Annotated in this window: 83 protein-coding genes and 1 riboswitch; of the genes, 42 read left to right on the forward strand and 41 right to left on the reverse strand. The window is 46.9% G+C overall.

The genetic code is table 11. The features are described 5' to 3' along the window. Nucleotides 1–160 precede the first annotated feature (160 nt). Both Q4Q46_RS17750 and Q4Q46_RS17755 read left to right on the forward strand, forming a co-directional pair. A complete protein-coding gene (locus tag Q4Q46_RS17750) occupies nt 161–673 on the forward strand; it encodes a DUF1993 domain-containing protein (protein WP_311906686.1) in 513 nt (170 codons plus the stop codon). A 411-nt stretch (nt 674–1,084) separates the two neighbouring features. After that, nucleotides 1,085–1,282 carry a hypothetical protein gene (locus Q4Q46_RS17755; protein WP_006079715.1) on the forward strand — a complete coding sequence of 66 codons (198 nt, stop codon included), beginning with the start codon at nt 1,085–1,087 and terminating at the stop codon, nt 1,280–1,282. A 105-nt stretch (nt 1,283–1,387) separates the two neighbouring features. On the opposite strand, the gene Q4Q46_RS17760 is transcribed toward Q4Q46_RS17755, so the two are convergent. From Q4Q46_RS17760 to Q4Q46_RS17790, 7 genes are all read right to left on the reverse strand, one after another. Further along, entirely contained in the window at nt 1,388–1,855 is a 468-nt protein-coding gene (locus tag Q4Q46_RS17760; protein ID WP_311906642.1) for a GNAT family N-acetyltransferase, read from the reverse strand. Nucleotides 1,856–1,985: 130 nt separating this feature from the next. After that, a complete protein-coding gene (locus Q4Q46_RS17765) occupies nt 1,986–3,302 on the reverse strand; it encodes a sensor histidine kinase (RefSeq protein WP_311906643.1) in 1,317 nt (438 codons plus the stop codon). Between the two features lie 5 nt (nt 3,303–3,307). Continuing rightward, nucleotides 3,308–3,967 (reverse strand): winged helix-turn-helix domain-containing protein, encoded by a 660-nt coding sequence (locus Q4Q46_RS17770; RefSeq protein WP_006079718.1) that lies wholly within the window; start codon nt 3,965–3,967, stop codon nt 3,308–3,310. Next, nucleotides 3,967–4,233, reverse strand: coding sequence for a PepSY domain-containing protein (locus tag Q4Q46_RS17775; RefSeq protein WP_011982124.1), 267 nt, complete (start codon nt 4,231–4,233; stop codon nt 3,967–3,969). Before Q4Q46_RS17775 ends, Q4Q46_RS17770 begins: the two co-directional genes overlap by 1 nt. Further along, nucleotides 4,226–4,789, reverse strand: a complete 564-nt coding sequence (locus Q4Q46_RS17780; protein ID WP_311906645.1) for a diacylglycerol kinase — start codon at nt 4,787–4,789, stop codon at nt 4,226–4,228. The genes Q4Q46_RS17775 and Q4Q46_RS17780 overlap by 8 nt, the downstream gene beginning before the upstream one ends. Before the next feature lie 68 nt (nt 4,790–4,857). Then, on the reverse strand, nt 4,858–5,301 hold the full coding sequence (locus Q4Q46_RS17785; protein ID WP_311906646.1) for a DUF1924 domain-containing protein: 444 nt from the start codon (nt 5,299–5,301) through the stop codon (nt 4,858–4,860). Nucleotides 5,302–5,354: 53 nt separating this feature from the next. Then, nucleotides 5,355–5,942 (reverse strand): cytochrome b/b6 domain-containing protein, encoded by a 588-nt coding sequence (locus tag Q4Q46_RS17790; protein ID WP_311906647.1) that lies wholly within the window; start codon nt 5,940–5,942, stop codon nt 5,355–5,357. Nucleotides 5,943–6,158: 216 nt separating this feature from the next. On the opposite strand from Q4Q46_RS17790, the gene Q4Q46_RS17795 reads away from it, so the two are divergent. Together Q4Q46_RS17795 and Q4Q46_RS17800 are read left to right on the forward strand one after the other, a co-directional pair. After that, nucleotides 6,159–6,614, forward strand: a complete 456-nt coding sequence (locus tag Q4Q46_RS17795) for a ribosomal maturation YjgA family protein (protein ID WP_106648437.1) — start codon at nt 6,159–6,161, stop codon at nt 6,612–6,614. A gap of 70 nt (nt 6,615–6,684) precedes the next feature. After that, nucleotides 6,685–7,188, forward strand: coding sequence for a hypothetical protein (locus Q4Q46_RS17800; protein WP_311906648.1), 504 nt, complete (start codon nt 6,685–6,687; stop codon nt 7,186–7,188). A 165-nt stretch (nt 7,189–7,353) separates the two neighbouring features. Here Q4Q46_RS17800 and exaC read toward each other — a convergent pair whose 3' ends face one another. Beyond that, nucleotides 7,354–8,874: an acetaldehyde dehydrogenase ExaC gene (exaC, locus tag Q4Q46_RS17805; RefSeq protein WP_311906649.1), complete on the reverse strand. Its 1,521-nt coding sequence runs from the start codon at nt 8,872–8,874 to the stop codon at nt 7,354–7,356. Between the two features lie 261 nt (nt 8,875–9,135). Between exaC and Q4Q46_RS17810 the strand changes: the two genes are divergently transcribed. The 4 genes from Q4Q46_RS17810 to acuI all read left to right on the forward strand — a co-directional run bounded on the left by Q4Q46_RS17810 (nt 9,136) and on the right by acuI (nt 14,656). Then, complete coding sequence (locus Q4Q46_RS17810) at nt 9,136–11,037, forward strand: sigma-54-dependent Fis family transcriptional regulator (RefSeq protein WP_311906650.1); 1,902 nt, start codon at nt 9,136–9,138, stop codon at nt 11,035–11,037. A 282-nt stretch (nt 11,038–11,319) separates the two neighbouring features. After that, entirely contained in the window at nt 11,320–12,840 is a 1,521-nt protein-coding gene (gene katE1 / locus Q4Q46_RS17815) for a catalase KatE1 (RefSeq protein WP_113941374.1), read from the forward strand. 169 nt (nt 12,841–13,009) lie between these two features. Then, nucleotides 13,010–13,516: an ankyrin repeat domain-containing protein gene (locus Q4Q46_RS17820; protein ID WP_311906651.1), complete on the forward strand. Its 507-nt coding sequence runs from the start codon at nt 13,010–13,012 to the stop codon at nt 13,514–13,516. A 159-nt stretch (nt 13,517–13,675) separates the two neighbouring features. Next, nucleotides 13,676–14,656: an acrylyl-CoA reductase (NADPH) gene (gene acuI, locus Q4Q46_RS17825; protein WP_311906652.1), complete on the forward strand. Its 981-nt coding sequence runs from the start codon at nt 13,676–13,678 to the stop codon at nt 14,654–14,656. Between the two features lie 97 nt (nt 14,657–14,753). Here acuI and Q4Q46_RS17830 read toward each other — a convergent pair whose 3' ends face one another. Together Q4Q46_RS17830 and Q4Q46_RS17835 are read right to left on the reverse strand one after the other, a co-directional pair. Then, nucleotides 14,754–16,130: an ATP-binding protein gene (locus Q4Q46_RS17830; RefSeq protein ID WP_311906653.1), complete on the reverse strand. Its 1,377-nt coding sequence runs from the start codon at nt 16,128–16,130 to the stop codon at nt 14,754–14,756. Continuing rightward, complete coding sequence (locus tag Q4Q46_RS17835; RefSeq protein ID WP_106648428.1) at nt 16,118–16,804, reverse strand: response regulator; 687 nt, start codon at nt 16,802–16,804, stop codon at nt 16,118–16,120. Before Q4Q46_RS17835 ends, Q4Q46_RS17830 begins: the two co-directional genes overlap by 13 nt. A gap of 380 nt (nt 16,805–17,184) precedes the next feature. On the opposite strand from Q4Q46_RS17835, the gene Q4Q46_RS17840 reads away from it, so the two are divergent. The 4 genes from Q4Q46_RS17840 to Q4Q46_RS17855 all read left to right on the forward strand — a co-directional run bounded on the left by Q4Q46_RS17840 (nt 17,185) and on the right by Q4Q46_RS17855 (nt 19,868). After that, nucleotides 17,185–17,694 carry a Spy/CpxP family protein refolding chaperone gene (locus tag Q4Q46_RS17840; RefSeq protein WP_107403272.1) on the forward strand — a complete coding sequence of 170 codons (510 nt, stop codon included), beginning with the start codon at nt 17,185–17,187 and terminating at the stop codon, nt 17,692–17,694. Between the two features lie 51 nt (nt 17,695–17,745). Beyond that, nucleotides 17,746–18,636: a cation efflux pump FieF gene (fieF, locus tag Q4Q46_RS17845; protein ID WP_126490959.1), complete on the forward strand. Its 891-nt coding sequence runs from the start codon at nt 17,746–17,748 to the stop codon at nt 18,634–18,636. A 14-nt stretch (nt 18,637–18,650) separates the two neighbouring features. Further along, nucleotides 18,651–19,103, forward strand: coding sequence for a hypothetical protein (locus Q4Q46_RS17850; RefSeq protein ID WP_311906655.1), 453 nt, complete (start codon nt 18,651–18,653; stop codon nt 19,101–19,103). Between the two features lie 207 nt (nt 19,104–19,310). After that, complete coding sequence (locus tag Q4Q46_RS17855) at nt 19,311–19,868, forward strand: porin family protein (protein WP_311900643.1); 558 nt, start codon at nt 19,311–19,313, stop codon at nt 19,866–19,868. Nucleotides 19,869–20,011: 143 nt separating this feature from the next. Here Q4Q46_RS17855 and glnG read toward each other — a convergent pair whose 3' ends face one another. The 8 genes from glnG to ppnP all read right to left on the reverse strand — a co-directional run bounded on the left by glnG (nt 20,012) and on the right by ppnP (nt 27,384). Then, nucleotides 20,012–21,424 carry a nitrogen regulation protein NR(I) gene (gene glnG / locus Q4Q46_RS17860; protein WP_006079736.1) on the reverse strand — a complete coding sequence of 471 codons (1,413 nt, stop codon included), beginning with the start codon at nt 21,422–21,424 and terminating at the stop codon, nt 20,012–20,014. A gap of 38 nt (nt 21,425–21,462) precedes the next feature. Beyond that, entirely contained in the window at nt 21,463–22,509 is a 1,047-nt protein-coding gene (gene glnL, locus Q4Q46_RS17865; protein ID WP_311906656.1) for a nitrogen regulation protein NR(II), read from the reverse strand. A gap of 153 nt (nt 22,510–22,662) precedes the next feature. Next, a complete protein-coding gene (locus tag Q4Q46_RS17870; RefSeq protein ID WP_311906657.1) occupies nt 22,663–23,169 on the reverse strand; it encodes a DUF4124 domain-containing protein in 507 nt (168 codons plus the stop codon). Between the two features lie 193 nt (nt 23,170–23,362). Continuing rightward, entirely contained in the window at nt 23,363–23,989 is a 627-nt protein-coding gene (locus Q4Q46_RS17875) for a glutathione S-transferase family protein (protein WP_259484009.1), read from the reverse strand. 135 nt (nt 23,990–24,124) lie between these two features. Beyond that, entirely contained in the window at nt 24,125–24,817 is a 693-nt protein-coding gene (locus tag Q4Q46_RS17880) for a type 1 glutamine amidotransferase domain-containing protein (RefSeq protein ID WP_311900641.1), read from the reverse strand. A gap of 71 nt (nt 24,818–24,888) precedes the next feature. After that, nucleotides 24,889–26,046 carry an iron-containing alcohol dehydrogenase gene (locus Q4Q46_RS17885; protein WP_311906658.1) on the reverse strand — a complete coding sequence of 386 codons (1,158 nt, stop codon included), beginning with the start codon at nt 26,044–26,046 and terminating at the stop codon, nt 24,889–24,891. Nucleotides 26,047–26,187: 141 nt separating this feature from the next. Further along, complete coding sequence (locus Q4Q46_RS17890; protein WP_311906659.1) at nt 26,188–26,784, reverse strand: TetR/AcrR family transcriptional regulator; 597 nt, start codon at nt 26,782–26,784, stop codon at nt 26,188–26,190. A gap of 288 nt (nt 26,785–27,072) precedes the next feature. After that, the gene (gene ppnP, locus Q4Q46_RS17895) at nt 27,073–27,384 is read right to left on the reverse strand and encodes a pyrimidine/purine nucleoside phosphorylase (RefSeq protein WP_063884943.1); all 312 of its coding nucleotides are present in this window, start codon (nt 27,382–27,384) and stop codon (nt 27,073–27,075) included. A 358-nt stretch (nt 27,385–27,742) separates the two neighbouring features. Here ppnP and Q4Q46_RS17900 point away from each other — a divergent pair, with 358 nt between their 5' ends. Beyond that, a complete protein-coding gene (locus Q4Q46_RS17900; protein WP_311906660.1) occupies nt 27,743–29,698 on the forward strand; it encodes a methyl-accepting chemotaxis protein in 1,956 nt (651 codons plus the stop codon). A gap of 139 nt (nt 29,699–29,837) precedes the next feature. Here Q4Q46_RS17900 and ovoA read toward each other — a convergent pair whose 3' ends face one another. Next, complete coding sequence (ovoA, locus tag Q4Q46_RS17905) at nt 29,838–31,952, reverse strand: 5-histidylcysteine sulfoxide synthase (RefSeq protein WP_311906661.1); 2,115 nt, start codon at nt 31,950–31,952, stop codon at nt 29,838–29,840. Between the two features lie 353 nt (nt 31,953–32,305). Here ovoA and Q4Q46_RS17910 point away from each other — a divergent pair, with 353 nt between their 5' ends. Further along, on the forward strand, nt 32,306–32,701 hold the full coding sequence (locus Q4Q46_RS17910; protein ID WP_311906662.1) for a hypothetical protein: 396 nt from the start codon (nt 32,306–32,308) through the stop codon (nt 32,699–32,701). A 40-nt stretch (nt 32,702–32,741) separates the two neighbouring features. On the opposite strand, the gene Q4Q46_RS17915 is transcribed toward Q4Q46_RS17910, so the two are convergent. Continuing rightward, entirely contained in the window at nt 32,742–32,924 is a 183-nt protein-coding gene (locus tag Q4Q46_RS17915; RefSeq protein ID WP_006086539.1) for a hypothetical protein, read from the reverse strand. Nucleotides 32,925–33,285: 361 nt separating this feature from the next. On the opposite strand from Q4Q46_RS17915, the gene Q4Q46_RS17920 reads away from it, so the two are divergent. The 4 genes from Q4Q46_RS17920 to Q4Q46_RS17935 all read left to right on the forward strand — a co-directional run bounded on the left by Q4Q46_RS17920 (nt 33,286) and on the right by Q4Q46_RS17935 (nt 37,140). Next, the gene (locus Q4Q46_RS17920) at nt 33,286–34,137 is read left to right on the forward strand and encodes a PfkB family carbohydrate kinase (RefSeq protein WP_259582783.1); all 852 of its coding nucleotides are present in this window, start codon (nt 33,286–33,288) and stop codon (nt 34,135–34,137) included. Nucleotides 34,138–34,454: 317 nt separating this feature from the next. After that, nucleotides 34,455–35,915: a sensor domain-containing diguanylate cyclase gene (locus Q4Q46_RS17925; protein ID WP_311900632.1), complete on the forward strand. Its 1,461-nt coding sequence runs from the start codon at nt 34,455–34,457 to the stop codon at nt 35,913–35,915. A 135-nt stretch (nt 35,916–36,050) separates the two neighbouring features. After that, nucleotides 36,051–36,746 (forward strand): MOSC domain-containing protein, encoded by a 696-nt coding sequence (locus Q4Q46_RS17930; RefSeq protein ID WP_311900631.1) that lies wholly within the window; start codon nt 36,051–36,053, stop codon nt 36,744–36,746. A gap of 37 nt (nt 36,747–36,783) precedes the next feature. After that, nucleotides 36,784–37,140 (forward strand): DUF4870 domain-containing protein, encoded by a 357-nt coding sequence (locus Q4Q46_RS17935; protein WP_006079751.1) that lies wholly within the window; start codon nt 36,784–36,786, stop codon nt 37,138–37,140. A 75-nt stretch (nt 37,141–37,215) separates the two neighbouring features. On the opposite strand, the gene Q4Q46_RS17940 is transcribed toward Q4Q46_RS17935, so the two are convergent. Next, a complete protein-coding gene (locus Q4Q46_RS17940; protein ID WP_261271728.1) occupies nt 37,216–39,132 on the reverse strand; it encodes a methyl-accepting chemotaxis protein in 1,917 nt (638 codons plus the stop codon). 348 nt (nt 39,133–39,480) lie between these two features. After that, nucleotides 39,481–41,130 (reverse strand): electron transfer flavoprotein-ubiquinone oxidoreductase, encoded by a 1,650-nt coding sequence (locus Q4Q46_RS17945; RefSeq protein ID WP_311890431.1) that lies wholly within the window; start codon nt 41,128–41,130, stop codon nt 39,481–39,483. 247 nt (nt 41,131–41,377) lie between these two features. Beyond that, a riboswitch (molybdenum cofactor riboswitch) is annotated at nt 41,378–41,511 on the forward strand. Here Q4Q46_RS17945 and moaA point away from each other — a divergent pair. From moaA to Q4Q46_RS17980, 7 genes are all read left to right on the forward strand, one after another. Next, on the forward strand, nt 41,499–42,479 hold the full coding sequence (moaA, locus tag Q4Q46_RS17950) for a GTP 3',8-cyclase MoaA (RefSeq protein ID WP_037392248.1): 981 nt from the start codon (nt 41,499–41,501) through the stop codon (nt 42,477–42,479). Its footprint overlaps the riboswitch before it by 13 nt. A 96-nt stretch (nt 42,480–42,575) precedes the next feature. Continuing rightward, nucleotides 42,576–43,052: a cyclic pyranopterin monophosphate synthase MoaC gene (moaC, locus tag Q4Q46_RS17955; protein WP_006079755.1), complete on the forward strand. Its 477-nt coding sequence runs from the start codon at nt 42,576–42,578 to the stop codon at nt 43,050–43,052. Nucleotides 43,053–43,168: 116 nt separating this feature from the next. Then, nucleotides 43,169–43,420: a molybdopterin synthase sulfur carrier subunit gene (gene moaD / locus Q4Q46_RS17960; RefSeq protein ID WP_006079756.1), complete on the forward strand. Its 252-nt coding sequence runs from the start codon at nt 43,169–43,171 to the stop codon at nt 43,418–43,420. A 1-nt stretch (nt 43,421) separates the two neighbouring features. Then, a complete protein-coding gene (gene moaE, locus Q4Q46_RS17965) occupies nt 43,422–43,889 on the forward strand; it encodes a molybdopterin synthase catalytic subunit MoaE (RefSeq protein ID WP_300481696.1) in 468 nt (155 codons plus the stop codon). A 79-nt stretch (nt 43,890–43,968) separates the two neighbouring features. After that, the gene (modA, locus tag Q4Q46_RS17970) at nt 43,969–44,769 is read left to right on the forward strand and encodes a molybdate ABC transporter substrate-binding protein (protein ID WP_311906663.1); all 801 of its coding nucleotides are present in this window, start codon (nt 43,969–43,971) and stop codon (nt 44,767–44,769) included. 8 nt (nt 44,770–44,777) lie between these two features. After that, nucleotides 44,778–45,458, forward strand: a complete 681-nt coding sequence (modB, locus tag Q4Q46_RS17975; RefSeq protein ID WP_300481702.1) for a molybdate ABC transporter permease subunit — start codon at nt 44,778–44,780, stop codon at nt 45,456–45,458. Further along, on the forward strand, nt 45,439–46,542 hold the full coding sequence (locus Q4Q46_RS17980) for an ABC transporter ATP-binding protein (RefSeq protein ID WP_300481704.1): 1,104 nt from the start codon (nt 45,439–45,441) through the stop codon (nt 46,540–46,542). The genes modB and Q4Q46_RS17980 overlap by 20 nt, the downstream gene beginning before the upstream one ends. Before the next feature lie 14 nt (nt 46,543–46,556). On the opposite strand, the gene Q4Q46_RS17985 is transcribed toward Q4Q46_RS17980, so the two are convergent. Further along, nucleotides 46,557–46,718 (reverse strand): hypothetical protein, encoded by a 162-nt coding sequence (locus Q4Q46_RS17985; RefSeq protein ID WP_300481706.1) that lies wholly within the window; start codon nt 46,716–46,718, stop codon nt 46,557–46,559. A 492-nt stretch (nt 46,719–47,210) separates the two neighbouring features. Between Q4Q46_RS17985 and Q4Q46_RS17990 the strand changes: the two genes are divergently transcribed. Genes Q4Q46_RS17990 through Q4Q46_RS18005 form a run of 4 tightly spaced genes read left to right on the forward strand, consistent with a single transcriptional unit; the run spans nt 47,211 to nt 50,502 of the window. Further along, the gene (locus Q4Q46_RS17990; protein WP_006079762.1) at nt 47,211–47,732 is read left to right on the forward strand and encodes a hypothetical protein; all 522 of its coding nucleotides are present in this window, start codon (nt 47,211–47,213) and stop codon (nt 47,730–47,732) included. A gap of 60 nt (nt 47,733–47,792) precedes the next feature. Then, nucleotides 47,793–48,470 carry a response regulator transcription factor gene (locus Q4Q46_RS17995; RefSeq protein ID WP_006079763.1) on the forward strand — a complete coding sequence of 226 codons (678 nt, stop codon included), beginning with the start codon at nt 47,793–47,795 and terminating at the stop codon, nt 48,468–48,470. Between the two features lie 49 nt (nt 48,471–48,519). Further along, nucleotides 48,520–49,776 (forward strand): sensor histidine kinase, encoded by a 1,257-nt coding sequence (locus tag Q4Q46_RS18000; protein ID WP_006079764.1) that lies wholly within the window; start codon nt 48,520–48,522, stop codon nt 49,774–49,776. 33 nt (nt 49,777–49,809) lie between these two features. Beyond that, a complete protein-coding gene (locus Q4Q46_RS18005; protein ID WP_311906664.1) occupies nt 49,810–50,502 on the forward strand; it encodes a TIGR01621 family pseudouridine synthase in 693 nt (230 codons plus the stop codon). A gap of 48 nt (nt 50,503–50,550) precedes the next feature. Here Q4Q46_RS18005 and Q4Q46_RS18010 read toward each other — a convergent pair whose 3' ends face one another. Continuing rightward, the gene (locus Q4Q46_RS18010) at nt 50,551–51,720 is read right to left on the reverse strand and encodes a GGDEF domain-containing protein (RefSeq protein WP_311906665.1); all 1,170 of its coding nucleotides are present in this window, start codon (nt 51,718–51,720) and stop codon (nt 50,551–50,553) included. A 263-nt stretch (nt 51,721–51,983) separates the two neighbouring features. Here Q4Q46_RS18010 and Q4Q46_RS18015 point away from each other — a divergent pair, with 263 nt between their 5' ends. Continuing rightward, nucleotides 51,984–52,151, forward strand: a complete 168-nt coding sequence (locus Q4Q46_RS18015; protein WP_006079767.1) for a YqaE/Pmp3 family membrane protein — start codon at nt 51,984–51,986, stop codon at nt 52,149–52,151. A gap of 67 nt (nt 52,152–52,218) precedes the next feature. Here Q4Q46_RS18015 and Q4Q46_RS18020 read toward each other — a convergent pair whose 3' ends face one another. Next, nucleotides 52,219–54,396 carry a TonB-dependent receptor gene (locus Q4Q46_RS18020; RefSeq protein ID WP_311906666.1) on the reverse strand — a complete coding sequence of 726 codons (2,178 nt, stop codon included), beginning with the start codon at nt 54,394–54,396 and terminating at the stop codon, nt 52,219–52,221. Between the two features lie 393 nt (nt 54,397–54,789). Here Q4Q46_RS18020 and Q4Q46_RS18025 point away from each other — a divergent pair, with 393 nt between their 5' ends. Continuing rightward, a complete protein-coding gene (locus Q4Q46_RS18025) occupies nt 54,790–55,050 on the forward strand; it encodes a DUF2986 domain-containing protein (protein WP_311906667.1) in 261 nt (86 codons plus the stop codon). Between the two features lie 133 nt (nt 55,051–55,183). Here Q4Q46_RS18025 and Q4Q46_RS18030 read toward each other — a convergent pair whose 3' ends face one another. From Q4Q46_RS18030 to Q4Q46_RS18040, 3 genes are all read right to left on the reverse strand, one after another. Continuing rightward, entirely contained in the window at nt 55,184–55,696 is a 513-nt protein-coding gene (locus tag Q4Q46_RS18030; protein ID WP_311906668.1) for a M23 family metallopeptidase, read from the reverse strand. A gap of 39 nt (nt 55,697–55,735) precedes the next feature. Continuing rightward, on the reverse strand, nt 55,736–56,326 hold the full coding sequence (locus Q4Q46_RS18035; protein WP_311906669.1) for a hypothetical protein: 591 nt from the start codon (nt 56,324–56,326) through the stop codon (nt 55,736–55,738). 345 nt (nt 56,327–56,671) lie between these two features. Continuing rightward, nucleotides 56,672–57,757: an MBL fold metallo-hydrolase gene (locus Q4Q46_RS18040; protein WP_311906670.1), complete on the reverse strand. Its 1,086-nt coding sequence runs from the start codon at nt 57,755–57,757 to the stop codon at nt 56,672–56,674. A 167-nt stretch (nt 57,758–57,924) separates the two neighbouring features. Between Q4Q46_RS18040 and Q4Q46_RS18045 the strand changes: the two genes are divergently transcribed. Beyond that, nucleotides 57,925–58,536: a TetR/AcrR family transcriptional regulator gene (locus tag Q4Q46_RS18045; RefSeq protein WP_311906671.1), complete on the forward strand. Its 612-nt coding sequence runs from the start codon at nt 57,925–57,927 to the stop codon at nt 58,534–58,536. A 66-nt stretch (nt 58,537–58,602) separates the two neighbouring features. On the opposite strand, the gene Q4Q46_RS18050 is transcribed toward Q4Q46_RS18045, so the two are convergent. Beyond that, entirely contained in the window at nt 58,603–59,946 is a 1,344-nt protein-coding gene (locus tag Q4Q46_RS18050; RefSeq protein WP_311906672.1) for an anaerobic C4-dicarboxylate transporter, read from the reverse strand. Between the two features lie 264 nt (nt 59,947–60,210). On the opposite strand from Q4Q46_RS18050, the gene Q4Q46_RS18055 reads away from it, so the two are divergent. Next, a complete protein-coding gene (locus Q4Q46_RS18055; RefSeq protein ID WP_311906673.1) occupies nt 60,211–61,389 on the forward strand; it encodes a PrnB family protein in 1,179 nt (392 codons plus the stop codon). Between the two features lie 4 nt (nt 61,390–61,393). Then, nucleotides 61,394–62,515 carry an aminotransferase class V-fold PLP-dependent enzyme gene (locus tag Q4Q46_RS18060; RefSeq protein WP_311906674.1) on the forward strand — a complete coding sequence of 374 codons (1,122 nt, stop codon included), beginning with the start codon at nt 61,394–61,396 and terminating at the stop codon, nt 62,513–62,515. 55 nt (nt 62,516–62,570) lie between these two features. Here Q4Q46_RS18060 and Q4Q46_RS18065 read toward each other — a convergent pair whose 3' ends face one another. Both Q4Q46_RS18065 and glnA read right to left on the reverse strand, forming a co-directional pair. Then, nucleotides 62,571–63,767, reverse strand: coding sequence for a dicarboxylate/amino acid:cation symporter (locus Q4Q46_RS18065; RefSeq protein ID WP_259511849.1), 1,197 nt, complete (start codon nt 63,765–63,767; stop codon nt 62,571–62,573). A 259-nt stretch (nt 63,768–64,026) separates the two neighbouring features. Next, nucleotides 64,027–65,436, reverse strand: coding sequence for a glutamate--ammonia ligase (glnA, locus tag Q4Q46_RS18070; RefSeq protein WP_006079778.1), 1,410 nt, complete (start codon nt 65,434–65,436; stop codon nt 64,027–64,029). 1,032 nt (nt 65,437–66,468) lie between these two features. On the opposite strand from glnA, the gene typA reads away from it, so the two are divergent. After that, nucleotides 66,469–68,280, forward strand: coding sequence for a translational GTPase TypA (gene typA, locus Q4Q46_RS18075; protein ID WP_106651716.1), 1,812 nt, complete (start codon nt 66,469–66,471; stop codon nt 68,278–68,280). Between the two features lie 279 nt (nt 68,281–68,559). Here the strand turns inward: typA and Q4Q46_RS18080 are convergent, their stop codons facing one another. From Q4Q46_RS18080 to Q4Q46_RS18095, 4 genes are all read right to left on the reverse strand, one after another. Further along, a complete protein-coding gene (locus Q4Q46_RS18080) occupies nt 68,560–69,582 on the reverse strand; it encodes a GGDEF domain-containing protein (RefSeq protein ID WP_311906675.1) in 1,023 nt (340 codons plus the stop codon). 174 nt (nt 69,583–69,756) lie between these two features. Continuing rightward, on the reverse strand, nt 69,757–70,971 hold the full coding sequence (locus Q4Q46_RS18085; protein ID WP_311906676.1) for a 4Fe-4S binding protein: 1,215 nt from the start codon (nt 70,969–70,971) through the stop codon (nt 69,757–69,759). Nucleotides 70,972–71,237: 266 nt separating this feature from the next. Then, nucleotides 71,238–71,891 carry a DUF2959 domain-containing protein gene (locus tag Q4Q46_RS18090; RefSeq protein WP_268650108.1) on the reverse strand — a complete coding sequence of 218 codons (654 nt, stop codon included), beginning with the start codon at nt 71,889–71,891 and terminating at the stop codon, nt 71,238–71,240. Nucleotides 71,892–71,920: 29 nt separating this feature from the next. Beyond that, nucleotides 71,921–72,142 carry a hypothetical protein gene (locus tag Q4Q46_RS18095; protein ID WP_006079786.1) on the reverse strand — a complete coding sequence of 74 codons (222 nt, stop codon included), beginning with the start codon at nt 72,140–72,142 and terminating at the stop codon, nt 71,921–71,923. Nucleotides 72,143–72,223: 81 nt separating this feature from the next. Between Q4Q46_RS18095 and Q4Q46_RS18100 the strand changes: the two genes are divergently transcribed. The 6 genes from Q4Q46_RS18100 (at nt 72,224) to azoR (ending at nt 76,607) form a co-directional block, all read left to right on the forward strand. Continuing rightward, the gene (locus Q4Q46_RS18100; protein ID WP_063884972.1) at nt 72,224–73,192 is read left to right on the forward strand and encodes a virulence factor BrkB family protein; all 969 of its coding nucleotides are present in this window, start codon (nt 72,224–72,226) and stop codon (nt 73,190–73,192) included. 36 nt (nt 73,193–73,228) lie between these two features. Then, the gene (locus tag Q4Q46_RS18105) at nt 73,229–74,194 is read left to right on the forward strand and encodes an alpha/beta fold hydrolase (protein ID WP_311906678.1); all 966 of its coding nucleotides are present in this window, start codon (nt 73,229–73,231) and stop codon (nt 74,192–74,194) included. Continuing rightward, nucleotides 74,191–74,796, forward strand: a complete 606-nt coding sequence (locus Q4Q46_RS18110) for a hypothetical protein (protein ID WP_012586536.1) — start codon at nt 74,191–74,193, stop codon at nt 74,794–74,796. Before Q4Q46_RS18105 ends, Q4Q46_RS18110 begins: the two co-directional genes overlap by 4 nt. Before the next feature lie 17 nt (nt 74,797–74,813). Continuing rightward, entirely contained in the window at nt 74,814–75,251 is a 438-nt protein-coding gene (gene dtd, locus Q4Q46_RS18115) for a D-aminoacyl-tRNA deacylase (RefSeq protein WP_006079790.1), read from the forward strand. Nucleotides 75,252–75,398: 147 nt separating this feature from the next. Then, nucleotides 75,399–75,851, forward strand: a complete 453-nt coding sequence (locus Q4Q46_RS18120; RefSeq protein ID WP_311906680.1) for a thioesterase domain-containing protein — start codon at nt 75,399–75,401, stop codon at nt 75,849–75,851. A 159-nt stretch (nt 75,852–76,010) separates the two neighbouring features. After that, nucleotides 76,011–76,607 carry an FMN-dependent NADH-azoreductase gene (azoR, locus tag Q4Q46_RS18125; RefSeq protein WP_063884975.1) on the forward strand — a complete coding sequence of 199 codons (597 nt, stop codon included), beginning with the start codon at nt 76,011–76,013 and terminating at the stop codon, nt 76,605–76,607. A 153-nt stretch (nt 76,608–76,760) separates the two neighbouring features. Here azoR and Q4Q46_RS18130 read toward each other — a convergent pair whose 3' ends face one another. The 3 genes from Q4Q46_RS18130 to Q4Q46_RS18140 all read right to left on the reverse strand — a co-directional run bounded on the left by Q4Q46_RS18130 (nt 76,761) and on the right by Q4Q46_RS18140 (nt 78,057). After that, on the reverse strand, nt 76,761–76,946 hold the full coding sequence (locus Q4Q46_RS18130) for a hypothetical protein (protein WP_259483980.1): 186 nt from the start codon (nt 76,944–76,946) through the stop codon (nt 76,761–76,763). A gap of 66 nt (nt 76,947–77,012) precedes the next feature. Next, nucleotides 77,013–77,336 (reverse strand): rhodanese-like domain-containing protein, encoded by a 324-nt coding sequence (locus tag Q4Q46_RS18135; RefSeq protein WP_012586539.1) that lies wholly within the window; start codon nt 77,334–77,336, stop codon nt 77,013–77,015. Nucleotides 77,337–77,481: 145 nt separating this feature from the next. Then, a complete protein-coding gene (locus tag Q4Q46_RS18140; RefSeq protein WP_011845564.1) occupies nt 77,482–78,057 on the reverse strand; it encodes a helix-turn-helix domain-containing protein in 576 nt (191 codons plus the stop codon). A gap of 126 nt (nt 78,058–78,183) precedes the next feature. Here Q4Q46_RS18140 and Q4Q46_RS18145 point away from each other — a divergent pair, with 126 nt between their 5' ends. Beyond that, the gene (locus tag Q4Q46_RS18145) at nt 78,184–79,371 is read left to right on the forward strand and encodes a benzoate/H(+) symporter BenE family transporter (protein WP_311906682.1); all 1,188 of its coding nucleotides are present in this window, start codon (nt 78,184–78,186) and stop codon (nt 79,369–79,371) included. Nucleotides 79,372–79,423: 52 nt separating this feature from the next. Here Q4Q46_RS18145 and Q4Q46_RS18150 read toward each other — a convergent pair whose 3' ends face one another. From Q4Q46_RS18150 to Q4Q46_RS18160, 3 genes are all read right to left on the reverse strand, one after another. Beyond that, nucleotides 79,424–79,915 (reverse strand): GNAT family N-acetyltransferase, encoded by a 492-nt coding sequence (locus Q4Q46_RS18150; protein ID WP_311906683.1) that lies wholly within the window; start codon nt 79,913–79,915, stop codon nt 79,424–79,426. 585 nt (nt 79,916–80,500) lie between these two features. Then, nucleotides 80,501–80,932, reverse strand: coding sequence for a hypothetical protein (locus tag Q4Q46_RS18155; RefSeq protein ID WP_311906684.1), 432 nt, complete (start codon nt 80,930–80,932; stop codon nt 80,501–80,503). Nucleotides 80,933–80,986: 54 nt separating this feature from the next. Beyond that, nucleotides 80,987–81,457 (reverse strand): hypothetical protein, encoded by a 471-nt coding sequence (locus Q4Q46_RS18160; protein WP_311906685.1) that lies wholly within the window; start codon nt 81,455–81,457, stop codon nt 80,987–80,989. Nucleotides 81,458–81,618: the final 161 nt, after the last annotated feature.

Here is an 81,618-nt window from a genome sequence, read left to right on the forward strand (position 1 = left end):
ACTTGTTTCTTGTCATTTTTAGCTGCTTAATTGGGCTTATTTAGGTGTGTTTATTGTTAAGCAAATACTTAAATTCCAAGAATGATTGAAATTGAGTTATTTGCCCCAAGATAGTCTTAAGTGCTGCAGTTTTGTAGCGTCCATCACTGAGGTCAATGCCATGCTTTATGATTTAACGGTTGTACAATTTAGCAAGATGCTGAAAAATTTAAGCGTTATTCTTGAAAAGGGCGAATGCTTCGCAAACCTCAAGAAAGTCGATATGGCGGTGCTATTAAACTCACGTTTAGCACCGGATCAATTTAACCTTATCCGCCAAGTTCAAATTGCCTGTGATACTGCCAAAATTGGCGTGGCACGTTTGACTGATAACTTAGATACAGTGCCAAAGCACGATGATAGCGAAACGACGTTAGCTGAGTTACAAGCTCGTATTAGCTCAGTGTTAGCTTACTTAGCGACGTTCAAAGCGGATGATTTTGCTAATGCGGCCACGATCCATGTCTCACAACCGCGTTGGGAAGGAAAATATCTTACTGGTTATAAGTTTGCTATTGAGCATGCGATTCCGAACATTTACTTCCATGTAACAACAGCCTACGCGATTTTGCGCCACAACGGTGTTGAAATTGGCAAGAAAGATTACCTTGGCGCTATGCCATATAAGTCGTAAATCTAGGCTAGATGTAGTACTGTTGCGCAGCCTAATTGTTGTGCAGCAGCGCTTTGCCGCTTGAGCTTACCAACCTTTCTGCATTACCACCTGTTCTTTATCTACCTATGTTATGCCGCTTTGTCGCTGGAAATTTAGAGCTCGTTAGGGTTCTGTTACACCGATGAAGTAAATCAATACTCAGTTTTTCATTTCGACCTTACGTCTCGATTATTTTTATCCTGTTAGCATGTAATTTAATTTTGTTGGCTTAGGTAAATGATATGGGCCGTAAGTTTATGAGTCGCCAAATTATCTATTACTTAAATAGTGAATGGCGAATTGACTCATTATAAAGATGACCTGTTTGTTCGTTTTGAGCAGGGATTTACTGGAAGAGCCTATTTAAGGTTCTAATTAAAGGAGTTAGCTATGTCTATCGAATCTCAAGCCGTCGAGAGTCCAACGGATGCAACGACAACTAAGAGCAAGAAAGCAAAAAAAGCCGCCATTACTAGTGGTTTGCGCCTCAAAGACAAGTTGACCCAAGACACTCGCCGCCGAATTGAAATTCTGCACGAGCAACGCCAACTATCCAATCGTTTCGGCGTGGATATAGAAATTGACTAAAGCCATTGGCTTGTCGCTAAGTATTGGATATCACATCTAGATATTTAGCCAGCATGTACAGCTTCACGACGCCCGTCGTGGGGCTTGCTCACTCTCCTTAAACATTCACTTCTTAAATTCATATTCCATTATCGTGACCATCTCGCCCATATAATCTTCCCGTGAAATCTTTGACCAACCAAGTGTCTGATAAAAGTCTGCTTTGTCTGCGGTAAACAAATAGATTTTTTGTAATCCGAGTGCTTTGGCATAATCAACGACGGCATTGACTAATAATTTCCCTAAGCCTTTATTTCGATAGTGTGCATTAACATACACATTGGCGAGCCAAGGGCTGAGGTCTGTTCGGGTGTCCATGTCTGCTGCGGTTAATGAGGAGGAGCCCATGACTTGGTTAGCGTCTTCACAGATAAACATCTTAGGAATGGCGGCGTCAGAGAGGTACTCGCTCATTTGCTCAATGAGTGTGGTGACTGTGGCGTCCGCAGAACTTAAATGTGCCCATTCTTGATGATGCCATTGTGCCAGTTGTGGAATGTGCTGTGGGGCCGATTTTAGGTCGATAACTTTCATATAAATCTCTGACGTGTGTTATGCAAAGGGCTTAATGGTACGACATTATGGCGCGAATACTTAAGTCCGTTCGCTGGTCTACATTATGTGGCGGCAGGTTTGATTGAGCAGGTTTGACTGAGTATACCGCTTAACTTGGGAGTGGCAGAAATACGCTGGCTTCGAGTCCACCTTGTTGCGCGTGGCTAAAGCTAAGTTCGCCCTGATAACTGTCGACTATATCTTTGCAGATAGATAATCCTAAGCCATGGCCTTGGATGCTTTCATCTAACCGAATGCCGCGCTCGATGATAATCGACAATGCGGCATCGGAGACGCCTTCGCCATCATCACTCACTATGATCCCATAACCTGCGGTGGCAGCCGTTTGATGCACTATACGGATCTCAATGTTCTTGCGGCTATGTTTACAGGCGTTATCCAGTAAATTGCCTAAGAGTTCGAGTAAGTCATCCCGATCAAACGGCATCACTAAGCCGCTCGCGTAATGGCTATGAATAATGCGGTCTGGGTAGATACGCTGCATCACTTGAATCAGCGGCGCGAGATCTTCATCGAGCACTGTATAACGCCCTGGAGTGGACAGGCCGACAATCTTAGTGCGCTTAAGCTCTCTCTCGATGATGTGGTGCAGATTTGCGAGCACCTTGCTGCCCTCACTCCTCTGTTCCGGTGGAAGGCTTTCTAGGTAGGACTGCAGCCCTTGTAGCGGACGTTTCATTTCGTGGGCTAAGTTACCTAGGGCATTACGGGAGCGTTGCACTCGCTGGCCCAATTGATTGACTAAGCGATCTATCTCCTCAATCAGCGGGATGATTTCGCTCGGCATTTGATCTGGATTGATTTCTTGCCCTTGGGTGCGCATTTGCCGTATGGCTTCGGGCATCTGCTCTAAGGGTTTAAAGCCGCGTTTAAGTAGCTGATACTGCGCTAGTAATAGAATAACAATCGTGAGTAACACGGCCGCGCTGGCAAAGGCTAAAAAGTGTATTTGAGTTTGTTCGAGCTCGCTGATGTCTTCTGTCACCCACAGAGTCACTAATTGATCATCTTTGATTACGGCCTGACTGAACATCAGCCAATGTTCTTTGCCGACAAACTCAGTGGCTTGGTGCTGCTCACCGGCGGTCAGTTTTGGCATGTCCACGTTATGGTCGAATAGGGAGCGTGAGCGCAGGGTTTGTTCGCCGATTTGAATTGCAAAATAATGCCCAGAATTAACCCTGTGGTACACATTGGGTAAACGGTCTGAGGTGAGCGCCCATGTGCCATTGGGATTGTGATTCAGGGCGGAGATCAGGCTGTCGGCATCGTGTTGTAATCGCGAGGCAACAAAGTCTTGGGTTAATACTTGGATACCTTGGTACAGAAAATACAGTAACAGCACCATGGCAAAGGTGAGCGTGATCAGCAGATTGCGCGTCAGATAACCCTTGAGTGAATACACGCCTTTTACTCCTTGAGTCGATAACCTTGGCCGCGGCGGGTTTCGATATAATCCTTGCCTAGGCGCTGGCGCAGGCGGTTGACGTACACTTCGATAACATTGCTGTCTTTGATTTGATCTTCTTCATAAATGCGTTCACTGAGCTCTGACTTAGAGACGATTTTGCTGGGATTGACCATTAAGTAATGCAGCAGACGATATTCAATCTTAGTCAGCTCTATCACTTCACCGTCGACATTGGTGACGGCCTGTTTGTCGACATCGAGGGAAACGCCCGCATGTTGTAGCACATTGTCGGCGCGGCCAAAGTGGCGGCGGATCAACACTTCGAGCCTTGCGAGTAGTTCTTCAATGTGAAAAGGCTTGCCGAGGTAATCATCCGCACCCGCCTTGAGGCCGTCGACCCGCTCATGCCACGCATCGCGAGCGGTGAGGATCAGCACTGGCATAGCTAAGCCTTTTTGTCGCCATTGGCCGAGGACTTGTAGACCGGGTTTGCCGGGTAAACCGAGATCGAGGATCACGGCTTCGAAGTTTTCTTCTTCGCCTAAAAAGGCGCCATCAATACCGTTATCGGCGTGTTCGACGGTATAACCCGCCTTGTTAAGGGCGGGAATGAGGCGCGCGACCAGATCGGTATCATCCTCAATCAATAGCAAACGCATCAGTCGACCTTTTCCTTTAGCCACTCGCCGGTTTTGGCGTCAATCTTGATTTCATACACTATGCCATCGTCACGGAGGATTTCGAGTTCGTAGATGATCTTTCCATGTTTTTGCTCGACTTCGAGATCGAGCAACCGTCCCTTTAGCCGTGATTCATAGCGTTGCATTATGGTGTCGAAGGGCAAAACCTTGCCCTCCTTAACCCACTCGACCACCTTGTTTGAAAGATCATCGTCGTGGGCATTGCAGCTGGGGCTGCTAATCATCCCAACGGCCAAAGCCAGGAATATTAACGGTATCTTCATCGAATATGCCCTTTTCTGCGAGGTTGTGACAATTGCTGCATTGACTGAATGAGCCGACTTTGGGGTTATCTTGCACCATACGTCTTGGGATCTCATCGTGTTTGCGAATAAAAAATGCCTGTTCTGTGATCTTCTGCGGCCCTACGCTTGCGAGCAGCGGCGTGCTGTTTTTCATCACCTTACCATTTTGTGCCGCATGTTGAACCAGATATTCCTCAACTCTGGCAGTGACTTGAGGATCTATGCTGGCGTTGTCGCCAAAGTGGTTATCAAGATTTGCGGTAATGGCACGCCACTTGTCGGCGGGGAGTAAGTTCGCTGGGTAAGCCATATGGCAACTACCACATTCTGCCGTATATTCCACATTCTGTGGAATGGCGCGGTTGAGTTCATGGCCATCGTCGGCATAGCCTGTACCGGTTAAGGTTAGGCTGATGCCGATAACGCCAATGGCTAATGCAGCGGCTGTGAGTGATGAACCTAAGATCCAGCTAATAGGGTGTGCTTGTTGAGTCATAATATCTTCCTTTTTGTACCGTTACCTTCTATGGAAGGTATTGAAATTAATCGCTCTAATTAAATGAGTTATTGCAGGCTTAACCAGAGTAAGGCATCGCCTTTTTCCTGCGGCGTGCAGTCGCGTTTAAAGGTCCAGTTACAGTTACGGCTAAACCATTTCTCGATTTTGGCTGAGTCGGTTAACCGATCTGCGGTAATCGACGGCGCCATAGGGTCAATGGGTTTACGGGTATTTTGGTGCATCCCCATGTCGGTGACTTTGGCGGTATGGCAACTGGCGCAGCTGCGCCCGTCCATGTCCTGTAGCCAAAGCTTTTGTCCCGCGGCGGCGCTAAAAGGTCCAGCACCTTGGGCTTGATAGCGTTGCAGTTGTGTGCCAATACGCTCGGCGCTCAGTGGCAGGCTTTGCACTTTACTGTTAGCGGCGCTAACGCTAAGGCTAGTTAGCAGCAAGGTTGAAATCGCGACAACAAGGCGTTTCTTATTCGTGTGTCTGGTTAATCTGTTCATAGGGCATTCCTTTTGGGCTGGATGTCTTATTGCTAAACAAAATGGCTAATGGATTAATCTTTTTGTTCCACTGGGCGTTGTTTCTTGCCCGTGACCATGGCTCTGACTAAGTTTTCTTTGTGTAACAGGCTGCTGACGATGACGCCGCCAACATGAATAACCACGAGGAACACTGTGAAGTTGGCAAAGAATTTATGGACTTCTTTTATGGCGCCTTCGGGCCAAGTGGCGAAAAAGCTCGTGGCTAATGGGCCGTGTCCGTCGGTGGCGTATAGAGCTATGCCTGAGAATCCCGTGATGGCGATGCTGGCAATCAAGGCCACTATCATCATTGCTCCAGCGGGGTTATGGCCTATGTAGTCTTTGGCTTTGCCTGTGATGAGCCCTTTGAGGTACACCAGCACTTCTTTAGGGCGAGTAATAAAGTTGCTAAAGCGCGCATTGTGGGTACCAATCACGCCCCACAGTAGACGAAACACCAGTAAAATTAAGATGCTGTAACCTGCGTAACTGTGGATGGTCATCCACTCGTCTTCGCCTTCAGTGAGGTAGGCTAAGGTGAAAAAGCCGACGAGAGACCAATGGAATATGCGGATTAACAGGTCCCAAACTTTGATGGTTTGCAGTGTGTTTGATGACATGGTGTGACGCTCCTAAGTGGGTTTAGGTGTAGGCTACTTAACCCAAACTTAAACCTCGCTTAAATTTTGAGGGGCGAACATTTAGTGAATTGGTGGCGTTAAGTGGCGCGCTTGCCTAGGTGACGAGCCTTAAATATCAACGAAAGCTCGCTTGTTAACCTCTTGGTATTACGGTAGATTCTGCCACTTCAACCGAGTGAAGGGATTAACTTATCTATGTCTACCGCCGTTATTCGCGCTTTCATTAGCCGCAATCCGAGTCGTAAATCTTTTTTTATTTATGCGGTTTTATTATTTTTGACTGAAGTCTTAATTGCCTTATATGCGCCTGCGGGTTTTATTCGTGGTTTTGTGGGCGATGTATTGGTGGTGATCTTGCTGTTTTGCATGGTGCGGGCTGTCGTTCCTCTAGCAGTCAATTCGGTAGCCAATAGTAAAGACGAGGGCATTAAGCGCTTATTTCAAACTCCTTGGCTGGCGCTTGCGGTATTGCTGTTTGCCTTTGCCATCGAGTTTGGCCAGTATTGGGGCTTAGTCGACAAGTTAGGCTTGGGTGGAAATCGCTTGGCGCGGATAGTGATAGGTAGCCATTTCGACCCACTCGATCTCGTGGCTTATTTTGTCGGTTACTTGATCTTAGTGGGCTGTTATTGGAAAAGCCGCCAGTCCTAGTATTTGAATCCGCAAGTGCCGCGTGATGTGTGTGTTCGCGGATAAGTAGGCGAGATAAGTGGGGTAAGGGATGCAGCCGATAACGGGGTTTTCACTGCTAACAGCACGTACTGATGGACTTGAGCCTAATTCACTGAAAATGCCTTTGTATTTCAATGGCCAATATACTCATACCTCGATTGCTGGCTTAGTGATTGAAGGCCAATATCGCTGCGTTTTACCCAATAAAACCTCGGGGTATTTGGTCATCACTGCTTTCGATTGTCCCTTCGAAGAATCAACCGAGTTTAGTCTGCTTGATGAAGGGTTTAAGATCATTGCGACAACCTCTTTGGCGCAAATGTACGATTCTTTTCTGCTTTATGCCCATTGGCCCATGGCGGATAACCGACTGAGGTTGCACTATTACGGTCAGTTTGTGCTGGATTTAGTGATTACAACGGGCAGTTCTTGGTTACCTTTTCAGCCAAAACTTAAACTGGTTGAAGTTGTCGATCCACAAAGCGATCCACAAACAGCCTCATCTCTTGCTGAATTAGCTCAGCGTTTAGCGCGGATTGATAATATAAACTGAGTGAGGTTTGAATTAAATTCAGTTAAAAAAGAAAGGGCTATTCGCCCTTTCATGTTTATCACTTGTATCGATTACTCATGCGGAAAGTTTTATAAGCTTGCTTGCAAAGACGTTTAAAAACCTAATAAAAGCTTCCTCACATCAGCTTGTTTGAACACCAAAACCTTAGAAGAAACCTAAAGGATTCACATCGTAACTCACCAAGAGATTCTTGGTATTTTGATAATGGTTGAGCATCATCTTATGGGTTTCGCGGCCAATACCGGATTTTTTGTATCCACCAAAGGCGGCATGGGCAGGATAGGCGTGGTAACAGTTAATCCACACTCGACCAGCTTGAATGCCACGCCCCATACGTTGAGCCGTGTTCATATCACGCGTCCACACGCCAGCACCTAGGCCGTACTCAGTATCGTTCGCGATCGCTAAGGCTTCGGCTTCATCTTTAAAAGTGGTGACCGAAATGACGGGGCCGAAGATCTCTTCTTGGAAGATACGCATCTTATTGTGGCCTTTCATAATCGTCGGGCTGATGTAATAACCTTCGCTTTGGCCGCCATCGAGTTGGCAAAGTGTGCCGCCCAGTAGCACTTCTGCACCTTCAGCCTTACCTATGGCTAAGTAGCTTAAGATTTTATCGAACTGTTCTTTAGAGGCTTGAGCACCTACTTGAGTGTCGGTATCTAAGGGATCGCCTTGCTTAATGGTTTGCGCGCGGGCGAGCACTTTTTCGATAAAGCGATCGAAAATCGACTCTTGGACTAACACCCGTGATGGGCAAGTACAGACTTCTCCTTGGTTAAAGAAGGCCAGCAACATACCTTCGACGGCTTTATTTAAATATTCGTCCTCATGGTCCATCACATCGGCAAAAAACACGTTAGGCGACTTACCGCCAAGCTCAACGGTTGATGGAATTAAGGATTCGGCGGCGCATTTTAAAATGTGATAACCAATTTCGGTGGAGCCCGTAAACGCAAGCTTAGCGATGCGTTTGCTGGTGGCCAGTGCTTGTCCCGCCTCCGCGCCAAAACCGTTGACTACGTTAAGAATACCCGCGGGTAATAGGTCTTCAATCAGCTCGAGCAATACCAGAATTGATACCGGTGTTTGCTCCGCAGGCTTGAGTACCACACAGTTACCCGCCGCCAGCGCAGGAGCGATTTTCCATGCCGCCATCAAGAGCGGGAAGTTCCAAGGGATGATCTGGCCGACTACTCCCAAAGGTTCTGGGAAGTGATAGCTGACTGTGTTGCCGTCGATATCGGCGGCGCTGCCTTCCTGTGCGCGGATACAACCGGCAAAGTAGCGGAAGTGATCGACAAATAAGGGTAAGTCGGCGTTTAAGGTTTCACGCACCGCTTTACCGTTTTCCCAGGTTTCGGCGACGGCTAAATATTCGAGATTTTTTTCGACCCGATCGGCAATGCGCAGTAACAGGTTTGAGCGTTCGGTGACTGAAGTTTTGCCCCATGCTTCTTTGGCTGCGTGGGCGGCATCTAAAGCTAATTCAATATCTTGTGCATCGGATCGCGGGATTTGGCAAAAGTTTTGGCCATTAACGGGTGAGCGATTGTCGAAGTATTTGCCATTGACTGGGGCGACCCATTTACCGCCGATGAAGTTGGCGTATTTTTCTTTGAAGTTAACGATTGCGCCTGCGGTTCCGGGTTGAGCATAAATCATAGAATCATTCCTTCTTGTTGATTAGCTTAGTGTTCTCTAACGTAACACTTGAGACTTGCATACCTAAGGTGCATCGCAAGGAGAGTGCCAAACTGGCAAGAGTTGTACACTTGTTGCGCTAACAGTATGATGAAAAGCTAATTTTGCAGATTTGAAACAGTGTGGGCACTCAGGGAGAGAGGTGTGTCCTGTGGTCACTTTGTCATCGAACGGCACACTGCAACTGTGCCGAAACGGAACACAGCTCGGGGGAGCACGGCTATGGCAGTTAAACCGCATTTACCATCGACACAGGCGTGGTTGGCCGATTCGTGGCAGCGCAGCATTGGCGCTGGCTTGTCAGAATTTCAGTTACCCCAAGAGCTTAGGCTCGACGCCAGCGAACTTAAGCAGAAACATGAGCAATATCAAATGCTCATTGCATTAGTGCAATCCCATGCTTTGCCCTTGTTCAATCAGTTGATGGCGCATTCTAATAGCCGACTCTTGCTCTCCGATGCCGAGGGTTATGTGCTTAGGCACTGGGGCGTGAGCCGCTACTCCACAAAATTGGCGGACGTGGCTTTGGATATCGGGGTGAATTGGCTCGAACAGCACAAAGGCACCAATGCGATAGGGACGGCACTCACCGCCAAGCAAGCAGTATCTGTAGTGGGTGAGCAGCATTTTATTCGTCAGAATCGTTTTATGAGTTGCACCGCCTGCCCGATATTTTCTCCCCAAGGTGAGATGCTCGGGGTGATAGATATCACCAGTGAGCAGCAAAGACACACTCAGCAGACGCTGATGTTAGTGTCGAGCTTGGCGCAGCAGGTCGAGACCGCGCTCTTGTGTCACTTGCCCGATAGCCATTATCGAATCGATTTAGCGGCGCAGCCAAATTTACTGAATTCGGGTTGGCAGGGCATAGTGATTGCCGACAGCGATGGTCGCATTGTGGGTTGCAATCCCATGGCGAAACAATTGCTTAACCATGCTAAGGTCGGCGATGCCGTCGAGCAGTACTTAGGCGATAATTGGAGCCGTGCGGGTGGCTTTAATCAGCATTTAGACTTGCATCTACAGACTCAGCCCTTAAACATTCCCAGCGCTAAGGGGCGAGTTGCGATGAGCAATAAATCGCTTAATCAACTGGGTGTGCGGTTTCGCGACCCTCAACTTGAGCGCGCATGGCAACATGCCAATAAGGTGATCACCAAGCAAATTCCGCTGTTAGTGCTCGGTGAAACCGGCGTCGGTAAAGAGCAGTTTGTTAAAAAACTCCACGCCCAGAGCGCGCGTCGCACCGAGCCTTTAGTGGCGGTGAACTGCGCGGCATTGCCTGCCGAGTTAGTCGAATCTGAACTCTTTGGTTATCAGGCGGGCGCTTTTACTGGAGCGAATCGCACAGGATTTATCGGCAAAATTCGCCAAGCCCACGGCGGTTTTTTGTTTTTAGATGAAATTGGCGAAATGCCGCTGGCAGCCCAGAGTCGTTTACTTAGGGTATTGCAGGAGCGCGAAGTGGTGCCCGTTGGCAGTAATCAAAGTTTTAAAGTCGATATCCAAATCATTGCCGCGACCCATATGGATTTAGAAAAACAGGTGACTCAAGGGCTGTTTCGACAGGATTTATTCTATCGATTAAATGGCTTGCAAGTGCGTTTGCCTGCGCTGCGGGAGCGGCAGGATATTGAGCGTATTATCCATAAATTGCATCGTAAACATCGTATCTCCGCGCAGGATATCTGCCCAGAACTGTTAGGGAAAATGATGCAATACGACTGGCCGGGGAATTTGCGTGAGCTGGATAACCTCATGCAAGTCGCTTGCTTGATGGCAGAAGGAGACAGTACCCTCAATTGGCAACATTTACCCGATTATCTTGCACAAAAATTAGCGGGCGAGCCGTTAAAAGTAGACCAGTTACAAGCTGCATCTTTATGTGATGAATTTAAAGAGGTAAGCCGTCAACGTTCTGCATCACCCCTGCAAAGTGGTAAGTTCGCTGTGGAGCCGAATGCCACAAAGGTTCAATCGGATTCCCTAAATGAGGCGATTTATAGCAATGTGCTGCAGGCATACCAAGCCTGTAATGGCAATGTGAGCCAATGCGCTAAGCGTTTAGGGATCAGCCGTAATGCCTTGTACCGGCGATTAAAACTGATGGGGATTAAGGATTAATGCTCGCTTACGGCTCTTGTTGTGAAGCTCAATCAATTGCTAAATATCTCTTAATCACCCCACGTTTATCCACTTCGCAATAGACTAAAACCGAGAGGTTTTAGTCCACAATCTCTAGCTTCAGTATCTGACAATGGGACTTTTTGTTGTTGCCAATTTATGTCTAATAGGTTTTATTGATTCATATAATCGATAAAGATCGCTTCTTATAATTACAAATTCAGAACTATACTGCGGGCAGGCAGAAAAGAGCTTGGCGTTATGCATAGAAGAGGAACTGTTATGCATCTTACTAAAAGCCTTTTAATTATTTCTATGGGTCTGACATTGAATGTACAGGCTCAAACTTTACCAACAAATACCCTGACACGTGACAATGGTGCACCTGTGGGTGATAACCAAAACTCGACCACAGCGGGCAGTAATGGCAGCGTGTTATTGCAAGATGTGCAGCTTATCCAGAAGCTACAACGCTTTGCCCGTGAACGTATTCCTGAGCGTGTCGTCCACGCCAGAGGCACAGGTGTCCATGGTGAGTTTGTATCGAGTGGCGATTTTAGCAACCTAACCCAAGCGGCACCCTTTGCACAAAAAGGTAAAGTGACACCCGTATTTGTGCGCTTTTCTACCGTGATCCACTCGAAAGGTTCGCCAGAAACGCTGCGTGATCCCCGTGGGTTTGCGACCAAATTTTATTCGGACCAAGGTAACTGGGACTTAGTAGGTAATAACTTACCCGTATTCTTCATTCGCGATGCGATCAAGTTTCCTGACATGGTGCATTCACTCAAACCATCGCCAGTGACCAATATGCAAGATCCGAATCGTTTCTTTGATTTTTTCAGTCATGAAGCGGGTTCAACCCATATGTTGACTCAGGTTTACAGTAACTTAGGTGTACCTGCCAGTTATCGTGAAATGGACGGTTTCGGTGTGCATGCGTACAAATTTGTGAATCGAGATAACCAAGTTAAATATGTGAAATTTAACTGGAAGAGTCTGCAAGGTGTTAAAGGCTTACGTCCCGATGAAGTGGTTAAAGTCCAAGGGCAAAACTTTAACCATTTAACTGATGATCTTTATAGTGAGATCAACAAGGGTAACTATCCTAAGTGGGATCTGTACGTTCAATTACTCGACCCGACTGAGCTTAATAAGTTTGATTACAACCCACTAGACGCCACTAAGGTGTGGCTAGATGTGCCAGAACAAAAAGTGGGCACTATGACGCTGAACCGCATGCCTGCAAACTTCTTCCAAGAGACTGAGCAAGCGGCATTTGCGCCATCGAATTTGATCCCAGGGATTGAGCCTTCGGAAGACAGATTACTGCAAGGCCGTATGTTCTCCTACGCCGATACTCAGCTGTATCGACTCGGCGCGAATTTGTCGCAATTGCCGATTAATAAACCCTTAGTGGCGGTGGCAAACCACAACCAAGAAGGTGCGGGCAATATGGGGCATACCCAGTCCGATGTGAACTATCAACCGAGCGTACATTTAGCCTTGGCCGAAGATAATCGTTATCGTGCGGTAACGACTGCGCTAACGGGGACTGTGCAACAAACGGCTATTAGCAAGCAGGATAACTTTAGCCAAGCGGGCGTCTTTTACCGCAGCTTGAGCAAGCAAGATAGAGCAGATCTGATCACTAACTTGGCCGGTGACTTAGGCAAAGTGAACGATACCAATGTGAAACATCAGATGCTCAGTCACTTTTATCGTGCAGACCCAGAGTTTGGTGAGCGTTTAACCAAGGCTGTAAAAGGTGATTTGGCCGACGTTAAACAGCGTTCAATTTAACGCATCATTTTAGAGCGATTTGGTGCAGATTCGCGTTAAACCGCTCAAACCCAGTAAGTCCCGCAAGGCGTAATCAAGCTCTTTTCTGCCCAGTTTAAGAGGGCGTCTTGCGGGCATTTCGTCACCTCTTATTGTTTAAATCTCTATTTTTGCTGCGCGGGAGTTATTGATGAAACACAATATTACTATCTTATTATTGATAATTGCGGCACTGAGTATGTCGGTCGTGATGGGCGCAGGTTCTGCTCAGGCATCCGCAACTGTCAGCCAAGCGGACGAGCCCGATACCGCACAAGTGCAATTGCTGGTGGACTACTTTTTTGCTGCCGCGCGTACTGGCGATATCACAGTGCTTGAGCATTTTCTCGATGCGGGCTTCCCTATTGACCAGAGAAATAGTCAAACCTATACCGCGCTAATGGTGGCGGCTTATAACGGCCAAGAGGCTGCAACAGATGTATTACTTGAGCATGGTGCTAATGCTTGTTTGCAAGATAAGCGTGGTAATACGGCAATTATGGGCGCTGTGATTAAGGCCGAATTCAATATCGTAAAGCGGCTATACGCGAAAGAATGTAATGCGAACCTAACGAATAATGCCGGAATGACCTTGGCTGAGTTTGCCCGCTACTGGGGTCAAAGTGGCGCTTTGCAGCAGGCGAGTTTAAAGCCATAAAGACATCATTTTTGCCATTTTTTGCGCTCGATCACTCTGGGCCATTATCTTTAATCTATTTAGATCTCAGCGTTTACTATTAGCCATAAGTCTGCTTGTTAATGGCGTCGATGCCTTTTATGGTAACTTGCGATTTGCATGGCCTTCGGAGAGCAAGTTATGTTTGATGCCTTACTACTGACACAAGAAGATAAACGCACGTTTGCTCAAGTTTCACAGATTACAGAAGCCGATTTACCAGAAGGGGAAGTCTTAGTTGAGGTCGACTATTCCTCGCTGAATTATAAAGATGGTTTAGCTGTGACGGGTGCTGGCAAAATCATTCGCCAGTTTCCTATGGTGCCGGGCATCGATTTTGCGGGGGTCGTGCGCGAATCAACAGATGCGAGATACCAAGTTGGCGATCAGGTGATTTTGACAGGCTGGGGCGTGGGTGAAAATCACTGGGGTGGTATGGCGCAAAAAGCGCGCGTTAAAGCCGACTGGCTGGTGCCTATGCCGCAAGATTGTGATGCCGCTAAAGCCATGATGATTGGCACGGCTGGACTTACGGCTATGTTGTGCGTGCAAGCGCTGCAGCAGGCTGGGGTAACACCGCAAAGTGGGGATATTCTGGTCACAGGTGCCAGTGGTGGTGTGGGGTCCGTGGCGGTGACTTTGCTCGCCAATGCTGGCTATCGCGTGGTTGCCTGCAGTGGTCGGGTCGAGCAAAATGCACCTTTATTGAAGGAGCTTGGCGCCGCTGAAGTGATTGATCGCAGTGAGCTTGAACAGGATGCTAAGCTACTTGAGGCGCAGCTCTGGGCGGGTGTGGTCGATACCGTTGGCAACAAGATCCTCGCCAAAGCATTAGCGCAAATGCAATACGGTGGCGCCGCCGCTATTTGTGGTTTAGCGGGCGGTTTTGCATTACCCACAACCGTAATGCCATTTATTTTACGAGGAGTGAGTTTGCTGGGAATCGATTCTGTTTCTTGTCCATTTGAGAAACGAAAAGCGGCGTGGGAAGCTGTGATTAAAGCACTGCCTGCACATTTCTATCAGCAAGCTTGCCAGCAGATTTCATTGGCAGAGGTGCCTGATTTCGCGAATAAAATTATCCAAGGTCAAGTCACAGGACGTGTATTAGTTAAGCTGTAATCCCGTTTCCTACGTTTTAACACGATGGCAACACTGAGGTGTTGCCAATTACGACTAAACCATTAGTTGAGCCTCCTGTACTTGTTCTTCATATCGGCTATTTCGGCAGTGTAATCGTCACTTTAAGGCCCGTTGGTATACGGTTCTCGGCTTTAATCTTACCTTTGTGGGCGGTAATCGCCGCTTCAGTGATTGCCAGCCCAAGTCCCCAGCCACCGCTTTCTCTTTGCCGTGCAGAGTCAGGGCGATAGAAGGGTTTGAAAATGGCATCGAGTTCGGCGGCATCTATGCCTGGTCCATCGTCTTTTATCGTGATTTTTACTTGATCAGCTGTTGCACTTGCCTGTAACTGAATGTCGCTTGCGGCATAGCGAATTGCATTACGCAGCAGATTTTCAATCGCGCGGGAAAGTGATTTAGGAAAATGCGCTAACTCAATTTCTTCATCGATATCGATAGTAATGCTTTTACCTTGCTGTTCTGCTTCAAATTCCGCATCGTCTAAAACTTGGCTCAGGGATTCTGCCAAGCCTAAATGCACTTTGGTTTCGTTAGTGCTGAGCTTGACCCGCGAGAGTTCTAACAATTCACTGATAAGCTTTTCGAGTTGCTCGGCTTCATAGCCGATACGATCCGTTTCTGCCGTTTGCTGGCCCTTTTTACGGGCGAGGGCTAACGACAATTGTAAACGGGTGAGCGGAGTACGTAGCTCATGGGAAATATCGCCCATCAATCTCTGTTGATTGTTCATCATAGATTCGATGGAGTCGGCCATGCTATTGAAGGCCTTAGCTAATTGGCCTATTTCATCTTTACGCTGTGTAGTGGACTTATCGACACGATGACTTAAGTCACCCTCTGCGAGGGCATTCGCACTTTTTTTAAGTGAATTTAATGCCTTACCTAGATGCCAAGCGAGCAGGCCACATAATAATCCTGATAGGAAAATTGCTAGGCTTAAAGTTAATAACTTATTTTCGGCGAAGAAGAAAAACCAAGGCCGCGGATGGTTATCAGGCAGCCGGCCGTAGAGTGAATACGTCTCGGCACCCAGATTGAATTGAAAGGGGCCAAATACCAACTCATCTTTAAACTGATGGCTAATAGGTTGTTTTTCTTCATCTGCCATCAACATAAAGCTACGCACACCGCGACTCACTCTGTGGGTGTTGACGACTTGGCCTTGGCTGTTGACGAGATAAACCCGTAGCGGCTTGCCTTCCATGTCTCTGTGCCTTTCCCAGCGCCGAAGAAAATCAGACTCCAGTAAGGCAGGATTTTCTTGAATGCGCTGCGCTATGGTCGATAGGACTTTTTCAAGGTGAGGTGGCAGCGGTGCACGGTCGTGACTTTGTTGCAGCAATGGCAACAGACCGACCAAGGCAATGATCAGCGAGCTGCAGAGCCAGAATCCGAGCAATAATTTGATAAATAAACGATTAGGCACAGTCGATACCGCCGTTATGGAAGCCAAATATAACCTTTGCCACGGATGGTTTTCACCCTTGGACGCCCATCGCTACGCTCGGGGAGTTTTTTACGTAGATTCGATAAATGCATGTCTAAGCTGCGATCGAAGGGCATGAGTTTTTTGCCGAGCACTTTTTCGTTTAACTCTTCCTTGTTCATCAACTCGCCAGCGTGCAGTGCTAGGGTGTGCAGCAGAGTGAATTCAGTGCCTGTGAGTATGATTAATTGCTCATTACAGTAAGCTTCTTGGCGCGATGGGTCTAAGCGCAGATCGCCAAACTCTTGGGCGGGCGCGGCATGGATTTCTTGGGTTGTTAAGTTCGAGCGACGAATAATGGCGCGGATACGGGCGATTAATTCTCTGTCATTAAACGGCTTTGGCAGATAATCATCGGCGCCAATTTCAAGCCCAACAACGCGATCGATTTCATCGCCGCGAGCGGTCAGCATTAATACTGGCGTTTGCTTGTGCTGACGCAGTGCACGCAGGACTTCAAAACCGTTCAATTTAGGTAGCATGACATCGAGTAAGATTAGATCGTAATCCGCATTTAGTGCCAGATCTAAACCCTGTTTACCATCGTAAGCCAAGGTTAACTGAAACCCTTCTAACTCGAGCAGTTGCCCTAGCAGCTCAGATAAACCCAGATCGTCATCGATTAATAATATCCGACTCATATTGTTCCTTAATCTCTGTAATATGGCCTTATGCGCCCATGTAATACTGGCACTTTTAGCGCTTTGGCTGAGTATACCTGTTTTGATGTCAATTGCTGTGTAGCAATGTAAGCCAAAGTAAAGAATAGAGAATCTGTTATACCCAAGCAGCCTCAGGATAAGAGTTTCAGAGCGTCTAGGGTGATTCAATTCAAGGCGCATCAATGACAGAATGTCGGCCACCTTTTGAATTGATGCAACTTTACAGTGATTTACTCAGGCAACCTCCTCACTTACATATAGGGGTTTAGACTGGAAGGGTCGAAAGTGACTCGGCTTAAAAGGGTCGTCACTGTATCTTTTATTTGCCATATTAAAGTTGAACCACTGAGGTTAACACTATGAAAACATTATCACCTTTGAAAGCGAGCCTGTTTGCCATTCTAGCGAGTTCTGCGGTTTTAGCGACAACAGTCAATGCCGAACCGACAGACGGTGGCTGTGATTTCTCCCGTTCTGAATTCCACAAAGGCGACCGTATGGAACATGGCGGCCGACACATGGATAAGCGTGGCATGCATCGTATGTTTGAAGGGCTAGATTTAACCGATGCCCAAAAAGCTGATATCAAAAAGCTGTTTGCCGATCAGAAAGCCGCGCGTGCCGATAGCCGCCCAACGAAAGAGCAGCGTTTGGCCCATCGCACTGAAATGCAGGCCTTGATGACGGCCCCTAATTTTGATGAAGTGCAAGCCAAGGCACTGATGAGCGCGCAGCAAGAACAGCGTCAAGCTCAAGCCATTGAACGTATGAAGCTGCATAATCAAATCTACAATCTGTTGACACCAGAGCAGCAAGCTAAGTTTAAAGCGCGATTTGAAGCACAAGCTGGTAAAGAACCTCGCGGTTAAGCGTCTTAGCTGATATACAATAGGGTCATAGCTTCCCAAGATAGATCCCTTATGACTCAGACTTCCCAATACGATTTTTGGGTCAAACTGGCTAGCCGCGCTTCCGTGGCTACCGCTTTGATCCTTATTCTTATCAAGATGTTCGCTTGGCTTTATTCCGGCTCTGCCAGTATGTTGGCATCTTTGACGGATTCCTTTGCCGATGCACTCGCTTCCATCATCAACTTTATTGCAATTCGTTACGCGCTTGTGCCGCCGGATCATGACCACAGATATGGCCATGGTAAGGCTGAGCCGTTAGCGTCTTTAGCGCAATCCGCTTTTATTATGGGCTCCGCGTTCCTGTTACTTTTCTATGGTGGCGAGCGGTTATTAACGCCCGTTCCCGTCGAAAATGCCACCATAGGTGTGGTGGTTTCCGTTATCGCGATTATTATGACGTTAGCCTTAGTGACGTTGCAAAAACGCGCATTAGCAGCGACAAAAAGCACTGTGGTCGAAGCCGATTCACTGCATTATAAGTCGGACTTATTCCTCAATGGCGCGGTACTGTTAGCACTCGTCCTAGCCCAGTATGGTTGGTGGTGGGCTGACGGCTTGTTTGCGGTAATGATTGCATTCTATATTGGTCATCAAGCCTTTGGCTTGGGCTATCGCTCAATTCAAGCTTTGCTAGATAGGGAGTTAGACGAAGAAACTCGCCAGCAAATCACGCAAATCGCAATGGAAGATCCACGGGTACAAGGTCTGCATGACTTGCGTACTCGTCAGGCTGGCAAAACTGTTTTTATCCAATTCCATTTAGAGCTTGATGGCAATCTGAGTTTGAATGAAGCCCACAGTATTGCCGATACGACAGGGATAAGGGTCAAGGCCGCCTTTGAAGATGCCGAGGTGATTATTCACCAAGACCCAGTCAAACCTGAAGTCAACGAAACATAAAGTAAGGGCAAGCGATGGCATGGATGCAGAAGCAAGGTCACAGATGGGATCATTCCACTCGATTGATATGTCGTTATCAGAGGCTATCGACTCGCTTTGAGTTGATAGTCGAATCTGAGATTCGTGATGTGAACGTTCCTGCCGATGCGGATATTACGGTTTCAACTCAAGCGCAGTCCTCGAGAGTGAACCAAGCAGATAGTACAGTCACTCCTGTGATTGCGGGGGCTTGGAGTCAGTTAGTCCTGCGTAAACATCTTTATTACCTACCGCAGAAAATTGATTTTGAAATATCTAACCAAACTTATCGAGTCCATATCTGGCCATTATTCCTTTGGCGCACCCGTATTATTTGTCTAGCGACTGGCCGAGTTGTCGTATCCGAATGTTTAGATGTCAGACGGCGTCGTTCCCTCATACGTTGGCTATATGCCAGTTTTATAGGATTGTTGCGGGTGCTAAGTTAACATCGTTAATTGTTTCAATTTTAAAAAAATACTTACAGTAAGCATGGTTTTGCTACATAGCGAATAACTAAAACTTCCATTTTTCGACTCAAGCTGAATCAATGCTGTATGGTTTGTATTTTGATAATTTAAACCATGACACTTCTTAATTGCTTATTGTAATATCCGCGCTGTCTAATACTTACGTTAAATCATTAGGGAAATATGATGAACAAGTTATCAATTGTTGCTATCTCTTTACTATCAGCATTCGCGGCTACTCAAGTATCTGCTGCAACCGACACGACAGGATTTTATGTGGGTGGCGCATTAAATAGAGTCACAGCAGATACTTTTGGTGGTTCAGAAACCGGTACTGGTGTAGGCGTATACGGTGGCTATAACTTCAATGAGTGGTTTGGTTTAGAAGCTAACCTGTTCGCCACTGGCGACTTAGGCGATAAGGATGTTGATATTAGTGCTGGCGCATTAAGCTTCACACCTAAATTTACTGCACAAATCAATGATATTTTCTCTGCCTATGCCAAAGTGGGTATCGCATCTATGGCTGTGAATGTTGATGGCTATGGTTACGATGAAGACTTTACTGGTTTTGGTTGGACTTACGGTGTAGGTGTGAATGCCGCCGTAACAGAACACTTAAATATCCGTGTAAGCTATGATGTCACTACTGGCGATTTAGATGCAGACCGTAGCTATTTAGGATTAAAAGATATAGACACCGATATTAAGCAATTCGCTGTAGGTGTGCATTATCAATTCTAATTTTTTGATTTGGCATATTTAATTAATGCCAATGAAAATGAAATGAATTTCAAATAAAAAGGGATATGAAGATATCCCTTTTTATTATTTGGTTATGAATGAGCTTGTATTGATATAACGAGTAGTAACGTTATTTTATTTACTCAATCCATCGACAGTTCTTTTAATTTCCGCGTTAAGGTATTTCGTCCCCAGCCTAAACGTTTCGCCGCTTCTTGTTTATGGCCTTGAGTATGGCGCAGCGCAGTTTCTAGCAGTATGCGTTCGAATGCGGGTTGCACCTCAGTTAACAGATCGCTGTTTCCTTCCGAGAGTTTTTGATCTATCCACTCAGTCAGTGCCGATTGCCAATCTTGGCTGCCTTTCGCCGTGTGGGTGACACTTACAGGATCTTTCAGTAATTCTGGCGGTAAATCTTGGGGTAAAATTTCTTGCCCCGATGCCATTACGGTTAACCAACGACAGGTGTTTTCGAGTTGTCTGACATTACCGGGCCAAGGTAATTGGGAGAGTTTTACCGCGGTTTCCTTGGTCATTATTTTAGTTTCTACACCAATTTCCTTCGCTGCCGAGGCGAGGAAATGGGTGGCGAGTTGGGGAATGTCTTCCCGTCTTTGTGACAGTGGCGGTAAGTGCACGCGGATCACGTTGAGGCGATGGAATAAGTCTTCCCTAAAGCCGCCTTTTTGCACTAATAATTCAAGATCTTGATGGGTCGCCGCTATGATACGCACATCCACTTGCACCGCATTATGACCACCGACGCGGTAGAATTGACCATCGGCGAGCACTCTGAGTAACCGTGTTTGTACATCTAACGGCATATCGCCGATTTCATCTAAAAAGAGCGTGCCACCGTTTGCTTGCTCGAAGCGACCTTGGCGGACATTGGCTGCGCCAGTGAAGGCACCTTTTTCGTGGCCGAATAGCTCAGATTCGATCAAATCTTTAGGGATCGCTGCCATGTTCAGCGCGATAAACGGCTTATCTTTACGTGGGCTGTGTTTGTGTAACGCGCCAGCCACTAACTCTTTACCCGTTCCCGATTGACCATTAATCAGCACGCTGATCGACGAGCGTGAAAGCCTGCCTATGGCGCGAAACACTTCCTGCATCGCTGGCGCTTCACCTATGATTTCGGGTGTTTTTACTTGGGCTTCCTGCGCGGGTGCTGGGCTCTGTTCAGTGGCGTGTGTCAGTGCGCGCTCGACCAGAGAGATAGCCTCATCGATATCGAAGGGTTTAGGCAGATACTCAAATGCGCCCGCTTGATAGGCACTGACTGCGCTGTCTAAGTCTGAGTGCGCCGTCATAATGATCACGGGAATATGGGGGTAATGTACTTGCAATCGTTCGAGCAGGCTTAACCCGTCTGTGCCGGGCATACGGATGTCCGACACTATCACGTGCGGTTGCGATATTTCTAAGGCCTGCCACAGGGATTCGGCGGCGGCAAAGCTGGCGGTACTGAGCTTGGCACCTTGAAGTGCCTTTTCGAGTACCCAACGTATCGAGCTGTCATCGTCGAGGATCCACACTTGTTCACTAATTCGCATCTTGCTTCCTCATACGGTATGGGTAGGTACTGTCGAAATTATTTAGCGCCTAAAATCGGTAATGAAATGATGAATTCGGTGTGCCCAGCGCTGGAGAGGCAATCGATTCTTCCCGAGTGTAAACGGGCAATATTATGGGCAATTGAGAGGCCTAAACCTGAACCTTGCTCACGGCCTGTCACCATTGGATAAAATAATGTGTCCATCAGCTCAGGCGGTATGCCGGGGCCATTGTCGATAATCGATAGGGTTAACACTAGCTTGTGGCGCTGTGAACCTATAGTGACTTGGTGTTGAGTGCGAGTGCGGATCAAAATCTCGCCGCCCGTATGCTCAAGCGCCTGCACCGCATTTTGTAAAATGTTGAGCACAGCTTGCTGCATTTGGTCAGGGTCCATCTCGATATCGGGAATGGATGGATCGTAATCCCGTTTAAGCTGAATGTTAGCGGGCAGCGCCATTTCAACTAACTTATAGACCTTCTGCACCACTTGATGGATGTTGTGCAGGCTATGCTGTGTCGGTCTTTGAGGGCCGAGCAGACGGTCTACTAAATTACGCAGCCGATCGGCCTGCTCTATGATGAGGGTAGTGAATTCCTTTAGCGCCGGATCAGCCAGCTCCCGCGATAACAACTGCGCCGCACCACGCAGGCCGCCTAAAGGATTTTTGATTTCATGGGCTAAGTTGCGCACTAAAAACTGCGCCGCTTGCTGCTGTGCATCTTGGCTCAGCTGCTGATGAATGCGTCTTTGTTGATCGACTTGGCGCAGTTCGAGCAGGCTGAGTTCAGCCTCGTCATCGAGGGGAATAAGGGTTAAATCAACGGTATGGTGCTGGCCATCGAGCGTGACTAGGGCCGCCGTATTGACCGTTAAGCCTTGGCCAGCTTTTACCGCATCCCTCAATAACTGGGCTTCGACACCGAGGATTTGATAATGCTCAGGCAAAGCTTGTTCTACGAGTCTATGGCTGCCAACACCTAATAATTGCTCTGCTGCTGCGTTGGCATAACAAGGCTTAAGATCCTTATCTATGACAAGTACAGCGGTAACTAAATGATTGAGCAGTATCTCTTTATCCATCGACCGTTCCTAGAAATAGGGTTGCACCACTATGGTGCACCAATCTGGTGCAAGCTGCAACTTGTCTTCATCAAACGGTTTAGTCTGGGATGGTTAATCTAACTCTATGTATTTAAAGTTCTTATACTAACTTTATCTATGCATTGAGTGGCATTAACGCTTAGCTGCTTGATGAAGAAATATCTTTCTTGGTGAACTTGATGCAAAGACTTTGCCGCTTTGAGTCAAAGCGTCAACGACTAAGGTATGTTCACCCCGGTCGATGTTTTTGAGTTTGAAGGTACCGCCAATTTGCGGCTGACCGACGGGGGTGCCATCGAGTTTGAGGACCATTAAATACTGGCTTTTTAGCTCAGGGGTGATAGTCGCAACGACGTCGAAATCGCCATTATTATCTCTGACGGTTTCTTCTTCTGCTGGGGAAGTGATATTAACTTTATATTGAATAGATTCAATTGCTTGGTTTGCGTTATTTGAGTCTGTCTTAGGTAGGGGAAGGGCAATTTGATTTAAGGTCTTCTCTTTTAGCTCAACGACTTGGGCATTGGGCTGCGGCTCATCTGAGTAATGGACTTTACCATCTTTATCGACCCATTTATAAACCGTCGCTTGCGCTAACATGCTAAATAGCACTAAGCCGATGAGTGTGAGTGAACGCATGCTAAAGTCCCTGTAGCCTTGAGATAGAGTTAATCAAGATTAGTCTCTTTTACATCAAAAATCATGGTGTTTGTTATGCGGCGTCGCTACATGGAAGGCGTAAAGCGCGACAGGAAAGGGTGAGCTAGAAACCGGACTGGGTTGAATGAGCTGAAGTTCGGGCACACTCATGTGCCCGAACTCGAGTGGTAAATTACACGCTTGCGTCGAGTTGTTTCTCGATCTCACTCGCTTTAACCCAAGCGGCATGTTGGGATAATTGAGTGGCATAGCGTTGAATGTGTTCAAATTTTTCGAGGTCGCCACTATTAGCCAGTAGCTCCACCACGAAGGACATCATGATATCCGCACCTGTGAGCTTGTCTGCAACCAAGTAGGTTTTACCAGCCAACATATCATTGAAGTAGTGGCTTATCTTACTGACTTCTATCGCGGCATAACCTTCAAGGAAGTTGGTTTTACAGCCATCCTTTTGCACGAACATGCGCAGTAACAAAGGTAGCATGGCTGAGCTTTCGGCAAAGTGTAACCATTGCAGATAATCGACGTAGTCAGCGCTGTCTCTTGCTGGCGCTAAGGTGTCTGCCGCATATTTTTCAATCAGATACTCAGTGATCGCGCCTGACTCGGCAATCACTTGACCGTCCATTTCGATAACGGGTGATTTGCCCAACGGATGAATTTGCTTGAGTTCGGGTGGCGCGAGAAAAGTCTGGCTATCACGCTGATAACTCTTAATTTGATAAGGTTGACCGAGTTCTTCTAGCAACCAGATGATACGTTTAGAGCGTGATTTATTGAGATGGTGCAAGGTGATCATTGGCTTCCCTTTCGACTGTGAGAGTACATTTTTAGCTCTCGCACCATTATGGTGCGAGAGCTATTTCTACCGTATTTAGCACACTCGCGCTTGTCATTATGTACTTCAAGCTGAGTGTGTTACGTCATTTATCGCTTAGCCTCTGGCGTTCAATTGCGCAACGATGGCCTGCGCAACGGCTTCGGATGATCCTGGGTTTTGACCTGTGATCAAATGGCCATCTGCGACAACAAAGCTTGTCCAATCATCACCTTTGACATAAGTGCCGCCGTTTTTCTGAAGCATGTCTTCAACTAAAAATGGTACGACATGAGTGAGTTGCACGGCTTCTTCTTCAGAATTACTGAAACCGGTAACACGCTTGCCGCTGACCAATGGCTTACCATCACTGGTTTTAGGGTGCAGCAGTGCCGCAGGCGCATGACAGACGAGCCCTAGGGGTTTATTCGCTTGATAGAACTGTTCAATCAAGGCAATAGAATGTTTATCTTCGGCAAGATCCCACAGTGGGCCGTGGCCGCCTGGATAGAAAACCGCATCATAATCAGCTGCGTTAATTTCATTTAAGCGAGTGGTATTTGCTAGCAGTGCTTGTGCCTCAGGATCTTTGCTAAAGCGCGCAGTGGCTTCAGTTTGAAAGTCTGGCTCATCACTTTTTGGATCGAGCGGGGGTTGACCGCCCAATGGCGAGGCTAAGGTAATGTCAAAACCTTTATCTTTAAACACATAAAAAGGTGAGGCGAATTCTTCGAGCCAAAAGCCGGTTTTTAAACCTGTGTCGCCGAGTTTATCGTGTGAAGTTAGTACCATTAATATATTCATTTTCATACCTTTACCTAAGTTGCTCACATCAATACGTGTGAGCTTTGGGTTTAGTTCAATCAGGATACGGTTTGGCGTTATAGGGCTAAGGTCAAAATGTCACGACTCATTGCTGGGTCAATATTGCCGTGTTCGCCAAGAGCCACCATGCCGTGCAGTTCAAGCTGTTTTACTAGGGTATCAACGTGGCTGGCATCGAGATCATAGGCAGATAAATGTGTCGCTATGCCCATGGCTTCGAAGAAATCCTTGGTTTTTGCAATAGCGGCATCGATGCGCTCGTCATCGGTACCTGTGTTGATGTGCCACACACGGTCGGCGTACTGGAGTAACTTTTCGCGCTTAGCCTCTTTGGTACATTGCAGCAGAGCAGGCAGTACGATTGCCAATGTACGCGCATGGTCGATATCGTAAAGTGCAGTGAGTTCATGGCCTATCATGTGGGTTGCCCAGTCGTGCGGCACGCCTACACCAATCGTGCCGTTGAGTGCCATAGTGGCAACCCACATTAAGTTCGCGCGAATGTCGTAGTCTTCAGGTTGAGCTAGCACTTGTGGACCAAGCTCAATCAAGGTTTGTAACAGTCCTTCGGCAAATCTGTCCTGTACGGCGGCGTTAACGGGGTAAGTGAGGTATTGCTCTGTGATATGCACAAAAGCATCGACGACACCGTTGGCCACTTGGCGTTCTGGCAGGGTGAAGGTTTTCGTCGGGTCGAGTATTGAGAATTGTGGATAAACCAAGTCATTACGGAATGGCAGCTTAGCTTGCAGTGATTTACGGGTCACTACGCTGGCGTTGTTCATCTCTGAACCCGTCGCAGGTAAGGTTAATACTGAGCCAAAGGGCATAGCTTGAGTGACTTTTGCGCCCCAGCTAGTGAGAATATCCCAAGGTTCACCTTCAAATACCGCTGCAGCGGCAACAAATTTAGTGCCATCGATAACCGAACCACCGCCAACCGCGAGGAGGAAGTCGATATTCTGCTCACGCACTTGGGCGACGGCTTTCATTAAGGTTTCATAGGTTGGGTTTGGCTCAATGCCATCGAACTCGACAACGAAACGATTGCCAAGTGATTGTTTTACTTCGTCTAGCGTGCCGGTTTTTCTGGCGCTGCTGCCACCAAAGAGGATCATGACTTTAGCATCGCTCGGTACTAAAGCATCAATTTCGGCGATAGTGTTTTTACCAAAACGGATGCGGGTCGGGTTGTAATAGTTAAAATTTAGCATGGACAATTTATCCTACGATTTCATTAATAAGTGGCTCTTAAATTAGTAGACCAGTCGTCTAATTTGAGGGCTTGAAAATGTATTCTTTAAAAATCTTTGGCTGATCGATATCAGCCAATATTAGTTTTGAGTCGGTTTAGATTAAGAGGCCGTTTTAGGCGTTAAAATAGCTTTAGTCGTCACGATCGCACGTTCGAGTGCCGCGGGGCTGTGGCCTAACTTGTTCATTAAGCTGGCACCTAACCACATGTGATACAACATTTCAGCGGTCGATTGCGGATCTTGCTCGGCGATTGAGCCGTCGTTTATGCCGACTTGAACACAAGTGGTTAACCTGTCTATGATGCCGGCGGAACCTTTAAGTAAGGCAACTCGCATGGCTTCGGATAAATCGGCCACTTCAGCACTGAGTTTCACTACGAGGCATTTTTGATCTACGCAGCCATCAGCTTGTACGTGCAACCATTGTTGCCAGTACTGCATTAAGCGTTGATAGCCCGTCAGTGTCGAGTCATTGAATAATGCGTCTAAATCTAACTGATATTTCTCAAAATAATCAGTTATGAGCGCTTCACCAAATTGTTCTTTGGATTTGAAGTAATGATAAAATGAGCCTTTAGGCACTTCGGCCGCTTGCAGCAGTAGCGATAAGCCGACGCTGGAGAAGCCTTTTCGTACGATCAGCTTATAGCCGATGTCGAGAATATGCTGGCGAGTGGATTGAGTTTCAATTTTCATGTGGTCTAGGATAGATTAAAATAGACCGGTCGTCTAGCATTGTTTTTATCGGCGATATCAACACGCCCGATTTAGTCTTCTTTAAGTCGCGAGGTTTAAGCTGTCCTGAGTCAGTTTAACAAAGCGGCCAGATTGATAAAAAGCCAGACGGATAAGGCAGGCAGAGGGGGGGAAATGTGGCAAGGAGAAATGGTTCGGTAGGACAAAATACCCACAGTGCTGATATAAACCGTCACAGTGGGCATTAGATTCATCATCGATATTGAAACTTTTACTCAATCAAGATGATTAGAGATAGCTGCAACAATATTCAGCAATGGCTGTGTTACGAATTTTAAAGCTGACATTTGCAGCCAGTTCAAATTGAGTTCCTTCGCTAAATTCTTGCCAAGTTGTTGTTTCTGGCAGTAACACCTCAAAACGGCCGCTAGTCACTTCCATGATTTCGCCTTGAGAAGTCGAGAACTCATATTCTCCAGGCAGTACTACGCCTAAAGTTTGCTTGCTGCCATCGGCAAAAAATACGCTACGGCTAGCCACTTTGCCATCAAAGTAAATATTGGCTTTTTTAGATACTGACACTTGCTCGAGTAAACTCATTATTAATCCTCTTTAAATTGGCTTGAGGTGAATTTATATGCATATTTAATAATTTTCAATGCATTGTTTGTCGTGTGGATGTGCGTATTGAATATAAGTTGATGCTAACGTTCGGTTTATAACGTGTTTTCCACTATATCATTTTGTTTGAAATGGTCGGTATGGCTTGGCTGTCATTTAAAGTTATTAATCATTTTTCTATTTAAAAATAATTGGTTGGCAGCATTTCGGTGAACTTTTGATGAAAATAGTCTGCGTCGCTTTGTTTAGCTGAGATTCTTCTCCTATAGTTTTAGGGCAGATTTAATTTTGCAAAAAGTGAATGAATGGAATTAGAAGCGCGACAAGGAGTCTCACCATGGGTTTTACTCGTAAAATTCAGCTGATCAGTTTATTGATTGTCCTATTACCCCTCATATTTGCAACCGCGATAGTCACTTACATCGCTCGGGATGAGTTATTTGCCGAGGCTCAGTCTCGTTTAGTGGCGGTGCGCGAGATCAAGCAGCGACAGATTGTCGGTATGTTTCAGGACTTTTCAGATAACCTGCAGGCCGTCAGTGCGGTGATCGCCAGCCAAAAAAGCCTCGATACTATCTCCGATCTTGATGAGACCTTAAAGTCGTTAAATAAGTCTTTAGGGTTCTATGATCTGTTCATCATTCGGGATGACGGCACTGTGTTTTACACCGCCGCGAAGGAGTCGGATTTCGGCACAAATCTTCGCACTGGGCCCTACCATGATTCGGGATTAGCGCAATTATTCAATAAGGCTTTGGGGTCTACTGGTACTGTATTACTGCAAGACTTCTCCGCATACGCACCTTCTAATGGTCAACCGGCAGCATTTATTGGTCAGTCGATTCAATTCAATCAGCAAAGATTGGTGGTGGCGGCCCAAGTATCAATCGATCGCATCAACAGAGTTATGCAGATCCGCGAAGGTATGGGGCAAAGTGGTGAAACTTATCTCATTGGCCCCAATAATCGCATGCGTTCTGATTCTTTTCTCGATCCCATTAATCGAACTGTTACGGCTTCGTTTGCGGGAACGGTAGCTCAGAATGGTGTTGATACGCTGGCGGTAAAGGAGGCGCTGGCTGGTAAATCGGGTGTGATGCAAGTGAATGACTATAACAATAATCCCGTTTTATCCGCTTATTCTCCTGTCGTTGAGCTCGGTTTACGTTGGGGTTTGATGGCTGAAATTGATGTGAGTGAAATTGCTGCTCCCGCCTACCGTATGATGTTTATCGGTTTATCTGTTTGTGCAGCAGCCTTAGTGTTGGCATTCGCTGCCGCTAAGTTAGTTACAGGCTTTGTATTAAAGCCGCTCGGCGGTGAGCCTGAGGACATGTGTAACTTGACCAGTATGATCGCCTCTGGCGATTTAACTCATAATTTACCGCATGTTCAAACGGATAATCACCTGATGAGTTGGTTGGCGCGGATGCAAACTAAGCTCAAAGAAATCATCAGTCAGCTGGTGGGCGTTGGACATGAACTCGAATCCGCCGCTGAACAAAACTCGGCCGCCATGACCCAAGCCGATTGCAGTATTCAGATGCAGGCGAAAGAAACCGATATGTTAGCAACCGCAGTTGAGGAAATGAGTTATGCCGCCGCGGAAATCAGCACGAATACGCTTAAATCCTCCGATGAAGTGTCAGCCTGTACCCATTCGAGTGAAATTCTTTCGCAAAATTTAGCCAGCACACGTAAAAGCTTGAAAGTGACCTTGAGCAGTTTTGCGACCATACATCAACAGGTGGGCAGCCTTGAGGCTGACAGTCAGAAAATCGGTTCGGTATTGGCTGTGATTAATGCGATTGCTGAACAAACGAATCTGCTGTCACTTAATGCGGCGATTGAAGCGGCGAGAGCTGGTGAACATGGTCGTGGCTTTGCCGTAGTTGCCGATGAGGTGCGCCAGTTAGCAGTTAAGGTTCAGTTGGCGACTCAGGATATTGGCCAAGTGTTAAAAGGCATTCAGCAGCAGTCTGGCGTGTTGGCGCTGCATAGTGTGACTTGTACAACTGAAGCCTCTAAAACCGCAGAAGATGCCGATGGCATGCAAGCCGCAGTGGATGACATCGCTTTACGTTTAGAAACCTTAAAGGCATTAATGATCCAAACCGCCACCGCCGCGGAGGAGCAAACAACAGTTTCAGCAACGATTGCACAGGGGATTGCTGGCTTGAGCGTGGCGGCGGAAGAAAATAGCGCGGCGATCAGCCAAGTGGCGGCGAGTACGCGCAGTTTGTTAGGGTTAGCGAATCAGCTTGGTTTAACAACGGCACAGTTTAAGGTGTAGGTATTTGCGCGGTATTTGCCGTATTCAACCTTAGTTGATGCTGTAAATATGACTGAGCTGGATGTTACACATCCGCCAGAAATGGATTCCTGGCGGATATTTTTATTGAGACTTCAGCTGGTTATCCCATGAGTGACAATTAGCGCTTACGCCAAATTGTCATTTCTGAGACAGAATGTTGGAATTTGCGTTTAGTCTCGCGGATGACGAAGGGGATTTCCTTCACTGCGACTAGCTCAAATTGGCCGATCAAGGTTTCGGTCAGGCCATCTAAGGTGGTGAAGTTCTCTCCTTTGACTTTAACGCCACCGAGCCATTTATCCTTCGGCGTATAATCCTCAAGCCAAGTGTATGGCGAAGCAATCACAAGGTATCCACCTTGATTAATCCGCTGGGCAATACTGGTTAAAAAGTGCTTAGGATCGTTCAGTCGGTCAATAAGGTTCGAGGCATATACTAAGTCATAACCTGTGTAGAGCGGCTTTAAATTACAGGCATCACCTTGCATAAAGTTGACCTTTTTCGCCTCAAGCTCATATCCAAGTTTCGCGAGACTCGCACTCTTAAATTCCTGTAAGTCGCCCTCAGTACGTATGGTGTAACGTTTTTCACCTTGTTCAGTCAGCGCATAGGCCTGTTGAATAAAGCGCGCCGAAAAGTCGATACCATCAACATGATCAAACACTTTTGCCAGTTCAAAACTCGCTCGACCTACGGAGCAGCCGATATCGAGGGCTTTGGCGGTATGGGTAAGTTGAATTTCACTGAGTGCTTGCTGCACGCCATTGACGCAGAAGTTAGCAACCCCGAAATATTCGGCACCATAGTGGAATTCAAGGTATTGGGAAATCAGTTCATCAGTTTCGTACACATTGACCTCGGCCATTTGGGCGGGATTTTGCGTGGATTCCACATAGCGGAAGCCTGCGTGTTGATAAAAATGTCGACGAAACGCATAGCGTGACGAAGCAATGGCTTCATTACCTGTGGAGATCCACGAGCCACCTTTGATGAGATTATGCTTACCATCGAAGGTGGGGGTAGAAAAATCATCATAGAGTGGATGCACGGCAAAACCGTTAAAGCCGTCGATTGCGGTTTCTGTCCATTGCCAAACATTACCGACAATATCGAAAAAGCCATTATGTTCGAAGCGATTCACTGGGCAAGAAGAGGCGTAATAAGCCAAAGCAATATTACCCGGCACTTCATGCCAATCGGGCGCATCGGCGGGTACATTCTCGCGTAAGATGTACCATTCTGCTTCCGTTAATAGGCGAATATTGCTTTGCTCTTGTTCGGTTTTCCAATTACAGAAGGCCTTAGCTTCGAGTTGATTCACTTCTACAGGCCAGTTTAATGGCAGCGGGATTTCTTCCGCTAAGTTACGTTGCCACCATTTATCTTGTTTTAAGCGCCAAAAACGCGGCATTTGAGCTTGAGTATAAGCGAGCCAAGCTTGACCTTCTTCATTCCAAAATTGGGGTGAGCGATAGCCGCCAGCTTCGACGAATGCGAGGTACTCTTGATTCGAGACTAAAAATTTAGAGGCCTTAAAGTCGCCAACATTAAAGATTTTATGGCCGTATTCGTTGTCCCAGCCGTAGGTTTGATCTTGCTCAGTTTTACCTAAGGTCACTTTCTGCCCTTTTACAGCCAGTAAACTGTTGGCTTCGGCGGCGGTGAAGTCTTGGCACGCAGCCCAGAGGCTGTTGGGGGCGACATGTTCCAGTGGTAGTTGGCGGATGATCACCGATGAGGTTTCTAAGTGAATTCGCTCATGTTCAATGCCCATCAAAATGATCCAAGCTGGGCTGTCTTGAGTGATCGGCAGCTCCAGTGGCATTTCATCAATCACGCGATTGACGACAGCATTAACTTGTTGGCGATAGCTGCGCACTTCTGCCACGTTCGGCCATGGGTAATGTTGCTCGTTCAGATCGTCCCAAGACATCTCATCGACACCAATGGCAAACATGGATTCGAAGTTATCGTTTACCCGTTCGTCGAGAAATTTGCCGAGTTTGAGTTTGTTGATATAGAAAGTGGCCGTATGGCCAAAATAAAAGATCAACGGATGGCGCAGCGGCTCGGCTTTGAGGTAATAGGCACTATCTTCTTGGATCAAATCAAACAGTGACTCGTACAGAGCCCATGTCTGATTAAAGTACTGCTTAAGCTCTAGACGCTTTCCTGCCTCAGTTTCACCAATTAGCTTAAGGGTTTGAGGGGGTTGCGTTATGGGCTTATCCATAGGCAAGTAAACTCCGTATTTATCGGCCTGCGGTGCAAGCATGGGAACATGAATCTATCGTGTGTGACTCTATACGCGATTACTGGGCTCAGGATCACTTTGTCAGCTTAATGTGTCGATTTGATTTACAAACTAACAGAAACACGAATTGAGTCCAATATCAGCCACTGGCGCTAAAACATCTTGGATATGACCTGTAGAGTTAAGATTATCTTACAAAGGAAGTGAGCACTGCGTTTTGTGATGCCAGCCTTTTTAGGATCAAAATTATTTTATCCCTGAAGAGTATTTTCTCTGTCGGGGTTAAGGCAGAATGATCCCGTCCGTAAAATTATTATGCAGGATATAACGGGATGACAATTAACGCATTATGGATACCCGCCTGGTACGAACTTGATCAATCGATCGTAGTGGGTGTGACTGAGGAGTTTGTCTTTCATAAGACTGTCGCAAACGAGGCGTTAACATTTTACAGCGGTGCAAAGGGGAGTGATGCCGTCAAGGCTACGGGAACCATTTCGGCCATTAAACATAATGTCTTGGGGGACATTGAAAGTGTCGATGCACAGGGGCTCGATTATACGCTGGTATTGCAAGATGGACGGCGTTTGTTAGTGAATGCTGAGGAAAATCCAGGATTGATTTATGAGTGGGTTGATGACAGTTGGCAACCGTCAGATATGGTCATCACAGATTGGAGATTGGCAGTACAATTTGCGTCTTTATCACCATTGACGCCAATAAAGTAATTGAAGATTTATGGTTGAGTGACTAAATAGGTAAGTGCAGTTAACGTTCGGGATCCGACGTTGACTGCACTTTTACTAGATCTGCAAGTTGTTGGTATTCTTTTTTAATTTCTGCGACATACACATCGTGAAAATCTAACTCATTAAACTCATCAAGGCAGAGCTGATAACGGCGTAGCTGCTCAGCTTTTTCTTCAGCGGTATCCCATCTTTCCATTAGCATAGCGTTTGATTCCATTCATAAATTTAATTCCTTCTAAACTTCACATATTTTAACGACAGTTATTGCTATTTAACTGAGCTGGTTTGAAGTTTGTTGTATGCATTTATGCCGTTGGGCGTCATGCAATATAGAAATCTATTTTAAACAGAGGGTTGAGGTAGAATAGTTGGTTTTACCGTATGGTGATGGACTTTTTTTCCTCATCTTATTCGGGACAAATGCTTACACAGGCGTCAGCCATAGCCTGATGGTGCTGCTATCTTGATGATTGGATTGTACCAGTGAGCATTTTGCTCTAGATTGATATTTCTTTGTTTTCATCTTCTGGCCTTGAGTCTTTTTTGCCCTTTGGAGCCGCGTAATGGCGAATGTTTTGTTAGTTGCCAATCTCAACTGTGATCGGATTTTACTGCTTGATAAACCTTTAAAAACAGGTGGGCGTTTCCATTATCAAGATGGTGGACAAAGGCTCGGTGGCGGCGGGGCAAATACCGGATTAGGTTTAGTTTGGGCAGGGCATAGCGTCGCCTTGGTGAGTCAAGTTGGCCGTGATGACATGGGAGATTGGCTCATTGCAGAAGCCAGCACTCAAGGACTCGATTGCCGTTTAGTGCAGCGCCGAGCTGGTAACACTTGCGAAATGCTACTCGTAATGACGCCAGACGGTGAACGGACGATTATTCGGCCACAAAGACCCATATTTGAGTTATCAGTGCCGCCGAAATGGCAGCCATGGGACGCGCTGTATTTTAATACTTCCGCTGAGGGGTCGGTCAGTTGGGCAAAGACAGCCTTGGAACATTGCCTTGTGGTCGCGCAATTAGCCAAAGATGACAGGCAGAGACCTTGTCATATTTTACTGGCATCTATGAGTGATATCCAAGGGCGTTGTGATGGCGCCTCTTGGGAATATGGCAAAAGCATTGGCGGTGAGTGTCTGCGTTACTTTATTGTCACCGATGGCATCAATGGGGCTAAGGTTTACACGCACGATCAAGTGCAGCATGTCGCTGCTATCCCTGCCACTGTTGTTGATACCACAGGCGCTGGTGATGCCTATGCGGCGGGACTTATCCATAGTCTATGCACTGGTCAGTCGATTACCGAGGCGATGGCTGAAGGCGCGGTTTGGGCGGCATTTGCGGTGGCAACCGATAGTTCTATTCCGGGTGAGGCACTGAAACAGTATTTAGAGGCGAAGCAAATCGCATGAAAAATCTGTGGGCGAGCAGTTTGAGTCATCTTTCTGTCACACGGCCTTGCTAGAGTATGTCTTGTGGCGCATAGCTCTTGTCCCTTAACGTTTTCTTGTGCTTTTCTCCCATTTATTGGTTAGTATGTTTTTTGCCTCGTTTCCCCAACGAGGCATTTTTTTGCTCAAAATAAAGTTATTTCATCGCAGAACATTCATAAAGCTGAAATGTTGTGCGGCCATGGCGCAATTGCGTTAACATTTATTCAACTAAAATAGTTATCGTGACATTAAAATAATAAGCCACTCAAGGTGTTCTGTAGTCTTTGGAGTTGAGAATGGGCAATAACGCTTGGAATGATAAGAATAAATTTATTTGGCTGCTCTCTGTTTTGCTTTTAGTCGCCTTCTTAGTGACCAGTGGTATCAGCTACAAGGTGGCCCATGACTCACTGAGTCAACAAATCGAGAGTAATACCCTCCCGCTCACAAGTGACAATATTTACTCAGAAATTCAACAGGACCTGCTGCGACCTATCTTTATTTCATCCTTGATGGCGCAGGATACCTTTGTTCGCGATTGGACATTAAGTCACGAGCAAGAGCCAGAAAAGCTGATCCGTTACCTTAAGGAAATCCAAGAAAAATACGATACTGTCACCAGTTTTTTTGTGTCAGAAAAGAGCCGAAATTATTACCACTCCACGGGGATTTTAAAACAAATCCAAGATGTTGAGCCTGATGATGCTTGGTACTTTCGAGTGCGATCTTTACCCGAATCTGAGCATTATGAGGTTAATATCGATGCCGATACGGCGGACCGCAGTAAAACAACCGTTTTCGTGAACTATAAAGTTTTTGATTTTGAAGGCAAATTTATAGGCGTTACCGGTGTGGGTTTGGCGGTTGAAAAGGTTAAGTCCCTCATCGAACTTTATCAAAAACGTTATAACCGCCGAGTGTTCTTTACCGATAGGCAGGGCAATGTCACCTTGCATGGCGATGAATATGATGGAGCAGATTCGCTGCAAACCAGCTTAGGGCTTGAAAATTTATCGACGCGTATTTTAACGAGTCCAAGTGCGGCTTTTAGCTACCAGAGAAATGGCAAAACCGTTTATCTCAATAGCCGTCTAGTCCCCGAATTTAAGTGGTATTTGATTGTTGAGCAGGAAGATGCGCCACAGGAACGCGAGTTACTGAATACTTTTTGGGGCAACTTGGCGTTAAGCCTAATGGTGACTCTTGGGATTTTATTCATCTCTAACATGACCTTAGGTCGTTATCAACGCAAATTAGAAGTGATGGCGTCTACCGATAAGCTCACTGGCGCCGCTAACCGTCAGGTGTTTGATGGGTACTTTAGGCAGGCATTAGATAAAGCTAAGCTGACACAATCGCCGATTTCAATACTCTTGCTGGACATCGACCATTTTAAAAAAGTGAACGACAGCTATGGGCATGGGATTGGTGATTTAGTATTAAAAACCATGACGAATATGCTGCGTGGCGCGCTGCAGCAACAGGATATCTTATGTCGTTGGGGCGGTGAGGAGTTCTTGATTTTACTTCCGGGGATGGATTTAACCCGAGCGGCAGAACTGGCTGAACAGATCCGTGAGCTTATTTTTCAGCGGGAAATTAAAGTGAATGGCTTACACATTTCTATTACCGTTAGTATTGGCGTTGCTGAGCATCAGGCGCAAGAGCCTGCGGAAGATCTGATCAAGCGTGCCGATCTGGCCTTGTATCAGGCTAAAGAAGCCGGTCGAAATCAAGTGGTGTTAAATCATTCATAGATTTAGCCTCGTGCTTACTGGCGGCAAGATTGCGCCTACTTTTATGAGTTATTGAGCGAGTTGATTGTGTTACTGGCGTATCGCAGTTTACACTCTGGCGGTAATGCGAGATGGGTTATGGATTGGGAGTTGCAGATGTCAAAGTTGTTGATCAATAAGTTATCAGGATTGTACTTAGGAACCCATCTTCAAGACATGTCCGGTGTTGCTACTGGGATTGATGGCAAGCAAGCGGCTCAACAACTGCTAGTACATGTTAGCCATGTAGACGGGGACGCACAGGCCGATCCTAAACACCATGGCGGACTCGATCGCGTGTTACATCATTTTCCCCGCGAGCATTACGGCCAATATCGTCGTTGGGATTTAATCACTCAACTCGAAGATGCGCCCAGTATGGGAGAGAACATCAGTACCGTTGGGCTGAACGAAACCCAAGTTAATATTGGTGATATCTTACAAATTGGCGCCGTAACAGTGCAGATTACTCAGCCACGTTCACCTTGCTTTAAGTTGAATCTGCAATTTGGGCACAAAGAATTTGCCCTCGCCATGCAGCAGAGCCAATTATGTGGTTGGTTTTATAGAATCTTAACCCCAGGGATTATTCAGTTAAACGATAAGATTGAGTTGGTTGAGCGCCGCACGGACATCAGTGTTGCTGAGGCCATGTCACTCTATTTCTCGCCAACGTTTAATGCCAGTGCCTATGATCGTTTAGCTTCCTGCGAGGGATTAGCGCTGAGTTGGGTTAATAGCCTACAACGCCGTTTAGCATTACAGACAGTAGAAGATTGGCAAATGCGTTTATATGGGCCGAGCGGTAAATAAGTATTTATATTCATAATGATAAAACAGGGATGACCTTATGATTGAACCCGTTACAAAAAGTGATAAAGATTTTGGCTTACTGGTATACGCCTCAAGCTTTGTTGGATACCTAGTGCCGCTGGGCTCGATTCTTGGTCCTTTGATTATCTGGCTAATGAAGCGTGAAGAGTCCGCATTTGTCGATCAATGTGGCCGCAGTTGTTTGAACTTTAAATTGAGCCTGCTGATTTATGTAATCATCAGCGGCGTACTCGCTTTGGTCGGGATAGGTTTTATCTTTTTAGCCATACTCGGCATATTCGATTTGGTGTGCACTGTGCTGGCGATTATTAAGGCCAGTGAGGGTAAGGTATATAAATATCCATTAACGATTAAATTTATTGCTATGGATTAATCGCCTCTTTGAATTAAAGAAAAACGCCTTAGATGTTTCCATCTAAGGCGTTTTTTATGGTGTAAGTTTAAGGTTTTACACCTTAAACTTGGCCACTAAGGTATCTAAGCGGTGTGACAGTTGATTCAAGGCTAAACTCGCCTGTGCTGCCGCTTGTGCAGTATTGGCTGTACGCTGAGTAATATCATTGATTTCTGTGACGTTACGGTTGATGTCTTCCACTACAGTGGATTGTTCTTCCGTTGCCGCAGCAACTTGGATGTTCATGTCGCTGATAAGACCAATGCGATCGCTAATACCAATCAACGATTTGCTGGCTTCATCGACGGCCACAACACCCTCGTGGGAGCGGGTACGACTCTGGGCCATCGCATTAACCGCGCGGCTGGCTTCCGATTGCAACTTGTCGATCATGCCTTGCACTTCATTGGTCGATGCTGCGGTGCGTGATGCTAAGTTACGTACTTCATCGGCGACGACAGCAAAACCGCGTCCAGCTTCACCGGCACGTGCCGCTTCAATTGCCGCGTTGAGGGCTAACAAGTTTGTCTGTTCAGAGATAGCGCGGATCACATCTAAAATCCCACCAATGGATTTAGTGTGAGTCGCGAGGGACTCAATCACTTCACCTACTTGGCCAACGTCCTTCGACAATTGGTTAATGGTATCGCGGGCACGGGTTACCACAACTTGGCCGCTGCTGGCTTCAGTATCAGCATCTCTTGCAGCAACCGCAGCTTGGGCGGCATTACTGGCAATTTCGTTAACCGTCGCGCCCATTTCATTAATGGCTGTTACCACCATCATAGTGCGATCTTTCTGCTCGTGGCTGTCTTCTAAGGTTTGCTGTGCCTGATTCGACACATCCTTAGCGGAGAAACCGAGCTGTTCGCTGGTTTGCGCCACTTCGATGACCGAATCTTGGATCTTGCTGATAAAGCTGTTAAATCCTTTAGCGAGCTGCGCAATTTCATCTTCACCATTGACGGGTAAGCGTTGGCGTAAGTCACCTTCACCTTCGCCTATGTCGCGGAACATAGCGGCAACTTGGGCTATGGGGCGGCTCACAGAGCCCGCAACAGCGATAGCGAGGACGATAAAGCCCGCAGCAATAATCAGCGTCCAGATTAAGATCTGATAAGCGGCTTCGGTTAATAGCGCAAACACTTCGGCTTCTGGCACTTGTGCCACTAAATACCAATCCATAGATGCGATATAGCTACTGGCAACCAGCATGTTTTCGCCATTGATCTTGGTTTCGATAAGATTGAAATCGCCACGGTTGAGTAAGGCGCTTGAGTTTGCATCTTGATATAAGTTACCTAAGTTGCTCTTACCAATTTGACCCGTATCTGGGTGGAGTTTCACTTCACCTTTAGCATCAACTAAGTAAACAAATCCCGTTTCCTCAATCTTAAACGAGCTTAGTAAGCGCACCATATCATCGAGTGATTTAGCGAGCCCAACTAAGCCACGACCATTGGGTTGTTGGTAGTTGATGAAGAGTTTGACTTCGCCGTTGGCCTCAGTGAATACGTTCAACATACGTTCTTGGCCACTGTCGCGGTAACCAAAAAACCAGCCATCCTGCGCGGGGGTGAGCACGCGCAAAAATCCATCCTGAGTGTAATAGGCGGCAGTTTGTCTGTCGGCGTAGGAGGCTTGCGCTAGCTTATATTGACGCGTGATGTCTTTCAGTTGAGCAACCACTTGGGTTTCTTGGGCCTGCGGTCTGCCATCTTCGAGCCATTGCAGTAACATGCGGCTGCTGGCCAATTGCTCTGCAGCATTCATTAAAGTGGAGATGTCGAGATCGATCTTATTGCGGATCTGCATCATCAAACTCGGCAGTTCCGAACCTAACATCCGTTGTTGTACGACATTTTTAGCGCTACGTTGGCTTAATACGCCGACGAGTATGGTCGACAGCAGTACTGCAAATGTCACTGTTAGCAGAATTTTCTGCTTAATGGTGAGGTTATTAAATATCATAAATATCAATATGCCTGTGTTGGACTGTTTTGCGTTATCGGTCAACGCACTCTTGTACGGTAAAAGATTATCGGACAGGAATGTGAAAAATTAACCTTAGTCTAGGCCGAATGCCGAATAAAACAGCGTATAAAAAACTTATTTGGCTTAACCCGTTGGTCTTGCAGTAGATCTAATTATGTAGAGTATAGATGGAAATGAGATGGTGATTGAAAACGAACTCTTTTTTGTGTGGCAATTGTGGCTAATGTCGTAGCTAAGGGCAAGCAAAAAAAGTGAACTATTCGTGTAAAAGATGAAAAAAAGGCGCTCTATTGAGCGCCGTTATTAACATTTGTTGGCAACTAATTACATGTTGGGATAGTTAGGACCACCACCGCCTTCCGGCGTAACCCAAGTGATGTTTTGGCTAGGATCTTTAATATCGCAGGTTTTGCAGTGAATGCAGTTTTGCGCATTGATTACAAATTTAGGCTGACCCGCCTCTTCGACAATTTCATACACACCAGCTGGACAGTAACGTTGTGCTGGCTCATTAAACTGAGTCAGGTTGATGCCCAGTGGAATGCTGCTGTCTTTAAGACGTAAATGGCAAGGCTGGTCTTCTTCATGATAAGTGCTCGACAGATACACTGAGGACAGTTTATCGAAGCTAAGCTTGCCATCGGGTTTTGGGTAATCAATCTTGCTGTAAGCGCTCACTGAGGCCATTTGTGCATAGTCTGGGTGTTCATCACGTAGCGTGATCGGGAACTTTCCACCAAACCAGTTTTGATCTATGTAATTGAATGCGCCGCCTAAATAGGTGCCAAATTTATGCATCGCTGGGCCAAAGTTGCGCGATTTATACAGCTCCTCATGTAGCCAGCTTTCTTCGATATGAGTCTGGTAACAGTCGAGATCTTTACCGCCTTCAACACCCGCCATCATGGCTTTGCCTAAGGTTTCTGCCGCAACGATACCGCTCTTCATCGCAGTGTGAGTGCCTTTGATTTTCGCGAAATTCAAAGTCCCAGCGTTACAGCCGATGATCAGGCCGCCGGGGAAGCTCATTTTAGGAAGCGAGTTCAAGCCGCCTTTAGTGATAGCACGGGCGCCGTAACTGAGACGTTCGCCGCCGGTTAAATACTTTGCAATCACAGGATGGGTTTTATAGCGCTGGAATTCGTCAAATGGGCTCAGATGCGGATTTTTGTAGTTCAAATCGATAATGAGACCGACCGCAATCTGGTTGTCTTCCATGTGATACAGAAAGCCGCCACCCGATGCGCCCTCGGTTAGTGGCCAGCCACCGGTGTGCACCACTTTGCCTTGCTCGTGTTGCTCAGCGGGGACTTTCCAAATTTCTTTGAAGCCTAAGCCGTAATGCTGGGGTGTTTTACCATTATCTAAATGGTATTTTTCGATCAGTTGCTTGCCTAAGTGGCCGCGGCAACCCTCTGAGAAAACAGTATATTTAGCGTGTAGTTCCATGCCGGGCATAAAGCTGTCTTTAGGCTCACCATCGGCGCCCACCCCCATATCGCCAATCAAAATACCTTTAACGCTGTTATCGACGTTAAATAGCAATTCACTGGCGGCAAAGCCGGGGAATATTTCGACACCGAGTTCTTCGGCGCGATTAGCAAGCCAGCGGGATAGATTACCGACACTGATAATAAAATTGCCGTCGTTGTGCATGGTTTTTGGCACAAAGGCATTAGGCATCACTCGGCCGTCGGTGGCGGAGCTGAGTAGGTAGATTTCGTCGTGGGTGACAGCGGTTTTCACTGGGGCGTTTTTCTCACGCCAGTCGCTGAATAGCTCGTCCAGCACTTTTGGCTCGAACACTGCGCCTGACAGAATATGCGCGCCCACTTCTGAGCCTTTTTCGACCACACAGACGGTAATTTCTTTACCTGAATCCTGTGATATTTGCATTAATCGACACGCGGTGGCCAAGCCTGCTGGACCTGCGCCGACGATAACAACATCGAATTCCATTGATTCGCGTTCCATCAGTTCACCTCTTCCTTCACGTTTCCCCGATTTTTATCGAGTGTTGTAGTTTGTAAACGGGCGTTTTATTGCTTGTACCACCTTACCTGAAAATAAGATAAGGTCACAGTGGATTAAGCGGCTGTTTAGTCTAATTCAGTACAAATCTTTAGGTGAGGACTGTCACAGATTATTCACGCTAGCGTGATCTAGGTTAATAAATACCTGTTTAGGGGTATAGCTAGTGAGTACTTTCGGCCTATAATCACCGGTGACGGTTCTCCGAGCTTGCCTACCTAAGTCGAAAGATATGGAGGTGTAGCCGTGGTAATAATGCCACCGGGGTGGGATAAGAAATGCTCTCACCTCCCACACTTGGAAAGGTGATCATGTCTCAATTACAAGACAGCTTTGGTCGAAAATTTCACTATTTGCGGATGTCAGTCACTGACGTTTGTAACTTCAAATGCAGTTATTGCCTCCCCGACGGTTATCATCCTGACGGCAAGCCAAAATTTTTATCTCTCAATGAGATAGAAAACTTAGTCTCTGCATTTAGCCAGGTCGGCACCCAAAAAATCCGCATTACAGGCGGTGAACCCACCCTGCGTAAAGACTTTACCGACATCATCCGTGTCGTAGCCGATAACCCGCGCATTCACACCATAGCGACAACCACTAATGGCTATAGACTCGAAAAGCATGCCAAAGAATGGTTCGATGCGGGCTTGCGCCGTATCAATGTGTCTGTGGATAGTTTAGATCCCAAAATGTTTTACCAAATCACTGGCGAGAATAAATTCGACGAAGTGATGCGGGGGATCGATGCTGCCTTGTCGGCGGGTTTTGAGCGCGTAAAAATCAATGCTGTCCTGCTTAAAGGCCTAAACGATAAAGATTTACCGCGCTTTTTGCATTGGATTAAAAACACGCCAATTGATTTACGTTTCATCGAGTTGATGGAAACGGGTTTAGGCCGTGAGTATTTTGAAGCACATCATTTAGCGGGCGCTGACATCAAAGCGCAGTTACTGGCGGATGGTTGGCAATTAGATACGCCGAGCGCCGATGATGGTCCAGCGCAAAACTTTAGCCGCAGTGATTATCAAGGTCGTATTGGTTTGATCATGCCCTATGCGACTAACTTCTGTGCCAGCTGTAATCGCTTGCGCGTATCGGCGAAGGGCAAGTTGCACTTATGCCTCTTCACCGAATCCGGTGTCGATTTGCGTGATCTGCTGCAGCATTCCAGCCAACAAGCGGAATTAATTGAGCGTTTGCACGGTCAATTAGCCCAGAAGAAAGCCACCCATTACTTGCATCAAGGCATTACCGGTGTCACTCAGCATCTCGCCTCTATTGGTGGCTAGCCCGTATTTAGGTTCTTCGTCAGCGCCGATTTAGCGCGAGTATAAGCCCAATTTCCCTTGCACTTTGTTTTGTCCTCAAACGAAAGGATCGCTCCAATGAGCAATGTATTTACCCATATTAATGCCGATGGCAACGCCCATATGGTCGATGTCACCGAAAAAGCCGTTACCGAGCGCGAAGCCCGTGCCGAAGCGTTTATCGAGATGGCGAGCACGACACTCGAGATGATCATGAGCGGCAGCCACCATAAGGGTGATGTGTTTGCCACTGCACGTATTGCGGGTATTCAAGCAGCGAAAAAAACCTCAGATCTTATCCCGTTATGTCATCCACTAATGCTGACTAAAGTTGAAGTCGATTTAGAGGCGCAGCCTGAACATAACCGCGTGCGTATCACCAGTCTGTGTAAATTATCCGGCAAAACAGGTGTAGAGATGGAAGCCTTAACTGCGGCCTCAGTGGCGGCATTAACTATCTACGATATGTGCAAAGCCGTGCAAAAAGATATGGTGATCTCCCAAGTCCGTTTGCTAGAAAAGCGCGGCGGCAAGTCGGGACATTTTAAGGTTTAGCCTGACAGAATAGGCTTTAGCCACTCGGCAGATTACCAAGTGAGCGAAGCTGTCCAAGCTTAAGTCTGACGCGCTATTAGTGAGTCAGTTAAGCGGATCAAAAACGAGAGAAGATTATGATTAACGTGTTGTTTTTTGCTCAAGTTCGAGAATTGTTGGGCACAGCTAAATTAAGCCTAGAGGCGAGCGAGCAGACACAAACCGCCGAAGCATTACGGGCAACGCTGGCGGCCACCGACGACAAATGGGCCAAAGTATTAACCTCTGACAAATTGCTGGTGGCGGTAAATCAGACCATTAGCCAATGGGATACACCTGTAAACGATGGTGATGAAGTCGCCTTTTTCCCACCGGTTACAGGAGGTTAATATGCGCTTATTACCCGCAGTTAGAGTGCAAGAGGTCGATTTTAGTGTTTCTGACGAATATCGCCAGCTAGCTCAAGATGATAGCGATGGTGCCGTAGTCACTTTTGTCGGCAAAGTGCGTGATTTTAACGATGGTGCCGCGGTGGCAGACTTAACCTTAGAGCACTATCCGGGTATGACCGAAGCCGTGTTAGAACAAATCGTTGCCGAGGCGCGTAGCCGCTGGCCGCTCAATAAAGTGACGGTTATTCACCGTGTCGGTACTATGGCTCTGGGTGAGCAGATTGTGTTTATCGGCGTAACCAGCGCCCATCGCAAGGCCGCTTTTGCTGCTTGTGAATTCTTAATCGACTTTTTAAAAACCAAAGCGCCATTCTGGAAATTAGAAGCGGGCGAGCAAGGTAAAAGTTGGGTTGAAGCGAAAGATGCCGATGAACAAGCGGCTAAGCTATGGCAACACAAAGACTAGTCGCGTGGCAGAGATACTCGTAGTCGCAACGCAGCTTGCCAGTTTAAGACCCGCGCGAATATTGCACTAAGGTGACCCAATGCAGAGTTTGACCCGTTTCTTTCATCTTCTTGGTTTTGCATTGCTTTTTTGTTTGGCGGTCGTGCCATCGACCTGTCGTGCAGCGGATACCACGCCGATTCCTGCCATCGCCGCGGCGGCTAATATCAAGTTTGCCTTAGATGGCATTGTTAAAAATTTCACCGCAGAAACTGGTCTCAAAGTACGGGTTTCCTATGGTTCATCGGGGAATTTTGTCGCGCAAATTCAACATGGTGCGCCGTTTGAAATGCTGCTGAGCGCCGATGAGCGTTATATTACCGAGCTGAACAAAGTCGGTTTTACCCAAGGTGAGGGTGTGCAGTATGCCGTTGGCCGTTTAGCCTTAGTCGTCCCTAAAAATTCACCGCTCGCACTAGATATCGAACTCAATGGCCTAAAAGCATTACTGGCTGCGGGCCAATTAGAACGTTTTGCGATTGCCAATCCTGACCATGCGCCCTACGGCGAACGTGCCCGTGAGTTATTGAAAGAACTCGGTTTATGGGATGAGCTACAAACTAAGCTGATTTTAGGTGAAAACGCCTCCCAAGCGGCACAGTTTGCGATCAGCGGCTCGACTCAAGGCGGGATTATTCCTTTATCACTGGCAATTGCGCCGCAGTTTCAAGCCCTAGGTCATTATTTAGCTCTGCCCTCAGATCTCCACGGTCCGCTGAATCAACGTATGGCGTTAATGCCTAAGGCGAGTCCAACCGCAGAGCGTTTCTACCAATATTTACAGTCAGATGCTGCCCGTGCCGTATTTACTCAATACGGTTTTGGTTTGCCAGTAAATTAAGGATTTCAATGGATTGGCAGGCGCTTTGGTTATCGGTCAAACTCAGTAGCATTACAGTCTTGGTGCTTATCCCCCTTGCAATACTCGCGGGGAGAGCTTTGGCATACCGCCAATTTGTTGGTAAATCTTGGGTCGAGGCATTGATTATGGTGCCCTTAGTGTTACCACCGACTGTGATTGGTTATTACTTGCTGGTGGGGCTGGGTAGTCAGAGTTGGCTCGGGCAATGGATAGAACAACTGACGGGCCAGCAACTGGTGTTTCATTTTTCAGGTCTGGTTATCGCTTCTGTGTTAGTGAATATTCCCTTTGCGGTGCAGCCTATCCAGCGGGCCTTTGAAGCTATACCGAATGATGTCCGCGACGCCGCGGCGTGTTGCGGCATGAGTCGACTTAAAATTCTGCTTAAGATTGAATTACCTATGGTGTGGCCGGGTGTGCTAACCGCGCTGGTGTTGTGTTTCTCCCATGTGCTCGGCGAGTTTGGTGTCGTGCTGATGATGGGCGGCAATATCGCTGGTGAGACTAAAACAATTTCGATTTCTATCTACGATAGCGTGCAAGCCTTTGATTTTAATGCCGCTGGCACTATGTCATTAGTCTTATTGCTGTTTGCCGTGACTGCGTTAGCACTCACCACCAGTTTATCACGGCGTTTAGGAGGTCAGCGTGGCGCAAATCATCGCTGATCTGCAGTGTCAGATCCAAAACCACAAACACATTAAACTCAATGCTGATTTTCGCTGCAAGGCGGGTGAAGTGCTTGCTGTGGTAGGGCCGTCTGGCGGTGGCAAAACGACTTTGCTACGGATGATCGCAGGGTTAAATCACCCCGATGCGGGCCAAATTTATTTTGGCGATCAGCCTTGGTTTGATGATAAAGCGCGCATCGGCTTAAGCCCGCAGCAACGCCATATCGGTTATATGCCGCAGCATTTTGGCTTATTTCCGAATCTCACCGCCCTAGAGAATGTAGTCGCAGGGCTTGATCATATTCCCAAGGCGGAGCGGATAGCGCGTGCAAAAGATTGGTTAGAAAGGGTTAATCTACAAGGTCTACCCGATAGATTACCAGCGCATTTATCTGGCGGCCAGCGTCAGCGGGTCGCACTCGCCCGAGCACTTGCCCGTGAACCTTCAGTGTTATTACTCGATGAGCCTTTCTCGGCAGTTGATCGGGAAACTCGCGAGCGTTTATATCTCGAACTGGCGCGCCTCAAAGAGCAGTTACTCTGCCCAGTGATCATGGTTACCCATGACTTAAATGAAGCCTTGTTGCTGGCTGATTCGATGATTTTGATCAGCCAAGGTAAGATGTTACAGCAGGGTGCACCTTTCGAAGTGTTGTCGCGGCCACGCAATGAAGCGGTAGCGCGGCAGATGGGGCTAAGGAATATTTTCGACGGTGAAGTGGTATTTCAAGACAGCACTAAGAACATTACTTGGCTTAAGTTTGGTGAACAGTTAATTGCCTGTGACTATGGCAAAGATCGCCCTGTGGGAAGTCGAGTTCGTTGGGTTATCCCCAACCAAGGCATTCGGTTTAATTCGATTTCCAAAGGGCGTTTATGCCGCAGTTTTAATAAGTTAGATGTCACGATCGACGCCATGCTGGTGATGGGTGAGTCGGTTCGCCTTATCTGCTATGTCACGGGGACTCAGTTACAACTTAACACCGAAGTCTCGCTGCATTTTGCCCAAAAGCTTGCACTCACTAAAGGAATGCAAACCACAGTGGCACTCAAATCCGAGCAAATTCATATTTTGGAATAATGTGATATCGCACTCTAATGACGTTTTTTACCCAGTAATCCAATCCAAAATGTTCCTTCCAACAGCATGCCTAAGATGATAAATGCAGCGGCGCTTGTGGCGCTGCCGTAGGCATAGGCGCCTAATGCAGCAACGAGTAACAAGCTTAAACTTATCCATCGTATGACTGGTTTCATATTCGCTCCGATTAAAAAATGCCATTACTTGACGCTTGGTTATCAGACTGACTTTAGTTGAGTGCAGCCTAGTTGCCAATCGTACTTTTTAATGACCCAGATAGACTAAAATACCCGCTAAAATTCAATCAGCTTGATTTTAAATGGCTAAATTATGGTTTTTCACTGGAAATGTCATACTTCAAAATCCCCAGATGATCAAAGCTTAATCTTGTTTCCATCGGTGTTTCAGCTGGTATTAGGTAGACTTAACAGATTAGCCACAAGATGATTGAGTGTTTGGCTTAAAAGCTAATAACTTAGGTGATGTTCAAAGGTTTTTTTGATCCATTTATGACCCAACCTGAGTGAAGGCTTATGTAAGGTGATGCTGTATCCAGTGGTAGATTATGGGGGACTAGCTTGGAATCGCGCCCAGGGACAATTGGTCCCATCGACTTCTAACTGATTGTCTCATAAGATACAAACTTAGCTGATTTATATGGAGGAGCCATGAGACTATGGTTGCTAGGATTCATGTTGGTATCTGGCGTCGCAACTGCGGCTCAGAGCATGTATTCGATGTTTGCGGGTGGAGACTATGTACCGCCGCTGAGCGTTATGCAGCAGATCGAAAAAGGGTTCTCCGGCGTGATTGCCGAATTTAATATGGAAGAGCAAGAGGGTGAATTAGTCTACCAATTTGAGTTGATTAATCCCTTGGCCAATTCTATAACGCGGTTTGAATATCGTGCCCGCGATGGTAAGTTGCTGAAACAAAAGGCGAGTAAAGTAAGCGCGGATGATCTCGGTGAGGTTGAGGCGACACGTTTGATCGCGGCAAAAGATCAAACATTTTCAGGCTTAATCGCTAAGGCCACTAAAGATCACAAAGCCTTCTTAACCGAGGCAAAGTTAGATCACGACTTAGGTATCAGTTATTTAGAGCTTAAGCTGCTGGACGATACGGGTAAGTTTAAATTGGCTTTTGATGTCGAAAATTTACGCCCGTTACCTTTACTCAAGTGGGATTGAAACATCTAAGTCAATCGAGTGCTCAAACGAGTATTTAGGATTGAGGAGCGCAACATACAGATGAAAATACTTTTAGTTGAAGATGATGCGACGACGATTGATTACATCGTCAAAGGATTTCTTGAGCAGGGCCACAATATCGAAACGGCGAGCGATGGCCACCAAGGTTTGTCACTCGCCACGAGTAGTCAGTACGATCTCGTGATCCTCGACCGCATGTTACCCCAGCTCGATGGCTTAAAATTATTGGCCGCCTTAAGGGCAACGGGCAATCAAACCCCAGTGCTGATTTTATCTGCCTTAGCGCACGTTGATGAGCGAGTGAAAGGCTTGCGCGCGGGCGGCGACGACTATATGACTAAGCCGTTTGCCTTCTCTGAGTTATTAGTACGCGCCGAAAAACTCATGCACCGTGGCCAATCTGTGCCAGTCACCACAGATCTTGTTGTCGGTGGCTTGAAGATGGAATTACTGACCCGTAATGTGACCTTAGACGGGCAAGAGTTGATGCTGCAGCCAAAAGAGTTCCAGTTACTTAAGTATCTAATGGAACATGCGAATCAAGTGATTAGCCGCACCTTGTTGTTCGAAGCTGTGTGGGATTATCATTTCGACCCACGCACGAACGTTATCGATGTGCATATCGCAAAATTACGCCGTAAGTTTGAAGAGTTAGGCCATGGCGAGCTTATTGAAACCGTGAGGGGAGCGGGTTATCGCTTACGACAAAGGCATTAAGCCTTACCAAAGCAGCGCCTGGCGCATCACAATCGTCTTTTCGACCTTAGTGACGGTGATCATTGGGGCGCTGCTATTTGCCCTCTATCGACAGTTGATCATCGAGCAACAGTATCAAGTGACTCAATATTTAGAGTCAGAGACCCAGCGTTATCAGCAACTTGCCCTAACAGTTGACCGCCGTAGTTTTGCCGCTCAAATCCGCGCCGCCGATCCACAAACCGCCCTGATTGCTTGGCGTAATAGCTACGATATGGTCGGTGCCTTGAGCTTTATGCCCGAAGGCATGCCCATGCTGCCGCAAACGCGGGATTTCCCCATCTTAACCGGTGGCCCAGATAAGCTGCATATTCTTACCGGTGGTCTGGTGATGACACGCTACGGCCCAGTGTTGATTGCGACCCGTACCGATAACTTAGCGACGTTAATCGATAAGTTTATCAGCGCTGCGGCGACTGCCGTGATGCTTACGATAGTGTTGACCTTAGCGCTCGGCTATCTGTTTTCTAAGGCGATTTTACGTCGATTAGTGCAATACAACCGCTTGAGTGAACAGATTGAACGCGGCCACTATGACACCCGCTTGCCCTTGAGTTGGCGTCAGGATGAGTTTGATATGTTGGCGCTGCAGTTTAATAATGTGCTGGATATCCTCGAAAATAATCTGATGGCAGTGCGCGGCGCGACCGATAATATCGCCCATGATTTACGTACTCCACTGTCACATATCCGCATTGGTCTCGAAGAGCTGGCGAGTAAACCCAGCGATGAGATTAGCGAGGGTTGCGCGATTTTGACCGAGGAGCTCGACCATTGTTTAGCGACATTTGATGCCATGTTGTCACTCACGCGTATCGAAGAAGGTCAGCAGACGCTCGATTTACAGGAGTTAAGCCTAGCGCAACTGTGTACCGATTTGTTGGACATGGCCGATGCCGTGGCAGAATCCAATGAGCAAACCTTGAGTTTGTCGCTGTTGGCTGACCATAAGGTATTTGGTGATAAATACTTATTATTCCAAGCTTTATATAATCTCGTCGATAACGCGATGAAGTATTCTGGCCAAGGTGCGCGGATTGAAATTATCCAATCAGGCCCTCAAATTCAGATCCGCGATAATGGCCCCGGTATTCCCGACGACAGTAAAGAAAGAGTGTTCGAACGCTTAGTGCGCCTCGACCCTAGTCGGCATTTACAGGGTACAGGTTTAGGATTATCTATGGTCAAAGCGATTCTCTCACGGCACAATGCCAAAATTAATCTCACGGATAATCATCCCGGCTTAGTGGTCACTATTAAGTTTTAAGTCGATGATCCGCATTACAGCGTCGAGAACTCCATGTATCGAATCATAGCCGATGAGGCTGACTTCCTTGTTATCTCCAAATCAGCCAAAGTGCATTTCCACAGTCAGGACGGAACAGCGGGCGTGGTGGCGCAGGCTGAGCAAGATTTAGGGATTAAGCTTTTTGCCGTGCATAGATTAGACACACCCACGTCCGGTCTGTTGATTCTGGCCAAGAGCGCCGTCGCCGCTAAGCAATTTACTGAGCTATTTACCGCCCATAAAGTGCAGAAATATTATCTCGCCCTCGCTAAAGGCAAGCCGAAGAAGAAGCAAGGCTGGGTGATTGGTGACATGGCAAAGTCGCGGCGTAGCATGTTTAAACTGCTGCGCACTAAAGAGAATCCAGCGATTACGCAGTTTTTTTCATTAAGTGTCAGCGAGGGATTACGTTTATATTTACTGAAACCCCATTCGGGTAAAACCCATCAATTAAGAGTCGCCTTAGCAAGCTTAGGTGTGCCGATTTTAGGCGATGATTTATACGGTGGCATGGCGGCGGATCGTTGTTATCTGCATGCCTACTGTCTGCATTTTCGCTATGGCGATGAAGCGACTGGCTGGCGTGATTACGCGTATAGGGATGTGCCGACTCAAGGTGAACATTTTGCCGCTGAAGGTGTGATTGAGGCGCTGGTTGAATGGCGTGAACCCGACACTTTGGCTTGGCCGGCGAAAGGGGATTAATACTAGTCGCGTTATTTTTGCGTAAGGCTAGCAAGATTTTGCGAAAGCCTAGCAAGCTTGGCAAATACGGTCTCGGCCTTCGGATTTGGCGCGGTACATGGCTTGGTCCGCTTGAATGAGTAGCTTGTCGGGCTGGCATCCTTGATAGATAGTGGCGTAACCTAAACTGGCATGGATTTTTATCGTAACACCTTGCCAGATAAATGAATTGTCCTTAAGTACTTGATGCAATTTCTCGGCGACGGCTCTGGCTGCGGGGGCATCGGTCGCGGGTAAAATCACCAGAAACTCTTCTCCACCGTGACGACATAATGCGTCATTTTCTCGCAATACCGATCCAAACAGTCTCGCCGCCGTCAATAGGGCGAGATCGCCCGCATCGTGACTATATTGATCGTTAATCTCTTTAAAATGGTCAAGATCCAATAAAATCATACTGTAAGGCACATTATCCTTTAGCCAGCGTTGATGGATATTGTTGAGAAACTTATGCATAGCCCGCCGATTCCACAGGCCTGTGAGTTGATCCCGCTCCGCTAACATACGGATTTTGCTGACGAGTCGCGTCATGGCATTTCCTATCATCACGATATTGATTAATAGGGTTAGAAATACATAAAACCACAGTACAGGTATCGCTTCTTGGGTGTGCATGGCGATAAATATCGGGCTTTCTTCGGGGGACAACAGGGCGATAAAGATACGAATGATAAAAATACCGACCATGGCGACTAAAGGCATAACCATAGCGATGGCGACTCGATTACCTGTATCGCGTTTGATGGCCTGATAGTTATCCCGCGTCAGCATGGTAAAAATCAGTGCGGCGCAGGCGGAGAAAGCAACGGCTAAGGTGCGTTCGGAGCTGAAGTTGGGGGGAACTGAGAGCATCACACCGGCTGTGATTGCTAAGAGAATAAGGTCAGATTTAACGCTGGTACTCAGTCTGAAGAGTGCCTTAGTGCCCCAGCGTAATAGGATGAATCCAAACAAAATCGCCATATCGGAGCAGAACCAAAAAAGGTAACTAGAGGCTTCGGAGCGTTGGCTGTTGAGTATGATACCAAGGAGGACGAACAAGTTCGCCAGAGAAAAACGCATACTGGCTTGAGTCGCAATCGCTAAAGGTTTGGCAATGAGTCCCCATGCCACGGCTGCGGTGCTGGCCAGTAGGCAAATAAATTTGATGAGTAATAGGGCTTGGGGATCAAATATCATTCTTTTAGTTCATATTTTTCTTTAACTATAGATGCTTTTAGGCATTTTCGGTTGAAGTTTATAGGATATCTTAACCTGTATTTAACGGCATGAGGCGGGCTACATCTTCCTTTGAATTTATAGCGATATTAAGTGCTTTGGTTTAGAGAATCACTTGGAGTATTTATCATTCTGTAAGCTAAAAAGTTTGCAAATTCTGAGTCTTCCTGCGAAGTTAGACCTTGTTGATTTGCCTACCATCTCCGTTTTAAGGATGCCCTGTTATGGATACAAATAAATTACTCTTAGTCATTATTGCGATTCTATTGCCTCCTGTTGCTGTATTTTTGAAGGCAGGAGCGGGTAAAGATCTGTTGATAAACATAGTCTTGTGTTTACTGTTCTGGTTCCCCGGTTTATTACATGCACTCTGGGTCGTGACCAAGGCATAATTGGCTTTCTTCACAATAAAAAAGCGCAATGTAATTGCGCTTTTTTATGTTTCAAATGGGCTTTCACTTAGAAAGGCAAGGTGTAGCCTATTGTCGCAGTACGTCCCATGCCTTTGAAATAACGATCATTTGTACCCATGGTTTGTGAGTAATAATTGAAATAATCCTTATTAAACAGGTTTTGCAGACCTAAGCTCAGGGTGCCAGTGTAAAGCGGCATAGAGAAGGAAGCATCGACTGTGGTATAGCCATCAAATTCTGCATACTTGTTACCCACCGCATTTTTAAAGTCGCGGTCCATGTAGTAATTGGCTTGAACACGAGTCGACATGTCATTATCGAAGTTATGGGTCCAGAACAGGTTGATACGGTTGGGTGAAATATTTGCACCATCGAGATCGGTATCGACTTGGTTATCACCATTTGAATCGTATTCGCCCTGCTGGAAGGCGATATTCATGCCGAGATCATCATTGCTGGTGAGGTAGGCGGTGACATTGGCTTCGATCCCATCGATCACACTTTTTTCCCGCTTCACGTCGTAGAAACCATCACTATTTAAGGCTAAACGTGAACCAAAATCAGTGGCCGAACGATAGTAAGCTAGCTTGGCGCTTAAGTATTTACCTTGGTAATCGGCGCCGACTTCGACGTTATCTGTGACGATCGGCGTGAGTGCCAATGAGTCATCTATGCTGGGATTGTCGCCGGGGAAGCTTTTACCATCACGCAGAATTCGGCCGATATCCGGCATGCCAAAACCTTGGTTATAGCTGGTATAAACGCGAATGTCTGGGGTGATTTTGTAGGAGATACCGACGTTGAATAAGGTTTCATCGAAGGTGGCTGAGCCACCTGCAATTTGCTTATTACCCGCACCCCATAGGGTTTTGTAGTCGTCGACACTTAACTCGGCATGTTCGTAACGAACACCGGTCGATAAGGTTAGATTTTCAATTAGATCATAATCTAACTGTAAGTATGGCGCGACGTTGTCATAGGTGCTTTCAGGCACCCATGAGAAGCCCGTTGTCACTAAATCTTGCTCTGTGGTATCGCGGAAAAGGTCCACACCGTAGGCGGCATCAATGCCTGAGCCGGCAATATCCTTAGCAATCAATGAGCTTTTTAAACCCCATTTAACTGAAGAATTACGGGATTGCTCGTAGTACAAGCTTTCGCCTTTACTGCCGACACCGCACTGGATCACTTGGTCGCTACCTTCGAAGGAGGGGTCGTAGAAACTGTCGAAACAACCGCCACCATAAACCGCTTTAAAATCTTGATTAAAGAGTTGCAGGCTAAGTTGTTGGCCGCCAATATTGGCATGGGTATACGTTAAACTAGTCGTGGTCACTTGATTGTTGGCCGCTTCCCATGGCTGAGTTTCCTTAACTGCGCCCGTGGGCACGCCATTAGGCTTATCACCAGCGACAGGCATCCAATCGCCATTGTTGTCTGCATTGTAATGGTTAACCATTAATTCAAGGCGAGACTCATCGAAGTTATGGCCAAGCTTGATGAAGAAGTCTTTGCTTTGACTGTCCATCGACTCGCCTTGAGTCGTGTCTACGCCCACAACGTCGTGGTTGGCATCGTAGTACACACCATTATTGCGATAGCTAACCGAGCCTATCATATCGATAAATTCAGACTCGCCAGAAAACGCATAGCTGGCACCAAAGCTTAAGCCGTTGGATTTCATCGAATCAGGAACTGTCACATCGAAACTTGCAACCTGTTCGCTGTCGCCCGTCGGTTTTTTAGTTATGTAATTGATGATGCCGCCTTGGGCACCAAGACCGTGCATTGCATTGGCACCGTGAATGATTTCGATACGCTCAATCATGGCTGGATCTATGGTTTGACCCGAGCGACCCCCACTGCGAAGTGGGTTTGATTGCGGTACGCCGTCGATCATGATCAGCGGCGGACGACCACGCAGGGTTTCGCCTGTGTTACTCATCTTCTGGCGGCTTGGCGAAAAGCTTGGGGCCAAGTTACCGATAATGGTCGATAAATCTTTAGTGGTGCGGAACTGTTCTTCTAACTGGGCGCGGTCGATGATAGTGACGGTGTTGGGGATTGAGCTGGGGGATTTATCCATCCGACTCGCGGTGACTGTAATTTTTTCTATGTCTTTATTTTTGTTGTTTGAACTGCTGTCGGGGGCATCTTGGGCCGCTGCGGATTGGCTTAGCGCTGCAAATACGGCTAAAGCAACAAACGAGGTTTTGAATGTCATATAACTTCCTGCTAAGGGCGAATGAGTTTGCTACACCGGCTCCTTTGGCATAAGTCCATATTCCATTAAACGGCATTACAAATGATAACGATTTTTATTCTGTCGCGATTTTAGGGGAGGAATAACGGCTTGTCTAGTCGTGTCATACAGGAAATTGCACGATTTGGCGGCAGTATTGATAAATTGCGACACAGCACTCGGTATAGAGATTTAACCCCAAGGGTTACCTAGTGCGAGTTCATGTTGTTAAGGCAGTGCCTTATTTAGCGTTTAGCATGGCTTTCGCGATCTGATGGTTTGATCGCAGGCTTGATGACTTGGCTTGATAGCTTGGGGATTACTAACTGAGCTAGCATTAGTCGCGGGTTGGACGGTCTGACTTAGTGTTTTCGATTGTCTGGCGTGCAGGTGGAAGGCTATAATCGCGCCCCTTTATTCCGTATCTGCATTGGTGCTTTGATGAACCGCAAAAAGAAGATAAACCAAACCTTGAAGAGTAAGGCGAAAAAGGCCAATGCCAAACTGCAATCGAGCAATAAACCTAAATACATTGCGAAGGCGAATAGGGAAGCATTAGCTGCAGAGGCCGATACCGAGTCGCATGCTGCGGCAGTTAATTCTGTGACTCTTGATAGCGAGTCTGCAGAATCATGAGTCTCCGTTCATTTCTTCGTATAATGTGACGGCCATGCTGGCATTCAGTGAGCTTGCCTACATGGCGAGTTGCTGAACCCTAATTTGTAGTTGATATTGTCGCGAAGCCGCTATGTTACTCATCACCTAAGTCTTAGTGTGTTTCTAAGTAGCTGATGGGGTTTTGATAAAAGGCCTTTTTATATCCTTGGGTTGAAGTATCCATCAGCCAAGGTTTAGGCAATAAGCTCACAATGGAATAATGCAAATGTGGCGGTTTACCTTGAGCGTTACCCGTATCGCCGACAGTGCCCAGCGTTTCACCTTGGTAGGCAATTAATCCCGTGGCTGATTCAATTTGTGCTAAATGGGCAAAATAATGAATTTGCCATTTAGGACCTAGACCAACGACCACATTACCTCCTTTAAAGAAGTCGCCTCGATAGAAGATCAGCATCGGTGTTGGCGCAATCACGGCGGTGTTTTTGGCGGCGAAAATATCTATCCCCTTATGTACGCCCGACGGACCCCAAGGTTCATACCAAAAGGTTTGGCTGTTCCAATCTTTACTGCTGGCGCCTTTTACCGGGATCACAGGTGACTCAGGGATCAAGTAACCGCCAAGTAGTAGTAACGCCAGTGCTAATCCAACAGATGTTAACTTCATTTTTTATCCTGCATTAAGCCTTAGTGCTTCTTTCAAACCTTAATGGAAATCACTGAATTGCTGCCAATTTACTGGGTACTGTAAACGCTCAGCTGTTGAGAGTGATAACCAATAGGGTTGCCAAAAATAGTTGCACCAAAAATCGATATTACCTTGAAGACTGCCAAGGGAATCGGGATCGACATCGGGAAAGCTTTCCCAAGGGTGAGGTAAAGTCGATTTGAACGCAATCAGTTGTTCTAATAGTGCTTTGTCGTTGGTGACCAAGCTGACGCAGATCCCCGCAAAATCGGCATATTGATTAAGCTGCAAGCTGGTTGTTTGGCTCCTATGGATTATCAGGCCATTAAAGTTGGCGGCATGTTCGGGCAATATCCCAAAACCTGCATTGCCGATTAACGTATCTAAGGTTTGCTTGCCTTCAAAGGTCAGTAAGCAGTGAACTTGATAGGCGTAGATATCAGTCTGCACAATTGATGTCACTAGCGGATAGGCTTGGTTTGTCGGCAAGTCGATGTCTGGCATTTGCGCGGGATGAAAAATGGCGGTTAAGTTAGCCTGTTGCTCTAGTGGGCTGTTGCCATAAAAAGTGCGATGAAGTTGTTTCTTAAGCCAAGTGAGCACCGACATGAGCGCGACCTTTAGGGAAATGTTAAGTGATCATGGTGTATCCAAAGATTAAAATCACCAGTCTTGTTCCTGTGCCCGCTATTTTAATATGGTCAGTTAGAAGCATTAATACCATTAATTCAGTTGGGTATAAAAAATGACAAGGCAAGCGATCTTATGCCCAAAATCAAGCAGGCGTCTAGAATTTAGTGTTTGCAGGAGGAGGCTTAATACTGAAGTTGTAAGCTTTTGAGCGCCGACGAGTGAGACTCTGTTGAATGGTAATCCGCAGTGGCTCTCCTGTGTTGGAGAGCCAATGATTTAACGTTTTTTAGTGTATTAATAAAGCTCAGATAAGAGTTCTGACTAGAGCTTATCTGAACTCATGCGCGCCGGAATGATTTCAAACTCGGTTCTGTCTTTGGGTAAATAGGCTTTCCACCAAGCGTGATTCAAAGCTGGGCTATGGGCTAATTCACTCAGGTTGATCCCTTGACCAAATTCCGGCGTAAGCAGCGGCACGTCATAGGCCTTGGCGGCTACGGCTATGCGTTCCAATGGCTCGTACCAACTATGTAGCGCGAGATCGAAGCTGCTGTTATGTATCGGAATTAAGTGTCGTCCCCGCAGATCTAAATGCGCCCGCAGTGATTGCTCTGGCTGCATGTGGATATCTGCCCACATCTCATCGTAGGCACCTGTTTCGATTAAGGTTAAATCGAAAGGCCCAAGTCTGTCGCCAATCGTTTTGAAGCCGCTGAAGTAACCAGAATCACCGCTGAAAAACAGTTTGAGCTCAGGGGACTGAATAACCCAAGATGCCCACAGGGTTTGGTTTTTGTCCGAGATACCACGGCCTGAAAAGTGCTGTGCTGGCGTCGCAGTAAAACTCAGACCCGCATGTTGGGTTGCTTGCCACCAATCGAGCGCGACTATCTTGCTGGCAGGCACGCCCCACGCGAGCAAATGTTTATCTACGCCCAGTGGCACGATAAACTTTTGCGTGCGCTCGGCGAGGGCTAAAATGCTGTGTTTATCTAAATGATCATAATGATCGTGGGACAAAATAATTCCTGCAAGCGTTGGAATATTATCGAGTTCGATTGGTAACTCGTGGAATCGTTTTGGCCCAAACATTTGGCTTGGCGAGGCGCGTTTCGAAAAAACAGGATCGGTTAACCAATATTGACCGTTGAGTTGCAACAGCACTGTAGAATGACTGATTTTATACAGCATAGGTGTTGCATCCGCAGTGGGGTTTAGCTGCATTTTTTGGATTGGCAGTGCTTGGTTTGGACTCTTATCAGGAATGCTTTCGGTCATGTAACGCCATAGAATAGAAAGTAAATTACCTTCACCACTGTGGGTATTGGGAGCTTCATTGCTGAATGTGTCACCCTTAACATGGGCCGAAGTCTTAGTATTTGCGTCAGTTTCTGTTTGAGTGGCCATGATAAAGCTCCAGAGTCGTAGTAAGGTCAAGACAATCTTCAATCGCATTTATAATTGCATGTACAATATTAAAAAGTAAACTACACAGTGTAGTTTATATGTGGCGGTGTAAAAGTAAACTGGATAGTGTAAAATGTCGACAAATGATTTTTATGGCGTAGGAAAACATGGCAGACAACCCCATTAAATTGACAAACTCTCAGCAGAAACGTGTGGCGATTCTGCGTGCCTCGCGGGAAGAGTTTATGGTTAATGGTTTTGTGGGGGCCAGTATGGACAGGATCGCCCAGCGGGCTAATGTCTCTAAACGTACTGTGTATAACCATTTTCCGAGCAAGGAAGTGCTGTTTGATACCACAACCACAGAGTTGTGGGCGCGGACGAAAGAGGCGGCGACCTTAGTTTACAATCCTGCGCAGAGTCTTGAAGATCAGTTGCAGCAAATTGCGCATCGATGCTGGGCTTTGTATCAGCAGCCTGAGTTTCTCGATGTGGCGCGGGTGGTGATGGCAGAGTTTATTCGCTCGCCTATCCAAGCGACTGAAGCGATGGAGAAGCTTGCGAAGCAAGAAGGTGGACTCGAAGCTTGGCTTGCGGGAGCGGTAGAACACAAGGCGCTGAATATCGATGATATTGCAATGGCATCGACTCAGTTTTGGGGTATGTTTAAGGCGTTTGCATTCTGGCCTAAGCTGTTCCATATGAAAAATAATGATGATAATCAGCAAGCGATTATCGACGCCAATATCAAGATGTTTTTGACCATGTATCGGGCTTAAACCTAGCGTTTAATCCATTCAAAACAAAGGCCGCATCAGCGGCCTTTGTTATTTGTGAAATACAGCCTAGAGCAAGGCTGTCGCCAGCAGATAACCGACGATCGATGCGGTACCTACACCGATAAAGCCTGGAATAATAAAGCTGTGGTTAATAATGAACTTACCTATTTTAGTTGTGCCTGAACGGTCAAAGCCGATACAGGCCAGATCGCTTGGATAAGTAGGGAGCACAAAATAACCGTAGCTTGCAGGAAGGAAAGCAATCAAGAGTTTTGGATCGACCCCTAAGGCGAGGCCCATAGGCGCAATGGCAGTCAGCGCCGCCGCTTGGCTATTAACAAGCTTAGAGATAAGAAACAGCACTAAGGCATAGGTCCAAGGCTGGCTTTGCACCACGTGGGAGAGGTTTTCCTTAAGCACATCCATATGGCTGATAAAGTACGTATCGCTCATCCAAGCTACGCCAAATACGGAGAAAATCGCCACCATGCCGGCTTTAAAAACTGGACCATTAGCAATCTCAGTCGGTTTGACTTTGCAGGTTATCAGAATAAAAGCCCCCGCAATTAACATCATCATCTGGATGACTAAGTTCATCGATAATAAGGTTGTTTTCCCTTTAACTTCAAATGCAGGGCGCAGTTCACTAAAAGAACCTAGTAGCACCACAGCAGCAATAGCCGCAAAGAAAATCCCCGTTGCCCAGTAAGCTTCCTTAGGAAAACGTTGATTAAGCAGGGTTTCGCTCTTGTCATAGATAAAGGCTTTTTGCACAGGATCTTGAATTCGTTCTTGAAATTCTTCGTCTTTATCTAAATCTTTACCGCGACGTAGACTCCAAAGCGCTGCAGCCATGACACCGCATAGCGATGCCGGTACTGATACCATTAAAATCTCGAGCAGATTATAGGCACGGCTCACACCTTGTTGCGATGCGAGAATCGACACCATAGATACCACCGCTACCGACACAGGCGAAGCACAAATTGCCATTTGTGAGGCGACGGATGCCACCGCCATTGGGCGTTCTGGGCGAATATTTTTCTTCAACGCGATATCGGAAATAATCGGGAACATAGTGTAAACCACATGGCCTGTACCGCACAAAAAGGTGAGTGTCCAAGTGGTTAGCGGCGCTAGAATGGTGATGTATTGTGGATGGCGGCGCAGTAGGCGCTCGGCAAACTGCATCATCACATCTAATCCGCCCGCGGTTTGCAATACGGCCGCACAGCCGATCACCGCAAGAATCGTTAGCATAACTTGTACTGGCGGTTGTCCCGGCGCTAAACCGAAGACAAATATCAGTAAAAATAATCCAATACCACTTATCAGTCCGAGTCCCATACCACCGTAGCGGGTACCCAGCAGCAAGCAGCCGAGTACGACAATAAATTCCATTAAAATCATTTTGATTTACCCCTGCGGAACCTGCCGCGCTATTTGTATTAGGACTATCTGTATTTGGCGTTATTTTGCGAGGCGATTGATTTTGATAACTTGCGCTGGAGCAAGGTGTAAATAAAAAGTGGCATTAGAATTTTCATAAATTTGAGCTAGCGCTAGAAACGCATGGCGATAAGTTGCATTCTGGTTAACGAGTTTTACGGAAAGGGCTAAGAATTAGCGCTCGCTCCGTTTACAAGAACGATAACAATACTCAAGGATAAGCCCGTGAAACCTGCCACCTTTAATACCGAAGCCTTCGATGATTGGATCCGCAGTCGCTTTGTGGAACTCAACTCAGAGCTAGAACAGCTTTATTATCAACAAACGGACCGAGCCAATGTGCTCGATATCGGCGCAGAAGCTAAGTTGGCGCTAGAGAGCGAAGGCCAAGGATTGATTAAGGCCTTGCTCGATGAGGGGAATACCGATGAAGGGTTCGACAGTGCCTTCGATTTACTCGGTAACGTGGGCCTATACATGGCAGCTTGTCGACGCCATGAAATTACTGAGCCCTCACGGGAAACCACCTCACCATTAGCCGAAGCCTCCGCGCTAGCCATGCACATCGGTGCTTCAATAGGTGTCACGCCGCGCTTTGCCACCGCGCATTTAACTACCCATAATCGTGCCCACAATGGCATTTATAAGCGCTTTACCGATCTGAGCGCCGAAAAGCTGTTTGTGGATTACAACACTAAAGGCATTTTGGCCTATAAACGCGCTGCCGATGCGTTATTGAAAATCCAGCCTTTGGGCATTTCCCATCCTATCAGTCACGATTTACTGCGAGTCGCCAAACAGGCATTGCAGGATGTGATTGAGTCGAACACTCAATTATTCAATCGATTAGATACTGACCGTTTCTTTTACTGTGTTCGCCCTTACTACAAACCTTATCGGGTGGGCTCGGTTATTTATCGCGGCGCCAATGCGGGGGATTTCGCTGGGATTAATGTGATCGATTTAACACTAGGTCTTTGTTTCGCTAATGAAGCTTCCTATTCACAAATGCTGGTGGACAAGTTTTTGTACATGATGCCAGAGGATCAACAGATATTGCGTGAATGCATGCGTCGGCCGAATTTGATGGATGACTTCCTGCAGGCAAAAGACTGCTCAACCCAAGATTGGTATCAAGAAAACTTGCGACTCTTTATTGAAGTCTGCGAATTACATGGCGAGACTGCGATTCAGCACCATAATGAGTTAGTGACTAAATATATTGCCGAGCCTTCGACAACGATGGAGCAGCAGCATTTAGCTAAGGTCACCGCCAGTGGTCCGCCACTGCATGTGCTACTCGGTTCATTGGAGCGACTCAGAGATAGGCGTGCCGCCGCTCAGCGCAGCGACATCCGGACGCGTTATGATGAGATTAAGAAACTGAAAGAGAGTTTGAGATAACACTATGTTTGCAGACTATAAAAAGGACTTTTACCTCGCGGGTCCAGGATATCTATTGAACCATTCCGTCGGTCGACCGTTAAAATCGACCGAACAGGTCTTCAAAGAAGCCTTTTTTGCGCCTTGGCAGGAATCGGGACGCGAACCTTGGGGTCAGTGGTTGGGTGTGATTGATGATTTTACGTTCGCCTTATCTAAATTGTTTAACGGCCATCAAAAGGACTTTTGTCCTCAGGTGAATCTCTCCAGTGCGCTGACTAAAATCGTGATGTCACTTGACCGATTAAATCGCGAACACGCCGTTGTGTTAATGAGTGAGATTGATTTCCCCAGCATGGGTTTCGCCCTTAAAAAAGCACTGCCAGCCAGCTGCGAAGTACGTTTTATTCCTAAGGGGCTCGATGTCACTGACCCTAATGTGTGGGACGCGCATATCAGTCGTGATGTGGATCTGGTGTTTGTTAGTCATGCTTACTCGAATACTGGGCAGCAAGCGCCATTAGCCAATATTTTCACCATAGCCCGTGAGCGAGGCTGTTTGAGCTTAGTGGATGTGGCGCAATCGGCGGGGATTATTCCGCTAGATCTCGCTAGCCTACAACCTGACTTTTTAATCGGGTCGAGTGTTAAATGGCTTTGCGGCGGCCCTGGTGCAGCCTATCTTTGGATTAACCCTGCCATTTTGGATCGTTGCCAACCTAAGGATGTGGGGTGGTTTAGCCATGAGAATCCGTTCGAATTTGATATCCACGACTTTCGTTATCAGCACTCCGCAATGCGCTTCTGGGGTGGAACGCCTTCAATCGCCCCCTATGCCATTGCCGCTCACAGTATTCATTACCTTGCGGGTTTAGGTGTCCCCTTGCTGCGTAAATGTAATCAGCAGTTGATTGATGCTGTGGCGCAGGAGCTTGAGCATGAGTTTGTATCGCCACGTGATGTTGAAAAGCGCAGCGGTACACTGATCTTACAGTTTGGTGAGCAACAACATAAAATCATGACGGCATTAGCGAACGCGAATATTAGTGTCGACGCCCGCAGCATGGGTATCCGGATTTCGCCGCATATCTATAACAATATGGCCGATATCAAGCTGTTACTTGATGTGATAAAAGCCAATCGCTAACTAATCGCTAAACGGATGAATAACTATGCCCAATCCTCAGTGTTTGGGCATTTTGTTAGAGTTGTTTGCGATTGAGTCGTTCGATGATCTGGCAGGCGTTTAAGTCGTGAACCACGTTAATGACCGTCGATGGTGCATCGGTAATCGCCCCTATCACCACTAAAATCGGGATGGTTTCCATCGGCAAGCCTAATGTCGTGACGATAAAAATCTCTCCGAGGAAAGCGCCGCCCGGTACGCCGCCTATGATAAAGGCCGATAAAACCGAAATCAGTATGGTCACCATAAACACATCGACGGTGAAATCTAATCCGAGTAACGAGTAGATAAACACGATTTTTAGGGCTGTGATGATTGAGGCGCCGCCCTTATTTAAATTGACCAATAATGGCAGGCTGATGTCGGCAATTTCGGGTTTGATGCCCATCTTTAGCGCGGTTCTTAAGGTGACGGGTAAGGTGGCAAGCGATGATGTGGTGCCCAGTGCGGTCACTGCGGGTTCGAGGGCGAAGCGCCAGAATTGTTTAACCCCTTGAGTGCCACCGCCAAGCCAAGCGTAAAAGGTAGAACCCACTGTTAGATAAATAAAACAGGCGACCATAAACAGACCAACGGCGCGGGCAAAGGTGATAACAAGCTGCGGATCTTGGCTTGCCATTGTTGAGGCGAAATAGGCGCCCAGTCCTACGGGCGCTGCCACCATAATGATCGACACTATCTTCATGATGACGGTATTAAAACTGTCGAGTAATGCCGAGACTTTTCTGCCATCTTCCCCCGATTGACCTATCGCAATTCCTGCAATAACCGACATGATGATCAGGGCTAAGATATTGGATTTTGATAATAAACCTGAAAAGTCATTGGTGGTCAGCAGGCCGACAAAATCCATCGTCCCCGCAGTATCGCTGATAGTTTGATTGAGATCTAAGGTAACACCTTGGGCTGGGTCGAAAAACAAGGCCAGCCCGATAATGCCCACGGCGGGGATAATCGCCATCACAATCGACATTGCCATGATTGACACTAACAGAGCGCCGAGTTTCTTCAAATCCGTCATGCGAGCAATGGAGGAGGTCACGCTAATGGCGACCAGCGGCACGATAATCATAAACAACAGATTAAGGAAAATTTGCCCTAAAGGTTTGAACTTGAGCGCAAGTTCTGGCAAACCGACACCGAGCAGGCCGCCCAGTAATAACGCGGTGAGCAGCACGATGGAATCTTTATAAGGTTTTATCTTTTGCCACATAGGTAAACGCCTATTGTTATTTTTATGAATAAGATGCGCCCAAGTGATCAGGATTAATCGTGCTGCATGGACATTCTCAAGCTAGCGATTGCATTGAGTGAGTGCAAGGTGTGATTGATTTTAAATCGAAAAGGTTTGAAATCTAGGTGTGATGGATTTTGATTTTTTATGATTAATGGATTTGGCTTTATAGCTAGTCAGAGCTTCATCTACAAAAAAGCCCCGACAATTCGGGGCTTAATCAATTTGCGAGTAAGGATTACAAACTGTAGTACATTTCAAACTCAAGTGGGTGAGTTGTACGCGCTACACGCTCAGCTTCAGCTGTTTTCAGTACGATATAAGATTGGATGAAATCTTCACTGAACACGCCGCCTTTAGTCAGGAACTCATGGTCAGCTTGCAGGTTTTCAAGGGCGTTTTCTAATGACGTTGCCACTTGTGGGATTTCAGCCGCTTCTTCTGGAGGCAGATCGTACAGATCTTTGTCCATCGCTTCACCTGGGTGGATCTTGTTTTGGATACCGTCAAGACCCGCCATCAGCAGCGCTGCGAAACCTAAGTATGGGTTTGCATGTGGATCTGGGAAACGCGCTTCGATACGACGGCCTTTAGGGCTTGGTACCACAGGAATGCGGATTGATGCAGAGCGGTTACGGGCAGAGTAGGCCAACATAACAGGTGCTTCAAAGTGTGGCACTAAACGCTTGTAAGAGTTAGTGCTTGGGTTAGTGAAAGCGTTCAGCGCGCGAGCGTGCTTGATGATACCACCTATGTAGTACAGCGCCGTTTCACTTAAACCCGCGTATTTGTCGCCAGCGAACAAGTTAACACCGTCTTTCGCCAGAGATTGGTGAACGTGCATGCCGCTACCGTTGTCGCCAACGATGGGTTTAGGCATGAAAGTCGCCGTCTTACCGTAAGCGTGTGCCATGTTGTGCACTACGTACTTCAGAATTTGGATTTCATCCGCTTTTTTAGTTAACGTGTTGAAGCGAGTTGCGATTTCGTTTTGACCCGCAGTCGCCACTTCGTGGTGATGCGCTTCAACCACTTGACCCATTTCTTCAAGCACTAAACACATAGCGCTACGTAGGTCTTGTGATGAGTCAACCGGTGCAACTGGGAAGTAACCGCCTTTAGTGAATGGACGGTGACCTGTGTTGCCGCCTTCGTAGCTAGTGCCTGAGTTCCAAGCCGCTTCTTTAGCGTCGATCTTAACGAAACAACCTGACATGTCAGTACCGAAACGGACATCATCAAATAGGAAGAATTCTGGTTCTGGGCCAATCAAAACAGTATCAGCGATACCAGTAGAGATTAGGTAAGCTTCTGCTTTTTTAGCAATTGAACGTGGGTCACGGTCATAACCCGTCATAGTACCTGGTTCAAGAATGTCACAACGGATCAGCGCTGTGGTTTCTTCGGTGAAAGGATCCAGTACGAATGTCGTTGGATCTGGCATCAGTACCATGTCTGATTCGTTAATGCCCTTCCAACCTGCGATAGAAGAACCGTCAAACATTTTGCCGTCTTCGAAGAAATCAGCATCTACCTGATGAGAAGGAATAGATACGTGCTGCTCTTTACCTTTAGTGTCGGTAAAACGTAAATCAACGAACTTAACTTCTAATTCTTCAAGTTGCTTTAAAACTGATTCAACTGACATTCTCAAGCCTCCGGTAGGGTAAAGGGATGCCCCTTCTATAATCTTTTAACTCAAGTGATTTATCTTGAGCCAAACTTACAAGCGATAAAGCGATATCCATGCCAATAATTTAACTAGCTGATTAACATGGTTTAAAATCTTTTCTGCACTTAATTGGATTCGTGTTTGCACCACTATGGTGCTTTTAGCTGTGGCATTTTGGTGCATCAATCCATTTTGGTGCGCACTGAATTGATTCATGCAAAGCTAAGGTTCAAAGCATAAGGTTCAAAGCACTAGTATGCATCGCTTATGTGGCAGTGAGATGGCAATCGCGCCTTGGCTCACAGTGACTACATAAGGATAGCGGCACTGAATCCAGTAACTATTTCAGCACTATTCTGGACTATTTTCTCTGGGCGATTTCACCGCCGCATAGTTGTCATAAAACCACTCTAGTCTGTTCAACTATGCCATGCATTCTCAATTCAATAGTGGTTTATTATCATATTATTAGGAAAGAGTTCGTTCTCATGTGCAAAATGTCTTTGCTGTTCACAGGCCAAGTGAAATAAGTGATGCGTAATAAAGGTATTGCGTGACAATGAAGTGAGTCTTAAAGGCATTCAGTTTTCGCGGTCATAAATGCCAATATCAACGCCCAGTTAAATCTGCGCTAGAAATTATTGCTGTTTCACGTCGAGATGATTTTGTCACGTGAACATCAATTTGATTGATGTTTAAATCAGCAGAAATACTTTGCGTCTAGATTATGAAAAATAGTAAATTCAGCTGTTTAACTCGGATTTTTCCTACGAATATGGCAATTGAACAGTGCTTTAACTGTGACATTAGCGGATTTCACTCAATGGAATATTGGCAGGAATTAGCCAAGGATCGGCGGATTGTTTTATAAGTGTTCAAAAATAATCCTGTGCGCCAAGGCCGCTCTGGAGTAGAATGGCACGCTTTTTATTATGGTGGGTCGAGTTAGGACACTATAACGAATTACTGAAATATCCCTATTTTTGTTTGATGGTAAGAGGTTTATCCGTGCTAGAGAATTTACGTAACATCGCCATTATTGCACACGTTGACCATGGCAAAACGACCCTGGTAGACAAGTTGCTGTCACAGTCAGGCACCCTTGCAACCCGAGGAGAAGCTACTGAGCGGGTGATGGACTCCAACGATCTTGAAAAGGAACGTGGGATCACGATTCTGGCAAAAAATACTGCCATCAAGTGGAACGACTACCGTATCAACATCGTTGATACCCCTGGCCACGCCGATTTCGGTGGTGAGGTTGAGCGTGTTCTGTCTATGGTTGACTCAGTATTATTGCTAGTTGATGCCGTTGACGGTCCAATGCCACAAACTCGCTTCGTAACGAAGAAAGCGTTTGCTCAAGGCTTAAAGCCAATCGTTGTTATCAACAAAATTGACCGCCCAGGCGCGCGCCCTGATTGGGTTATCGACCAAGTATTCGATCTGTTCGATAACTTAGGCGCAACTGACGAGCAGTTAGATTTCCCAATCGTTTACGCTTCAGCGTTAAACGGTTTTGCAACTTTAGATCCAGATGTTGCAAGTGAAGACATGACGCCGCTGTTCCAAACTATCGTTGAAAAAGTATCATTCCCTGATGCTGACTCAGAAGGTAGTTTCCAGATGCAAATTTCGCAGCTGGATTACAACTCATACGTGGGTGTTATCGGTATCGGCCGTATCAAGCGTGGTAGCATCAAAACTAACCAACAAGTCACTATTGTTGGTGCTGATGGCAAAACCCGTAACGGTAAAATGGGCCAAGTATTAGGTTACATGGGTCTAGAGCGTACTGAAGTTGAAGTTGCCAACGCAGGCGATATCGTTGCTATCACTGGTTTAGGTGAGTTGAAAATTTCTGACACTGTCTGTGCTGCTGGTGCTGTAGAAGCGTTACCGCCATTATCAGTTGATGAACCAACTCTGACCATGACGTTCCAAGTCAACACTTCACCTTTTGCGGGTAAAGAAGGTAAGTATGTGACTTCACGTAACATTCTTGAGCGTTTACAACAAGAATTGGTCCACAATGTGGCACTGCGTGTTGAAGAAACTGAAAGTCCAGATCGCTTCCGCGTATCAGGCCGTGGTGAATTGCATTTATCAATCTTGATTGAAAACATGCGTCGTGAAGGTTATGAGTTAGCTGTATCACGTCCAGAAGTTATTCTGAAAACCATCGACGGTGAATTGTGTGAGCCATTCGAAACGTTAACTGTTGACGTTGAAGAAGAAGATCAAGGCACAGTGATCGAGAAGTTAGGTACCCGTAAAGCTGAAATGAAAGACATGCAGCTTGATGGTAAAGGTCGTGTACGTATCGACTTTATTATCCCAAGCCGCGGTTTAATTGGTTTCCAAACTGAATTCTTAACAGCGACTTCTGGTACAGGTCTAATTTACCACTCGTTCGACCATTACGGTCCACACAAAGGTGGCGATATCGGTCAACGCGCTAACGGCGTATTGATTTCTAACGCGACAGGTAAGGCTCTGACATTCGCACTGTTCGGTCTACAAGACCGCGGCCGTCTCTTTATTGGCCACGCTGCTGAAGTGTACGAAGGCCAAGTTGTTGGTATCCATGCTCGCTCAAACGATCTGACAGTTAACTGTCTGAAAGGAAAGCAGCTGACCAACATGCGTGCTTCAGGTACTGACGAAGCGCAAGTGCTGACTACGCCAATCACAATGACACTTGAGCAAGCGCTTGAGTTCATCGATGATGACGAATTGGTTGAAGTAACACCTAAGAGCATTCGTGTTCGTAAGAGACACTTGACTGAAAACGATCGTAAGCGCTTTAACCGCGGTTAATGCCAGTCTGTTGATTCAGGTGGCACACCCTTAAGGTGAGTCAATCGGTTTAAAAAGCCCTGCATAGGAAACTATGCGGGGCTTTTTGTTGGGACTGATTTGGTCATGGGCATATCGATAGTTTGCACTATGGATCAGATGTGGCGTTTTCTTCGTTATACAGCATATCTTCTCTATGGCACTGCGGGCTCAGCTCAACGTTGTAACTCTGTCGCTCTGTAATAAGAAGATTGGGTATGCCGGCGATTAATTCAAACTGCTGAATCTTGAGATCCTGTATTACTCCTCATCCATCACCCGTATGCAATTGCGGCCTGCTGATTTTGCACGGTAAAGCGCGACATCGGCTTGGCGAACTAACTCTAAATGGCTTTGTTGGTTTGAGGGTTGCAGATAAGCGACTCCTGCACTGACGGTCACAATACCAAGGTCGGTATCCGCATGTGGAATGGCAATGGCTTGGATTAACTGATGAATATGCTGCGCTGTGTCGAGTACCGTTTGTTTGTCGATATTGGGCAACAGAATGACAAATTCCTCACCACCGTAGCGAGCCACGAGTTCGCCGGCTCTGCGGCCCGATTGGGATAAAGTACTGGCCAGTTGTTTAAGGCAATCATCGCCGGCGAGGTGGCCATAGTGATCGTTAAATTGTTTGAAGTGGTCAATATCGAGCATGATGAGGGCCAGTGAGGAATTGCTCCTTTGTCCTCGGCTCCACTCAGTTTGTAACATCATGTCAAATAGGCGGCGGTTGCCGATATTGGTTAAACCATCGGTATTGCTGAGTATTTCGAGTTGCCTATTGGTTTCTGCCAGCTCACAGGTGCGTGCCTTGATCATGGTCTCAAGTTCGACATTACGCTCTTCTAATCGTGCTATCGGGTAAATCTCCCCTTTGTGGGCTAAGCCGTAGGGGATGGATATGCCACTGTGGGCAATCATCCAGTCTTTGTGTTCTAGACGAAATATCAACACTAGCCGTGCTGTCTCGCGGGAAAGCATAGGATTAGGGATAGGTAAGTGGATATGGAAAAAGGCAGTCACAACCACTAGGTTGTCGGCAAGATCTTGTAAGGAGAGATCTAACATTTCGATATGGATCCGCTCAGGCACTTGTGCAAAGTCCTGCCGAGTGATCCGCACCCATTCTTCCCTGTCGGTGACAAGCTGGTCACTACTGCCAGCATAGCCGCTAAAGTTCTCACTAAAGCGGCGGGTTAGCCTGTCATCACGGGAGGCATACATCTCAATATATTCGTCAAATAACGAACGGATCAGTTGCTGTCGGTTGGGTCGCATAGGCTAGCTCCATGTTAGGGAACATAAAACCACTTTTCTAGTATCCGTATAGGAATAGTATCTGCGATAAAATCGAGTCGTTGCCTGATTGTAATCAATGTTATGACTTATATATTAAGAAATACTGCAGATAGTGATGTAAGCCATTATCTGCAGTGTATTTTGGAGTATTAGCTAATGCCCCACTCTATCTATCACTTGGATCAATTCCATGCGGATATTGTCGGGTGTTTGGCTGTGCCAGAAGCCAGCTAAGTAAGCGCCAAGCGGTAGGATAAATAATGCGATAAGCACTAATGCGAGTAATCCCTTATGGCCGAGTCTGTGGCCAGATTTAAGCCCTAGACCAAGGGCGGCTGATTTTGGGCAAGCGGCAACGCAGCGCATACAGGCCTGGCATTCATCGCTGCGCACCGTGGTTTTGGTGTGTACTATGATGTTTGCTGGGCAGGCGCGGCTGCACTTGTCGCATTTCATTCCTTTTGCTTCGATAAGGCAGTGCTGTGTATCGCGGCGAATTTTTAAGGGGCTCGCAAAACTTAAGATCCCGAGTATGGCACCATAAGGGCACAAGTAACGGCAGAATCCCTGACGGCGCCATGCGGCTAAGGCAAGGATCAGCGCAAACACAAACAGGGTAATCAGGCTCGGCGTCAGAAAGAACAGTGCCATTTTTAAGTCGGCAATCTTGTGATAATTACCTTCGAGATAATAAGGAATCGACTCACTTGGCATGCCAATCACTATGTAGCAAAGGCCAAGCAGCAATAGATACTTGAGCATACGCAGTGGCCAATCGAGCCAAGCGGGTGGTGTTAGTTCTGATTTAATAAAGCGTTTTCTAACAGCATACAAATATTCCCCTGCCAAACCTAATGGGCAAGCCCAACCACAAAATGCCCGCTTACAGAGTAATCCTGTGAGCAATACCGCCGCTAACATCACCGCGGCAGCAGGATGGGTTTGATCCCACAAATTTAGACTGACAATGGCCTTCAGTTCAATGCCGCCGGCAATCGGCAGGAAAGCATCGACCACATCGGGGCGCATTAGCCAAGGTGTAATTCCTTGCTTAAGCAATACGGTATTGATTGTGTATTGCACGGCAACCAGTAAAAGCGATAGAGCTAAGACATGTTGAGTGCCTTCCCGCAGAGTATTGATCTTAATCTCACCTTTGAAGGAGTCTGGCGCAAATTTATGCCCCAATAATGCCAACGGCAGCGCAATAATCAGTCCGAGTGCCAATGGCCAGTAAAGGCTAATCGCGACGGCGCTGACACTGAGTAACAGTGTTACGACAGCGCCCCATTTCTGGCCGCTCCAATAGCTGAGCGAGGCGAGATACATGAGTGCCAACATCAGGGTGAGTGATTCGATAAAAGTCATAGTGATGAATACAGCGAATGAGTAACGAGTACAGTGTCTGAGTGATGAACTGATGATAAGTTTTTGAGTACTAAGTGAAATTGTGCGACAGGTCTAAGATTGGCGCTATCAATCCACTAAAGCGCGCCATAGCTCACAAAGCTAAGTGTTTTGGGCTTGCACAAATAAAGTATGACTTGCAGGGACAGCGAACGAGGTCACACAAAGCATAAAAAGCCCCAGCACTTTATTGTGCTAGGGCTTAGGAGTTAAGTAGCAGCTTTGGTTCAACTTTTTGATTTTTCGAGTGACTCGATAAACTTGTTCGACTCATTAATCGATTTATTCATCTCTTTAATCAGGCCCGAAATGTCGGTTTGCAGACTAGTAAATTCGCCTTTGATCGCGCCAATGGCTTGGGCGTTCAAGTTATGCTTGAGATACAGCATATTGTCTTTCATGGCGGTGAGGATGGGCGGCATTTTTGATTCGGCGCGGTGCATGCTTTTGATCAATTGTTCGTAGGCGCGTCGCGTTTCTTTGAGCTTAGCTTCACTGTTACGGCGCAGGCTGGCTTTGCTGATCTCGCCAATTTCATCTTGCCACTCATCGAATAACGCTTCGGCTACATCTTCAACTTTCTTGATGCGGTTGCTAACGTTGTCTGCGGCGCTTTGGGCCGACTCGTATTCATCCTTGGCCTTGTTATAGGCTTTTTCTAGGTTGCCGCCATCGTGATTGAGCAGGGCTTGCATTTCTTCGAGGGCCGAGCTGAACTCTTTTTGGGCGTCCTCTTGGGATTCTTTCGCGTCTTTAACTCTGTCGACCATAATATCGCGTTTATGGTAACCGACCTTTTCCATCGCGCCGTAATAGGCACTTTGGCAACCACTGAGCAGGAGGCTTGCGGCAATCAGGCCTGAAGTTATCAGTCTTTTCATTGGGTATTCCGTCACTGAGTGAATTGAAATTAATCGGCCTTAAATCGGGCCGCATCGATAATGCTCCACAGATGAAAGATAGCACCTATTACCGCGGGCACAATTAGCCACCAGAGGGCATAACCCACCACTGTGATAATGAAAAATAACAGTGCGGCCATAATGCGGCCTTGCAATAGTTGGCCTAACCCAGGGAAAAATAGGCTAGCAATAGCGGAAATAACGTTACCCGCAGATCCTTGTTGAGACATCAATTCACTCCTTAGACTTGTAAATTAAGTGTTTATTGTACGAAGATAACGAGTCTATACCAACAGAATCAAGAGAAACCCGTGACTAAGAAGATAGAACTGGCACAAATTCGCGTCTTATTCCTCGGGATCTGGCACTTCCTGCTGCATTTGCAGCGGCGTTTAGTGGAAGATCAGATCAATATCCGCGCCGGACATTTGGCCTATGTCACGCTATTGTCACTTGTGCCTATGGTGGCCGTGACTATGTCTATGCTGTCCGCTTTTCCTGTGTTTAAAGGCATTCGTGGGCAGATAGAAGGCTTTGTTTATCAGAACTTTTTACCCGCCGCCGGCGATACAGTGCAAGTGTATATCAATGAGTTTGTAGCTAATGCCTCTAAGGGCACAGCTGTCGGGATTGCCGCTTTAGTGGTGGTCGCTATTTTGCTGATTTCCGCCATCGACAAATCCCTTAATAACATTTGGCGTACTAAAGAGAAGCGTTCCGTGGTGGTCGCATTTTCTATGTATTGGATGGTCATCACTTTGGGTCCTGTTTTGGTGGGGGCCAGTTTGGTGGCGACTTCCTACGTAGTGTCATTGAAGGTTTTTGACGGTCAGTTGTCGGGTGTGGTGCCCGTGTTTCTTGAGCGTTTGCCCATGCTGTTTTCAGTTGCTGCATTCTTGCTGTTGTATATGGTGGTGCCTAATCAAAAGGTGAAGTTTCTACATGCATTATTAGGGGCGATTGTCGCCGCAATCTTGTTTGAGTTAGGTAAAAAAGCCTTTGCCTTGTATGTGACTCAGTTTCCGAGCTATGAAGCTATTTATGGGGCTTTAGCCGTGATCCCTATTATCTTTGTCTGGGTGTATTTATCGTGGATGATAGTATTACTCGGCGCGGAAATTACCGCGGCTATGCCAGAGTATTTAGATTATGAGTCGAGCTCCGATGAGGATGAAACGGATCTAGATGGTAAGCCTTTACAAGACTGCCAAGATAATCAGCCTGTAACCTTAACTTCGGCAGAAGTAGATGCACTCAAGGCCGTGGCGAAATCGGAATGACATCCCTAAACGGTTAAGTAATGGCGATGACACCTAATGCCTGAATCAGTGCCCGAATCCTTTCCCCCTTTTATCCGTCGCGACTGGTTTAACGTTGGCAATGGTCAGCAATTGCATCTGGCGCAATACGGTAATCCACAAGGTATCCCACTGCTGTATTTGCACGGCGGTCCGGGAGCGGGTTGTGATATCGGTGATTTAGCTTTATTTAATGGCGATCAATATTGGATTTTGCTTTTAGATCAACGCGGGTCTGGGCAATCTTTACCCTTTGGCGATTTAGCCCATAATCATCTTAATGGTTTGATCTGCGATATGGAGGCTATTCGCCTCGCGTTAGGTATTGAGCGCTGGTGTTTAGCGGGCGGCTCCTTTGGGGCCACATTAGGCTTAATTTACAGCGGATTATTTCCCGAACGGGTGATAGCGCAAGTGCTGTGGGCGTTATTTATTCCGTCTAAAGAAGGCATAGATTGGCTCTATGGCGCTGACGGCGCGGCAAAATTGCAACCAGCGGCTTATCGACTCTTCAGTGGTAATGCGCCTGTTGCGCCATCGCTGACTGAACTGCTGGATTTGTACCATCAAGGTTTGACATCGGCCGATGAAAACCTGCGGCACCATTTTGCGCGGCGTTGGGTTCAGTGGGAGCTAAAGCTCGCGGGGGCGAGATTGGTGTTGCCAAGACAGTTACCCGACCCAGTATTAGCGTTAGCGGATATCGAATTGCACTTTGCTCGGCATGATTACTTCAATGCCATGAGTGTGTTGCAACGCGTGACGCCTAGGGTGAAGGCGCGTAGTGTGTTATTGCAAGGAATGCAGGATGCGATTTGCCCAGCGGCGCTATTGCGCGATTTTTTGGCTGGGTTAGAGCATGCTATTACGATTCAATCTGTTGCCGACGGCGGACATATGCTCAATAGCGAGCCGTTGTTTTTGGCGGTCACAGCAGAAATCCATGCTATGTGGTCGTGGATACATCAAAGGGAAATACAATGAAAACATTGCTCATCAGTGCCAGTTTACTCGGATTAACTGCCTGTGCCGCCACGGCGCCCTCGCAAACCAGCGCGATTGACCCAGTGGTGGCTCAGGAGAACGTGAGTGCACCCGTCGCGCCCAAAGTCGTTGAACTGGGTGGATTGACCAATGAAGCTGCCGCTGAGCGCTTGTATCAAGCGTTGATTAACGCTAACTACTTGGCCACCAAAGTTGCGCCAACTAAAGTCGCGGTGCAGTTTGGCGATAACCAGTTTTTGCTTGAGCCGAGTATTAATTCTGCGGGCATTGACCGTATTTTAATGAATCGTTTCTATGCCGTGCATCCGCAATTACAGGCTAGTCAAGAGCTGCCTGTGGTGATTGGCACTTTGAATCAAAAGCTTAATTTTGCCAAGTTCGTGTTGCTGGACCAAGGCGCTGTGATCCAAATACAAGGCACAGTCACCTTTGCCGACCGTGTTGAAATCGAAGAGTTACGTCGCTTTATGTTATGGACCAATGGCGGTTTGGCGCAAGTCGCACAATCCCTGCCAGATGGTATCGATCAATATATTCGTCCTATCCCGCTCATGCAGCAAATGGTTCCCGTTAAGCCTTAATCTAAAAAGGAAAAGTTGTGATTGCGTTAATTCAAAGAGTGAGCCGCGCCAGTGTGGTTGTCGATAATCAAACCATAGGTGCGATCGATAAGGGCTTGTTGGTTCTGCTGGGCGTTGAGCAGGAAGATACCCGCGAGAAGATGGAAAAACTGGCAACTAAAGTGATGAGTTATCGCGTGTTTTCCGATGAAAATGGCAAGATGAATCTCAACCTAGAGCAAGTCGGTGGCTCTTTGTTAGTGGTGTCGCAATTTACCTTGGCTGCCGATACGGGCCGTGGCTTGAGGCCGAGTTTTTCGGGCGCAGGTACGCCGGATCAAGCCTTGGCACTCTATGAAGAGTTTGTCGCATTTTGCCGCGCTAAGGGCGTGACCACAGAAACCGGACAATTCGGCGCCGATATGCAAGTGTCCTTAGTTAATGATGGCCCTGTGACTTTTAATCTGCAGGTGTAGCTTCTTATCGCGCGAGTGATTGCGTTAGTTATCGTGTTAGCTATTACGTTAGCTATTACATTAGTCAACGCGTGGTTTTTCTGGGGGATAGAGTGTTGAACTTATTCGGTGTTAGCTGTGAAGAGGGTTGTATCGAGGTAAATGCACATGGATGAATTACTTACTCAACTACTCATTCAATTACGCCAGACGTGGCACAGTACTATTCCTGTTAGTGAATTTATGCAGATTGCGCCACTCGATTACTGTGAAGGTGAATTTCGAGTCACAGCGCCGATAGCGCCCAATATTAATCTGCATCAGACCATGTTTGCCGGCAGTATTTATACCTTGATGACCTTAACTGGCTGGGGCTCTGTGTGGCTGAACCAGCAGTTAGCTGGCGTTGCGGGTGACATTGTGCTCGCCGATGCCCATATTCGTTATCTCGCTCCAGTGACTTGTGATCCTGTGGTAACAGTGCAATGGCCAACTGTGGATCTTAGTCCGTTGCAAAGAGGTCGCAGAGTGAAAGTGAAGTTAGCTGTGCAATTGTATTGTGATGTTAAGCTTTGTGCGGTATTCGAAGGTCTGTATGTCAGTGCGCCGAAAGCGAGTTAATTTATAGCGCGTCGCAACAACCTATAACCTTTCTAAAAAATCGAAGTGAATCTCAAATTTTATCCACTTTATTTCTTTTTTATGGGCGAATACACTAGCGTCATAGAGTTGAGATATTCCATCTGACTCTCAGTCATTTACCTATTTTCGGAGCAGATTATGTCTAAAGTCTTAATTTTAAAATCAAGCATTCTTGGCGGTTATTCACAATCTGCCGTGTTAATTGACCACTTAGCTAGCCACTGGGAAACCCAAGGCGCCGCTATCACAGTACGTGATTTAGGCGGTAAAGACGTGCTGCCTATGGTAGACGGTGAAATCGCTTCTGGTTTACGTGGTGGTGCAGAATTATCGGCACGTCAGCAAGAAATGCTCGCATTATCAGATACCTTAGTTGCTGAATTAAAAGCGAACGACACTATTGTTATCGCAGCGCCTATGTATAACTTCACTATTCCGACTCAACTTAAAAACTGGATCGATTTCATTGCCCGCGCTGGTGTGACTTTTACTTACACAGAAACAGGTCCAAAAGGATTAGTGGAAGGTAAACGCGCTGTGTTAGTGACGACCCGTGGCGGCGCTCACAAAGATGGCCCAACGGATCACGTTGTACCTTACTTGAAAACGGTTTTAGGCTTTATTGGTATCACTAATGTTGAAGTGGTTTACGCCGAAGCGCTGAACATGGGTCCTGAAGCACACGACAAAGGCATGAGCGAAGCAAAACACAGTATCGATCAGCTGAAAGCTTAATTGTCCCATTGATTAGCTGAGTCATCTGATTTAGCTGAATAAATAATGCCAGCCGTTAATGGGCTGGCATTTTTGTATGTCCATTTAAGCTAAGCACGCTTGGCTTAAATGGTTAGGTTTGAGCTACTAGGTTTAAGTCGCACGCTAAGCTGTTTATTCGCAAAGGCTGCAGCCTTTAGCAAGGGCGCTAGTCTCAACATAACGCACCTTAGTGCTGGCTTGGTCGCGGTTACGACTGATGCTAAAGCGTGCAGGGCGTTCAGTTTCATGCGGCTTTTCAGCAGGGTTAACCTGTGCGGCTTCAAGCTGTAACGCTTTGGCATGATTCGTTTTATGCATACATCACCTCGCAGATATCTAAACTATCACTACATGCAGATTGTTGCCGAACAACCAAGGCTTAAATTAGCTCGGTTGGCAGCAGACTAAATCTTTAAGCGAACCGCCATTCACCACGCAGCCAAAACCATTGGCCTTGAGGATATCGCAGCCTTTCTGCGCTCGAATCCCCGCGCCACAGTAGAGCACGAAGGGATGCTGTTTATTGTCGACTTGATGCAACCATTGGTCGAGCGTTGGCAATGGCACATTAATGGCTTGGGGCAAATGACCGGAGGCAAATTCCTCCGGTGAACGCACATCAATCACCCGCGCGCCTTGCTCAATCAATTGCCAACACTTTTCGCCCGAGTGACTGCCGGATAACTTAGCCAGTAAAGATTGAAACATAGCATTGCCCCTACCATTAGAAAATTTTCAATAAGTTTATTCTAATGGATTGGCGAGTGCAAGCGTTGCAAATTATCGGTAGTAATGGTTTGGTCTTTGGCGTTGTTGGTACTCGAACTCTGCATTACTGGCGTTAGATAAGCTGCTACAAGCTAGATTCACTGCCTCGTTGATAGTGAATGATGTCGTGGAAGACCACGGCTTGGTCGTTGAGATTGCGATAGCCATGGGGTTTGTCGGCCGCAAATCGTACCGCTTCACCTTGTTTGAGCGTTTGCCACTGTCCATCGACTAACACTTCCATAGTGCCGCTTAATACAATGACATGTTCAGTGACGCCAGCTTCATGGGGTTCAGAAAGCCGCTCATAGTTTGGCAGCAGAGTGAGTTCAAACATCTCAAAACCAAAGCGATCTTCAAAGGGAAACAGTGACGCGACTAACATACCGTCGGTGGCGGGTTGTTGGCGTAACTCGTCGGGCTTACGGAATACAGCGCCTTGGCTCTGGGGAGTGGGCTCGAGAAAGGTCGAAAGCGAGAAATTGAATCCGCTGGCAATTTTCCACAGCGTCGCAATGGTTGGGCTCGATTCACCGCGCTCGATTTGTCCTATCATGGCCTTGCTGACGCCCGTCTCTTGGGCGGCCTTATCTAAACTCCATCCCTTTTGGTTGCGAAGTGCTTTGAGTGTGGTGGCGAGATAGCTGTTTATCGTCTGCACAATGGCCCCATCATTTTTATAAAAATTTAGTTTGTACGTTATAACGCACAGATGCTATCTTGTCCATCTCGTACGTTATAGCGCACAACATGGTGGCGACATCAATTGCAGAGGAAGGGAGTGAGTATGTGGCGAGATGCATGGAGTTTGTCAAAAATATCAGCGGGTTTTATTGCGGTATTGGTGGGTTATAGCAGCTCGGCTGTGATTATCTTTCAAGCGGCGGAAGCTGTGGGGGCGACACCTGCACAGATTAGTTCGTGGCTGTGGGCTTTAGGTGTGGGCATGGGCGTGACCAGCATAGGGCTATCGCTTTACTACAAGAATCCTATTCTAACGGCTTGGTCGACACCGGGCGCGGCGCTTATGGTGACCAGCCTAGCGGGATTGAGCGTCAACCAAGCCATAGGCGCGTTTCTGGTGAGTTCGATGTTAATCACCCTTTGCGGGGTGGCGGGTTGGATGGATAAGCTTATTCGCATCATGCCGCAGTCAGTCGCTTCAGCCATGTTGGCGGGGATCCTGCTGCAATTTGGCCTAGGGCTATTTCAAGCGATGCAAACCCAGCTGAGCCTCATATTAATCATGCTGTTGGTGTTTGTCGTTGTTAAGCCTTTTGCGCCGCGCTACATCATCTTGCTGACATTGCTGGTGGGCATAGGCATGAGTTTTCAATTAGATTTGCTCAAGCTAGATGCCGTTCAGTTGCAACTGGCGATGCCGGTGTGGACTACGCCTGAGTTTTCGCTGGCGAGTGTTATTGGCGTGGCGCTACCGCTGTTTGTGGTGACTATGGCCTCGCAAAATATGCCGGGCGTTGCTGCGCTACATGGTAATGGCTACAGGCCGCCTATTTCGCCTTTGATCACGACGACAGGATTCATCGGGGTTATCCTCGCGCCCTTTGGCGGTTTTGCTTTCAACTTATCCGCCATTACAGCCGCTATTTGCATGGGTAAAGAAGCAGACCCGAATCCTGCGACCCGTTACTGGGCGGCGGTGTGGGGCGGGGTGTTTTACTTTATCACTGGGTTACTCGGCGCCACTGTGGTCGGCCTGTTTTCCGCTTTCCCTAAGGAATTAGTCCTGGCCATCGCCGGATTAGCGCTACTTGGCACTATCGCCAATAGCCTTACCGCCGCATTAGCTAAAACCGAAGATCGCGAGGTAGCAGTGATCACTTTCTTGGTCACGGCATCAGGTTTTAGTGTGCTGGGTATCGGCAGCGCATTTTGGGGGCTGTTGCTTGGGTTTATTATCCATTGGTGGAACGGGCACAGAACTGCAGCTGTGGTGAAGCGAGCGAATACTTAGCTGCAGCAAAGCGCCTTAGTAGATGAATTTCAAAGACTAAGGCGCATGTGTTTTAGATTTTCTTCGTCATAAACACGCTATTGGGGTCGAGTTGGTAGCAGTCGAAGGGGCCACAGATTTCAAAACCAAATTTGCTGTAGAGCATACGTGCAGGGTTGAAGAAGTCCATCGAGCCTGTCTCTAGACTCAGGCGTTTGACGCCAGCACTTTTGGCATCGTTAATTAAGTGCTGCAATATTTTAGACGCTATACCTTGCTGCTTATAGGGCGCGGCGGTGCGCATGGATTTGATCTCGGCGTGCTCAGCATCTAACCATTTTAGTGCACCGCAGCCCGCTAAATTGTTGCCATCCCATAGGGTCCAAAAACGGATATTGGGCTGACGCAGGCCATCAAGATCTAATGCGTGAACGCTTTCGGGCGGTGAAGTTGCCCGCATATCGTCGAGGTGTTCCTGCAGCAATGCCGCTATCTCAGGCCCTTTAAGGTCATCTAAGGTGATTTTCATCGTGGCTTTCATGGTGAGTCTTATGGTGGTTCTCATGGCGGATCGGGTGCTCCCTATTATTGTGGCTTATCCATAATGGCGGCATCGCTTTGTTATCTGTTTGCCAATGCGCCGTGGTGGATAAGCAAATCCTAAGCCACAAAATGTTAATCAAAGCAAAAGTCGTAGGGCTTCACCCCCCCTGCTTTTTGATCATGAGTCGACCAAGGAGGACTGCTCGTCCTATCAAAAACGTCCATGTTAAATTGCCAGCTCGATATCCCTATCTCGCGCTAAAAACGGCCGTTGGCCTTCGTCCTTGGATGCTCCAAGACGCCCCCAACGGAGTTGAAAGCCCCTTGTGGGCATTAAGCGCCCTTATGCGATCGCGTCAGACGCTCGTCCCTGATTCGACTGACGCTATCTCGGCCTCTGATAGGCAGGATGCCAGAATGTCGTGAAGTGCATGGATGCACGAGAACGACCATGCCTCGATCAAGCAACGAACGCAAATGCCCTGCGGCAACTCCGAGGGGGTGGTGTATTCCTTAGGCTCAGGTGTTATTGGTCGAATTTTTAATGAATAAAAGTTATAACTGTCCGATCTTTTGCCCTAACTTTTGTTTTACTGTCTTCACTGCCCTACAGGATAACCAATTCCCCAGTTTGGGTTATACCACATGGCCACACACCGTTTTTATATAATGCTAAGATTGCTAACCACTTTCCAGGCTGATTGGAAAGGACCTCTTTGGCTGCGTGTTTACAAGCGAACAGCGCGCTACCTTTCATTGACTCTGTGTAGTTATGAGGGCCATCGACGAGTTTAGGATGAGCGTTACCAACGCTTCGCAACGATCTCAACGCGGCTTTATAAACCATTTTCTCAGCCTCTTTGTCGTAGATCTGTTCGTCTGGTTTAGCTGTATATGTTCCTTCGAAAGGATCGGGTTGATCTCTGCTGGTCGGCAACCAATCCCATTCAATTTGTAATTGAGAAATCGCTAAGATGTGTTCAGCTTGGCTTAGCCAGTCAGTATTCTCTATTTGTTCAATCAGTGCTTCGATGTTCATTAGCAGTTAATGCCTTAGGTGATTCTGGGGGGCGATTACCATTCCTCGTTAGCTTTATTTTGATTCACTAATCAATACTTTTAGCTTGCCCCAAAAGTCTTTGGCGGTATCTAAGTTCTTATGACCAGCTTGGCTTAGCACGAGATCTGTAGATTGTCTTTCTATGCACACTATCGCTCGTTCTTTGAGCTGTTTGCCAATTTTGTCGTCCACCAATAATGCTGAGAGGGCCATGCTAATAGTGGCCACATCATTAATCGACAATGTCGTGTAGCTATTTGTGATCATTTTCTTGAGAACGGCGGGTGGATATTCGGGAATCCAATGTTTTATCCCCCAATCCTTTAATAGCCGTTCTAAGAAACCTTTTGGATTTTTTGTTCTAGGTCTCCACTCGATATAAATTCCTAGAACATCCATAAACGAATTAAAATACCAATCTTGGAATTGCGCCACTAATTTATAATCTTGAGGTTTCGTGCTCTTAAATTTTTCCAATACTACAGATGTTGGCAATTCTTTCATAATCTTCCTCAAAGTCCGTTTAAATGGTGAGCAACGCAATGCGATATTTAAGTACACCACCTTAATCACTAAAATCAACACATAGTATAAATGTCATGTGTCGCTAATTCGCCTTAAAGTGTTTGTTGAACGAAGCCGCTTTGCGGCAGGAACAAGATAAA

Source organism: Shewanella vaxholmensis, from assembly GCF_031932135.1.
Lineage (GTDB): Bacteria > Pseudomonadota > Gammaproteobacteria > Enterobacterales > Shewanellaceae > Shewanella > Shewanella hafniensis.

What these genes read in the sequence shown, in the direction of transcription:
- Q4Q46_RS17750 (WP_311906686.1), top strand. Translation starts at nt 161, where the DNA reads ATGCTTTATGATTTAACGGTTGTACAATTTAGCAAGATGCTGAAAAAT.
- Q4Q46_RS17755 (WP_006079715.1), top strand. Translation starts at nt 1,085, where the DNA reads ATGTCTATCGAATCTCAAGCCGTCGAGAGTCCAACGGATGCAACGACA.
- Q4Q46_RS17760 (WP_311906642.1), bottom strand. Translation starts at nt 1,855, where the DNA reads ATGAAAGTTATCGACCTAAAATCGGCCCCACAGCACATTCCACAACTG.
- Q4Q46_RS17770 (WP_006079718.1), bottom strand. Translation starts at nt 3,967, where the DNA reads ATGCGTTTGCTATTGATTGAGGATGATACCGATCTGGTCGCGCGCCTC.
- Q4Q46_RS17775 (WP_011982124.1), bottom strand. Translation starts at nt 4,233, where the DNA reads ATGATTAGCAGCCCCAGCTGCAATGCCCACGACGATGATCTTTCAAAC.
- Q4Q46_RS17780 (WP_311906645.1), bottom strand. Translation starts at nt 4,789, where the DNA reads ATGACTCAACAAGCACACCCTATTAGCTGGATCTTAGGTTCATCACTC.
- Q4Q46_RS17785 (WP_311906646.1), bottom strand. Translation starts at nt 5,301, where the DNA reads ATGAACAGATTAACCAGACACACGAATAAGAAACGCCTTGTTGTCGCG.
- Q4Q46_RS17790 (WP_311906647.1), bottom strand. Translation starts at nt 5,942, where the DNA reads ATGTCATCAAACACACTGCAAACCATCAAAGTTTGGGACCTGTTAATC.
- Q4Q46_RS17795 (WP_106648437.1), top strand. Translation starts at nt 6,159, where the DNA reads ATGTCTACCGCCGTTATTCGCGCTTTCATTAGCCGCAATCCGAGTCGT.
- Q4Q46_RS17800 (WP_311906648.1), top strand. Translation starts at nt 6,685, where the DNA reads ATGCAGCCGATAACGGGGTTTTCACTGCTAACAGCACGTACTGATGGA.
- exaC (WP_311906649.1), bottom strand. Translation starts at nt 8,874, where the DNA reads ATGATTTATGCTCAACCCGGAACCGCAGGCGCAATCGTTAACTTCAAA.
- Q4Q46_RS17810 (WP_311906650.1), top strand. Translation starts at nt 9,136, where the DNA reads ATGGCAGTTAAACCGCATTTACCATCGACACAGGCGTGGTTGGCCGAT.
- katE1 (WP_113941374.1), top strand. Translation starts at nt 11,320, where the DNA reads ATGCATCTTACTAAAAGCCTTTTAATTATTTCTATGGGTCTGACATTG.
- Q4Q46_RS17820 (WP_311906651.1), top strand. Translation starts at nt 13,010, where the DNA reads ATGAAACACAATATTACTATCTTATTATTGATAATTGCGGCACTGAGT.
- acuI (WP_311906652.1), top strand. Translation starts at nt 13,676, where the DNA reads ATGTTTGATGCCTTACTACTGACACAAGAAGATAAACGCACGTTTGCT.
- Q4Q46_RS17835 (WP_106648428.1), bottom strand. Translation starts at nt 16,804, where the DNA reads ATGAGTCGGATATTATTAATCGATGACGATCTGGGTTTATCTGAGCTG.
- Q4Q46_RS17840 (WP_107403272.1), top strand. Translation starts at nt 17,185, where the DNA reads ATGAAAACATTATCACCTTTGAAAGCGAGCCTGTTTGCCATTCTAGCG.
- fieF (WP_126490959.1), top strand. Translation starts at nt 17,746, where the DNA reads ATGACTCAGACTTCCCAATACGATTTTTGGGTCAAACTGGCTAGCCGC.
- Q4Q46_RS17850 (WP_311906655.1), top strand. Translation starts at nt 18,651, where the DNA reads ATGGCATGGATGCAGAAGCAAGGTCACAGATGGGATCATTCCACTCGA.
- Q4Q46_RS17855 (WP_311900643.1), top strand. Translation starts at nt 19,311, where the DNA reads ATGAACAAGTTATCAATTGTTGCTATCTCTTTACTATCAGCATTCGCG.
- glnG (WP_006079736.1), bottom strand. Translation starts at nt 21,424, where the DNA reads ATGCGAATTAGTGAACAAGTGTGGATCCTCGACGATGACAGCTCGATA.
- glnL (WP_311906656.1), bottom strand. Translation starts at nt 22,509, where the DNA reads ATGGATAAAGAGATACTGCTCAATCATTTAGTTACCGCTGTACTTGTC.
- Q4Q46_RS17870 (WP_311906657.1), bottom strand. Translation starts at nt 23,169, where the DNA reads ATGCGTTCACTCACACTCATCGGCTTAGTGCTATTTAGCATGTTAGCG.
- Q4Q46_RS17875 (WP_259484009.1), bottom strand. Translation starts at nt 23,989, where the DNA reads ATGATCACCTTGCACCATCTCAATAAATCACGCTCTAAACGTATCATC.
- Q4Q46_RS17880 (WP_311900641.1), bottom strand. Translation starts at nt 24,817, where the DNA reads ATGAAAATGAATATATTAATGGTACTAACTTCACACGATAAACTCGGC.
- Q4Q46_RS17885 (WP_311906658.1), bottom strand. Translation starts at nt 26,046, where the DNA reads ATGCTAAATTTTAACTATTACAACCCGACCCGCATCCGTTTTGGTAAA.
- Q4Q46_RS17890 (WP_311906659.1), bottom strand. Translation starts at nt 26,784, where the DNA reads ATGAAAATTGAAACTCAATCCACTCGCCAGCATATTCTCGACATCGGC.
- ppnP (WP_063884943.1), bottom strand. Translation starts at nt 27,384, where the DNA reads ATGAGTTTACTCGAGCAAGTGTCAGTATCTAAAAAAGCCAATATTTAC.
- Q4Q46_RS17900 (WP_311906660.1), top strand. Translation starts at nt 27,743, where the DNA reads ATGGGTTTTACTCGTAAAATTCAGCTGATCAGTTTATTGATTGTCCTA.
- ovoA (WP_311906661.1), bottom strand. Translation starts at nt 31,952, where the DNA reads ATGGATAAGCCCATAACGCAACCCCCTCAAACCCTTAAGCTAATTGGT.
- Q4Q46_RS17910 (WP_311906662.1), top strand. Translation starts at nt 32,306, where the DNA reads ATGACAATTAACGCATTATGGATACCCGCCTGGTACGAACTTGATCAA.
- Q4Q46_RS17915 (WP_006086539.1), bottom strand. Translation starts at nt 32,924, where the DNA reads ATGCTAATGGAAAGATGGGATACCGCTGAAGAAAAAGCTGAGCAGCTA.
- Q4Q46_RS17920 (WP_259582783.1), top strand. Translation starts at nt 33,286, where the DNA reads ATGGCGAATGTTTTGTTAGTTGCCAATCTCAACTGTGATCGGATTTTA.
- Q4Q46_RS17925 (WP_311900632.1), top strand. Translation starts at nt 34,455, where the DNA reads ATGGGCAATAACGCTTGGAATGATAAGAATAAATTTATTTGGCTGCTC.
- Q4Q46_RS17930 (WP_311900631.1), top strand. Translation starts at nt 36,051, where the DNA reads ATGTCAAAGTTGTTGATCAATAAGTTATCAGGATTGTACTTAGGAACC.
- Q4Q46_RS17935 (WP_006079751.1), top strand. Translation starts at nt 36,784, where the DNA reads ATGATTGAACCCGTTACAAAAAGTGATAAAGATTTTGGCTTACTGGTA.
- Q4Q46_RS17940 (WP_261271728.1), bottom strand. Translation starts at nt 39,132, where the DNA reads ATGATATTTAATAACCTCACCATTAAGCAGAAAATTCTGCTAACAGTG.
- Q4Q46_RS17945 (WP_311890431.1), bottom strand. Translation starts at nt 41,130, where the DNA reads ATGGAACGCGAATCAATGGAATTCGATGTTGTTATCGTCGGCGCAGGT.
- moaA (WP_037392248.1), top strand. Translation starts at nt 41,499, where the DNA reads ATGTCTCAATTACAAGACAGCTTTGGTCGAAAATTTCACTATTTGCGG.
- moaC (WP_006079755.1), top strand. Translation starts at nt 42,576, where the DNA reads ATGAGCAATGTATTTACCCATATTAATGCCGATGGCAACGCCCATATG.
- moaD (WP_006079756.1), top strand. Translation starts at nt 43,169, where the DNA reads ATGATTAACGTGTTGTTTTTTGCTCAAGTTCGAGAATTGTTGGGCACA.
- moaE (WP_300481696.1), top strand. Translation starts at nt 43,422, where the DNA reads ATGCGCTTATTACCCGCAGTTAGAGTGCAAGAGGTCGATTTTAGTGTT.
- modA (WP_311906663.1), top strand. Translation starts at nt 43,969, where the DNA reads ATGCAGAGTTTGACCCGTTTCTTTCATCTTCTTGGTTTTGCATTGCTT.
- modB (WP_300481702.1), top strand. Translation starts at nt 44,778, where the DNA reads ATGGATTGGCAGGCGCTTTGGTTATCGGTCAAACTCAGTAGCATTACA.
- Q4Q46_RS17985 (WP_300481706.1), bottom strand. Translation starts at nt 46,718, where the DNA reads ATGAAACCAGTCATACGATGGATAAGTTTAAGCTTGTTACTCGTTGCT.
- Q4Q46_RS17990 (WP_006079762.1), top strand. Translation starts at nt 47,211, where the DNA reads ATGAGACTATGGTTGCTAGGATTCATGTTGGTATCTGGCGTCGCAACT.
- Q4Q46_RS17995 (WP_006079763.1), top strand. Translation starts at nt 47,793, where the DNA reads ATGAAAATACTTTTAGTTGAAGATGATGCGACGACGATTGATTACATC.
- Q4Q46_RS18005 (WP_311906664.1), top strand. Translation starts at nt 49,810, where the DNA reads ATGTATCGAATCATAGCCGATGAGGCTGACTTCCTTGTTATCTCCAAA.
- Q4Q46_RS18010 (WP_311906665.1), bottom strand. Translation starts at nt 51,720, where the DNA reads ATGATATTTGATCCCCAAGCCCTATTACTCATCAAATTTATTTGCCTA.
- Q4Q46_RS18015 (WP_006079767.1), top strand. Translation starts at nt 51,984, where the DNA reads ATGGATACAAATAAATTACTCTTAGTCATTATTGCGATTCTATTGCCT.
- Q4Q46_RS18020 (WP_311906666.1), bottom strand. Translation starts at nt 54,396, where the DNA reads ATGACATTCAAAACCTCGTTTGTTGCTTTAGCCGTATTTGCAGCGCTA.
- Q4Q46_RS18030 (WP_311906668.1), bottom strand. Translation starts at nt 55,696, where the DNA reads ATGAAGTTAACATCTGTTGGATTAGCACTGGCGTTACTACTACTTGGC.
- Q4Q46_RS18035 (WP_311906669.1), bottom strand. Translation starts at nt 56,326, where the DNA reads ATGTCGGTGCTCACTTGGCTTAAGAAACAACTTCATCGCACTTTTTAT.
- Q4Q46_RS18040 (WP_311906670.1), bottom strand. Translation starts at nt 57,757, where the DNA reads ATGGCCACTCAAACAGAAACTGACGCAAATACTAAGACTTCGGCCCAT.
- Q4Q46_RS18045 (WP_311906671.1), top strand. Translation starts at nt 57,925, where the DNA reads ATGGCAGACAACCCCATTAAATTGACAAACTCTCAGCAGAAACGTGTG.
- Q4Q46_RS18050 (WP_311906672.1), bottom strand. Translation starts at nt 59,946, where the DNA reads ATGATTTTAATGGAATTTATTGTCGTACTCGGCTGCTTGCTGCTGGGT.
- Q4Q46_RS18060 (WP_311906674.1), top strand. Translation starts at nt 61,394, where the DNA reads ATGTTTGCAGACTATAAAAAGGACTTTTACCTCGCGGGTCCAGGATAT.
- Q4Q46_RS18065 (WP_259511849.1), bottom strand. Translation starts at nt 63,767, where the DNA reads ATGTGGCAAAAGATAAAACCTTATAAAGATTCCATCGTGCTGCTCACC.
- glnA (WP_006079778.1), bottom strand. Translation starts at nt 65,436, where the DNA reads ATGTCAGTTGAATCAGTTTTAAAGCAACTTGAAGAATTAGAAGTTAAG.
- Q4Q46_RS18080 (WP_311906675.1), bottom strand. Translation starts at nt 69,582, where the DNA reads ATGCGACCCAACCGACAGCAACTGATCCGTTCGTTATTTGACGAATAT.
- Q4Q46_RS18085 (WP_311906676.1), bottom strand. Translation starts at nt 70,971, where the DNA reads ATGACTTTTATCGAATCACTCACCCTGATGTTGGCACTCATGTATCTC.
- Q4Q46_RS18090 (WP_268650108.1), bottom strand. Translation starts at nt 71,891, where the DNA reads ATGAAAAGACTGATAACTTCAGGCCTGATTGCCGCAAGCCTCCTGCTC.
- Q4Q46_RS18095 (WP_006079786.1), bottom strand. Translation starts at nt 72,142, where the DNA reads ATGTCTCAACAAGGATCTGCGGGTAACGTTATTTCCGCTATTGCTAGC.
- Q4Q46_RS18105 (WP_311906678.1), top strand. Translation starts at nt 73,229, where the DNA reads ATGCCTGAATCAGTGCCCGAATCCTTTCCCCCTTTTATCCGTCGCGAC.
- Q4Q46_RS18110 (WP_012586536.1), top strand. Translation starts at nt 74,191, where the DNA reads ATGAAAACATTGCTCATCAGTGCCAGTTTACTCGGATTAACTGCCTGT.
- Q4Q46_RS18120 (WP_311906680.1), top strand. Translation starts at nt 75,399, where the DNA reads ATGGATGAATTACTTACTCAACTACTCATTCAATTACGCCAGACGTGG.
- azoR (WP_063884975.1), top strand. Translation starts at nt 76,011, where the DNA reads ATGTCTAAAGTCTTAATTTTAAAATCAAGCATTCTTGGCGGTTATTCA.
- Q4Q46_RS18130 (WP_259483980.1), bottom strand. Translation starts at nt 76,946, where the DNA reads ATGCATAAAACGAATCATGCCAAAGCGTTACAGCTTGAAGCCGCACAG.
- Q4Q46_RS18135 (WP_012586539.1), bottom strand. Translation starts at nt 77,336, where the DNA reads ATGTTTCAATCTTTACTGGCTAAGTTATCCGGCAGTCACTCGGGCGAA.
- Q4Q46_RS18145 (WP_311906682.1), top strand. Translation starts at nt 78,184, where the DNA reads ATGTGGCGAGATGCATGGAGTTTGTCAAAAATATCAGCGGGTTTTATT.
- Q4Q46_RS18150 (WP_311906683.1), bottom strand. Translation starts at nt 79,915, where the DNA reads ATGAGAACCACCATAAGACTCACCATGAAAGCCACGATGAAAATCACC.
- Q4Q46_RS18155 (WP_311906684.1), bottom strand. Translation starts at nt 80,932, where the DNA reads ATGAACATCGAAGCACTGATTGAACAAATAGAGAATACTGACTGGCTA.
- Q4Q46_RS18160 (WP_311906685.1), bottom strand. Translation starts at nt 81,457, where the DNA reads ATGAAAGAATTGCCAACATCTGTAGTATTGGAAAAATTTAAGAGCACG.